Genomic DNA, 115,343 nt, shown 5'->3' with positions numbered 1-115,343 from the left:
ACGACAAGCCGCAGTCCATTGCTTAAAATATGTTTATTCAATAAAAGGAGCCTCCTTGTAAAGATGTTCGGTTAGTAACTTTATGATCTTACCACTATTGGGTAATAGACTCAACTTCGTCAATCCTTTTTGTTGAGATTAACTCACTTACAGTTCCGAGCTTCATTTTTTTGCGTTTGATCGTACGGATGATTTCCTGCAGCGCTTCACTCGAAGAGTAGGTTGGATGCATTAATATCAGAGCTCCCGGTTCCACACGAGCTGCTACTTTTCGAATAATTGACGATGGTTGCGGTTTTTGCCAGTCCACGGTATCCAATGTCCACAAAATCGTTGTAAGCTTGAGCTCGCGCGCTATGTCCACCGTCGCTTGATTAAAATCGCCTGAAGGCGGTGCAAACAAACGATTTGTTACCCCCAGTTGCTCCTTCAACAGTTGTTCCGTTTTGGTGATTTCCGCTGTGGCCTGGGCTCTGGTAAGCTTGCTCATATCTTTATGGGAATACGCATGATTGGATAGCTCATGTCCCTTTTCTTTGATGAGCTGGGCAGTAGGAATATTTTGCTTTAACCAGCTTCCATCGAAGAAAAAGGTTGCGTGGACCTGTTCATCGTCCAGCACCTTAAGCATTTTGGGCAAATATTCATTTCCCCAAGCAACATTAATCATTAGCGAAACCATCGGTTTCATTGGATTGCCTTTATAAACCGGATGCGAACCCAGATGCTCCAATTGAACCGCGGGTTCAACCTCTCGCATAGCCAAACGAAGCTGATTTCTGAATAGTAGCTGTTCATTGAGTGCAAGAGATTTTTCCACATCGACCTCCAGACCATTATAGCCTGGAATGGCCTTCCATACCCGATCCAATCTGGCATCGACAGGAGCGATATTTCTTTTGGTCGCCTCGGCTTGAATTTGCTTCAGCAGTTCGTCCCGGTCTCCGCTTGACTGCACCTCTTTCATCGCATCAACAGACGAGATTGTTTTCCTGCTAGAATCAGCCGCGGAGGCATGTGTATACTGCTGTTTACTGTGTTGAACGAATGAACCAATACTGTCGGATTTGTACAGCATCAGCGTCGCTGTTACGAACAATCCACAGAGAATAACAACCTGTAAACGTTCCATGAACCCGCTCCCATCATTAGATCGTTTGTCCGATACATATGCAGGGTGGGACAAGAATAGACCAAAAAAAAGAGACAGACGAATCTGCCTCTCTTCTCCTTGCTTACCTACGGCCTCTTAGGATTGTGCAGGTGCTTCTGTCGTTAATACTGCTTTACGAGATAGATTGATACGGCCTTGCTGATCGATTTCAGTAACCTTTACCGTTATGGTATCGCCAATGGCCACAACATCCTCTGTTTTGGCAACCCGCTCTGAAGACAGCTGAGAAATATGTACCAAGCCTTCCTTGCCCGGCAAAATCTCTACAAATGCACCGAACTTCTCTACCCGTTTAACCGTACCCAGATAGATTTCACCAATCACAACTTCTTTTACAATACCTTCAATAATAGCACGCGCTTTGTCATTCATCTCTTGATTAGAAGATGCAATGAACACACGACCATCTTGTTCGATATCGATTTTTACGCCTGTTTCTTCAATGATTTTATTGATGATTTTACCGCCAGCACCAATAACATCACGGATTTTGTCCGGATTGATAAACATCGTAAGAATTTTAGGTGCATATTGGGAAAGCTGCTTCTTCGGCTGTTGGATACGCTCCAGCATTTTACCAAGGATATGCATCCGACCTACTTTGGCTTGCTCTAAAGCTTGATTCAATATATCACGGTCAATACCGTCAATTTTGATATCCATTTGCAAAGCTGTAACACCCTTGGCTGTTCCTGCAACTTTAAAGTCCATATCGCCAAGATGATCTTCCATCCCTTGAATATCACTCAAAATCGAGAAATGATCGCCATCCTTGATTAAGCCCATCGCTACGCCGGCAACAGGGGCTTTAATAGGAACGCCTGCATCCATCATGGCTAAAGTACTTGCGCAAATACTTGCTTGCGAGGTTGAACCGTTCGATTCCAGTACCTCAGACACAAGACGGATCGTATAAGGGAAATCTGTTTCTGATGGCAGAATTGGTTCCAAAGCACGTTCGCCCAAGGCACCATGTCCAATTTCACGACGGCCCGGAGGACGAAGTGGTCTTGCTTCACCCACGCTGAACGGAGGAAAGTTGTAGTGATGCATAAAGCGTTTGGTTTCTTCCAGATCCAGCCCGTCCAGGATTTGCACATCACCAAGCGCACCCAGTGTACAAATACTCAATGCCTGCGTTTGTCCACGTGTAAATAGTCCGGAACCATGGGTACGAGGCAGTAAATTAATATCGCATTCGATAGGACGAATTTCATCCAAAGCGCGTCCATCCGGTCTTACCTTGTCGTGAGTGATCAATCGACGAACTTCATCTTTTACGATATCGTATAACGTCTCTTTCACATCACCAAGCTTCTCTGGAGTTTCTGCGTATTCGATTTTGAAATGAGCAACCGTATCCGCATTGACCAAATCAATGGCTTCTTGTCTAGCATGCTTCTCAGCAATTTTGACAGCATCGACCAGTCTGGCTTGTGCAAAAGCACGAACTTCGCTGTTTACAGCATCGTCAACGCGGTGAAGTTTAACTTCCATTTTAGGTTTACCGACTTCTTGAACAAGCTGTTCTTGAATGGCAACGATTTTCTTGATTTCGTCGTGACCGAACATGATAGCTTCAAGCATAACTTCTTCAGGCACTTCGTCTGCGCCCGCTTCAACCATCATAATCGCATCCTTGGTCCCTGCAACAACCAGATGCACATCGCTCTTATCGGCTTGCTCCAAAGTTGGATTAATCACGAATTGACCACCGACACGGCCTACAATAACACCGCCAACAGGTCCGTTAAATGGAACGTCAGATATGCTTAATGATGCAGATACACCGATCATCGCAGCGATTTCTGGTGAACATTCCTGATCCACACTCATCACGATTGCAACGACTTGAACATCATTACGGAAGCCTTCAGGAAATAAAGGACGAATCGGACGATCCGTCAAGCGGCTTGCCAAAATTGCTTTTTGACTAGGACGGCCTTCTCTTTTGATGAAGCCTCCTGGAATCTTACCTACTGCGTACAAACGCTCCTCATAATTAACCGTTAAAGGAAAGAAATCCAAATCCTTAGGTTCTGCTGATGCTGTTACTGTACATAATACCACGGTATCCCCATAACGTACGGTTACTGCAGCATTCGCCTGTTTGGCCAATCGGCCTGTTTCAAGGATGAACGGACGACCGCCCAAATCCATTTGTACTCTATTTTCCATAAAATCCTCCTGTACCTTTTCATGAAATCGGTTAGTATTAGCTTGATTAAATCCTATTGTCAGACCTCTGCTAATTTATCTATCTAATCATTTCTGCATACTGCTTAGTATTTCCTTCTTTTATGAAATAAATCTGTCCTCTTTTCATGAAAAAAAGCTCATCCATGCTTGTCCACTAACCTACATGCACCCCTAAACGACCGTTTACCTGTAGTGTTATGATGATCAAGCTGCACTCAGCTCGTAAAAGCCGACATTATGAAAAAACAACCTTGCTGTCTCTGCCCAAGTCCAATCCGGACCCGAACAGCAGACAACCATGGTTGCTTTGTAATCAATCCTATTAGCGACGAAGACCAAGCTTTTCGATCAATGCGCTGTAACGTTTAACTTCTTTACCCTTCAAATAAGCTAACAGCTTACGGCGTTGGCCTACCATTTTCAAAAGGCCGCGACGGGAATGGTGATCTTTCTTGTGAGTCTTTAAATGACTTGTCAAGTTTAAGATGTTTTCTGTAAGAATCGCGATTTGTACTTCAGGAGAACCGGTATCGGATTCATGAGTCTTGTGCGTTTGAATCAATTCCTGCTTACGTTCTTGTGTCAATGCCATTGTTCATCCACCTCCATAGTTTGTATATCGCCATTGGCCCAGAGAAAAGTCGGAGTTCTCAATTTTCCATGCCAAGGTTCTAAAAATGTTTGTCTTATTGACAACTTTGCTATTATAACACAAAGATAGAAACAATGTAAAGGCGATAAATTTATTGAAATATTGAAACCAGCTGCCGCTTCGCTGTATCGGCATCTCTATGAATCTGCTCTATCAGCTCTCCGACAGAAGCAAATTTGCGTTCAGGACGGATGAAGGAAATCAAATCAACCGAAACCTCTCGCCCATATATCGATTCCGAAAAATCAAACACATGTGCTTCAAAAGTAGGTTTATCCAGGTCCTCGACAAAAGTCGGCTTCTTACCCACATTCATCACCCCATTATAACTGCGGCCATCAACATGGAAACGAATAGCATATACACCAAGTGCAGGCGTAACAAATGCTTCCGACAAGTCGATATTGGCAGTTGGAAATCCGATCGTTCTCCCTCTGCCGTCACCCGTTACAACCGTGCCTGTAATTGAATAAGGCCGTCCTAGCAGTGCATTGGCCTTATCGATTTCTCCTGCATGCAAATGCTGACGGACCATCGTACTGCTGACCTTATAGCCATTTTGATGAAAGGGTCGAATAATCTCTACGGCAAAACGGCCTTGTGCCAGCTCACACAAATCGTCAGGTGTTCCCGCACCTCGATGACCAAAAGTAAAATCAAAGCCAACGATGACCGTTTCCACCTGCATAGGAATAAGCATGTTTTCTACAAACTGCTCAGGAGTCACTTTCATAAATTCAGGGTTGAAGGAGACCAAATACGTATCATCCACGCCCAATTGCTCTAAAATCTGCAATTTGGTATTCACGGGTGTTAGCAGGTTCGTGTACTTACACTGTCCAAGCACTTCCCTGGGATGCGGATGAAAGGTCATAATAGAAGCTGAAATGTGCAAGCTGTCTGCTCTTTCCCTGGCCCGCTTGATCACTTCCTGATGACCTAAATGAACACCGTCAAACTCCCCGATAGCCAGTACCTGAGGTTTTATCGCTAACGCATGATTCGACTTGGTTATAGGGTAGTTCAATTCTGTGGACAACATAAATACAACGTTCACCTACATTCTATCATTACGACAACACACTATGAGAATACTTTCACTGGCTGCAGCTCCAATGTGTCCTGATTCCACTCAAAAATGCCCAGAAATCGGGAGTCAGCAGAATAAGCTGTAACCAATTGTTGTGCATGTGTCGCGTACAATGAATTATTTTCCGACGTAAGAATAAATTTTTGACCAAGAAGCGCTTTGCGGGTTTGCGTTTCATTCAAATGCACAGCTGGAATATGTGCAAGTGCCTTTTCGACGGGAACAAGCTTATCGAAAAGCGTTCCTTCGCTGTGAAGCAGTTCAATCTGTTCAAAGGTTAAACACTGCTCCTGCTCGATACTTCCGGTAGAAGTTCTGACAAGATGCGACATTACCGCAGGGTAGCCCAAGGACTTCCCAATATCTACACACAAGGTACGGATATACGTTCCTTTGGAGCATCGTACACGAAAGCGAATTTCTGGATGATCAAGCTTAAGATTCATATGTAAAATCCGGATGTCGTGAATCGTAACTACACGTGATTTACGCTCAACTTCCAAACCTTGACGGGCCAGTTCATAGAGCCGTTTACCGTCTACCTTGACAGCTGAATACATAGGCGGCACTTGATTGATATCACCTATAAACGACATCATCGCTGCGGTCACTTGTTCTTCATTCAATTGGACATTGTCCACCTGATCGATCACTTGACCCCCAGCATCTTCTGTATCCGTAGCAAGTCCAATTTTAATCGTCGCTTCATATTCTTTAGGGAGCTCCTGAATATATTCCACAAGACGTGTAGCCCGTCCGATACAAAGCGGCAGTACACCTGTGACCTGAGGATCTAAGGTTCCGGTGTGACCAATCCGTTTGATCTTCAATATCCCACGTACTTTGGCAACTACATCATGAGAGGTAAAGCCTTGTGGTTTCCAGACAGGCAAAATGCCTTCAAACAATTTCTCTGTCATTCCAGTGCCAAACCTACTTCCTTAACTACACTTTCGATAGCCTCATGAAGAGAGCCCTTGACCGTACAACCTGCAGCACGTATATGACCTCCACCACCAAAGGATTTGGCAATATGCGCAACATCAACCGTACCGCCTGAACGTAAGCTGACTTTGACATGGCCTCCCGCCCGTTCCTTGAACAATAGCCCAACTTCAACACCTTCCACATTTCTCGGATAATTGACGAGTCCATCCAGATCGTCATTGGAAGCCCCGCTGTCCTGAAGATCCTCCAGTGAAACTGCGAGCCAGCCAATTCTCTTGCTGGAATCAAATGTGAGCGTGTTCAAGCTGCGCTTGATTAAGGATACTTGGGGGTAGGATAGCTTTTCCAATAAATGCTCTGCAAGTTCATGACCTTTCACACCGCGCTGCAGCATATCCGCAGCAATTTGCATCACCTTGGGTGATGTATTGGCATAACGAAACCCTCCGGTATCCGTTAAAAGGCCTGAATAAATACAAATATTCAACTCATTGGAAAAAGAAATACCCAACACCTTGCCAAGATCATAAAGCACCTCAACGGTAGCTGCGGCTTCCGCCAATACCAGATTCACACTGCCAAAAAGATCGTTTGTAGCATGATGATCTATATTGAGGATTGCCGCATCCTCGGCAAATAATTGGTTTACACGGCCTATTCTTGAAAAATCAGCACAATCCACACTTATCACATATTTATATGTTAACGGAATCGCGTCGGCATCATAATTAAGAATCGTCTGTTGGGAGCCTGCCATGTACATATATTTCTTCGGCATTTCCCCTTCATTAACCAGTGTAAACCGCTTGCCAAGTGATGACAGCATCCAAGCAACTGCAAAGGTGGAACCAGCGGCATCCCCATCCGGTTGGATATGGGATACCACCAAGAAATCATCCTTTGTTTGAATAAATTGTGCCGCTTCATTCAATTGGACGGAATAAGAATCCGAATGAGTGAACACGGTCATGGCTGGGAATTCTCCAAATTAAGCTGACCAAGCAGCTTTTCAATATGACTGCCATAATCGATGGAAGAATCCAAACCAAAAATCAAATCAGGTATTTTGCGAAGACGAATTCGTTTGCCAAGCTCAGAGCGAATAAATCCACTGCCGCGGCTCAACGCCTTAAGAGTTTCCACCTTCTGCTCGTCGGTACCGAGAACACTTAAAAATATTTTGGCCTGAGACAAATCATTGGTTACTTCCACACCGGTTACGGTAATGAAACCAATTCGCGGATCTTTAAGCTCGGATTGAATGATTTGACTCAATTCCTTCTTAATTTGTTCGCCGACTCTTCCAACTCTAACTCGCGCCATTCAGATCACCTCTCGACTGATTCCATGATGAAAGCTTCAATAATGTCGAATTCCTTAATATCATTGAATTTTTCAAGGGATATACCGCACTCGTAGCCCTGCGCAACTTCCTTGACATCATCCTTAAAGCGTTTCAACGAATCAATGTTGCCTTCAAAAACAACGATACCACCACGGATCAAACGCATTTTTGCATTACGAGTAATTTTCCCGGATGTGATCATGCAGCCCGCAATAACACCGACTTTGGTAACTTTGATAACTTGACGTACTTCGGCTTGACCAAGCACGACTTCTTTGAAGATGGGATCAAGCTTGCCTTTCATAGCATGCTCAATTTCCTCAATAATTTTGTATATAATGCTGTGCAGACGGATGTCAACCTTTTCCGATTCTGCCGTATTTTTGGCTTGTGGCTCAGGACGAACGTTAAAACCAATCACGATGGCATTGGAAGCAGAGGCCAAAATAACATCTGACTCCGTAATAGCACCTACGCCATGATGAAGAATCTTGACGCGAACTCCCTCGATTTCAATTTTGGCAAGTGAACCTCGAAGAGCTTCAACCGATCCTTGAACGTCACCTTTAATGATAACGTTAAGATCTTTAATCTCACCATCTTTAATATGCTTATACAGATCATCCAAAGTTACGCGGACATTGGCACCCATTTCGGATTGTCTTAATGTAACCGAACGTTTTTCTGCTATAATTCTTGCTTTACGCTCATCCTCGAAGCAGATAAACGGATCTCCCGCTTGCGGCACCTCTGTCAAACCTGTAATTTCTACCGGTGTCGATGGGCCTGCTTCCTTGAGTCTCTTGCCCTTGTCGTTAACCATTGCCCGTACACGTCCAAAGTTAACGCCTGCTACGAAGCTATCACCAACACGCAGAGTTCCGTGCTGTATCAATACGCGAACTACAGGACCTTTACCTTTGTCAAGCTCAGCCTCAATAACCGTTCCTCTGGCACGCTTGTTCGGGTTAGCTTTGAGCTCTTGAACTTCAGCTACAAGCAGAATAGTGTCCAGCAAATTGTCAAGACCAATACGTTGCTTGGCCGAAATGTTGCAGAAAATGGTGTCTCCGCCCCATTCTTCCGGTACAAGCTCATACTCGGTCAATGCTTGTTTGATTTTCTCAGGATCGGCATCTGGCTTATCAATCTTATTGACTGCTACGATAATCGGAACTTTTGCTGCTTTTGCGTGTGCAATAGCCTCAATCGTTTGTGGCATAACGCCATCGTCTGCTGCAACCACAATGATGGTAATATCTGTTACCTGTGCACCACGTGAACGCATCGAAGTAAATGCTTCGTGACCCGGTGTATCCAGGAACGTAATTTTCTTATTATGAGTCTCAACTTGGTATGCTCCGATATGCTGGGTAATACCGCCAGCTTCACCTTCGGTGACACTTGTTTTTCTAATTGCATCCAACAATGTTGTTTTACCGTGGTCAACGTGTCCCATAATCGTAACTACAGGAGGACGTTCGATCAGATCCGCTTCATCATCGATTTCTTCAAAAGTTTCAAACCGATCTTCCGCAACTGGAATCTTCAGCTCGACTTCAACGTTGTAGTCACCTGCAAGCAATTGAATCGCATCCAGATCCAACTCTTGGTTGATGGTAGCCATAACTCCAAGGAATAACAGCTTTTTGATAACTTCGGAAGCATCCTTATGCAACGATTTCGCCATTTCACCAACCGTCATCGTTCCGCGAACGATAATCTTTTTCGGTGTATTGTCGATTTTTTCTTTTTTCACTTCTTGGAATTTACCGCGTTGTTGGTTCCTGTTGTTGCCGCGGCCATTTTGCGGGCCTCTCGATGATCCACCGGATCTGCCATCATCAAAACGTTTATTGGGACCAGCCGTATTTTTCTTGACAGGTTTGTTTCTGTTATCATCATTGTCTAATGACGGTCTTTGAGGCCCAGCACCTGCTGATTTATTGAACGAACTCGGAGCGCTGGAGCTAAATGGTTTTCTATCTGCAGATGAAGTTGCCGGGCGTGGCGAGCGCTGCTCTCCTGGACGGCTGCTTGCACTGCTGGTACCTGTAGCTGGACGGCTGCTGCCGCCAGTGCTGCCTGCGGAACCGCTGCGATTACCTTGATATCCACTACCTGCTGGACGGCTTTGCCCACCTGATTGGCTGCTGCTGCCTTGCGAGCTGCGGTTCTGATAGCCTCCGCCTTGGGAGCTTCCACCAGCCTGCGAGCTGCGGTTTTGGTACCCACCTTGGGAGCTGCTTCCGCCTGGCTGTGAACTGCGGTTTTGATAGCCTCCGCCTTGGCTGCTGCCTTGACTGCTTCCACTGCTTGGACGTTGATTGTAGCTGCTGCTTCCACCTTGTGAGCCTTGACCCTGTGGACGACGATTTTGATCCTGTGACGGGCGATTAGATCCAGCCTGATCAGGTCTGCGCGGTGCTCCACTACCTGTTGTGGAAGTCGTTGGTGCTGTTGGTGCTGACGTTGATGACTGTCCTTGTGGAGTACTGCTGCTTGAGGTACTAACAGTCGCAGCCTGATCTTGCGTGGTTGGGGCTGGCTTAGACTCCATCTTGATGGAAGCTGTCTCTTTGGGTGCCGAATTCGTACTACTTGAACTGCTGCCTGTATCGCTTGTACGCTTAGCTGCCGCGTTCGCCTTTACATCCTTGAAAAACTTCTCTACACTGCTCACTGTATCATTCTCCATTACGCTCATATGGTTGTTAACGGGTATATCCAGTCTTTTTAAAATGGTGATAATTTCTTTACTGCTCATATTTAAAGACTTGGCATATTCGTATACCCGAAGCTTATCTTTATTATTGTCTTGTTTATTCAATACCGTCCACCTCCGTACGATTTTCCAGACTTTTCTTTAGCATTCTTGCAAAACCCGCATCGGCAACAGCAATAGTGACTCTTGATTCTTTTCCAATACTCGCCCCCAAACGTTCCCGACTTCCAAACTGGATGACCGGAACTCCAAAGGTCGTACATTTATCACTTACTTTTTTACATGTATTAACTGCGGCGTCTTCCGCAACAATGACAAGCTTAGCTTCACCCTTACGTACGGAATCAATAACTGACTCCTCACCCGTAACAATTTTGCCTGCTCGCATGGCCATACCCAGGTTGTTATAAAATTTGTTATTCATCGTCCACCAACGTTTCCTTGCCAGCAATAAACTCATCTTCGACTTTGATGAAATCCTGCTCCAAAGCGTCGTAGATGTCCGGACTTACCGGAGACTTGAGCGCACGGTCTAATGCGCGGCTTTTTTTGGCCAGCTTAAAGCACGACTGTTTGCCGCACAGGTAAGCCCCGCGTCCCGCCTTTTTACCGCTCAGATCGATCAGTAATTCATCACTCGGCGTTTTTACAACGCGAATCAGTTCTTTCTTCGCCTTCATTTCCTGGCAGGCTACACATTTGCGAAGAGGAATTTTTCTTGGCTTCATCCGATATCACCCTCTATATATGCCAATTGCACTTATTAATCAATACTGATCGAATCCTGATGCATTTCTTCACTGTAGGTTTTCTGACGGCCATATTCCTGCTCGGCCTGAGTCTCACTCTTGATGTCAATTTTCCAGCCTGTCAATTTGGCAGCCAAGCGAGCATTTTGACCTTTGATTCCGATAGCCAGGGAGAGTTGGTAATCAGGTACAATCACCCGAGCCATTTTTTCATTTTCAAATACATTGACTTCAATAACTTTCGACGGACTTAGCGCATTAGCGACGTATTCGTCTACCTGCTCCATCCAACGAACGATGTCTATTTTTTCACCTTTAAGCTCATTTACAATCGTCTGTACGCGAATTCCCTTAGGACCCACACATGATCCCACCGGATCCACTTCCGCGTTACGGGAATGAACCGCAATTTTGGAACGAAAGCCAGCTTCGCGAGCGACAGAACGAATTTCAACGACACCATCAAAAATTTCAGGAACTTCCAACTCGAATAATCTTTTTAGAAGTCCAGGATGCGTACGGGATAAAATAATTTGCGGTCCCTTGGTCGTATTCTCTACCTTGGTGATATAAGCTTTAACCCGATCACCCTGCTTGAATTTATCTGTAGGCATCAATTCAGTCAGAGGAAGAGCAGCTTCAATCTTGCCTAAATCGATATATACATTGCGTAAATCCTGTCGCTGAACAATTCCTGTAACAATGTCCTCTTCTTTATCGACAAAGGCATTATAGATAAGTCCGCGCTCTGCTTCGCGTATCCGCTGCGTAACAACCTGCTTCGCAGTTTGTGCGGCAATACGCCCGAAATCACGAGGTGTGACTTCGATTTCCACAATGTCCGTCAGCTGATAGTTTGGGCTAATTTCCCTGGCAGCTTCCAGCGAAATTTCCAATCTCACATCGAGCACATCATCCACAACGGTTTTGCGTGCGTAAACTTTGATCAATCCTGTATGACGATTAATGTCAACACGGACATTTTGTGCGGTATTAAAATTGCGTTTGTAGCTGGAAATCAGAGCCGCTTCGATTGCATCGATCAATACTTCCTTGGCGATTCCCTTCTCCCTTTCGATTTCCGATAGTGCATCAATAAAATCCATATTCATCGGATGGAGTTCCCCCTCTCAAATAATCCATATAATTGTGTAGCTTTTTAAAAAACGATAGCCAAACGGGCACTGGCTACTTTGTTAAAGGGAATCGCATGCTTTTTTTTACCCGATTCGATTTCAATCGTTTGCTCGTCAAATGAAAGCAGCTTTCCCTCGAATTCCTTCAATCCATCAAAAGATTCGTAGGTGGTTACAAATACGTGATCTCCTACAGCTTTGTAATAATCCTGCACCTTTTTCAGGGGGCGTTCAGCACCGGGTGAAGAAACTTCCAGAAAGTAGGCTGTAGGAATCGGATCGTTTTCATCTAATTTTTCACTTAAGAATTCACTAATCCGGCCGCAATCGTCAATATCGATGCCGCCTTCTTTGTCAGCATACAACCGCAGAAACCAGTTGCTGCCTTCCTTGACGTATTCTACATCAACCAGTTCGAATCCATTTTCATCCATGAACGCCTGCATTAGTGATTCTACTACGGATTTTATTTGTGCGCTCAATCCGTTTCCTCCTATCGTAAACGAGAGTCAGAACGCTCTCAGGTCTATAACAAAATGTAAAGAGTGGGTTTCCCCACTCTCTAAGATCGGAATCTATAACATTGTTGCCAAAGAAGATTATACCATAAGGCTCATATCTATGCAATGAGGTCTGCAGTCAGCTGCCATTCGCATTGTTTAGAAAAGCGATAGTTGGTTCGTTTCCGGCAGTCCGCGGAAGCAGCCCATGGAGTTCAACAGTTCAATAATCGTTTTGGATGCTTTACTGCGATTCTGAAAATCCTCTATCGACAGAAAAGGTCCATCGTTCTTGGAAGCCGCTATGTTTTTAGCCGCATTTTCCCCGATTCCCCCAAGTGCCGAGAAGGGTACGATTAGTGAGTCGCCATCGACCAGAAATTTAGTGGCATCTGATTTGAACAAATCGATTCCTTTAAAGGAAAAGCCTCGTGCCGTCATTTCCAGAGCCATTTCCAGGATGGAAATCATGGCCTTCTCCTTAGGTAAAGCCTGAAAACCTTTATCCTCGATCTCGATCAATCTGCGTAATATAGCATCATAGCCTTGACACAGCAGTTCAACTTCAAAATCCTCAGCCCGGACCGTAAAGTAAGTCGCATAATAGGCTATCGGGTAATACAGCTTAAAGAAGGCAGTACGTACAGCAGATATGACATAGGCAGCCGCATGGGCTTTTGGGAACATGTACTCAATACGCTCACAAGATTCGATATACCAGCCTGGTACCTTATGTTTCTTCATATCTTCCTTCCACTCCGCGGTTAGACCCTTACCTTTACGCACGCTCTCGGTTATTTTGAACGCCAGTCCGGCATCCATTCCCGCCTTGTAAATCAAATAAAGCATGATATCATCCCGACAGCCAATAACGGTTTTAATCGTGCAGGTATCTTTGCGGATCAACTCCTGCGCATTACCGAGCCATACCCCTGTTCCGTGGGATAGTCCTGAAATTTGCAGTAAATCGGCAAACGTGGACGGTTGTGTTTCCTGAAGCATCTGGCGCACGAATTTGGTACCCATTTCTGGCACGCCATAAGTGGCAACAGGTGTACGTATTTGCTCTGGTGAGACTTCGAGCGATTTGGTTGAATTAAAGATGCTCATAACCTTCGGATCATTCATCGGAATAGTCGTCGGGTCAACACCTGTCAAGTCCTGCAGCATCCGCATCATGGTCGGATCATCATGACCCAATATATCCAGTTTCAGTAAATTATTTTCAAATGCATGGTAGTCAAAATGGGTCGTTTTCCATTCGGCATTCGTGTCATCAGCTGGAAACTGAACAGGTGTCACATCATTCACATCCATATAATCAGGAACAACAACGATACCACCTGGATGCTGCCCCGTGCTGCGCTTTACACCTGTAAAGCCCGAAGCAAGCCTGTTAATTTCAGCACCACGCCATTTCTTACCTTGCTCCTCTTCAAACTTCTTCACATAACCAAATGCTGTTTTTTCGGCTATCGTACCGATTGTGCCTGCACGAAATACACACTTTTCGCCAAACAATTCTTTCGTATAATTATGGGCTACTGACTGATATTCACCAGAGAAATTCAAATCGATATCGGGAACCTTATCCCCCTTAAAGCCAAGAAACGTTTCAAATGGAATATCCTGACCTTCACCCTTCAATCTCTCGCCACAGGTTGGGCAGCTCTTGTCCGGCAAATCAAATCCACTCATCAAGCTTCCATCCAGAATCCATTCACTATGCTTGCAAGAACCACATATATAATGAGGTGGTAACGGATTAACCTCGGATATTCCCAAAAAGGTTGCCACTACTGACGATCCTACTGATCCCCGTGATCCAACCAGATATCCATCCTCATTAGACTTTTTAACGAGACGCTCCGAAATAAGATAGTTGGCAGAAAATCCATATTTAATAATTGGAATGAGTTCTTTTTCAAGCCTTGCCGTAATGACCTCGTGGAGATCGTCTCCATATATGCGTTTGGCCGTATCGTAGCATTTTTGACGAATCTCTTCATCGGCACCTTCGATAATTGGTGTAAATAGTTTGCTTGGGAAAAGCTCTATTTCCTCAAAGCGATCAGCGAGCTCCGCTGTATTTTTGACTACAACCTCATGTGCTGTCTCTGCTCCCAAATATTGAAATTCAGCAAGCATTTCCTTGGTCGTCCGAAAGTGGACCTCCGGCTTTTTCATGTCTTTCAATGGACTGAATCCGGTAATCCCATTAATTGCAATATCACGACATATTTTTAATCTTGGGTGTAAATAGTGCACATTACCGGTTGCGATAACAAGCTTATCCAGCTTACGTCCGATTTGTAACACCCGCTGATTGGCATCCTCAAGATGTTCCTTGCTGCCTACCAAGCCTTTATCCACCAAATGCATATTAACGCCGATAGGCTGGATTTCAAGCACATCATAAAACTCGGCTACACGCTCGGCCTCTTCCATCGACTTATTCAGCACCGCTTCGAAAAACTCGCCTTTCTCGCAGCCAGAAGCAATGATTAATCCTTCACGCAATTCAACAAGTTTACTTCGCGGAATGCTGGCAACTCTCTGAAAATATTCCGTATGTGAGAGAGAGACCAAAGTAAACAAGTTTTTCTTGCCAACCGCGTTTTGCGCATAGATGCAGCAATGAAACGGCCTCTGGTTTTTCAAGCTCTTACCCACATTATCATTAAGCTGCGGCATATTAATTAACCCGCGTTCAACGGCTTCTTTGATCAAATGAAATAAAATATAACCCAGTGCTATCGAGTCATCAATCGCTCGGTGATGGTTGTCCAAACCGACCTTGAACTTATCGGATAATGTGTTCAAGCGATGATTTTTCATCGTCGGGAATAGTAATCTTGCCAGCTCCAACGTATCCAACGAAGGATTCGTTACCGGCGCCAAACCAAGCCTTTTACAATTCGCATGAATAAAGCCCATATCAAACCGCGCGTTATGTGCGACAAGCACGCAATCCCCAATAAAGTCGATAAATTTAGGCAGTACCTCTTCCAGCTCAGGGGCATCAACAACCATATCATCTGTAATATTCGTTAATTGCTGTATATTATAAGGAATTTTTTCATGTGGATTAACGAAGCTGGCAAATCGGTCAAATTCCTTGCCATCCTTCATTTTAACTCCGGCTAATTCTATAATTTTGTTGTTAATAATGGATAAACCAGTTGTTTCTATATCAAAAATAACATATTCGATTTCGCGCAAATCTTCGTTACGTGGATTGACTACAATCGGTACCGCGTCATCCACCACATTGGCTTCCAGTCCAAAGATCACTTTGATCCCATTTTTCTTGGCAGCTTTGTCAGCTTCCGGGAAGCATTGTATCCCGGCATGATCCGTGATGGCAATTGCTTTATGTCCCCATTTTGCGGCAGTTTTTATGTACTGATCGACGGAAGTAATACCGTCCATTGTACTCATTGTTGTATGGAGATGAAACTCGACCCGCTTCTCTGCAGCATCATCCTTACGATCCGGAGGCGCCATAACCTCATTGATATCATTAGGCATCAATACCAGCTCAGGGGTTTGCATAAACCGGTCATATTCCACCTTGCCCCGCAGTTTAAGCCAAGTGCCATTTTGAATCAGACTATAAATTTTAACATCCTCTTTATTTTTGGCGAATGCTTTAACCATCATAGAATCAGTAAAATCCGTTATATTAAACGTGAACAAGGTCATGCCGTTTTTAAGCTCTTTGGAATCCAGCCCGAAAACTGCGCCCTGCAGTGTTACTTTCTTTTCCTCATCCTGTACCATTTGAATAGGAACCGGAGCGTCCTTGATATCATAACCAACCATCAGCTTGATTTCAGCTGCATTCAGCGAATCCGCTTCCTGTTCAGCTTCGATGGACGTCATCATTTCTTCCGTAACCATTTTGTTTTCTTCTTTAATCTGCTGCTCAAATTTCTTGATTTCTTCTTCAGGCTTCTCATTCTTACTGTAGCGAACCTGGAACTCAGCGCCAAAATACGTATGGTAATAGGTTTGAACCCACTGCCCGATATTTTTTTTCTTGGCCATCTCCAGCCCCATTGAATCGAGCATCACTAACGTTAGCACATTGCCCTGCACTTCAATATGCGCCTTATTCATCCATCCGTTAACGGACGTTTCCTCTCGCTGAACCCATTCAACAAACATGGACCAGTACTCATGGGCTATTGATTCCGCTGTTACTTGATCTGTATATCTTAGAATAAAACGAATAGCCGCAATGTGTGCAAATTTATCACGAATTAATTTACAAAAGGAAACATAAACTTCCCTGGGAACGATGCTGCTTTTCCCGATATAAAGTGTCCACTCCTTGTTTTTATGGCTGGTTTCTACTTTATCGATATACCCATCCACAAAAAAAGATCCGACTACATCCTGAGGTACACGTGCTTGCTCCATCAGCATCTCAAAACGCTGTCTTTTTTCTGCCGTTTCGCTCATGAACATCCTCCTAAAACATACAAAGGGCAAAAGGAAGTTGGTAGCTCTCCGCTTTGCCCTATAGTCACTTTACATTAATAAGCTTTGCCAAAAACGACGGTATGCTGTGCTTTATCTCCACAAACGAAACAAGTTTCCTTGTGCTCTGCAGGTTCGAATGGAATGTTACGGCTCGTTGCACCCGTTTCTTCCTTGACTTGTGCTTCGCATGCTGCAGAACCGCACCAGCCTGCTAATGCAAAGCCGCGCTTTTCTTCCAAAAATGCCTTAAACTCATCCAAGGTGTCAACTGAACTGAAATTGTCATCGCGGAACTGCTTGGCTTTATCATACATCTGCTGATGAATTTCTGCCAGCATGTTTTGCACTTCTTCCACCAAATGTTCCTGCGCAACCATTTTCTTTTCGCCGGATACTCTGGATACGAGAACAACTTGTCCATTTTCCATATCACGAGGTCCGAGCTCAAGCCGAATCGGCACGCCGCGCATTTCGTATTCATTGAATTTCCAGCCTGGACTTTGGTCAGCACGATCATCCACTTTAACGCGGACTCCGGCTTTCTTCAGCTGCTGGAACAGCTCATTCACACGGGCTACGACGGGTTCTCTAGTTTTTGGAGGTCCAATAGGAATCATAATCAGTTGCGTGGGTGCAACCTTTGGAGGCATTACCAATCCTCTGTCGTCTCCATGGACCATGATCAAGGCTCCAATCAGACGTGTACTTACACCCCAAGAGGTTGTATGGCAAAATTGATGCTGATTCTCACGGTCCAAATATTTGATGTCAAAAGCAACAGCGAATTTAGTACCCAAATAATGTGAGGTTCCAGCCTGGACCGCTTTGCCATCTTTCATCATCGCTTCTATCGAGAAGGTGTCTACAGCACCAGCAAATCGTTCCGAAGGTGTCTTGGCACCGAGAATAACTGGAATCGCCAAGAAATTTTCGGCAAAATCCTTATAAATATCCAACATTTGCATCGTTTCACGACGTGCATCAGCTTCGTCCTCATGAGCGGTATGGCCTTCCTGCCATAAAAACTCGCTCGTCCGTAAAAACGGCTGAGTTCTCTTCTCCCAACGAACTACGTTAGCCCACTGATTGATCAGGAGCGGCAGGTCGCGGTACGAGTTGATCCATTCGGCATACATATGACCAACCATCGTTTCAGAAGTTGGACGTATAGCCAGCCGTTCCTCCAGCTTCTCGCCCCCCGCCTCAGTTACCCAAGGAAGTTCAGGATTGAAGCCTTCAATATGATCCTTTTCCTTCTGGAAAAAGCTTTCTGGGATGAATAATGGAAAATAGGCGTTTCTATGACCTGTTTCCTTGAATCTGCCATCCAATTCTTTTTGAATATTTTCCCAGATTTCATAGCTATCCGGTTTAAATACGATACAACCACGAACCGGCGAATAGCTCATCAAGTCTGCTTTTTTGATAACATCCAAATACCATCTGGAGAAATCCTCACTTTGAGGAGTGATCTCTTTTACGAATTGCTTTTCTTTTGACATGGGTGATCCTCCTACAAGCTTTGCCTCAGCAAAGCTACTTCGTAAGCATTTACTTAAACCTTGCTTATCCCTTAACCAAACGCAGTATATCATTGTAAGTAACAGCGATCATTAACAGCATCAGCATCGCAAATCCAACGAAATGGACGATGCTTTCGCGGCTTGGATCCACGGGTTTGCCTCGTACCGCCTCAAAGGCAAGGAATACCAAACGACTGCCGTCCAAAGCAGGAAAAGGAAGCAAGTTGAACAATCCGAGATACAAACTCATTAAAGCAGTCCAGAAAATATATTGAGCCCAGCCTGCACTAGCCTGCTCACTTGTAAATTCAACGATACGAACGGGTCCTCCCAGGTCATCCATCTTGAACTGCAGTGTTGCCAGCTTGCCGAAGCTGTCAAGAATCGAGACAGTAGCCATGGAGAAGCTGCTCCAGCCGCTTTTAACGCCATCCAGGACGGTGGCTTTACGATTTTCAGGCATCAGTGTCACTCCGACGATACCACCGTCTTTGTCTTGCGGAGTAACTTCCTTGCGTATCTGCTCACCATTGCGCTCAATGATCCAAAGCATCGGTTTATTGGCAGATTGTTTAATTAAATTTTTCAGCTTGTTGGCATCTGCTCCGATGACCTCATCATTGATTTGAAGAACAATATCATTAGCAACAAGCCCACTTTTTTCTGCGGGAGTACCTGGCTCTGTGCTGCGTATTTTGATCTTGTCAGGCACACCTGCCATCAAAACTACAGTCACAAACAAAATAAATGCAAGAATAAAGTTCATCATGGGACCAGCAAAAATCGAAAGTGCGCGCTGTGTCACTGTTTTACTGGCAAATTGTCTGTCGAGTGGAGCAATCTGGGTTTCTTTACCCTTTACGATGAGTAAAGCTTGAGGATGAATGGCAAATTGACGCTGCTCTCCATCCAAATCGAGTCTGACAAAAAGCTTACGCTCCAAATCAATCTCTTCCACAACCCCAATCAAGCTATCCATACGCTTGTCAAAATCACCCGTGTAAATGTGGCTGACCTGATCGTCCTGTAACGCCACCGAGATGCGCTGACCTGGATTGATTTGAACCATTTCCGGGTCTTCTCCAGCCATACGTACAAAGCCGCCAATCGGCAGTAAGCGAAGCGTAAATCTGGTTTCATCCTTTTTGAAAGAGAGGATCTTCGGTCCGAAGCCTATAGCAAATTCTCTTACCAGAATGCCTGCTCTTTTGGCAAAATAAAAATGTCCCCATTCATGAATCGTAACCAGGACAAAAAATAAAAGCACAATTTGAAACGCATTTTGCAACGTAGCCAATTCGCAACGTCCTCCCTTAAGCATCGGTTAGTCAAGTTTATGTTCCATGGCTATGCTTATCTTTTGATTAAGATTAACATTTTTTGCGACACAAATACAAGCCGCTCCATGTAATGAACATATTATCCTGCTGGTGGAATGATGCTTACAGAATTGGACAGACATCATTAATCATTTATTTTTTCTGCTGCAGCTCTTGCCCAGGTGTCAGCTGCCATAATTTCTTCCAGATTGGGACTCGCCACAACCTCATGCTGATTCAGCACGCTGTCAATTATCCACTCTATTTGCAAGAAATCAATAGCACCCTTTAAAAACCTGGCTACTGCAACTTCGTTGGCTGCATTGTAGACTGTGGTAGCAGTGCCTCCAGCTCTTCCACTATCAAAAGCCATTTGCAAACATGGAAATCTCACATAATCCATTTCACGGAAGTTCAGCTTTCCGATCTGGGCTAAGTTCAAAGGCTTAGAAGGGGTTGATAAACGCTGGGGATACGTAAGCGCATACTGTATAGGAACACGCATGTCGGGATTTCCCAGCTGGGCGATAATGCTATTATCAACAAACTCAACACAGGAATGAATAATGCTTTCCGGATGGATCAGCACTTCAATTTGTGAGTAAGGCAATCCAAATAACCAATGCGCCTCAATAACCTCAAGCCCTTTGTTAACCATAGTAGCCGAATCAATAGTAATTTTGGCTCCCATCGACCAGTTCGGATGCTGAAGAGCTTGTTCGACTGTAACACCTTTCAGTTGTTCGCGAGTCCGGTCTCTGAACGAACCGCCTGATGCTGTTAAAATGATTTTGTTAATGTCCTGTATTGATTCTCCGTTCAAGCATTGAAAGATCGCAGAATGCTCACTGTCTATAGGAAGCAGCTTGACCCCACGCTTCTTCACGAGCTCTGTAACCAAGTGACCAGCACTTACAAGGGTTTCTTTGTTGGCGAGTCCGATGTCCTTGCCTGCTTCTATCGCAGCAAGCGTTGGACGCAATCCTTGACTGCCTACCAATGCGGTAACTACATAATCCGCATCCGTCCCAGCGGCGATCTCCATTAAACCTTCATCTCCGTAGAAAACAGAGGTTTGTGCTGAAACATGGAGCTTTAGCTCATCCGCCAAGCTTTTGGTGGCTACTGATACCTTTTTGGGCTTGAACTGCTTGATTTGCTCAAGTAATAAAGGCAAATTGTGTCCACCCGCAAGTCCTTCCACCTTGTACAGCTCGGGAGAATGTGCCAGTACATCCAGGGTTTGCGTGCCTATGGACCCTGTAGAACCGAGTATAGCAATATGTTTCATGATTCACCTCAATAACAATTTATACGTGCGGCAGCAGAGCTAAGATCTGGACCATCGGAAATACAATCAACCAGCTGTCTACACGATCCAGAACCCCGCCGTGGCCTGGTAAAATCGTTCCTGTATCCTTAATACCTTTGATACGTTTATATGCTGATTGGATCAGATCTCCCATCTGACCCACAACAGCAATGATCACTCCAATAACAATTGCCTGTTTCCACGATAGTAATTCAGGATGCAATAGAGAGAAGCAAATAGCGACCACTACCGAGATGATAATGCCGCCTACTGAGCCTTCTATAGATTTTTTCGGACTGATCGTTGGCCATAACGGAGTTTTACCAAATTTAGACCCGGTAAAATATGCACCTGAATCCGTAGCCCAAATACAGAAAAATATTAGCAAGGTCCAAAACAACCCATTATGCTCAATCATTCTCGTTTCTATCATATAGTGAAAGCCAATACCGATATAAACGACACCCAAAAATAAGGTGGATATATGATCAATGGTCACTTTGTTTTTGGAAAGTACCGTAATACATAATAAAACAAATAGAAACAGCCAGATCAAATTTGTAGAAGAGCTTAAAGCTGAAATGGTTGTTAAGGTCCAAGGCAAACATAATAAACCAACCCCCAAATATCCAACAAATGAAGTTAAGGAAAAGGGGTTGAGTTTGTTCATTTTCACATATTCATAAAAACCGACTAATGAGGTAATGACAATTAGACCGGTAAACCAATAACTGCCCAAGTATAAAAGGGTCAAGAACACAATCGCTGCTATGATTCCTGTTACAATTCGCTGCTTCAAGTCTATACCTCCGTCGCCTGCTACAGGCCGCCATATCTGCGGGCCCGCCGCTGATATTCTTGAACAGCCTCAAAAAAATCCTGCTCGGTAAATTCCGGCCAGCACAACTCAGTGAACCACAGCTCAGAGTAAGCCAATTGCCACAACATAAAATTGCTAATGCGCAGCTCACCACTCGTGCGAATTAATAAGTCAGGATCCGGAAGTGGATGGGTTAACATATACCTTGAAAACACAGATTCATCGATTTCATCCGCATGAAGCTTACCGGATTGCACATCCTCGGCAATTTGCTTCACACCAGATAGCATCTCCTTACGACTACCGTAATTTAATGCAAAATTCAAAATGAGTCCATCGTTGTTCTTGGTTTGTTCTATCGCATCTTGAATTGCCTTTAACGTATAATCCGGCAAGCCCTCATGCCAGCCTGTCATGCGAATTTGAACATTATTAGCAATTAATTCTTCGATCTCCTTTGGAAAAAACTCAATTGGAAGCTTCATCAAATAATCCACTTCTTCTTTCGGCCTTTTCCAATTTTCCGTAGAAAACGCATATAAGGTTAATACACTGACGCCAATGGAGTCCGCAGCCATCGTTATCTTTTTCACATTTTTCATACCTGAGTGATGCCCTGCAACACGCGGCAATCCGCGCTTCTGAGCCCACCGGCCATTGCCGTCCATGATAACTGCCACATGGTTTGGTACATTATCGGCATCTAACCGTTCCATTTGCTCGGCGCTCAGTGGCTTGCTTCCAAACCATTTTTTGAAAGGTATCATCTATTGCTTCCTCCAATAAGGAAAGACTAAAAGCCCCCTTACAAGGGGGTCTCTATGATTATACTTCCATAATCTCTTTTTCTTTAGCCACAAGAACCTTATCGACTTCCGAAATGTATTTATCGGTGAATTTTTGGATATCTTCTTGATATTTACGTGATTCATCTTCAGATATACCATTTTTCTCAAGCTTTTTGATTTCATCATTCGCATCGCGGCGAACATTTCTGATCGCAACCTTGGCTTCTTCACCGAATTTACGAGTCATTTTCACCAATTCTGATCTACGTTCCGAAGTCAACGCCGGAATCATAATACGAATCATCGATCCATCGTTTGATGGGGTCAACCCCAAATCCGATTTCATAATTGCTTTTTCAATGGCCGACATCGAACTCTTATCCCAAGGCTGAATCATCAGTGTACGAGAATCAGGTGTACTGATGTTAGCCAATTGGTTAACAGGTGTCATGGCACCGTAATACTCTACCTGAACACGATCCAGTAGCGCCGGTACAGCTCTTCCAGCACGTAAACTGGAAAGCTCTTTCTTTAGAGAACCAATGGCCTTCTCCATGCGATCCTCTGCATTTTTCTTTATCGATTGAGGCATATCGTTAGACACTCCCTTTTACAATCGTTCCAATTTTTTCTCCCAGTACCACACGTTTAATATTACCACTTTCCGTAATCGAAAATACGATTAATGGAAGATTATTATCCATGCAAAGTGATGAAGCTGTTGAATCCATAACACCTAAATTTTTATTTAAAACTTCCAAATACGTAAGCGTTTCATATTTGATTGCGCTTGGGTCTTTGAAAGGATCTGCCGAATATACACCATCTACTTTATTTTTGGCCATGAGTATCACTTCAGCTTCAATCTCCGCAGCTCTCAGTGCCGCTGTCGTATCCGTTGAGAAGAATGGATTGCCTGTCCCTGCCGCGAAAATGACTACTCTACCTTTTTCCAGATGTCGAATGGCTCTTCGACGTATGTAAGGCTCAGCTACCTGCTGCATGTTAATAGAGGATTGTACACGAGTTGGAACATCAATGGTTTCAAGCGCATCTTGAAGGGCCAATGAATTCATGACTGTTGCCAGCATTCCCATATAGTCGGCTGTAGCTCTGTCGATTCCCTTTTCACTTCCAGCTATGCCTCTCCATATATTGCCGCCGCCCACAACGATTGCGACTTCAACGTTTAATTCAACCACTTGTTTAACCTGCTGAGCTATTGAGGAAATCGTCTCAGAATCAATACCAAATCCTTGCTGTCCTGCCAAAGCTTCTCCGCTCAACTTCAGAATAACCCGTTTGTAAATAGGACGTTCCAAGCTTATCCCCCCCTGTTCGAAAAAGCAGCTATTGATGTTTATGTTTAAAAAAGAGGAACACAAAGTGTTCCCGCTATCTGATCATGGACTATGAATTTATTTCTTGACTTGAGCCATAACTTCTTCTGCGAAGTTTTCTGTTTTCTTCTCTAAGCCTTCACCTAGTTCAAAACGTACAAAGCGGCGGATCGTGATGTTTTCACCAATTTTGGATACTTTTTCGTTGATCAATTGGCTGATTTTTTTGTCAGGGTCTTTGATGAACGTTTGTTCCATCAAGCAATATTCTTCGTAATATTTGCCAATACGACCATCAACCATTTTTTCAACGATGTTAGCCGGTTTGCCTTCGTTCAATGCTTGATTCGTCAGGATTTCGCGTTCTTTGTCAAGAGCTTCCTGCGGCACTTCTTCACGACGAACATACAACGGGTTAGCAGCAGCAATTTGCATAGCTACATCTCTAACAAAATCTTTGAACTGATCTGTTTTGGCAACAAAATCGGTCTCACAGTTAACTTCAACCAATACGCCGATACGACCACCAGCATGGATATAAGATTCAACAACACCCTCTGTAGCAATACGTCCTGCTTTGTTAGCTGCTGCAGACAATCCTTTTTCACGCAGAAGCTCCGCCGCTTTTGTCAAATCACCGTTTGCTTCTTCCAACGCATTTTTACAATCGAGCATACCTGCTCCTGTACTTGCACGTAATTCCTTTACTGATGCTGCATTAACTGCCATGAACTTGGCCTCCTTCATATATGTTGAACCTTGGTCCTTAAAAAAGGGGCGGTGAAAGGATTTTGCACCTTTTAACCACCCCTTTCTATTCACTATTTAAGCTGTAGTTTGTTCGCCTTGATGTGCTTCAACCACTGCATCGGCAATTTTAGCTGTTAACAGCTTAACCGCACGGATTGCATCGTCATTACCAGGAATGACATAATCGATTTCATCTGGATCGCAGTTTGTATCTACGATACCTACGATTGGAATACCCAGCTTGCGAGCTTCTGCAACCGCGATACGCTCTTTACGAGGATCGATGATGAACAATGCACTTGGAAGGCCCTTCATATTCTTGATACCGCCAAGGAATTTCTCCAAGCGATCTTTTTCTTTACGAAGGATGATAACTTCTTTCTTAGGAAGAACTTCAAAAGTACCGTCTTCTTCCCATCTTTCCAATTGTTTCAAACGATCAATACGCTTTTGAATCGTTTGGAAGTTTGTCAATGTTCCACCCAACCAACGTTGGTTTATGTAGAACATACCGCAGCGAGCTGCTTCTTCCGCAACTGAATCTTGCGCTTGTTTTTTTGTTCCTACGAACAAGATTGTACCGTTTTGGTCGGCTACTGATTTAACGAAGTTATAAGCTTCCTCAACCTTTTTCACCGTTTTTTGTAAATCGATAATGTAAATCCCGTTTCTTTCAGTGAAGATGTAACGATCCATTTTCGGATTCCAACGACGAGTCTGGTGACCGAAGTGTACTCCAGCTTCTAATAGCTGTTTCATGGAGATTACTGCCATCTTCACACACCTCCTCTAAATTGGTTTTGGGTCTCCTCCGCTATAGTCGCATCTTCGACATAAAACTTCCCACCGGGAAGCACCCTTATGCGAATTGACCAGCGTGCGTTTTAACACCGTCAATAACTATACCACAACTGAAATGGGTATGCAACAGTCATTGTTATTATTCCTATGAGATAAATATATTTTTCGTGCATACAAAAAACCAAACCTATTAACAGGCTTGGCTTATGGACGAGTTGTTATATTTGAAACCACACGCGCAAGCTCCATTGGACCTTTGAAAACATGAACGCCGGATACAATCTTCTCATTTAATTGTTGCTGGTACATCATATCCTCAAATGATTTACGGTCTGTAATGACACCGCTGGTCACTAATAAATCGCCCACATTGCCTGCATTCAGACCACTGGACACAAAAATGTAGGTTTCCTTGACGACTTCCTTCACAGGCGCAGGCGGCTGTTCTGCGGGCTGCTTGTCCTTCTCCTCTTTCACCTTCTGCAGCACAAGAGCATCCACCTGTGTCTGGCTCAACATCTTCTGATCGTTGTCAAAAACCTGAAAGTATTTGGATGCTGCTTCCTTCAATTGAACACGATCCATCTCACTTATCGTTGCGCCTTTCATTAAATCCGTTTTGACTGCCGATGGTTTAGCAACGTTCATCAGCTGGAGCAAGGAGGCACCTATAATTAAACCAATGCCTAGACCATATAAAAGAGATTTGTTAGTGAGCATTGAGTTTTTCCTCCTGCTTCGCCAACTGAAAGATCAAATTGATCTCTCCTTTATTCATATTAAGCTTTTTGGCAATATACTCTACCGATTTCCCCTGTTCAAATAAGGAAAACAGCTCCTCATAGCGAGATTTCAAGTTCATTGCAACAGGCAGGTCTTCAACATCGACAATCTTCTCTTCAACCCTTGTTTTCTGCAGCTCGACCACTGGAACCTTCTCTGGTTGATGCGCAGCCTTCTTCTGAAGCTCCTCATATGCAAAACCAAGCTTGGTGAGCTCTTGGTTAGTGAGTGCCGATTGTTTCTCAACAATTTCGAGACGTGAGGTTAGCTTGGCTGTTTGTACTTCGTAATCTCTTTTCGTTTCGGCTAGCAGCTGTATCAAGGCTTTGTTTTGCTCATCTAGCTCTGCCGTAAAATGCTCCATTGCCTCTTCAATTTCATGAAGGGTCGGATTGGCCTGACCTTTTGTTGCGCTTGTTCTCGGAATGATTTTTGCATAAATAATGAACACGAGTCCAAATAATACAATATAAACCCAGGGTTGATCCACTTGATTCACCTTTTTCCGAAATCTATCATTTCCCCTGATTACAAGTGCGAGTTCCAAAAGTCGACATTTCAGCACTGAGAAGGTTGCAAGAAGGTAAAGGAGGAGGGACGGAGTTTAGGCAAAACCTAAATAAGTACCGCACTTCGAGCCTGAATGCAAGATTCGATGCCGAATAAGCTTTCTGTGAAACTTCGTGATCAAATGGGGACTTTTTGAACAACCTTTACAAGGATAAATCAATATGCTTCCCTTTAAAAGGATGAACTCGCCTCTCCGTCGACGGATTCTCCCCATCGTTTTCAGTGGAACTGCTTTTTGCTCTTGGCTTGTTCTTGTTCTGCTTTGAGTTTTCCTTTTCTTGGTCGCGTATGGAGGACTGATTGACGTCATCTGCTTTTCCAGTTACATGACGTTCCTTTTCCGTTTGCTTGGCGGCAGCACCCGCAAGTAAGGTTTGATCCTGTTGCGGCTTGTTATTCAGTTGATTCTGCTTGAGACCAACTTCCTCGTTTTTGTGCAATGCGAATTGCAGCTCTACCGGCCTTAAACTCATACTATCCAGCCCTCCTCAGCGACATCTACTACTAAACTAATGGAATAGCCGCGATATCCCCATCTGCCAGCTGAAATCTGACATGAGATACCGCATCCTTGACAAATTTCGTATAACGGCCTATCACGATCTTGGAACCGCTGTAAATCGTAGATGCCACATCGACCTTCGCTTTTTCAGAATCCTCTAATGATTTTTCAATTTCGAAAATACGTTCTCTGGACGTAATACGTTCTTCAGTAAACTGTTTTTTGGTATGATTAAGTTTGATGCGCATCGATACTTTATCGGGCCCTAATTGACCTATTGCTGCCAATTGATCCAGCATAGCCAGAGCCTTATCCGTCTTCTCCAGGTTATCGTTAATAGAGCGCAGCTGAGTTCTTAGCTGTACCAATTCATTGCGCATCTCCGGCAGTACACCCACCTCAATCACGGTTACTGTGGACATCGAATTCCCAACGGTACGCACCATCACTGACTCACCGGCCTGAATAACTCCACCAACAATGAGTCCTTTCGAACCTTTACAAGCCACGCTATGGATGGCATGTACATTGGAATGCATAATGCTCAAACTGACAATAACCTCTTCCGCATAAACGGTTGCGTCCTGTATAAATGCACTCTTGACATGTTTGCCAGCACGAATTACACCTTTGTTGTGACCCAAAATGCCCGCACTGATTTCAATCGAGCCATCCGCTTCTAAATCTGCACCTTCCACACTGCCGGTAATTCGAATATCACCTGAAGCTTTTATTCTAAATCCTGAGAGAACGCTTCCTCTGATGACGACAGTACCGACAAAATCGATATTGCCAACATTATAATCTACATCTCCGTTAACTTCGTAAACCGGAAATACATTGATTTTATCACGATCCGTTTTGGCAACCATGCCATCTATCGCTGCATATAAGGAGTTCTGGGCAGGATCCAAAACCACATTTTTTCCTACTTTGATTCTTGCTTCCTTACCATCCTTCGTATTGATAAGCTCACCCGTTACAGCTTGGCCCGGTGTGCCAGGCGTAGAAGGAATACGCTCAGCGATTAATTGACCTTTTCTAACATTATTAATAGATGTTACTTCCTTAAAATCAACTTTTCCATCCTGCATTTCCACGGGCCGTTTGGCATCATTGCTCAAATCATATAGAAAGTTGATGCTGCCGTCCATGCCTTTGACAGGTGCAGTACCAGTTGCAATAAGTGTTTTACTTAGAAAAAATGATTGGGGAGCCCTTACGATCTCACTTAATTTACTGCGATTGACTCCGTGGGTAATTTTATATGATTCCAAAACTTCCTCTAACTGTGCCATACTAAAGCTTAGTTTTTCATCACTATTTTTAAACTGTAAATAGGCGTTAAGCTTATCTTCGGATAAAGTAATCTCCATATAAAAACTAAGCGGAACAGCCTGCTCGCTCATTATTCCCCCCACTTTCCAGTTTCAAGAGTCTTCAAACAACTGTGATTTATGCCTTCCAAGCGAACCACGAAGTCGCAATATCGCTTTGGAGTGTAGTTGTGAAATACGTGAAGGTGATAAACTCATGACTTCTGCAATTTCACTTAATGACAGTTCTTCAAAATAAAATAAGGATACAACCGTTCTTTCTTTATCGGTTAATCTTTCAATCGCTTTGGCTAACGTTTCTTTTAAATAAAATTCGTTAACTTTATATTCAGGATTCTTGGCTTTTTCATCTATCAACAAAGACAACCGAGTCTCAGAATCTTCTTCACGAATAGGATCATCAATGGAACAAACTGTTGTAATCGCGATCTCTTGTACCATTTGGCGGAAATCATGTTCACTTACTTGCAAATAATCGCTTATTTCATCATCTGTAACAGATCTTAAATATTGCTGCTCAAGCTTCTGATACGCTTCTTCAATCTTTTTTGATTTTTCTCTTACTGATCTTGGAACCCAATCCCCCTGACGCAAGCCATCGATGATAGCCCCTCGTATACGCCAGGAAGCGTAAGTTTCAAATTGCAGACCACGAAGATAATCAAATTTTTCGATAGCATCGATAAGTCCCATAACGCCAAAACTCGATAGATCGTCTCTCGATACATTTTTGGGTAAACCGATAGCTAAACGGTTCGAAACATATTCAACCAGAGGTAAATAAGTTTCGATGAGCGACTGTTTTGCTTCAAGTAAGCCGAATTCTTTCCATTGCTTCCAAACATCCATGTTGGTCAAATGCGACTTTTGTTGAATCATGAACCGTTGCCACCACCTTTATTCTTCGGACATCTGACGCAGCGCTTGAACCATATCTCCGGTTTCCAAATTGACTTTACTCGTAAGCTTCGGAGGATTCAAAGGCGCGAATCCGTTCTCACCCTCAGATGCATGAGGATCCCTTGAACCCTTTAACATCTGATTCAAAGACTCTTCTTCGTCTGGTGTAGTCAAATCAAGTGTAGTACCTTTACTGTCATCTTCTGCTCCGTCGGTATCGATTATTTTATCAATTCCTGCGAATGTACCCAGAATCCAACGTACAAGAAAAACGAGAAGAAATAAAAGAACAAAACTATAACAGCTTCGAATGAGTGCAGTACTCCAAATATTATTAATTAAGGAGGTTGACAGTGTAACGACAAAAGATACGGCACCTAATAGTAAATTCCAACGAATAGTTCCTATCATAGTCTACAGTTCCTTCACTCCTTGTTGAACGCTGCGGATTAACAGGATACCTGTTTCACAGTTAAATTCAACTGTTCTCCCGTAATTGGAACCCGTATCCTCCGACTTTAGCGGAATCGAATACTTGGTCAACATGATTTTGCATGATTCGACATTTCTCGGACCGATTCTCATCGTGTCAGAGTTGCCTGCAAAGGCGAACATTTGTGCTCCACCCGCCATTTTAGCTTCCATTCTTCTGAGAACTGCCCCTAATTTCAGCATTTTCTCAATCATTTCTGGAATTGCGGTGTCCGCATACTTGGCAACATTTAAATTGCCTTCTCTTGCAATATCTGAGGTTGGCAGCATGACATGCGCCATTCCAGCAACCAACGCCTTGGGGTCATACAGTGTAATACCTACACATGAACCTAATCCTGTTGTCTTTAGCACCCCGGTCAAATGCGTAACATTGAGATCAGCCATGCCTACCTTAATAAAATTGTCTGGAATCATGGACCTTGTACTCCCAAGGCAATAAAAATTTTGTTAAAAGATTCGGGATCCGGGATCAGGAAGAAGTGTCCTTCAATCTCGTCATTCCCATCCAAAAACTTGGTATCAATTAACAAAGCATGATCTCCCATTTGACCGAATTGAATAAGACCGTAGCTTAGAATGGCCCCGGCCATGTCAATTGCGAGTGCCGGGACGGTTGGTGACATGTACAACTGCGTAAAATCAGCCAATGAAGACAAATATGAGCCTGCAAGTATATTACCAATCTCACTTAAGGCAGAAAGCTCCATATCTGTATAATGTTCGTCATCAACTACCTCAATCCCTACCAAATTTCGCAATAATTTTTTTGCAGATTCGAGAGATAATATAAAAAATAGATTTCCAGGTGTTTCCCCTTCAACTCGAAGGAAGATGGCGATCACAACCCGTTCAGCCCCACCAACGCTGTCAGCAATTTCTTCAAATTCTACCATACGAACCTTGGGCACAAGCATATCAACCGGTTTATCCAAAAGTCTGGATAGTGCGGTGGCCGCATGACCAGCTCCAATATTACCTACTTCCTTGAGAACATCCAATTGAAAATCGGCAAACCCATTAAATGATTCCACACGGTTACTCCTCTTGGTTTTCTAATTGAATAATTTCGCTTTTGTTCAGAACTTCTTCTAAATTCAAAAGCACCAAAAGACGCGAATCCCCAATCTTTGCAATCCCTTGTAAATATTTAGCTTTGATTCCGCCTACCACTTCTGGAGGATCATCAATGTTATCCGTGTTGATATCCGTAACATCATTCGCTGAATCTACAATTAAACCAACTTCCATTTCTTTCACAGAAACGATAATAATGCGAGTATTGTCTGTATAGTCGCTTTCTGCAAAACCGAATCTTCCACGCAGATCAATAATAGGAGTAACGACACCGCGCAAATTAATGACGCCTTTAACGAACTCTGGCGTTCTTGGAACACGTGTCATCGGCTGCATCCGCTCGATTGTTCGAACTTTTTCCACTTCTACTCCATATTCCTCGTGTGCCAAAGCAAAAACGATAACCTTCATTTCTTCGCCCATATTCCCGTGCCTCCCTTTGAAATCCCTTATGTAATCTTGATAAAACTTATTTAATTAAAGCATTGGTATCAATAATAAGCGCGACCTGTCCATCACCAAGAATAGTTGCACCGGATATAGCGAATAAATTCGTGAAATATTTGCCCAAAGATTTCAAAACAATTTCCTGCTGACCAATAAATTCATCTACAATAAGTGCGGCAAGCTTTTCACCTTTGCGGATCACTACGATTTGTGTTTCTTTTTCAGCTTCATTGCCATTTTTGTTAGGAACACTAAAAACTTTTGCCAATGAAACAAGGGGGATCACGTTCGAACGAAAATTCACCATCCGACTTCCGTGTACAGTAAGAATCTGGTCGGATGCAATGGCTGATGTCTCCACGATGGAGGACAACGGTATCGCATACTTTTCCGCACCTACACGAATGAGCATTGCAGAAATAATCGACAGCGTAAGCGGCAGCTGGACTGAAAACTTGGTTCCCTTGCCAAATTTCGATTCTACTTGAACACGTCCGCCGAGGCTTTCTATCTTCGTCTTGACGACATCCAAGCCTACACCACGTCCTGATATATCGGAAATCTTATCAGCTGTGCTGAAGCCTGAAGCAAACAGGAGAAGGTATACCTCATTATCGGATAATTTGGAAGCCTGCTCGGGTGTGACGACCCCTTTTTTAATGGCTGCATTGAGAACACCATCACGGTTGATGCCGCGGCCATCCTCTTCAATTTCGATAAAAACATGATTCCCACTATGAAAAGCACGTAAATAGATTGATCCTGTTTCCGGCTTGCCTGCTGCTATTCTGTCAACTGTAGGTTCAACCCCATGATCCACTGCATTACGAAGTAAATGGACCAAAGGATCGCCGATCTCATCTACGACAGTACGGTCCAGCTCTGTATCTGCGCCAGTAATGATCAAATCGACTTTTTTGTCGAGGTTTTTGGCAACATCACGAATCATCCGTGGGAATCGATTAAATACGGTATCAATGGGAACCATCCGCAGCTTGAGTACGATATTTTGTAGATCACTGCTAACCCTTGACATGTGTTCAACCGTTTCTGTCAGATCATTTTTTCTAATTTCGCTGGCCAATTGCTCTAATCTGGAGCGATCAATCAACAGCTCACTGAACAGATTCATCAATGCATCCAGTCGTTCTATATCCACACGAATCGTTCGGTTTGCCACAGGAGCATTAGCAGCAGCCACAGGCTTTCTTACTTCTGCCGCTGCTGCCTGAACAGGAGCAGCCTCTTGAACAGCTGCAGCTGCTGCGATTTCAGGAACCGCCGCCATTGCCGGCTTCAATAATTCTTCGAGTTTTTCGTGTGTTAGCAAGGTAACGACAGCTTTATCAATCTCTGATACATTAGCAACTTGTTTTTGCAAAGATTCCTGATCTGTACCGGAAATGAAAAAGACCGAAAAATTATTGTCAAACCGTTCCTGTTCAATGTCCTCTACGGGAGGATCCGATTTAATGACCTCACCGTTTTGCTCCAACACGTTAAACACCATATACGCTCTGGCTGCCTTCAATACACAATCTTGACGAACGCCTACTTCGACATAAAAAACCTGCATGCCAGCATCTATCGATTGCTGAATAATCGACAGCTGAAATTCATCCAGGATGGATGAGGCGGCTGTATTGGCATCCGCAGTGCCTGACTTTGCTCCTGCAGCAGTACCTGCCTTTAAGTAATCCCCTGTCACTATCGATTTCAGAGAAAGGACAATGTCACTCACATCCGCCTTACCCGTACCGCCTTGAATAATGTCCTCTACCATCGACTCCAGAGCATCCAAACTCTTGAAAATACAGTCGAATATAAATGCGTCCATCTTCAACTTATCATTACGAACGAGATCCAGTACGTTTTCCATTTCATGGGTCAATGATGCCAAATCTTCAAAGCCCATCGTCGCTGACATACCCTTAAGGGTATGGGCCGAACGAAAAATATTATGTACAATGCTGATGTCCTCAGGACTGCCTTCTAAAGCCAGTAAATTATCGTTTAAGGCTTGCAGATGCTCTCTGGATTCATCAATAAACATTGAAAGGTATTGATTTAAGTCCATAACCTCACACCTCCGTCAATGGATGATTTGTATTACTGATGTCTCTATGCTACTTACAAACGACCTGAGCTAGCTTTGGAGCTATTTCTTGCTGTGCCAGAACATGCATCACACATTTTAGTTCTACTGCTGCCCGAGGCATCCCATACACAATACAGGTTTCTTCGGATTCAGCAATAGTCGTAACAGCACCCGCATTCTTAAGTGCCAGCATCCCCTTTGCCCCATCGGCTCCCATTCCAGTCATGAGAACGATGTGTCGCTTTAGCTCTTTCAAAGGCAGAAGTGACTCAAAAAGTATGTCTACAGAAGGTCTATGCCCTCCTCTGGCTTCTTCTTTGCTTATATGAATTTTGTAAACACCAGGTCCATTGCGTGCTACCGTCATATGAAAACCACCTGGAGCCACATAGGCATGTCCATTTTGCAAAATCATACCCTCTTCCGCCTCCACAACATGCAGCTCGGAGACCGAGTTCAATCGCTGTGCCAACGATTTAGTAAAATTGGGTGGCATATGCTGAACGATAACAACTGGAGCAGGAAGATGTCCCGGAATATGAGAAACGACCTGATGAAGTGCTCTCGGACCGCCAGTAGAAGTGCCTATGGCCACGATTTGCTGAACCTGACTCGATCCCTGTTGATGGGACAAATGTGGCACTGTTTGCTCCTTAGTTACCTTAGGCAACTCCTCAATCCTGGGTACCGCTTTGGCTCTGGGTATTGGTGGTGTCACTACAGGATTGGAACGAAACTTCAACACATTCGTTTTGACTGCGATATGCAGCTTTTCGAGCAGCAATTCCCTTACCCTGTGTAAATCCAATGATATCGAGCCCGAAGGCTTACCGACAAAATCAACGGCTCCTCGTTCGAGCGCTACGATCGTTTCCCTTGCCCCATCCTGAGTTAAACTGCTTAACATGATCACTGGAGTGGGCTGTATATCCATAATGATCTTCAGGGCGTCCAGACCATTCATTTCCGGCATTTCAATATCCATAGTGATAGCGTCCGGCTTCAGCATTTTAACCATATTCACTGCTTCTTTGCCGTTTTTTGCAGTGCCTATCACTTGAAATTGAGTATCCTCCGTAATCATGTCTGTTATCATTTTCCTCATAAAGATCGAATCGTCAACAACCAATATTTTATAAGGGTTCATCTATATTCACTCCTCCAAGTTGTCTGTTTCACTAAGTAAGAGGACGCTAGTGTCTTAAAAGTCTCATCATTTTCGACATGAAGCCTTTTACTGCACTCTGCTGTTCCCCCGTAGGAGTTTGTCTGGCAATAAAATCATCGACTAATCGATAGATCGACTGAGAGGCTGCGCTGGTAGGATAAGCCACCGTAAAAGGAATTTGTCTTTTCACAGCCTTGGACACGTTGTTATCGTCGTCTACAAAGCCTAAGGTCGGGATATCTATGTGTAAAAATTGTTTGGCAACCATAATGATCTTGTCGGCAGTTTGTTTGCCTTCCTTGCTGTCCGTAGTACGATTAACGACCAATTTGAAATTCACAGGTTCATTCATCGAGTTAACCATTTTAATAATAGCGTAAGCATCAGTTATTGAAGTTGGCTCTGGGGTAGTTACCACAATGGTTTCTTCTGCTGCCAAAATGAATTTTAACGTTTCCTTCGACAAACCCGCACCTGTATCAAAAATAATGAAATCCACAGTGCCATTTAATTGATTAACCTGATCAGCAAAATATTCTAATTGATCGTCAGTAAGTCTGATCAAATCATTAAATCCAGAACCACCTGCAATGAATTGCAGATCATGTGGACCTCTCTGGATAATTTCCCAGATCGTTTTTTCTTTTTTCAGCAAGTGATACAAATTGTATTTAGCGCTAACTCCCATCAGCACGTCGATATTCGCTAGCCCAATATCAGCATCAAATACCAATACATCAAAACCCTTTTTTTGTAAAGTAAGTGCAAAATTCAGTGTAAAGTTGGACTTCCCCACACCGCCCTTGCCACTGGTTACTGTAAGTATGCGAGTTGGCTTGACAGACTTCTGGACATGTTGATTGGAAACCAGATTGCGAAGTCCTTGTGCCTGGTCAGTCATGATGATCAACCCCCAGTATCAGGTCAACAATATGCTGCTCCGCCAACAGATTGATATCATCTGGAACACTTTGTCCATTGGCAACATAAGAAAGTTGCAGCTTGAAGTCATGCACCAGATTGACGACGGCTCCATACGAATCGGTTTCGTCCATTTTCGTAAACAGCACTTTATCCAGCTTGAATTTCGAGAAATTTTCTGTAATTGCTTTCATATCTTTGTATTTGGTAGTCAAGCTCAGCACCAGATACGTTTCGCTTTTACCACCGTACTGCAGCAGCGTATTCAATTCCGATACATACATTTCATTGCGAAAATTCCGCCCTGCCGTATCCATAAATATGATATCACGATCTTTAAGCTGCTCGAATGCTTTGGATAAATCCTGAGGCGAGAACACGACCTCTAAAGGTACATTCAGGATAGTGGCATACGTCTTGAGTTGTTCCACGGCCGCGATTCGATAAGTGTCCGAGGTAATGAAGCCTACCTTACGATGATATTTGAGCACTTGCTCTGCGGCCAGCTTAGCGATGGTTGTTGTCTTGCCAACACCAGTAGGTCCTACAAAATGTGCAATGCGCGTATCGGCAGCCATCGCATTGGATTGACCCTGGTTGAACAACTCAAGCAGCTTTTTTCTTGCTGATTCCATCGCTGAATCATCCGTTATCGTAAGCCCGGCATCCTGAGCTTCCTGAGTAATAGAGGTAATGATATCATCCACTAGCAGAGGCTCTACTTCCTGCTCGATCATTCGTTGCTTCAGTACGATTAAAGAGGGATCACTCACTTGTTGGCTTCCTTGAACAGATAGCTTATGCATGAACTCTTTCATCTGCTTCAATTCTTCCATCAGCATGTCTTCTCTTGCCTTCACAACAACAGCTGCAGCAGGGATTTTTGCGGGTACAGCCGGACTTGGAATAAGAACATCCGGGACTTCAGGAAAAGCAAGAGCTTCCCGTTTCAAGTCGGTAATTTGCTGCTGCGCCGCTAAACCGTTTGGGCGTCCATATGCATTTTTAGCGGTCTGTGGTGTGTTAAAGCCTGTACTTACAGGCTGTGGTCTGTCTATCGGTGCGGTTGTCTTTACAAGTGAAGGCGCCGCTGCCGCGGTTGTGTCTATAGCAGCAATGACCTCGATTTTCTTTTTGGAAAACATACCGAGAAATCCACCAGAGCGGATTTCTTTCGTATTTAAAATAACAGCATCCTTACCAAGATCGGTTTTAATTTTTTGCAGTGCATCTGGCATTGAATCGACAATATATCGTTTCACTCTCATAAATTAACTACCCCCATGCTTTGAATTTCAACGTTGGGTTCGAGCTCACTGTAAGAAAGAACCGGTATATCCTGCATCGTTCGTTCCAAAAGCTGCCTAAGATACATGCGGATTGTCGGAGAGGTCAAAACAATCGGCTGTTGTCCCGATTGGATCAGCTTCGTTACCTGATCCGTAATACGTTGATAAATAATCTGGGTTGAGCTTGGGTCCAGAGCCAGATAGCTGCCTTGATCGGATTGCTGAACAGACTCGGCTATCTTCTTTTCAAGGCTCGGACCTACCGTAATGACCTTGAGTGAATCGCCTGTTACAGCAAACTGCTGCGTAATCTGACGTGAAAGCGACTGCCTCACATATTCGGTCAATATTTCCGGATCTTTGGTATAAGTACCGTAGTCCGCTAACGTCTCCAATATAGTGACCAGGTCGCGAACCGATATTTTTTCTTTTAACAATTTAACCAGAACCTTCTGCACATCACCTATGGACAATACGCCAGGAATCAAGTCATCCACCAGAACCGGGTAACTTTCCTTAACATTTTCGATCAATCCTCTTGTTTCCTGACGTCCAAGAAGCTCATGCGCATGTTTCTTGATGACTTCTGTTAGGTGAGTCGCAACAACCGAAGGCGGATCAACCACTGTATAACCGGATAATTCAGCTCTTTCTTTCATCGCCTCATCAATCCATAACGCTGGTAGCCCAAATGCAGGCTCCAAGGTGTCGATCCCGCTGATAGAATCGTCCTCGATTCCGGGACTCATGGCCAGATAATGATTCAACAGCAGATCTCCGCGAGCGACCATGTTCCCTTTAATCTTGATCACATATTCATTAGGCTTCAATTGAATATTATCTCGAATTCGAATAACCGGTACGACAACTCCCATCTCCAGAGCACATTGTCGGCGGATTAAAATAATTCTATCCAACAAGTCGCCGCCCTGCTGTGTATCAGCCAAAGGGATCAGTCCATAACCAAATTCAAATTCGATAGGATCCACCTGCAATAAGCTAATAACACTTTCGGGACTGCGAACCTCTTCGATTTGCTGCTCTTCCTCCAACTGCTCATCCTTGGCCAGCTTCTTCACCAAACTCTGCTGCATTTTCATAGCGGCATAAGCGAGTAAAGCAGCGATAGGTAGTGTAGTAATAAGATGAATAGGAGTGAAAATACCGAGCAATGTGATTGTTCCTGCAACAATGTAGAGCAATTTCGGATAAAGTAAGATCTGCTTTGATAAATCGTGCGCCAAATTACCTTCTGAGGTTGCTCTGGTAACGATTAAGCCTGCTGCTGTAGAAATTAACAGAGCCGGTATCTGGCTGACCAATCCGTCACCAATCGTAAGAATCGAATACAGCGCTCCCGCTTCTGCAAGGCCCATACCTTTCATTGTCATTCCAATAATTAATCCGCCCAAGATATTGATAAACAAGATGATAATTCCGGCGATGGCATCACCTTTAACAAATTTACTGGCACCATCCATCGCTCCATAAAAATCAGCTTCCTTAGAAATTTTCTCTCTTCGCTCCCGAGCTTGAATCTCATTAATTAAGCCTGCATTCAAATCCGCATCGATAGCCATTTGCTTACCTGGCATTGCATCCAATGTAAATCGTGCAGCTACCTCGGCAACGCGCTCAGAACCTTTGGTAATAACGATAAATTGAACGAGCACAAGAATTATAAAGACGACGAAGCCTACAACGATATTCCCTTGTGCAACAAACGAACCAAAGGTTTTGACCACATTACCGGCATCCCCATTCGCTAAAATATTTCTTGTAGTCGAGACGTTTAACGCCAGCCGGAAAAGGGTAGTAATCAATAGAAGTGAAGGAAAGATAGAAAATTCTAAAGGATCCTGTGTATTCATAGCTACCAGAATAATTAAGAGCGCAATAGAAATATTAATAATTAACAGAACATCTATCAACCAGACTGGAACCGGAACAACCATCATCAATACGATTCCAATAATACCAATGAGTACAACCAGATCTTTAATTTTCATAGCACATGTCCTCCTCTCTTATTTAGTTGGCTTTACCTTTCATCTTATATACATATGCTAGCACCTCTGCGACAGCCTGGAACATGTCTGCTGGAATGGCTTCGCCAATTTCTACTTGTGCATACAAGGTCCGTGCCAAAGGTTTATTTTCTATAGTCACAATACGGTTTTCCTTGGCTATTTGTTTGATTTTCAATGCAATATATTCAGTTCCCTTGGCTATAACGGTTGGAGCCTGCATATTGTTGGAATCATATTTTAACGCTACGGCAAAATGGGTAGGGTTTGTAATTACAACATCGGCCTTAGGAACCTCTTGCATCATCCGCTGCATAGCCATTCTCCGCTGCTTTTCACGAATTTTCCCTTTAATTAAAGGATCGCCTTCCGATTTTTTATACTCGTCTTTAATATCCTGCTTGGACATCTTAATACTTTTTTCAAACTCGTATTTCTGATACATGTAATCAAAAAGAGCCAAAACAATTAATATCAAGCCAATTTTCAATCCTAATTTCAATGTAACTGAAGCCATAAATACGAAAATATTTTCCAAGGGCAGTCGAGCTAGTTCCATTAAGGAACTTTTTTCAGCCCAAAGCGTATCATATACGACGTAGCCAATAATCGACATTTTCAGCACAGATTTCACAAAATCCACCAAGGTGCGTGCCGAAAATATTTTCTTCGCTCCCTCGATCGGGTTGAGCTTGCTAAATTTCATCTTAAGCGGATCTCCAGTAAACATGACCCCAATTTGTAGGTAATTGCTAAATATAGCTGTAACCATAGCTACCATGAGTACAGGAACAATGATCATGATACTTTGCATAAACAACTGTTGAAAAAGTAGATTCACATTGGCCGTAGTAATGTCCATCAACAAGTAATCGTAAAAGATAGAACGGAACACTAGCGTTAACTGGTTTTTCATGTAACCGCCAAATATGTAAAAGGAAAGAAAACAAAAAAATAAAATGAATGCAGCGGGTAGTTCCATACTTTTGGCTACTTGACCCTTTTCCCTTGATTCCTGCCGTTTCTTAGGGCTAGCCGGTTCTGTTTTTTCTTGGGAAAACATCTGCAAATCTAGCTGCATTCTTAAAGAAACCACTTCAATTCCTCCCGGTTAACCAGTAAACATGCCGATAAATTTTTGCATATAGTCAAACATGGATACAAAGGATCCCTTAAAAATGGATTCATAAGCGGGAAACAACAATATTAAAAGCAAGAACCCGATTAACATCTTGAGCGGCGCACCGATAACGAGAATATTGAATTGTGGAGCTACTCTAGCCAGCAATCCAAGACCGACATCGGTCAAAAACAATGCAGCAATAAGTGGTGCCGCCATTTGAAAACTGAGAGCAAATACAGTCGAAAATGACTTAATGACAAACTCGGTAATTTGTCCATTATATATTTTGGTGAACAGCTCATTGGATAATGGAATCCATTCATAGCTCTCCATAATGGCTTTTAACAATAGGTGATGCCCATTTAATGATAAAAAAAGCAGCATTGCTATCATATACTTTAAATTGCCGAGAATGGGACTAGAAGCACCTGTCAAAGGGTCAAATACATTCGCGATACCAAAACCAATTTGAATATCGACAAACGAACCTGCAATCTGCACGACTGTAAAAAACAAATAGGCAATGAAGCCAAGAAAAATGCCTACCAGTATTTCTCTGATGATGGAAAGGAAATATAGTGAATCAAATGTAGCCAAGGTTGAAGATCCTACAACGCTGAAAGCCATTAACGTAACAAAAAAAGCAAGCCCAATTTTAAAGTGTGTCGGTACATTTTTGGCTGAAAATACAGGAACGACAACAAAAAACGATGAAATCCGACAAAAAAAGAGCAAAAAGCTAGGAAAATATTGTTGTATCCATTCCATACCTTCACTACCTAGCCCACAAATTTATAAAGGTTATTCAAAATGTTATAAGTGAAATCTATTAGTGTAGTCAAAATCCATGGTCCAAATATTAAAAAAGCTAATAATACGGCAACTATTTTAGGAACAAAAGCCAACGTCTGCTCTTGGATTTGTGTTGTTGCCTGAAAGATACTAATGGCCAACCCCACTACCAATGCAAGAACCAGCATGGGGGCACTGGCCTTCAAGACCGTGTATACAGCCTCACCGGCCAAGCGAATAACAAACTCCGAGCCCAAGGTTTATTCTCCTCCTGCATGGTCATCAATTCTCATTATGTGTTAAAGCTAAGTAGCAGTGATCTTACTACCAAATACCAACCATCTACTAAAATAAACAGCAATATTTTAAATGGAAGTGATATCATGACGGGCGGTAACATCATCATCCCCATTGCCATCAAGGTGCTGGCTACGACCATATCGATAACCAAAAAAGGAATGAAAATCATAAAACCCATCTGAAAAGCCGTTTTTAATTCACTAATCGCATATGCGGGTACCAAAGCAGTCAACGGTGTATCTTCGACTCCACTTGGTGGTTGAGCCTTGGAATAATCAAGAAACAGCTTCAGATCCTTTTGTCTTGTGTGTTGAAACATGAACTTTTTCATGGTGACCGATGCCTTGTCCAAAGCATCTGTTTGATTCATGCTTCCTTTCAGATAAGGCTGCAGCGCTTGTTCATTCAAATCGCCAAGCGTAGGTGCCATAATAAAAAAGGTCATGAATAGTGCTAATCCAATCAGAACCTGATTAGGAGGCATTTGTTGTGTCCCGAGCGCTGTCCTTACAAAGCCGAGAACAATAATAATTCTCGTGAAACTAGTCATCAATACCAGAATAGCTGGAGCGATACTCAGGATCGTGATTAATATAATAATATTGACCGTATTGGATGCTCCAGCTGCAGAGCTTGAAGATCCAAAATCAATATTAATGCCCGGGATAGGATTAGCCGCATAGACATGGGATGTTGACAACATGATCATTGCGAGCAAAGATACTACAGTGTAGATCATAGCCTTCCATTTCATTGTTTATCATTCAACCGATCTTTATTTTTGTCATCCATCAGTAGATCCTCCACCATTTTCTTTCGGTCTGATAAATGGTGCATTTTATTATGAAAAATTTGCTGAAAAGAAGCTGTTACCTCTTCGTCTGACTCCTCAATGATACTTTGCTTTTTTCTCAGCTTGGAAAGCCAGCCTGTGAAAGTTTCAAAGCTTGCTGCGGTTTTTGCGTTCGAAGAATTTAACATATCCGATATATAGGAAACTTCATCCTCATCTTCAATTTTTTCCAGCAGCTGCACATTTTCCCCAACTCCTACTATGTAGAGGGAACGACCAATTTCCACGACTTGAATCGATTTGTTGGGACCCAGTGGTACGCCTCCTAAGGAGCGCATGGAGCGACCAAATAAAAATTTATTTTTCTGGGAAAGAAACTTAATAATAATAAAAAATAATCCGATAATAAGAATAAGAAAGAAGATAACTTTTATAATCATCCATATGGTTTCTGAAGTACTAACTCCCGAGTAATTTAAATCCGATATCCCCTTCGTTGGTTGATCAGGGGAGGTACCGGTTTCCCCAAAACAAATCTTAGAGAAACCGGCGATTTGAATACTTCCAATAGCAATAAGAGAAGACAATTTGATAAAGAGTCTTTTCAAGTTTCACATTCCTTTCGGTCTATGCCAGACTCCCCTTGAATCTATTATCCCAAAGTTTTCTTAATAGCCTCAATAACTCGGTCAGCTTGAAACGGCTTAACGATAAAGTCTTTCGCACCCGCTTGAATTGCATCAATAACCATCGCTTGTTGACCCATCGCAGAGCACATAATAACTTTGGCTGAAGCATCGATTTTTTTGATTTCCTTCAGCGCAGCAATACCGTCCATTTCTGGCATTGTAATATCCATTGTGATCAGATCGGGACGCACTTCTTTGAATTTCTCAATCGCTTGAGCTCCATCATTAGCTTCTCCACAGACTTCATAACCATTTTTAGTCAAGATATCCCGAATCATCATTCTCATAAAAGCTGCATCATCTACAATTAATATTCTATTTGCCATGTGTAAACAATCCTCCCAAGTTTAATTAATACTGTAGTTTTTGAATGCGATCCCACTGATTAACAATGTCTGTAACGCGTACACCAAAGTTCTCGTCAATAACGACAACCTCACCCTTCGCAATCAACTTATTGTTAACCAGAATATCAACAGGCTCACCTGCAAGCTTGTCTAATTCAATAATTGAACCTTGAGATAATTCAAGGATGTCTTTAATTACTTTCTGAGTTCTACCTAACTCTACCGTTACCTTCAAAGGTATATCCAATAACAAATTTAGATTCGTATCCTCTGGAGGTGTTAATTGGTGTGGTGCAAAGTTTGAAAATTGTGCAGGTTGAACATTAACATCTCGACCTAGTCCATTCCCATATGCAGCAGGTGGTTGCTGATACATCGGTTGCTGCGGTGGATACATGGGCTGCTGATACATCGGCTGTTGTGGCGGATACATCGGCTGCTCATACATGGGCTGCTGCTGCATAGGCGGTTGCTGATACATCGGCTGAGCGTAAGGATCTGGTTGTCCCATTGGTGGAGCTATAGGCTGTTGTGGCTGCTGAGCAGCTGGAGCAGGGGTTGGTGCTGGTGCTGACGCCTCTTGCGAGTCCTCCCCACCTCCCATAAGAATAGATACCATATCCTTCGCAAATGACACAGGTAAAAGCTGCATAAGTGTAGAATCAATTAAATCTCCAATGATGATGCGAAAAGAGATTTTAATGAATACTTCTTCTGGAGGAAGCGACGCCCCACCTTCACCATCCGACAAGTTTAATATATCAATTCCTGGCGGAGATATATTTACGAATCGATTAAAAATCGTCGACATGGATGTTGCAGAGGAACCCATCATCTGGTTCATAGCCTCTTGAACTGCACTAATATGAATCTCAGACAATTCTTCAGCGTAGGCCGTTCCATCCCCACCCATCATTAAATCAGCAATAACTTGTGCATCGCGAGTTTTGATGACTAACAGATTAATGCCATGAAATCCATCAACATAATTAACATGGACCGCAACGTGAGGCAGAGGGAATTCTTTTACTAATTCATCCTTTGCAACTGCTGAAACTTTCGGTGTAGTGATGTCTACTTTCTTTCCTAATAAAGTGGATAAAGCTGTTGCCGCGCTTCCAAAGGTAATGTTTCCAATTTCGCCAAGTGCATCTTGTTCCAAAGAAGTTAAATAATTATCAACATGGACATCAACACTTGAGCTCTCCGAGCTGTCACCTGAAGATTGTCTCAACAAAGCATCAATTTCTTCTTGAGACAAATAATCCCTATTATTCGTCATTGTCTTCTGCTCCTTCACTAACAATCTCGCTTATTTGCATAGCCAGTTTTCCCTTGATGCTGCCGGGACTGCCCAAAAACTTCAGTTTTTCTCCGATTCTGATGTTTAGCAGCTCATCAACCGGTTTGTTCAGCGTTATTACATCGCCAGCACTTAAGTTCAAAAATTCCCTGATCGATATTTGAGTTTCACCTAACTCAGCAATAATGGGAAGCTTAGCTTTATGTAAGCGAGACTGTAAAGCCATAACTTCTTCAGGTGCTATCGTTTTTTTCTGAGAAACAAACCAATGATGCACGGATAAACGCGGCATAATGGGTTCGATGACGACATGAGGAATACAAAGGTTAATCATTCCTGTGGTGTCACCGATTTTGGTGCTTAGAGAGATTAATGCAATCGTTTCATTCGGAGACACGATTTGCATAAATTGTGGATTTGTTTCCAACGCCTCAAGACGAGGAGACAAATCGATAACACTTTTCCAAGCTTCTTGAAGGCTTTCAAAACATCTGCTAAAAATACGTTCCATCACAATAGTTTCAATTTCGGTTAAAGCATTTATTTTTGATGGCGATGTCCCAGCACCCCCAAGCAGTCGATCCAGCATTGCAAACGCTACGTTAGGATGTACTTCAAGAACCATACGGCCCTCCAAAGGCTCCGCTTCAAAAATATTGAGAATTGTCATTTTAGGAATAGAACGAATAAACTCATCATACGGCAATTGTTCGACTTGTACCACATTTATTTGCACAAAAGTTCTTAATTGTGCTGAAAAGTATGTCGTTAGGTAACGGGCGAAGTTTTCATGGATTCTGGTTAAGCTTCGTATATGATCCTTGGAAAACCGAACAGCTCTTTTAAAGTCGTATGCTCGTACTTTTTTCTGCGTTTCTTCCTTCTTGAGCTCTTCAGCATCCATCTCACCAGATGAAAGAGCTGCCAGCAGAGCATCGATCTCATTCTGCGAAAGTACATCTACCATTTAACGTCACCTCCTTCGTACGGCTTTATATAAGAAAATCATTATTGAAGCACATTATCCGTGATCCAAATTTGTTTGATCTTCCCGAGGGTTAGTAATGGGTTCATTTTATTCATAAGGGTCGAAGTCAGATTATCCAAGCCTTTGCTGCCTTGTACCTGCTCCGGAGTCATATCGGAGAGAGTTTGTACAATAATAGCTTTCATTTTAAAATCAAGCTTTTCAAATTCGTCCTTCGCCTTCGCATTTTCCAATTCAATGGCAAAACTTGCTTTAATAAATCGATTATTGGTTGCAAGATTTGTCAAAATATCTTTTAGGATAACTGTATTGGCTTTCGTTTCTTCCGGTGTCGCTTTTTTAGCCTGTTTAACTTCTTTGGCTGAGCTTTGCGCTAACTCCTGTGGATCCTGATTACCTTTGTCCATATAATTCCATAAAACAAATGCTGCTGTTAATATCAAGGTTATAGCAATGAGTATAGCAACTACCATTAAAAACATTTTGCTTTTAAACAACTAAGACCCCTCCGAATCGATACTCTTTATTGTTCCAGCAATTGACCCTATCGTTTGCATATATTGGGTCACAAGCTGGACCACATCCGTCATTGGCTCCAAAACAGTAATTTTTTTACCAGTTATTAAAGTAATGATAGTGTCGGGTGTTTCTTCAATACTTTCGATCAATAATGCGTTCACTAAAAGCTGTCTCCCATTTAAGCGGGTAAGTCTGATCATTGTCAGCCTCCGATTTAAAAATTTAGGGGGAGATCAACTCCCCCTTACCTTAAGTTGTGTTAATGTTTCAAGTTAACAACTTCCTGCAAGATTTCATCGGATGTCGTAATGATACGGGCATTAGATTGAAAACCACGTTGAGCAACGATCATTTCAGTAAACTCTGCCGTCAAATCGACATTGGACATTTCTAATTGACCCGAAACAATCGCCCCAGTACCTCTCGCAGCATCATTAGCAAGTCCAAGGAAATCGGATATTGGCGTTCCTGAATCATTGGAGTTTGGTGATTGACGATACAAATTCCCGCCAATTTTTTCAAGTCCAGCCGGATTTGGAACTTTAACTACACCGATAAAAACACCTGTATTGGCTGTAGCCCCAGTATCATCTACGGTTATAAGCTCACCCGCGTTGGATATCGAAAAAGCCGTTACGTTACCGATTGTATCCAAATCTATGATCGCACCGCCGCTATCCGTTACGTACATACCATCTACAGTAACCAATTGATTGTTAGCATCAAACGTGAAATTCCCAGCTCGGGTTAGATAGGGCTGCTCTTGATCCGGTGTGGCTTTAATGGCAAAGAATCCATCTCCATCTATACGAAGATCGGTTGGAACGTTAGTTGTCATCGCACTGCCAGGTGTGTGAATCGTATCAACCGCACTGATAGAAACACCTAGTCCGATTTGTTTAGCATTGACACCACCCTTTGTTCCATCTATTGAAGGTGTCACACCCGCAACTGTCTGACTCAGAATATCCTTGAACATTACACGTCCGCCTTTAAAGCCAACCGTATTAACGTTCGCGATATTATTTCCGATAACATCCAGTTTCGTTTGAAATCCTCTCATACCGGAAACACCTGAATATAGTGATCTTAGCATTAATAATTGCCTCCCTATGAGTAATTGCCTTATTGTGCTGGTTGCTTCGGTCATTCCACAACCATGGGCTTCCTTTATGGTCCAGCCCCGTTATTACGATATGATGACCGCACTATCAATCTTGGTAAACAAGTTGTCTTTCATAGATGCTTCATCCATAGCAGTCACTACGGTACGATTTTTTATGTTTACAATTAATGCAGTATCATTGATTAACATCAATGAATCCTTTGCTCCTTTTAATGCTGCCTTGTCGATAGCCGCATCAATTTTCGCTAAATGCTCCGGCTGAAATTCAATACCTCTTTGACGTAATCTCTCTTCGGCATGATGACTAAATTTGACGAGCTTCGTCTGCAAAACATCCTGGAATGAGCTTTCCTTGCTCTGAACAGCCAGGTCGTTACGCTTGAGCTGAGATGCTCGAATACTGCCAGGATATAACTGACCGACAGATATGGGTTGGTTCATTCCTTGACCGCCTCCGGCACCGGATTCGAAATTCTCAAGATAGAATCCAGATTGACTTGCTCATCTTTTATCAGAGCATATTGAGAACCCTCTTTCATAATGATGGATTCTACAACACCAGTTCCTGTTTTCGGCTCTTCATTGGTCTTGGTGCTTGGAATCGACCATTGAACTTCTTTGCCGATCAGAGAAGAAGCTATACCCAATGATTGCCTCATAAGTTTTAATTCCGAGGTCATGTTGCTCAACTGCTCAACAGAGGTAAATTGGGCCATTTGCGCAATAAATTCTTTGTCTTTTAAAGGATCCGTAGGATCTTGATTTTTCAATTGAGTCATCAGAATCTTTAAAAATTCATCTTTCCCCAATTGACCCTTTTTTTCCGTATCTTTTCCCGCTTTATCCACATTACTTTTAGCATAATAAGGATAAATATTTTTCGTGCTTACTGGTGAATCTGCCATATTATCACCTCCCGATTATGGTTGTTTCTACTAGGCGGTAATATCGATAGAAGTACTGCCTGATCCATTGGCTGTAGGACTTGCATTCAATTGGCTTTGTACAGCTTCATCATCTACAACGGTAATAGTATCGACGTTATTTCCTTTTTGCTGTTTAGCGGATTGTTGAGATTGCTGCTGTCGTTGTTGTTCCTGAAACATTCCGGATTGAAAAGCCTGATTCTGGGATACTTCCAGTTTTTCGACTTGAATGCCTTGACTTTGCAGCGTTGTTCTCAGCTGAGATAGCTGACTTTCGAGCATTTCTTTACCTAAGGAGCTATCTGCCATAAACTGTGCAATAAGCTGACCATTGTGCATAGTCAATCTTACGTCAACCTGACCCAAATTCTGAGGGTACAAAGAAAGCTTGGCTTCTGTAAAACCATCCTGCTTCGTTTCCAGTGTAAAGGATTTAACGACTAACTGTGTCATTTCTTCTACAAAATTAGGCGCCTGCATTAAAATCACAGGTGGCTTGGTAACGGCTTGTGTATTTTGTACATGCTTCAAAAACTCATGCATCGGTATAGCCGGAGATTCATCGGAAGAATCATTTGGCAGATCAACCAAAGGTTCAAATAGCGGACTTTCTGATCCATTGCTGTCCACAATTAATTTCGGCTGCACAGATTTAGCTGCTAAAAACTCAAGCTTGGAATTAGCTGTTGGCACTATAACCGGAATGGCGTCTTCCACTTTGTTGCCTTTATGCGAGCTAGTACGAACACTAGCTGCAAGATTTCCAATGACACGTGCAGCAGGTTTTTCGTTAACTACAGCAGCTGCGGTGTCAGTGCTCACTGCTTGCTCTGTCATGATAGTAGAATTGACTTGGGCTGCAACCGGTTGTTGAACCAGCGAAGCCATGAGCTTTTGCAGGTCATTCAAAGCTGTTTGTATAGCCTTCTCAACCTGTGGAGATGCTGATTTTTCACCATTTGCTTGTAGTAATTGGTTAAAGCTCTCCAACAGCTTAAAAGCTTCTTCCTTGACAATTACTTTGTTGGAATCCCCGGGTCTCGAACCTGAGGCTTCAGTTGTAGCATTGCTCGCGTGGATTGGAACAAACAATAGCGGATTAAGCTCATTATCAGCTAATGAATTATTTGCTGCATTATCAATTACCTCGGACGTTCCAGAATTGTCATCTCCCGAAACTACTGGCTGCGATTGAGTCTGATCTGCAGCTGCTAGTGGCTGTAACAGCAGTATCGCTTGAAGACCTGCTAACCATGATTGAACATCCGGGTTATCTAAAAGAGTTGTTACATCCTCCGAATCAGATCCCAATAGTTTAATTAAAGCGTCTAGTTGCTGTGAGGAGCCTTTAACATCTTCATTACTTAGTGCGGATTCGTTGTTTGCAGCTCCTAATAGTTGGACCAATACATTCAGACCTGTTAATGCAGCCTGATTGGATAATGCATTCCCAGCTGGTGCTGAACTTGTGAGTAGTCCATTTAATGTTGACGAAAAGCCTCCCGTGGCTTGTCCATTTAATGAATTGGAAGCACCGGTACCTAAACTGCCACTGGTTGTAGAAGCAGCTGCAGATGAACTACCTGATGAAGTAACCGGTATTTGGGTTTGTGCCTGAATTTCCATTTTTTTCACCTCCCTTCATATGATTTATTGAATCAGACGAGCAGATATGAGTGCAGCCACTTCTTTAGATTGTTCGGATATTGCTGTAATAATTTTCGACCTCCCTGCGCTTTCCATTGAACTTAGAATAGAAATCACCTTGTCCGGATTTGCATTTTGCATTTCCATCAAAACAATAGCTGCACTTTTTGGAGTCATATTGGAAAACGTTGCTCCCAAATCATCTTTAGTCAGCTTTTGGGTAGCTTTAGGGTCAGGAATAGTGACCTGCTTAAGACGTTCCTGCAATGCGGCAATTTGTTTGTCCTTGGCCGTTGATTGGTCCTTTAACAATATAGAAGCTTCAGCAGCTTTCTTTGGATCCATTTTCTCAAGGATCTTGACCTTGTCATCTGTTTTCATCGAACTCAGGACAAGTACCATCTCAGGGATCGTCAAGTTTTCCATGATAGGTGCGGATTTTGAAGGAGACATCTTGGCATACATCGTTGCAAGCTGTTGAATTTGTGCTGAATATTCTTCATCGGAAAGAGCTTTGGCTTTGGTTTGCTCCTCCAAAGAGCTGTTTTTCGATTGCAGTTCTTTAATAGTTTGATCACGTTGAACAACAGCAGCATCACTTTTTTTCAATTCCTGATCTTTTTGATCTAATTGCGCACTTAAAGCCTGAACATTTTCTTCGGCCGTTGGTGGTGAAGCCGCCTGTCCAGTTGATGCCTTCTTATCTGCTGGCTTGCCATCAGTAGCTTTGGATTTAGGTTCAGGTACAATACTGCTAATTACCGGTATATTCTTTGCCGTTCGAAGTACGTTGTTCATGACATCATAATCGAAAATGGTAAGTAAAACGCCAAGCAGAACAGCAGTGAATACAAACGGTATCAGAAACCAAATTAAAAACCGTTCCATTCCCCCATACGAGGAGCTTCCTTCCACATCAACATTTGCCATCATCATCGCCTCCCGTCTTCTGCTGTTCTATGACAATCTCCTGAATCGGTTCGTTGCCATCTCGTCTAGCTGCTCTTGTTCTTTTTTCAGCACAGTGGCTGCAAAGCTTTGATGTGCCTTATCCTTGGCTTTACTCCAAATTTTCTCTTCAAGCACTTTACCTGCCAATACATCCTGCTTGGTCACCACGACTCGTTTGGCACGCTCCAGATCGTTGTTTTTCATCACAATCTGATTACTGACTGTGTCAACAAAATGCTGCAGCAGCATAATTTCCGAAATTGTCGTTTTGCCTACAGAAGTCGAATGCAACTGCTCTTGCAGTCCATCTTTTTCCGAACAGAGCACAGACATCGAGGATTCCTCCTCACGCACCTTGCCAATTGCTTCAGACAACATCCATTCCGCTTGTGTCTTTTCATTTGCTTTTAAATCAACAATTTTTTGAAAAGCGTATTTAAAGCGTCTCATTTAATCTCATCCTTTATGAAATTGTTGGATTAAGCTTTCCTGAGCTTCACTGAAGGTTAGCTTCTCACTGACTTTTTGCTTGGTGAAATCCCAAATCAATTGAATATATTGCAGAGAAAGATCAATATCCGGATTCGAACCTTTTTGGTACGCCCCTATATTAATGAGATCTTCCGAATCCTTATATATGGACATCAATCGTTTCAAATTTTCTGCTGCAGACATATGCTCAGAAGTTACAATTTCCTTCATTACCCGACTGACGCTGGACAATACATCAATAGCTGGATAGTGACCACGGTTGGCAATTGAACGATCCAAAACAATATGTCCATCTAAAATACCACGTACAGCATCTGCAATCGGCTCATTCATATCGTCCCCATCAACGAGAACGGTATAAAATGCTGTAATCGAACCTTTGGGTCCGGTACCAGAGCGTTCTAATAACTTGGGCAGCATGGCGAATACAGAAGGTGTATATCCTCTTGTAGCAGGCGGCTCACCAACAGCAAGACCTACTTCACGCTGAGCCATCGCAAACCTTGTCACTGAATCCATCATCATCATGACATTCAGGCCGCGATCTCTGAAATATTCGGCAATACTGGTTGCAATTAATGCTCCTTTAATACGAATCAGAGCGGGCTGATCGGAAGTTGCCACAATGACTACGGACCGAGCAAGTCCCTCTGCTCCTAAATCCCGTTCGATAAAATCCAATACTTCACGCCCACGCTCACCTATAAGCGCAATCACATTGACATCAGCAGAAGTATTTCTGGCAATCATACCCATCAATGTACTTTTTCCAACACCAGAACCAGCGAAAATCCCTACACGCTGACCTTTACCTATCGTTAGCAAGCCATCAATACAGCGGACACCTACACTGATAGGATCCAATACCCTTGGTCTTTTCAACGGATTACCAGGTATATTGTTAGTTGAATACTGTGTCATTCTGGAAGGAAGAAAGGTCCCATCCAAAGGCTGACCAAGACCATCCAAAACTTTTCCCAGCAATTCATGTCCCACCTGTACGGTAAGCGGCTTTCCTGTTCCAACAACATCGCAGCCAGGACCTATGGATGTTAGCTCACCCAACGGCATAAGCAGAACCCTGTTGTTCTTAAAGCCAACAACCTCAGCTTTTAACGGTTTATTTGATTTAAAAGGATAAATATAACAAACATCACCAATGCTTGCATCCGGACCTTCTGATTCAACGGTTAATCCAATAACCTGAGTTACTTTTCCATTAACCCGAATCGGGTCCAGTTGTCTTAAGTGTTCAATATATTTGGATGCATTCGGTACTTGGATCATCTACGACCCCTCGCTTCGTACTGCAAGATGTTGTAGAGCATTTTTAATTTCCTTTAACTGCGTATCAATTCTCGCATCAATACTTCCAAACGTTGATCTGACGACGCAACCATGATCATGTACAGAAGGATCGGGGATAATTTGCAATTCCGCTTGTGAATCAATATGCAGCAGAAGCTCTTCACGCGCATCCTGAATATAAGGAAATTGTGAAGGCGATATGCAAAGGGTTATAATTCCTTTTTCTCTCCTTCGGGCAAGAACGGTTTTAATTAGGTCAGTCACCCATTCGGATTCTACTGTAAGCTGTCTGGAAACAATCTTCTCTGCTATGGAACAACTCATCTCGATCAGAAAGGGCTCTGCTTCTTGTATAATTTGCTGTTTGAGCAAATACGATTGCTCCAATATGGTGGATGACTCCTGCAGCATCTCATTGTACTGATTACGAAGCTCTAATTCTGCCTGTGCGGCTCCTTCTTCAAAGCCTTTTTGATAGCCTTCTTCCTTCAACTGTGTTTGCAACTCAGCGTCATGCTGTCTCTGTTCATTCCACCACAGTTCGATTTCGGCTTGTGCCTGCTGCCTTATAGCTGCTGCTTCATCCATCGCAGCTCTTACCTGCTCTTCGGCAAAAGCTTCTGCATCCTGAAGAATTTGCTCCTTAATTTGAGAAGCTGTTGCTAGCTCTTCTAATTCTTCTTGGGAAAGCTCTTCCTCTTCATTTGATGTTTCATCAAACAGCTTCGGCTGAGCAGCAATTTCCACAATTTTCTTCTCTTCCAACGATACATATTGGGAAATCTTGATGACATTAGACAATAATATCATCTCCTCCACCACGTGCAATGATAATTTCTCCGGATTCTTCTAAACGACGTATGGTAGCCACAATACGTGTCTGCGCTTCCTCTACATCGCGCAATCGAACGGGTCCCATAAACTCCATCTCTTCCCGGAATGTTTCGGACATCCGTTTGGACATGTTTTTGAAAATTGCCTCTCGTACTTCCTCACTTGCTACTTTAAGTGCCAGCTGTAGATCCGCATTTTCAATATCGCGTATGATGCGTTGGATAGAACGATTATCCACATTAACAATATCTTCAAACACAAACATTCTTTTCTTAATCTCTTCAGCCAACTCTGGATCCTGAATTTCGAGAGAGTCTAAGATCGTCCTCTCTGTTCCTCGGTCAACACCGTTCAGAATCTGAACGATGGCAGATATCCCGCCAGCATTTGTATAATCTTGAGTTACGGTAGCAGATAGCTTTTGCTCCAACACCCGTTCAACCTGACTAATAACCTCAGGCGAAGTGCTGTCCATCAGAGCAATACGTTTAGCCACATCTGCTTGCTTGTCCTGAGGAAGCGATGAAAGAATAATGGAAGATTGCTCAGGCTGCAAGTAAGCCAATACCAGGGCAATCGTTTGAGAATTCTCATTCTGAATGAAATTCAAAATTTGAGCAGGGTCGGCTTTTCTGGCAAAGTCAAAAGGCCTTACTTGCAGGGTCGCCGTCAAACGATTGATAATATCAAGCGCCTTCTGCGATCCCAGTGCCTTCTCAAGTATTTCTTTGGCGTACGAGATACCGCCTTGAGAAATAAATTCCTGAGCTAGACAAATCTGATGAAACTCGGACAATATCGATTCTTTTTCTATATTGTCTACTTTTCTAACATTGGCAATTTCCAATGTTAGCTGCTCGATCTCTTCATCTCGAAGATGCTTGAAAATTTGAGCAGAAACCTCCGGTCCCAGGCTTATCAACAGAATAGCTGCTTTTTGACGACCTGATAACCCTTGTTGCTGAACTTTAGCCAAAAAAGCACACCCCTATTCGTCTACTAACCATGTACGAAGCAAATTAACAAATTCTTCCGGCTTTCTTTTGGCCAGGGTCTCGAGTTGCTTACGCACTTGATTATCATTAGTCACATTATCAATATCTATGGTCGGGAATTCCACCTTAGCTGGCTCTAGTGCCAATTCCTCTTCAGCTTCACGCTTCAATCTCCGACGTCTTACAAGCAAGTACCCGCCTAATACTAACAAAGCAAGTGCAAGTCCGCCTAGACCACCATACAACAGCATAGCATTGGAACTAACAGCAGTTGCATTAGGTCTTGCAAAATTATGTGCAAATACAGTTACCTTTTTAGTCAAATCGTCATCAGTCAGTGTTTGCTTGTTATCAGCAAGTGCCGCTCTTACCACGTTTACCAATATGCGTTGTACAGCATCTTTGGTTTCCTGAGTTAATGAATTAGGATCTTCAGGATTAGGTGGTTCAATTCCTACATTTATGGTTAAATCTTTAACAATGTAGGGAGTTGCAACGATATCATTCGTGATCCGGTTAACTTCATAATTGACTGTCTTTTGAAGCTCCTCGGATTTGGCTGTACCACCATTGTTACTACCGGGATAACCTGGTACATCAGATTGCCCCGTACCTGGAACGCCAGCAGCAGCCGAACTTCCATCACTGTTATAATTTTTTTGAATTTCTTGAACAGAAATTTCCAAACCTTTTTGATCCACCACATTGGGTGCAGTCACAAGCTGCTGCTTCGTATTGGTTTGATCAAAATTCATGGTAGAAAACACCTGAACAATCACTTTATCTTTTCCAAGCAGGGTAGCTAGCATTTGTTGAACATTTTTTTGAATATCATTTTTGAATTGATTATTGATTTCAAAATTTTGCGTCGCCATGCTGGTGTTAGTGATTTTCCCCTTGCCTTTGGAATACTCCAGCAGTTCCCCGTTTTGATCGGAAATCGTAATGTTCTCAACTGGCAATCCCTTGATACTATGAGATACGAGATTGTACATCGTGTCAACTTTCGCCTGGTCCAGACTATACCCAGGCTTCAAATTTAGAACAACCGAAGCCGTCGCTTTTTCCTTTTCGGCTCCTTTAGGTAGAAACACTGTCTCTTCTGGTAAGCTGATCAACACTTTGGAACTGCTCACTGCGCTGTTCGAATTGATAAGCTGCTGAAGCTCTCCTTGTATTGCATTCACATACTTAACATTAAATTCCTTGTCCGTTGTCCCAAATGTGCTGTTTTGATTAAAAACCCCGTATCCGATATTTCCGCTTTTATTGATGCCCTGCGATTCAACAGCCAATTTCACATTGGCAACCTCGCTTCGCGGAACCCCAATACTTTTCCCATCTTCGCTGAGTTGGTAGGGAATTTTCGCCCCATCCAAATAAGTCTTTATTGCAGCAGCATCAGTAGCTTGTAAATCCGTGTAAGCCAGGGCGTACTCTGTTTTTGAAAAGTTATAGCTAATAATTCCAATCGTTAGTAAAACCAGAACAACCGTTGCTACAAAAGTAATTTTCTGTGTTTTACTAAATTGATTCCAGTATTGGGTTATCTTGTTCCAAAACTGGGTTAGATTCTCATTCACTCTTCCACCCCATCTAAAGACTCAAGCTAAGATTCAAAGTGCTTTTATACTTGCATCCTCATGACTTCCTGATATGCATCAATCACTTTGTTACGTAATTGTACCGTCAGCTCTAATCCAAGGGATGCCTTCTCCGAAGCGATTATCAACTGATGTACATCAGAGATCTCTCCTTTGGCAAATTTATCATTTAACTGATCGACCTGCTGCTGCTGAGTATTGAGCTTGGTAATTGCATCCGATAAAAAGCTTCCAAACTGATCGGTCACTTCCGACGCACTCAAGCCTTTAGCAGCAGATTGAGGAATGATGGCTTGTAAAGGCTGGAGCCCCATTTTTTCTACCATGGTGAAGTCCCCTTTCTATTAAAATAATTGTTATCTGCCTATCTCCAACGCTTTTGCGATCAATGATTTGGATGCATTGAGTGCAGTTACGTTGGCCTCATAAGAACGGGAAGCAGAAATCATATCTACCATTTCCTTAAGCACGTCAACATTGGGCATCATTAAAAATCCGTTCTCGTCTGCGTCGGGATGCGTTGGGTTGTAAACTTGCTTAAAGGGAGAAGTATCCTCAATAATTTGTGTCACTTTAACCCCTTCTCCAGCGGCATTGGTTTGTGCATTTTGGAGAGCTTGCTCAAACGAAGGTTTCTTTGGCTCAATAGTAACCAGCTTCCTTTGATAAGGTACCCATTTTCCGTTGACTAGTTTAGCTCTCGTTGAGTCAGCATTGGCAATGTTAGAAGATATAACATCCATTCGGAAACGTTGCGCCGTTAATGCAGAGGAGCTAATATCAAACCCGTTCGTAAGCTTCATTGGTTACCCTCTCCCTTGAATTGCCGTTCTTGCCTTTTTAATATCATTGCTGATCTGTTGAACCATCACATTATACCGAAGTTGGTTCTTAGCCATTAAAGACATCTCCGAATCAATATCCACATTGTTTAAATTGTTATTGATCGTCGATTGCTTGTCTTTGACAATCTGTGCTTCTACTCTGGCAGGTCGCCCGATGTAAAAATGTTTAGGATCCGTTCTGTACCCTTCAAAAGAAGACACATTCAATTCCTGCTGCAGTAGCTCTTCAAAACGAACCTCTGATTTTTTGAAGTAGGGAGTATCTGCATTAGCTACATTATCAGCGATGACACGCTGGCGTAAAGTTGCAGCATCCAAAGATCGTTCCATTTGATTAAAGCCGGCTTTATTAAGAATATCCATGTTTGTTCCTACCTTTTTTCGGTAATGTTAAATTGTACTATTCAACAAGTCTAATACATATTCCTCCTTTTCTCGACATATTAATCGAAATAAAATATAACAAATTTCGTTGATAATCATAGTAAAAGAGACCTATAACTATATTGATGATATTTGGGAATTATTACAATGAGAAAAAAGCCCTATATTTTATATATAGGGCTTATAACCTGTAATTTAACTATAACTTTATACTTTGCAATCCGGTCATAAGTTGATCATTAAGAACACGAATATAGGTGCCTTTCATACCTAAGGATCTTGTCTCAATTACCCCGGCACTTTCGAGCTTTCTCATCGCATTAACAATCACAGATCTTGTAATTCCGACACGATCCGCTATTTTACTTGCGACAAGCAGCCCCTCACTTCCTTCCAGCTGTTCGAAAATATGTTCGACTGCTTCCAGTTCACTGAACGATAAGGAACCAACAGCGACCTGTACAACCGCTTTACTTCGAGTTTCTACCTCTATCTGCTCAGCTTTTTCGTGCAGAATTTCCATTGCCACTACAGTTGATCCATATTCAGCCAATATAAGGTCGTCATCGATAAAGGCATGATTCCAGCGAGTCAAAATCAAGGTGCCTAATCTTTCGCCGCCCCCAATGACAGGTACAATGGTAATGAAGATGTTAGCCGCGGAAGCCTCTTCCCCGAAAACATGATATTCACTATCCGCACCCATATTTGACGATGTTTCGTTGATTTTGAGCAGCAATTGATTATATTCGTCCGGAAATCGGTTCTCACTTCCAAGGGTTGCGGACAATATTTCATCCTGAACATCCGTATCAAATGCTCTGCCGAGCACTTTACCCTTACGACTAACTACATATATATTGGCATGCAGAATGTCACTCAGCACACTAGCCATATTCAGAAAACTGACCGGGTTCCCCGCTTCTTTTTGCAGTAGTCTGTTCAAGGTTCGTGTTTTTTCTAATAATGTCATGAAACTGCCTCCCAGTGCGTCCAACGGTTATAATAAGGGTTATAAAATGTATTGGCTTAAATCTCGGTTTTGGACAATATCCGAAAGCTTCTCTCTTACATATTCCGGAGTAATGAGAATTTGTTCAAGAGTGATCTCCGGAGCTTCGAAGGACAGATCCTCCAGTAATTTTTCGAGTATCGTGTGTAAACGTCTGGCTCCGATATTGTCTGTGTTTTGATTAACCTCTGCAGCAATACGAGCAATTTCTTCAATTGCAGCATCAGAAAAATTGACATGGATGCCTTCAGTTTCCAAAAGAGCCGTATACTGCTTTGTTAATGAATACTGCGGTTCTTTTAAAATGAGTATAAAGTCCTGCTCGGTTAAACTGCTTAATTCCACCCGAATTGGAAATCTTCCTTGAAGTTCAGGAATTAAATCGGACGGTTTGGCAATATGAAAAGCACCTGCAGCAATAAAGAGAATATAATCGGTTTGAACCGGTCCATATTTAGTCATCACTGTCGAGCCTTCAACGATAGGCAATATATCTCTCTGCACACCTTCCCGTGAAACATCAGGACCGCTGCCGCGGCCGGAGCTGCAGATCTTATCGATTTCATCTATGAATATAATCCCAAGCTGTTCGACACGCAGAATCGCTTCCTGTATGACCTCATCCATTTCCAGCAGCTTTTGGGCTTCTTCCTGAGTCAATACTTTTCGGGCTTCCTTGATAGTCAGCTTACGCTTTTTCATTTTCTTGGGCATCAAGCTTCCAAACATTTCCTGCATATTCATTCCAGACTGCTCGTTACCCTGACCCGATAACATATCCAGCATATTTGGTGCACTATCTTCCACTTCTATCTCTATCGTCTTATCCTCAAGAAGACCTTTCAGCAGCTGCTCCTTTAGCTCCTGCTTACGGGAAATCAGATTATAGTCTTCCTCTTGTTCCTGTGGCTCTGAGTTTCCGGCATTGCCAAATAACATTTCCAAAGGATTCCTTTGTGTTTTCTGCTTATTGGCTCCTGGTATTAAAATAGAAACAATCCGATCATTTGCCAGCTGTTCCGCTTTATCTTTTAATTTTTCCGTGCGCTCTGCTTTGACAATGCGAATCGAAGTCTCAACCAAATCTCTGACCATCGCTTCGACATCACGTCCAACATAGCCAACCTCTGTAAATTTAGTCGCTTCGACTTTAACAAAGGGAGCATTGACCAATTTGGCTAAACGTCTGGCGATCTCTGTTTTACCGACTCCTGTAGGTCCAATCATTAAAATGTTTTTAGGCACGATTTCGTTCTTTATGGATTCATCGAGCAAGCTTCGACGATACCGATTACGAAGAGCGACGGCAACCGATTTTTTGGCATTTTTTTGACCTATAATGTACTGGTCTAACTTGGCGACCACCTCTCTGGGGGTCAAAGCTGTATGCTTCAAGAGAATACCTCCCTCATCCTATTCGATTTCTTCCACTATAATGTTGTGATTGGTAAACACACATATCTCAGCAGCCATGGTTAGAGCAGCCTGTGCAATTTCCTTGGCACTCATATGAGATGCATAACGATGAAGCGCACGTCCAGCCGCTAGCGCAAAAGAGCCACCTGAACCAATTGCCAAGATCCCGTCATCAGGCTCAATAATTTCACCATTACCCGAGATCAAAAGAACATAATTGGCATCCATTACGATCATCATCGCTTCCAGCCTGCGCAGAACACGGTCAGATCGCCATTCCTTGGCAAGCTCAACAGCAGCCCGTTGCAGATTGCCTTGATGCTCCTCAAGCTTGGCTTCGAACTTTTCAAACAAAGTAATCGCATCCGCAACACTTCCTGCAAAACCTGCTACCACTTTGCCACGGTACAGTCTTCTCACTTTTTTTGCTGAATTCTTCATGACCATGCTGTTGCCAAAAGTTACTTGCCCATCGCCGGCAATCGCACCTTTACCTTGATGCTTAATAGCAAAAATCGTTGTTGCATGAAAGGTTTGCTCCATCCAAAACCTACCTCCAAAAAGTAAACTTTATACCGGGATCATACAATAGAAAAACCTCGATCGAGTCGCACAAATCAGGCAGCCGCGATAAGAGGTTAATGTATTCACAATATTATCTTATTTATTTAAGCCCAAAACTTATATTATCATAGTAACGCTTTTCGTTTCAAGTTAAATTGTATTCGTTTTGTGAAAAATTCTGAATTTTCTCAATAGCACGTTGAGCTATTTTTTCATTTTTGAGCTTTTTACTTTTAAATCGTTCACCCAAAGGTGGTAAAAGTCCGAAGTTGGCATTCATCGGTTGAAAATGATTGAAATCAGCAGTCGTAATATAATTAGCCATGCTGCCCAGTGTCGTATCCAGCGGTAATACCACACATTCTTTACCCTTTGCAAAACGCCCTGCATTTATTCCTGCTATTAATCCGGAAGCAGCAGATTCTACGTAACCTTCAACACCGGTCATCTGACCCGCAAAAAACAAATTGTCCCTGTTGACGAACTGATAGGTTGGCTTCAGAAGCTTGGGAGAATTAATAAATGTATTGCGATGCATGACACCGTAACGGACAAACTCGGCATTTTCCAATCCGGGGATTAATGAGAATACCCGTTTTTGCTCTCCCCACTTTAAGTGAGTTTGAAAACCTACCATATTATATAGGGTTCCTGCAGCATTATCTTGACGCAATTGAACGACAGCATAAGGAAGCTCATTCGTATGTGGATTGATCAAACCTACCGGCTTCATAGGGCCAAATAATGCCGTTTGCTTGCCTCTTTGTGACATGACCTCTATAGGCATACAACCTTCAAAATAAATCTCTTTTTCAAAATCTTTGATCGGCGCTACCTCAGCTGAAACAAGAGCATCATGAAACACATTAAATTCTTCTTCAGTCATCGGACAGTTCAGATAAGCAGCTTCCCCTTTATCGTAACGCGAAGCCAGATATACCTTGCTCATGTCGATGGAATCCTTCTCGATAATAGGAGCAGCAGCATCATAAAAATATAAATACTCTTCCCCCATTAGCTGCTGCAAATGTGCAGAAAGTGCAGGTGATGTTAGCGGACCCGTTGCCACCACCGTTATCCCCTCAGGCAGCGATTCCAGCTCCGCATTCCGCACCTCAATCAACGGATGATTGCGCAGCATGGAGGTTACTTCTCCTGAGAAACCGTCACGATCCACTGCCAGCGCCCCGCCAGCAGGAACCGCATGTTTGTCGGCGCAACGAAGAATCAACGAATTAAGATGACGCATTTCTTCCTTTAATACACCAACAGCGTTAGCAAGTCCATTCGCACGAAGCGAATTGCTGCATACTAATTCAGCAAACTGATCTGAAATATGTGCAGGTGTTTTCTTCACAGGACGCATTTCGTATAGGATAACAGGGACACCTTGATTAGCAATTTGCCATGCAGCTTCACTGCCAGCCAAGCCAGCCCCGATTACGGTAACACTAGGTAATTCTGACACAATCATATCCTCCTAAGATTATCTTCGAAAATTGAATTCGCCAGCTTAACTTTTAGTTAAGTCATTCCCGGGAATGGCGATTAATTAATCATTTTCCTGAATCTCTTCTTTAAAATCACATTGAACACATTGATGGAATACACCGTTCTTGTTTCTTTTTTCGATCAGCATAGAGCCGCATTTGGGGCAAGGCTGCTCTACCGGCTTATCCCAGGATACGAATTCACAGGCAGGATATTGATCACAGCCATAAAAAATTCTACCCTTTTTACTGCGGCGTTCAATGATATGACCCACCTTACAGGTTGGACAGATAACACCGATGTCCTTCACGATTGGTTTCGTATTCCGACAGTCAGGGAATCCCGAGCAAGCAAGAAACTTACCAAATCGCCCCATTTTATATACGAGATGAAGTCCACATTTTTCACAAATTTCATCTGAAACTTCATCCTTGATTTCAATTTTTTCCATTTCTTCTTCGGCAAACACAAGCCGCTTTTCGAAGGATTCATAGAAATCTCCAAGTACCTTGACCCAGTTCTCTGTCCCGCCTTCAACATTATCAAGCTCACCTTCCATGTGAGCCGTAAATTCGATATCCAGGATCTCTGGGAAATACTCAATCATTTGCTGGATAACCAGTTCACCAAGCTCCGTAGGAACGAACTTCTTCTCATCAATCGCCACATAGCCGCGCTTCTGAATCGTTTCCAGTGTCGGTGCATATGTACTTGGCCGACCGATTCCCATCTCCTCCAGCGCCTTTACCAAACGTGCTTCCGTATATCGCGGTGGGGGCTGTGTAAAGTGCTGTTTGGGCTCAAGCTGGTTCTTCTTCAGCTTATCTCCCTTTTGCAATGGAGGGAGCAGCTTGTCTTCTTCTGTCGTACCATCATCGTTTCCTTCAACATATACTTTCATAAAACCAGCAAATTTCATTTTGGACCCTGCTGCACGAAACACAGCATCTCCTGCCGAGATATCCACTGTCATTGTATCAAGAATGGCTGAAGCCATTTGGCTAGCTACAAATCGTTCCCAGACAAGCTTATATAAACGATGCTGATCACGGCTCAGGTGCTCTTTCATTTGATCAGGTTCCCGTAAAATAGAGCTGGGACGAATCGCTTCATGCGCATCCTGAGCATTAGCTGCTTTCTTGATATATACACGGGGGGTTTCCGGATAAAAAGCATCCCCATATTTATTCACAATAAAATCCTTGGCTTCTTCTTGAGCAATAGGTGAAACTCTTGTTGAGTCGGTACGCATATAAGTAATTAAACCGACTGTGCCTTCGCTCCCAAGCTCAATGCCTTCATATAATTGTTGAGCTACTGACATCGTTTTGGATGCACGGAAGTTCAGCTTGCGGGCAGCTTCCTGCTGTAAGGAGCTCGTGATAAAAGGAGGCGATGGATTACGCAAGCGCTCTTTTTCTTTAACCTCTTGAATCACATATTTGGCTTTCTCTAAGCCTTTTAGGATTTCATTCACTTCTTGCTCATTATTCAGTTCTTTCTTTTCACCATGTATACTATGGAACTTGGCTTCAAACTCGCTGGTTCCGGCTAGAAGTTTTGCGGTAATGGACCAATATTCTTCTGGAACAAAAGCTTTTACTTCATTTTCACGATCATAAATAAGCTTTACGGCTACAGATTGAACCCGTCCGGCTGACAAACCCTTTTTGACTTTTTTCCAAAGCAGCGGACTGATTTTGTAACCGACAAGACGATCCAGAATACGTCTGGCCTGTTGGGCATTAACAAGATCAAGATCGATCTTACGTGGTGTTTTAAAAGCATCCTTTACTGCCTGTTTGGTTATTTCATTAAATACAACTCGGCATTCTTCTGCTTCATCCAATTCCAAATAATGCGCCAGATGCCAAGCGATCGCTTCACCTTCACGATCCGGGTCAGCTGCGAGATAAACTCTTTTCACTTTTTTTCGGGCATCTTTAAGTTCTTTAAGAATTGAGCCTTTTCCGCGGATCGTAATGTATTTAGGTTCAAAATTATTATTTATTTCAACACCAATTTGGCTTTTCGGAAGATCACGTATATGGCCCATTGATGCTTTTACAATAAACTTGCTGCCTAAGTACTTGCCGATTGTTTTTGCTTTTGCGGGTGACTCCACAATGACTAAAGAATCTGCCATAAGCGTCCTTCCCCCCTCAATTTTGATATATATATTTAACAAATAGCGTATAGAGAACCTGGTAATTGTTCCACGCGCTTAGTCAATAGTAAATTTAACAGAACTGCGTGCAAATGTCCAAAGGTAAATTGACTTCCCATTAGCAGTTCATCAATACTTAAGGGCCTCTGCTGCAGAAGCTCGGTAATGATTTGTTCATCTACTGTCAGCTTTGGCTGTTCTTCTTGTTCATGCTTACTATGTCTTGTCGGGTCTGATGTTATCCGATGACGGTATTCCTCCAATATATCATCCACACAGCTGACAAGCTTGGCACCTTGCTTAATAAGAGCGAGAGTACCTTGGCTTTTGGGTGAAGACACAGGGCCTGGAATCGCAAACACGTCACGTGATTCTTCCAAAGCCTGGTCTGCTGTAATGAGTGAACCGCTTTTGAGAGCTGCTTCTACTACAACTATGCCAAAACTCAAGCCAGCAATAATCCGATTTCGCTTGGGAAACATCCCGGGATGTGATTTAGTGTTAAGCGGGTATTCACTTACCAGCAAGCCTTGCTCGGCTATCGTCATATAAAGCGACTTGTTCTCAGGGGGATAAATGTGATCTATGCCACATCCCAACACTGCGATCGTACCGCCTTTTTGGCGAAGAGCACCCACATGTGCTGAACTGTCAATCCCTCTAGCTAATCCGCTGATCACGCATACATTTGCCGCAGACAGCTCTTCAGAAAATTGCTCTGCGATTTTACGGCCATATACAGTCGGATTTCGTGTTCCTACTATTCCTATACTTGGCGAATTTAATAATTCTAAACGTCCTCGAACATAAAGAACCCAAGGCGGCTCAGCCGTTTGCTTCAATAAATAGGGGTAATTATCATCAAATATCGTAATAATCTCAATTTGTCTGCTTCGATACTTTTCCATTACGGTCTCTACTCGCTCTGTTGTTGCTTCCATAAAAGCTTTTGCAACCGCATTTGCTCTAGCTTCCGTAAGTCCCAACTGCAGCCAATCAGCAGAAGTTACATGCACAGCCTCAATCAATTCAGAAAAAAGACTGACGATTCGTAAAATGGTTTTCCAGCCTATCGCATCGGTTTGATGCAGCATGATAAGTAGGGTTCGATTGTCCATAGTATATATCACTCCTCCATTGAGAACAACTTTTGGTCTGTTTGGTATATAAAAAAAGCCTCCTAATCCCGTTAGGGAGTAGAAGGCTTCTTGCCTATTAATCGATATTTATTTAGTGATGCATTTTTCCAAAAGCCCTTTTTCTTCCAAAACACTGACTAAAGTAGAACCCATTTCAGAAGGGGTTGGGGCTACTTTAAGTCCGCAGCGCTCCATTGTTGCTACTTTTTCAGCTGCTGTGCCTTTACCACCGGAAATGATTGCACCAGCATGGCCCATTCTTTTTCCTGGAGGAGCAGTTTGACCACCGATGAAGCCTACTACCGGTTTCGTCATATTAGCCGCGATCCATTCAGCTGCTTCTTCTTCAGCTGTTCCACCGATTTCACCAATCATGATAACGGCATACGTATCTGGATCGTCATTGAACAATCGTAAAATATCAATGAACTCGGAACCTTTTACAGGGTCTCCACCGATACCAACAGCTGACGATTGACCAATGCCACGTGTTGTCAATTGATGAACAGCCTCGTAAGTCAATGTTCCACTACGGGAAACAACGCCTACGTGACCTGGTGTATGGATGTATCCTGGCATGATTCCAATTTTGCATTCACCTGGTGTAATTACGCCTGGGCAGTTAGGACCGATTAAGCGAGTTTTCTTGCCTTCCAGGTAACGTGCTACTTTTACCATGTCCAGTACCGGAATACCTTCAGTGATACAAATAACCAATTCAAGCTCAGCATCGATAGCTTCCAATATAGCATCTGCTGCAAAAGCAGGAGGTACATAAATAACGGAAACTGTCGCGCCTGTTGCTTTTTGAGCTTCAACTACAGTATTAAATACAGGAAGGGAAGCGGTAGTGCCATTTTCCAATTCGATATCAATCTTCGTTCCGCCCTTACCCGGTGTTACACCGCCTACCATTTGTGTTCCGTAATCAAGACCACCTTTAGTGTGGAACATACCTACGGAGCCAGTGATCCCTTGAGTGATAACTTTTGTATCCTTATTTACTAAAATACTCATTTGGTATAGGTCACATCCCTTGATTAATTAATTATGATTAGGAAACCAGAGCCACGATTTTTTGCGCACCATCCGCCATCGAGTCAGCTGTTACGATATTCAAACCGGATTCATTCAAGATTTTTTTGCCGAGCTCAACATTAGTACCTTCCAAACGAACCACAAGCGGACGCGTCAAGCCTAATTGCTTGGCAGCTTCAACAACACCATTGGCGATAATATCACATTTCATAATACCACCGAAAATATTTACAAAAATACCCTTAACTGCTTCGTCGGAAAGGATGATTTTGAAAGCTTCTGTAACCTTCTCCGTTGTTGCACCGCCCCCTACGTCCAGGAAGTTGGCCGGATTTCCGCCGTAATATTTAATAATATCCATTGTTGCCATGGCAAGACCTGCACCATTGACCATACAACCGATGTTTCCTTCTAGAGCAATATAGCTCAGATCATATTTGGAAGCCTGAATTTCCTTCTCGTCTTCTTCTTCGAGGTCACGAAGCTCCAAAATATCTTTGTGACGGTACAAAGCATTGGAATCAAAATTAAGCTTAGCATCAAGTGCCATCACATCTCCGCTACCTGTTACTACTAACGGATTGATTTCTGCAATGGAGCAATCTTTATCAACAAACGCAGTGTATAAGGCAACCATGAATTTCACGGCTTTATTAACTAATTCATTAGGAATCTTGATTGCATAAGCAAGCTTACGTGCCTGGAATGCTTGCAATCCGATAGCTGGATCAATAACTTCTTTAAAGATTTTTTCAGGGGAATGCTCAGCTACTTCTTCGATCTCTGTGCCGCCTTCTTCAGACGCCATCATTACAACGCGTCCAGTTTCACGGTCAACAACGACCCCGATATAGTACTCTTTTTTAATGTCACAGCCTTCTTCAATTAAGAGACGCTTGACTTCTTTACCCTCGGGACCTGTCTGATGAGTAACCAGAACTTTGCCCAGGATCTGTTCTGCATATGTACGAACCTCGTCCAAGCCTTTGGCTACTTTAACGCCGCCTGCTTTACCGCGTCCGCCTGCATGAATCTGTGCCTTAACGACAACGACTGGAGTTCCGAGTTGTTGCGCAGCCTCAACCGCTTCTTCCACTGTAAAAGCAACCTTCCCATTAGGGACGGCAACTCCGTATTGCTTCAGCAACTGTTTGCCTTGATACTCATGGATATTCATTTAGCAAAATCCTCCTATCAGTAATAGCTTGCCAATTTCTATATAAGCAAGAACTGCAGCGAATGTGCAAGCTCCTCATCAAACGAAGGAAATATTCGCTGTGATGCATACAAAATCCTGCCGAGTGCAGACAACTCAACAAAACCTTAACCATTGTACCATTATTTTTCGATAGTTTCCTTCTTTTTTCACGGAAAGCTGTCATTTTTCAATTAAACTTTTTTATGGTACTGAAAAAAATCCCGTATTATATCATTCCCGAGGAAATAATAAAGCATGTAGCCAACCACAATTCAATTGCCATCAAGTTGATTTATGGTACAATAAGGAAAATCATATGGACGATGAGGAAGCACCTTTTGCCCGAATGGAATGACGATGAGGGAAGGTGTTTTTTTGTGTATGGAAAAGTAATGAGTGCCTGCCTGCACGGTGTTGAAGGTAAGCTTGTTGAGGTAGAGGTGGATTTAAGTAATGGTTTGCCGCAAATGAATATCGTCGGGCTTCCCGACAGTGCTGTCAAAGAGTCCATAGAACGTGTAAGAGCTGCCATTAAAAATTGTGGATATACGTTTCCATTGCAGCGTATAACGATAAATCTTGCTCCCGCTGATGTACGCAAGGAAGGTTCGGCATTCGATTTGGCAATTGCTATGGGCATTTTATATACAAGCGGCCAGCTACAGTTGGAATTACCCGAACAAATCCTTATTTTAGGTGAGCTGGCCTTGGACGGAACAGTGCGTGCAATCCCGGGTGTGTTATCTATGATCGCTTCGGCCAGTGAGCAAGGCATACGCCGCATTCTGATACCGAGACCTAATTATCAAGAGGCAGCGTTAATCCCGGATGTTGAGATTGGTTGTCTTTCTCATTTGAATGACCTTCACAATGGAATCGCCCATCTCTTTAATATGGCTAATTATTCGCCATCTAAATCAAAATCGCCCGACGCCAGGATTTCAGCATCCATTGAAGATTACGCGGATGTTCATGGTCAAATGCAAGCCAAACGAGCACTGATGATTTGTGCAGCCGGGATGCATAATATACTGCTACTTGGTCCCCCGGGCACAGGCAAAACCATGCTTGTCAAAAGACTGCCCTCGATACTTCCCGTCATGTCCGATCAGGAAGCTCTCGAGGTAACGAAAATCTACAGTGCGTCCGGTAAATTTGCCGACCGCAGCAGTTTGATACGCGAGCGTCCATTTCGAATGCCGCATCATTCTGTTTCTTCGGCCGGCCTTGTCGGTGGAGGCGGTATTCCCAAACCCGGGGAGATTAGCCTGGCACATCGCGGCGTATTATTTTTGGATGAATTGCCTGAGTTTTCCCGAAACGTTCTTGAGGTTCTGCGACAACCGTTGGAAGAACGCTACGTCACAATAGGAAGGGCACGCGCCACCTATCGCTTCCCATCTAACTTTATATTCGCAGCGTCGATGAATCCTTGTCCTTGTGGTTACTGGGGCGCCGAAACACCCGCACATGTATGCACTTGCAGTGAACTTAAAATTGAGCACTATCGATCTAAAATATCGGGTCCTCTGCTGGATCGGATCGATTTGCAGATCGAAGTACCGCGTATTGAATATGGTCAAATCGTTGAAAAAACAGCTCAACTCTCTTCTCAGGAAATGAAAGCTCATGTCGACCAAGCTCGTCACATTCAGCTTCACAGGTATAAGCATGCTTCCATTACATTTAATAGTGAGCTTTCCGGTAAATTGTTAAAGCAGCACTGCCAGCTGAGTATGGAAGCCGAGCAGTTACTCCAAAAATCGTTTGAAATCCTTGGCTTGAGTGTGCGGGCCTATGATCGCATTCTCAAAATTGCACGCACTATTGCCGACCTGGATGGCAGTCCACAGCTGGGGATTCCTCATTTGGCTGAAGCCCTGCAGTATCGCAGTCTGGATAAAAAAACTCATTCACCGACCAACAACCGCTAGTCAGCTATATAGGTCTCTCATCCTGCCTTATAAAAGACAAATCTATATCGATTTGTCTTTTTTTGTTACAAAAAATCAAATATTAATACTAATTACCTAAATTTTCATTCAAATTGCGACATTTTTCAACAACAATGTAGTATAATAGCATTACCCGAAAGTATAGGAGTGAACATGTATGATGCTGGGATTATGGAATGCATTGGGTTTTATTTTTCTTGCCTCCACCGTGTACTTGTCTCTTAAAACTGTTTTTGGAAAGGATACTCACCGTGAGTAAATATGCATACACAGAACTACGCAAGGTCAGTACAGAGGACGAACGATTGAGATTGGTTATGGAGGAGATAAATCGGATTATGGAAACCAAAAAACACCGAACGATTGTTCAACGAATATTTAACCAAAAGCCGAAAACCCAACCAAAAGGATGGCGCTGATCGGCTCTTTTTTTTGATTGAAATTGAGTTCTTTTAAAAAGCATTGACCAGATGATCCAAAGAAACTTGCTCACCTGTTTTAGTTGTTAAGATACTAATGACATCAAATCGAAGTTGAAGCTGCTGTTTCTGATAACGATGAACGTAGAACTGAGCAGTCTCCATCACCTGCTGCTGCTTTTTGGCATTAACCGATTCTTGGGGCGTTCCAAATTGCGGGCTGCCGCTGCGTGTCCGCACTTCCACAAACACAAGAAAGCTGCCATCCTTCACAATCAGATCGATTTCCCCGGTTCGACAGCGCCAGTTTTTCTCAATGATCTCATAATGCAGTCCCTCGAGATACTTCCAAGCCAATCCTTCTCCTACAGTACCCAGTTGTTTGCGTGTTAACGGATTATTCATAGGATTTAACCTGTATTTGTTTGGCTCGTCCATCAGACCGATAAACAAAGCTCAAAATTTCAGCAACCAGCTTGTAGAGCTCTGGAGGAATTTCCTGATCTAATTCCAGTTTGGAAAGAACCTCAACGAGTGAGGAATCCTCCTGTATGGGCACTCCGTTTTCTTTGGCCTTTCTCATGATCGCTTCAGCCATATGCCCTTTGCCTTTGGCTACAAGCACCGGAGCCCCTTTCTCTCCCGGCGCATACTTCAGAGCGATAGCTTTTTTTAATGGATTGGGGTTTTTAGGCTTCATACGCGTACATCCATTCCTTTGTAAGGTTTTTTACCATACAACGATTTTATCTGGCTTGATAGATTGGATTCGGTTCTGTTCCCAGCAGCTTTCTCTTCCGTAGGTTGACCCTTTTCCGGATAAGGGCTGCATTTCAGAGAAATAAATTGATAACCAATATTCGATAAACTCGCTGCTATTTCCTCACGATGGGATTCCAGTAACGGCTGTATAAAGGGCTGGTCATTTAATACACGCAGGCTGACAATGCGATCCACCACCTGAACATCAATCATCGTATCCCCTAAAGCTTTCATCCGCAAATCAAACACAAGTCTGCAGTTATTCGCATCAATTTCACCACGCGCACCTTTTCGGGATTGAATATGAATAGCTGCTGTCTGTTCCCCATTGGCATTGATGATCGGAATAAACATCGTAATATTGGAAAAAGCCGAGGTTCTGTCCGTATTCAGCAGCAATTGCTGTCCCGTTATTTGTTGGATCGCCTGCTGTGCGGTCTCTTTCAAAGCAGCCGGTGTATCGTCGGATTGCACGAGCATGAGAAGTGCACTCTTCAGTGTATCCACTGATTTCAACGAATCCTGCTGAGTACCAGCGGGTGCTTGTAAATCTGAACTTCGATCGCTTAAGCTTGCAGCAGACAACAGCTGACTATCAAGGCCGTTTTTTTCCGGCAGCTTAAATATCGCTTGCTCATGCTCTACACCTACCGCCTTAATCAGCTTGGAAATCCAATGTTCGCTTGTTTCCGACTGAATGTCGGAAGGTAGAGTAGGAGCTGTCCCATTATTCGCCGTCGATTGCGTCTGATTAGGACGAACGGCGGTTTCCCTCAGCTGCTCCGAAGTCATCTGCTCAGGATTTATCTTCAAAGTGTTGTTCAGTGCTGCAGCTGTTGTTGCACTGTTAGTGACAGTAGGCTGTACAGGGGTAACCTCAACAGTACGACCGGAATTATCCAATAAAATGCCAGTACCTGATCCGAGTAGGGATGATGGCAGAGTCTGGGTCTGTGTGAGATTAGCAGCTGATTTTGTTAACGTCGAAACCTGCTCTAAGCTCTGTGACCCCGTTTTTGATATTATTGCTGAATTCGACGGACCGTCTTCTGCCGCAGCATTTAGAGCCGGGTCAGGCTTGGTTAATAAAGTCTCAGCTTGTAACAAAGTCGATTTGGGACTTGTCGAGCTTGCTTCACCTGCAAGTAATGTAGATCCAGCCTGATTGAACCCCGCAGCCGCACCTGAAGGGCTCGTACCGGACATTTTAGCAGCCTGTTGAATATCTGCATCCATATCATTTGGAGCGGCTACAGACGCTTGTGATGCATTCTGCTGACGCCCAGCCTCCTTGGTCGCGGTTAACATATTCTCAACTTCCGTATCCGAAAGCAGGGAAGCCACATTAGGCATCAACTCGCTGGAAGCCTCCTTTACAACTGCAACAACACCTTTAAAGGCATCTATGGCTGATCTTGTCGAAGTCGACAAGTTCTGGTTATCGGATAAAAGCTTGGTCATCTGGTCATCCAATTGCTGGAGAGTCTCATGAAAAGCCGGACCTGTTATCACCTGTTTTAGCGCTGTAACGGTCTCTCCTGTAAGTGGAATTCCTTTTTGAAAAGCAACCACGGCTGCTGGAATCCAGTCTTTCTGGGAAACTGCAGGTGGAAGCTGGGACTGGAGCTGGGAAAAAGCCTGAACATTATCCTTGGAAAGCGGTACTCCTGATTGATGGAGGGTTTGGATGATTTGACGGTTGATGGCATTGTCCGGCAGACCGACATTTTTTAATACCTCGGCTAAAGAACCATCGGCAATTTGTACGACCGATGCACCCAATGGTTTTAAAACCATTTGTCCAGAGCTGTTCTCAGGCTGCACCTGAAGCAGAGTGACCTCTCCTTGCTTTAAGGGAGTTTCCAGCTTGGCTCGTACTTGTACACCACCTATGTTGATGATAGCATCCGTTTCGGACAGAAGCTGCAATACCATTCCTTTAACGACCTCTCCCACCTTGAGCTCTAATACTTTAGGTTCGGAAGCTTGCATGTCGTTCAGAACGCTTCTGATTAATCCGCTGATATTCAAGTGTGGGCACCTCCTCATGGGAATTAATCAAGCTATGTATATATATCGGCATTTGGCCCGTCACATTTCATAATAAAGTCTTATTAAAACCATTCAAGCTGCTGAGATTCCAACAGTATATTTTTGAGAAACGTTTTTCGGTGCATCGTTGTTGAACCCAACTCCAAAAGCTTCTCCCGATGCAGCTTCGTCGCATAACCTTTATGTAGCGCGATTCCATAGTCTGGATATGTTTTATCCCATTCCAAACACATTCGATCTCGCGTGACCTTGGCAATAATTGAAGCGGCTGCAATCGATTGACTAACCGCATCTCCATGAATGATGGGCTGCTGCGCGAATTCTACCTCTACCTGTTCGGCATCTACCAACAAATAATCGGGAGCAGGGTCAAGCCCTTCGACTGCTAGCTTCATAGCCAGGCGCGATGCCTGTTTGATATTAATTTGCTCAATCATCCTTACATCAACAATTCCAATACTGATCGCTACTGCTTCTTGCTGAATAAGTTCATACTGCTGCTCACGTTTTTTGGCAGATAGTTTCTTAGAATCATTCACATCCTCCAAAATGAGACCCGGCGGCAAAATAACAGCTGCTGCCACAACATCCCCGAACAAGCAGCCTCTCCCTACTTCATCGACACCAGCAATACACTGATAGCCTTGATCCCATAATGACCGTTCATATTCCAACATAGCTGATATCGCTTCCTCTCCTGCGGTCGTGCATGTATGGCTTATTATACTCGAAATTGGCTAATGCGGAAACGAAAAAAAGCCACCCAGATCAGAGTGACTTCTTGTTATCGTGCACCAGACTGCCTGACATCACTTGGCGATTCAAGACTGATTCGGCCCATTTTGCCTGCCCGCAGCTCGCGCAATATCGTAAGTGAAGCTTTCTCGAGATCTACACGCCCACCACTTATTAAAGCACCACGCTTGCGACCAATTGCTTCCATAACCTCGATCATAGCATCTGTATCCTGTGGGTCGTCCGGCAATTTCTCAATGCTGAACCGCTCCTGTAGGGAAGGTCCATAATGTACGGTTAAATATCTGACCACATACAAGGCAATATCGGCGATATTGAGCAGCTCTTCTTTTATAGCTCCTGTGGCTGCAAGCCGCATACCCACCATTTGATCCTCAAATTTAGGCCATAAAATTCCGGGTGTATCCAGCAGCTCCATCTCAGAGCCAACCTTGATCCACTGTTGCCCCTTGGTCACCCCAGGGCGATCGCCGGTTGCCGCAATTTTTCTACCAGCCAAACGATTGGTCAAGGTTGATTTTCCTACGTTGGGAATACCGACAATCAATGCGCGAACCGGCCGCGGATTAATTCCTTTTCGAACCTGAGTCGCAATTTTATCGCCAAAAAGCTCTTTACAGCGAACCATAATATCCTTCATTTGATTACCGTTTGCGGAATCCACAGGTAATGCCTGGAGTCCCTTGTCAGCAAAATAAGCTACCCACTCAGCTGTTACTGCAGGGTCGGCCAAATCATGCTTGTTCAACAGCACCAAACGCGGTTTGTTTTGTAATATTTCATCAATCATCGGGTTTCTGCTGGACATCGGAATACGTGCGTCCAACAGTTCAATCACGACATCAATCAGCTTCAGCTTCTCCTGAATCTGACGGCGAGCTCTTGTCATGTGACCTGGAAACCATTGAATCGTCATACGGTCACCTCTGCTTCTATACCAAGCCTGTATTCTTTATTAAAAATGAACCAGACTGATTTTATTAAATGGCCAGAAAATCAAATCGGCCCTTCCTACCACTTTCTCATATTCAATAAATCCGATATCACGACTATCGGCACTGTTGGAACGGTTGTCCCCCATGACGAAGATCGTACCGTCAGCAACCTTCTTTTCGGGAAAGTTCCTTGTATTATAAGGGACTCCTTTTTTGGCCGCGTCCTCCAAAGCTTTTTTCAAATAGGGCTCGTCTAGCACCTGATTGTTGACATACACTTTGTCGCCTTCTACTTTAACGGTTTCCCCAGGAAGCGCGATAACTCGTTTTATGTAATCTTTGTCTTTGGTTGCATGGAATACAATGACCTCTCCACGCTCCGGCTTCCGCATTGAATAAATAATTTTATTGACGATCAATCGTTCGCTTGTATAAAAATTCGGCTCCATGGACGGCCCTTCCACAATAAAAGGAGCAAAAATCAACCAGCGAATAATAAAGACGAGAGCCGCTGCGATCAAAAGCGCTTTAGCCCATTCCCAAGCTTCTTTTTTGAGTGGACTTGATTTTTCAATGGTATTTTCCTGCTCCATCCCAGACCTGCCCTTCCCGATACTGCGTTTCTGTAAAAAACGAAAAGGAGCTTGGTAAACAAGCCCCCGTTTGTTCTCTTCTTATCGAATCTCTTGAATTCTAGCCGCTTTACCACGAAGACCACGCAAGTAGTACAGCTTCGCACGACGAACTTTACCGCGACGAGCCACTTCAAGCTTATCAATCTTCGGGGAGTTAAGAGGGAACGTTCTTTCAACGCCTACACCGTAAGAAATCTTTCTTACAGTGAAAGTTTCGCTGATTCCACCACCGTGGCGTTTAATAACAACACCTTCAAATAGCTGAATACGCTCGCGAGTACCCTCGATAACTTTAACGTGAATCTTCACTGTATCGCCTGGACGAAACTTAGGCAGATCCTGGCGAATTTGATCCTTGGTAATCTCTTGAATTAAATTACTCATAATTTACTTCCTCCTTCCACACAGGTGTTCATTCCGCCTCTGATGTCGATACTTGGGTAGTTGTGCGTAGAGGACCACCTTAATCGGGCAATATTGCCACAACGTTATACATAATATCATACTTAATAGTGGATTACAACAGCCTTTTTAGTAGGACCTATGCATAGCATTCATCCAACTGCTATAGGCTCGAATCAGGCTGATTGTTCTTCAGTTCCAGCTCTGCTAACCAACGCTTCTCCTTCGGGGTCAAAGGGAAGCTGTCAAGCAGCTCCGGTCGTTTCATCCACGTTCGCAGGATCGCCTGCTCTCTGCGCCACTGCTCAATATTAGCATGATGTCCTGAAATTAGAATATCAGGCACCAGCCAATCGCGAAACTGCACAGGTCTTGTATAATGCGGGTACTCCAGCAGTCCGGTACTAAAGGAATCCGTTACAGCTGAATTCTCGTTTCCAAGCACACCGGGCAGCAAACGCACGACACTATCAATTACAGCCATTGCAGGCAGCTCTCCACCGGTTAACACATAATCTCCAATAGACATCTCATCAGTCACCAAATGCTCCCGTATCCGCTCATCATAGCCCTCATAATGTCCGCAAATGAAGATCAGATGCTGCTCCTGCGCCAATTCCTCAGCCTTTCGCTGCGAGAACGGCTCACCTTGTGGACACATAAGGATAATACGGGGTTTGGGTGCTGCAGTCTGAGCGGGATCCCATAACGACTCTACAGCAGAGAAGATCGGCTCTGCCTTTAAGACCATACCGCCACCGCCGCCATATGGATAGTCGTCAACCGTATTATGTTTATTATTGGCAAAATCACGAAAATTAACCGTATTCAATTCAACGATTCCTTTATCACGAGCCTTGCCTAATATACTGGCTGAAAACACACCTTCAAACATCGGTGGAAATAAGGTTAGCACATCTATTTTCATCAATCCAGCAAACCTTCCAGTACATGAACTTTGATCAGCTTGTTTTCAATATCGACATCCAGTACCACATCATCGATATAAGGCAGCAATACAGGCTTTCCAGATGGCCGATCCACCACCCATACATCGTTAGCTCCTGGTGATAGTATCTCGCTGATGGTTCCAAGCTCTTCGCCTTCATCTGTTACCACGCGGCAGCCAATAATCTCGTGATAATAAAATTCGTCATCCGGCAGTTCGAGCATATACTTTTCTTCCACTTTCAGCAGCCAGCCTTTGTATTTCTCAACCTCATTGATGTGTTGAAACCCTTTAAATTTAACGATAAACATTTTTTTGTGCTCACGTGCTGAATTAACCGTCACCGGAATCTGTACATTCGTCTTGGGATCAACAAATACCAATTGACTTCCATTGGCAAAACGCTCATCAGCAAAATCCGTTTCCGGAAAAATCCGTAATTCTCCCAGAAGACCATGCGTATTGACTATTTTACCGATTGTATATAATTTATCGCTCATACATAGGCCCCTCCGAAAATAAAACATCAAATTGTTTAGGCTGTATCTTTCTGTATCTTTATATGAAAAAGAGTTAGGATTTCTCCTAACCCTCATGGTATCCATTAAGAAACAATTTCAACCGAAACTCGTTTACTTGTCTTGACTGCAGCCGAAGTCACTACGGTTCGAAGCGCCTTGGCAATACGTCCCTGCTTACCAATTACTTTCCCAACATCGTCAGGATGCACGGATAGCTCATACGTAATGCTGCGTTCGTCCTCTACCGCATTGACCAGAACATCATTGGGATGATCAACCAACGCCTTAGCGATAACGGTTATTAGATCCTGCATAACACCCTCCGAATCGGCAGATTACTTCTGCAGTTTGGACTCGTGAAACTTCTTCATAATGCCCGCTTGACTGAAAAGACTGCGAACAGTATCAGAAGCTTGTGCACCGGTTTGAAGCCATTTCAACGCTTTTTCTTCATCAATGCTTACAGTTGCCGGTTTAGTAATCGGGTTGTAAGTACCAATTTCTTCGATAAAGCGACCATCACGCGGAGAACGGGAATCCGAAACTACGAGACGGTAAAAAGGAGCTTTATGAGCACCAATACGTTTTAGACGAATACGTGTTGCCATTTAAAAATCACCTCCTACATAGAATAAACAAGCAGTAACGCCGTTAATGTTAACCAAACGGGAACTTCATACCTTTGCCCATTTTGCCCTTTAAACCTTTAAGCCCTTTGGGACCCTTAGGACCCATCATGCTGGAAAATTGCTTCATCATCTTACGCATGTCATCAAATTGTTTGATAAAACGATTAACATCCTGTACGGAATTTCCGCTACCTGCTGCCAATCGCTTACGTCGGCTTGGAGTCAGCATATCCGGGTTTTGGCGTTCCTGCTTGGTCATCGATTTCACGATGGCAGCAACACGAGCCATTTGCTTATCGTCAACCTTGATGTCCTTGATACCCTTCATCTTGTTGGCACCAGGAAGCATATCCAGAATCTGATCAAGCGGTCCCATCTTCTTGACTTGCTCCATTTGATCCAAAAAGTCATCGAAGGTAAATTCAGCGGTGCGCATTTTGCGCTCCATTTCCTTGGCCTTCTCTGCATCAATACCTTCTTGCGCCTTCTCAATCAGCGTAAGCATATCGCCCATACCCAGAATCCGTGAAGCCATTCTTTCTGGATGAAACGGCTCCAGCGCATCCATCTTTTCACCAACACCGACAAACTTGATCGGACATCCAGTAACTGCTTTAACCGAGATAGCAGCTCCACCGCGCGTATCGCTATCAAGCTTGGTAAGAACTACACCTGTCAGAGTCAATTGGCTATGAAAGCTCTCAGCTACATTGACAGATTCCTGACCGGTCATGGCATCGACGACCAAGAGCGTCTCATCAGGCTTGACTGCATCAACAATCTGCTTCAGCTCGTCCATCAAAGCTTCGTCTATGTGCAAACGACCTGCAGTATCAATGATCAGATAATCATTTCCGTGATCCTTCGCATGCTGCAGCGCATTTTTGGCGATTTCCACCGGACTGACCTGATCACCCATAGTAAATACAGGCACCTTGATCTGCTCACCGAGCACCTGCAGTTGCTTGATCGCGGCTGGTCGATATATATCTCCGGCAGCAACCAACGGACGATGATTTTGCTGCAAAAGCATTTTGGCCAACTTACCGGTAGCAGTCGTTTTACCAGCACCCTGCAAGCCTACCATCAAAATTACGGTTGGAGGTCGATTGGACCTGGCCAGCTTGCTCTGTGTACCACCCATAAGCTCGGTCAGTTCTTTATTAACGATATCCACAACGACCATTGCAGGAGTGAAGCTTTCGAGCACTTCCTGACCTATCGCACGTTCCTTGACCTTTGCAATAAATTCCTTGACAACTTTAAAATTGACATCCGCTTCAAGAAGCGCCAGACGAACCTCACGCAACGCCTCATTAACATCGTCTTCTGTTAGCTTTCCTTTACCTCTCAGCTTACTGAACACCTTCTGAAGCCGAGTCGCTAAACTTTCGAACGCCATACAAACATCACCTCTTGAGCGTTACTGTGAATCTTTGAATGTAGCCAATTTAAACTGTTATTCTATGCCTGACAACTGCTCGAGTACTGATTGCGCTTGTTCCTTTGTTTCAGAATGCCACATAAACATCAGAGCCTCTAGTTGCTGTATATATACTTTTCTTTGTTCGTGCTTGCTCAGTAACTGCAGCTTGGATTCGTATTCCTCAAGCATTAATTCAGCACGTTTAATGTGTTCATAAACAGCCTGACGACTGATTTGATACTCTGCTGAAATCTCACCTAGTGAGTAATCATCGTGAAAATAAAGCTTTACAAACATCTGTTGCTTCTCCGTCAAGAGCAGCTCGTAAAAATCAATCAATAGATTCATACGATTTGTTTTGGCGAGCATATTTTCTTCCGTCATCATGCTAAGCCTCCGTTAAGGTAAAACCCTTTACAGTAACAACAGTACTTATCATACTGAAAACCGGATACGATGTCAAGTCTTTTTCCTTGTCACTGTATTCCTTCTTAGTAATCGCCAAAACAGGCGTATCCCTCTAGCTGACCGTATCCGCATCCTTGATCCAGTTGCTGAACAAGGCGTGTACAAATTGATCCGAGTCAAACGGTTGCAAATCATCTATCTTCTCACCCAAACCGACGAATTTCACGGGCAACTTCAGCTCTTGACGAATTGCAACCACGATCCCGCCCTTGGCTGTACTGTCCAGCTTAGTAAGCACGAGACCAGTTAAACCGGACTTCTCATCGAACATTTTGGCTTGACTTAAAGCATTTTGTCCTGTCGTTGCATCCAGTACTAGTAAAACCTCATGGGGGGCGTCTGGAACCTCACGGCTGATGACACGATAAATTTTGTTGAGCTCTTCCATTAAATTCACTTTGTTTTGCAAACGGCCTGCGGTATCACACAATAGTACATCGACACCACGACTTTTCGCTGCATGCAGCGCGTCGAACATGACCGCCGCCGGATCTGAACCGGATTGCTGCTTGATCACATCTACACCCGCGCGCTGCCCCCATACCTCCAACTGCTCGATCGCTCCAGCACGGAATGTATCTCCGGCCGCGAGCATCACCTTTTTACCTTGAGATTTTAAAAGATGAGCCATTTTGCCGATTGTCGTTGTTTTCCCTACTCCATTCACGCCAACAAACAAAATAACAGTCAGACCGGAACTGGCCATTTTCAACGAGGATTTCTCGTCACCCTTCAACAAGGCAATGATCATTTCCGACAAAATCGGCTGCAACTCGCTTGGCTGTTCAATTTTTCGTTTACGTACCTCTGCACGAAGGCTCTCAACAAGCTTCATAACTGTATTGACACCGACATCGGCACCAATCAATATTTCTTCCAATTCCTCATAAAAATCCTCGTCAATTTTTTTACGTCGGCTGAACAAATCCTCTACACGCTCGACAAACACATCACGTGTTTTGGTCAGTCCTTCCTTGAACTTATTTGTCACTGCCTCCGCTTTAGAGGAAATACTTTCTTTTAGCTTCTTAAAAAAACTCATTCCAGTCGTGACCTCCTCTTGGGCTTTGGGTTCTAACTTGCAATAATTGCTTCATCCTCTTCCAGACGAACGGACACCAGCTTGGAGACGCCGCCTTCCTCCATAGTTACCCCATAGAGAACATCGGCTTCTTCCATCGTGCCTTTGCGGTGTGTGACTACAATAAACTGTGTTTGCTGCGAGAACTCCCGCAAATATTCAGCAAAACGCGTCACATTGGCTTCATCCAAAGCTGCTTCTACCTCATCCAGCACACAAAACGGTACCGGTTTAACACGAATAATTGAAAATAATAATGCAATTGCCGTCAGTGCGCGCTCTCCACCGGATAATAGCTGCAGGTTCTGCAATTTTTTCCCTGGTGGCTGTGCTACGATTTCAATTCCTGTACTCAGCAGATTGTCGGGCTCGGATAAAATCAAATCTGCACGCCCACCTCCAAAAAGCTTGGCAAACACAATCACAAAATGGGTACGAATTGCATCAAAGGTGATTCGGAAACGTTTGGACATTTCCTCGTCCATCTCATGAATAACCTGATAGAGTGTCGTTTTGGCATCCACCAAATCATTTTTCTGTTCACTTAGAAACTCAAAGCGCTCGTTCACTCGCACAAACTCTTCTATCGCTCCCAGGTTAACTTCACCCAATATAGCAATTTCACGCTTGAGCTCCCTTACCTTGTTTTGCGTGCCTAGCACGTCTTCTGGTATTGGATAACGCTCCTTAGCCAACTCTATGCTCAGCTCATAATCATCTGCAAGCTTTTTCAGCAGGTTCTCAAGCTCTACATCAAGACGTGTCACGCGAACCTCGGTTTGATGAAGCTGTTCCTGCGCTTGCCGCAGCTGATTGCGCTCCTCACGTGTCTTATATTCTTCCTTCTCCAGCTTGCCCTGCCATTCTGCGCGCTCAGCACGTTTGAGATCCAATTGCTCCGAGCAGTGCTGCTTTTTCAGAGATAGGCTATTGAGCTGTTCAATTTGAAGTATGGATTCCTTTTCAAGCCCTGTCATATCCTGATCCATTTGCTGCAAAATACTGCGGTTCAAGTCAAGCTCCGTGTGAAGCTCTGTAAGCTCTGTCCTGAAACGCTTTTCCTGATCCAGCAAGGATTGCTTCTCCTGGGAGAGTGAGGCCACCTTGATTTTCAGATCCGTAAGCTGTGTCTGCAGCTCTTCCTTCTCCAGCTCACCCGCTTTACGTGCCGTAGCTGCCTCACGTATAGCTTGCTGAATCACAATTTCTTCTTCCAAAAGCTGCTCCAGCGATTGCTGTGCCGCTTCCCGCCGAGCCTGCAGCTCCCGCCGTTCCGTATCCATTGCGGTTCCGTCCTGGTTGTACAACGCGAGCTGATCAGCGACTTGTCTGGATTCCTGATCAAGTGGCAGAAGGCTAGCCCGAATTTGCTGCTCTTCAACCCGCAAATTTTCGCCAGTTTGACGCAATTGCTCCAAGGCTTGTGTCTCTGATACAATTTCCTTACGCACCAGTTCTCCCCTGCTGCGCACCTGCTGAAGCTGCTTGCCCGACTCCTGTATTTCCTCGTCCATCTCTTCAATCTGCCGCTGACGGCCGAGGAGGCTTGAGGTTCGCTTCTGCTGACTTCCGCCTGTCATCGATCCACCCGGATTGACGATATCCCCTTCCAGAGTGACCACGCGATAACGGTACTGGATCTTCGCGGCAATCCGATTGGCCATATCCAATTGGCTGGAAATGATCACATTGCCCAGTAAGCTGCCGACAATTTGACGATATTGTTCATCATATTGAACTAAATCTATACCGATCCCAACAAAGCCTTCCATCGATTCGATCGATCTTTTTTCGGATTCCTGAATAGATCGTCCCCGAATAACATCCAAAGGTAAAAATGTAGCTCGCCCAAGCTGCCGCCGCTTCAGGAAAGCAATCGCTTCACGCGCGTTACCTTCACTATCGACCACGATATGCTGCAAAGCGCCGCCAAGCGCTGTTTCCATCGCTGTCTCTACATGTGCAGGTACCTTCATCAGCTCGGCAACCGCTCCGCGAATACCACGAAGCTCATTGCGGTCCTTCGCCTTCAATACTTCCTTGACCCCATGTATAAATCCATCATAATCGTTAGCCATCTCACGCATCGTATCGCGTCTGGAAACTAAAGCATCCAGCTTCTGCTCCCATTTGCGAACAGCGTTGTTGGCTTCCTCTGAGAGCTGCTGCTTCGTTTTTAAGCTCTGGCTCAGATCGAGATATTGATTACGCATCTCGTCGACTTTCTTCAAAGTAGCCGCGAGGCGCTTTTCCAGCTCCTGCTTACGTGCCGTAATCGTATCCGCTTGTTCCTTCCACTTACGATGCTCGTCACCAAGCCTGTCCAGTCTTCGCGTCAAACCTTCGGTTTGCTGCTCGGTATAACGGATTTCATTGCGTGCATTGGCCATACGATTCAATGTTTCTAACAGATCGCTTTTCAATCGATCCTCGTCACCACTGCTTACCCCTCCAGCGACACCAAGAAGTCGGGTCTCCTCAGCCAACACCTTCGCCTGATATTGAATCAGCTCGTTTGAAATGAGTGTGAGCTTGTCTCTGAATTGGAGCAGCTCCGCTTCCTTCTCACCCATTCGCTGGCTTTGTTGGGCAGCCGTCTGTTTCAGCTGGGTCTGATTGCCCACATAATTTTTCTTACGTTCTCTCAATACTTCGCCTTGACCCTCACACTTTTCAAAATCCTCACTCAGCTGCAGTAACTGCTCCTGTAGACGCTCAATATCCGTTTCTAACCGTCGCGTTTCCCAGCGGTGCTTCTCAAGATGGGCATCATGCTGACTCACAATCGTTGATAACCCTTCCTGTTCCTTCTTCAAGCGCTCCAGATTCGTGTTGGTATCGGTCCAAGCTATGTAAATTTGCTCAATCTGGTACACATACATCGCAATTTCGCTGCTTTTTAGCTGCTCCCTTAGCTCCTTGTAACGGATGGCCTTCTCCGATTGCTTGCGAAGTGGTTCGATCTGGTCCTCGAGCTCCGATACCAAATCGTGAATACGCAGCAAATTTTGCTCTGTTTCCTGCAGTTTTTTTTCCGTTTCGCGTTTGCGTGATTTGTATTTGACAATACCCGATGCTTCTTCAAAAATCCCGCGGCGGTCTTCTGACTTGGTGCTTAAAATTTCTTCAATACGTCCTTGCCCAATGATCGAATATGCTTCTTTTCCAATCCCTGTATCCATGAACAGCTCAGTGATATCTTTTAGCCGACAAGGCTGTTTATTTATTAAGTATTCACTATCGCCATTGCGGTGCACCCGGCGGGTCACTGTGACCTCATTAAAATCAAGCGAAAGCGATTGACTTGTATTATCAAGTGTTAAGGAAACCTCACCAAAGTTAACTGCTTTGCGGTTATCGCTCCCAGCGAAAATAATATCTTCCATTTTGCCGCCGCGTAAGCTTTTTGCGCTTTGTTCCCCCAGTACCCAACGAATCCCGTCGGATATATTGCTTTTGCCGCTGCCGTTCGGCCCTACTACCGCTGTAATTCCCTGGACGAATTCAAGCTCTGTCCGGTCGGCAAACGATTTAAATCCGGTCAGTTCAATACGTTTTAAAAACATCGTCTCACCTCTACGTTATTGTACCATACAATTCCTATTCATAGAATCGTAGAAGAACCCTTGGCACCCCATAGAAAAATGCATCGGCAGCAGCCTCTCAGCTGCCCGATGCATTCGTCAAAACCCTCTGGTTGTGTTACCAAAATCAACTTTCAACGCTTCCAAAGCTTGAGCTGCGGCCTGCTGTTCAGCTTCCTTCTTGGACCGGCCGGCGCCTTGCCCCAAAAGCCTGTCGTTGATTTGAACCTGGGCCACAAATTCCCGTTCGTGTGCAGGTCCGCGCTCATCGATAATTTTGTATTCCAATATGCCCAAACTGTGCTGCTGTGTGTACTCTTGCAAATTGGTTTTGAAATCTACGGTCAGCAGCTTGCCCTGATTCGGAATATTCGGAAAAAGATGCTTGCGCAAAAACGAGTTAACGACTTCAAGACCTTGATCCAGATAGAGGGCCCCAACAAACGATTCAAACACGTCCGCAAGTAAAGCCGGCCTTGTTCTGCCACCTGTTAATTCCTCACCTTTGCCCAACAGTACATAGGATCCAAAATCCAACTGTTCGGCAAAACTTACTAATGAAGGCTCACAAACAATCGATGCTCTTAGCTTCGTCAGTTCTCCCTCAGGCCGCTGTGGATACATTTCGAATAAATACTCTGAGACGGTTAGTTCGAGGACAGCATCTCCCAAAAACTCCAACCGCTCATTATCCTTATGATTACCTATACGGTGCTCGTTCACATAGGAAGAGTGTGTAAACGCCTGCCTTAACAGCTCTGGTTTGCGAAACGATATGTCCAATGCGGTTTGCAGCTGTTTCAGGTTTCGATGCATATCCTCACCACCTACTTCGAACATCCGTTTATGGTTCATTTCCCTGATCATCCAACATCATGAATATATTTATTGTTCAAACTTCTTCAAAATAATTGTGGCATTATGGCCACCAAAGCCGAATGAATTGGACATTACAATGTTGAGGTCCGCTTTTCTCGGCGTATTCGGTACGTAATCCAAATCACATAATGGATCCTGGTTGTCCAAATTAGCCGTAGGCGGAATCACCCCGTTCTTCAAGGCAAGTCCACAAATTAACGCCTCAACACCGCCTGCTGCACCCAGCAAGTGGCCCGTCATTGATTTGGTTGAGCTCACAGCCAGTTTGTAAGCGTGATCGCCAAAAGCCTTTTTAATAGCTGTTGTTTCGGAACGATCGCCTACAGGTGTAGAAGTTCCATGTGCATTGATGTAATCGATCTGTTCCGGTGTAATCCCGGCATCCTTAATCGCTTTCACCATACATCGAGCAGCACCATCAGGATCGGGATCAGTCATATGGTGAGCGTCGCCACTCATTCCATAACCTACCACTTCGGCATAGATTTGAGCACCACGATTGGTCGCATGTTCCAGAGATTCCAGTATGAGAACACCAGATCCCTCACCCATAACGAATCCATCACGATCTATATCAAACGGACGGCTAGCATGGGTTGGATCATCGTTGCGGGTTGACATAGCACGCAGCGCACTAAAGCCTGCGACTCCTGTTGGAGTTATCGTTGCCTCGGCACCGCCGCAAATCATTACATCCGCATCCCCACGTTGAATCATTTTAAAGGAATCACCTATTGAATGTGTTCCCGTTGCACAAGCGGTTACCGCTGTGCTGTTAGGTCCTTTGGCTCCGGTCATCATTGAAATTTGGCCAGAAGCCATATTCGCAATCATCATCGGAATAAAGAACGGACTTACACGCTTGGGGCCTTTTTCCAGCAAAATCTTGAACTGTTCCTCCCAGGTAGACAAGCCGCCAATCCCGGACCCGACATAAACACCGACCCGCTCCGGATCTGTATCTTCCTTGACGTTAAGCTTGGCATCCCGCAAAGCCAATAAACTCGCAACCACTGCGAACTGCACAAATCGGTCCATACGGCGCGCTTCTTTTTTGTCAAAAAACGGCTCATAGTTGAAATTTTTGATTTCAGCAGCGATATGTGTTGGATAATCGGTTACATCAAACAATTCAATTTGACCAACACCGGATTTCCCCTCGAGTAAATTCCCCCAAAAAGTTTCCAGATCTTGCCCAAGGGATGTCATGACACCCATACCCGTTATAACAACTCTTTGATTCATTGTAACCCACCTCTATCTAAAATAACAATATCGTTATGTATGATAAGTCATATTCTTGTCAAGTATACATCCGCCGTTTCAATGAGCGGCTTGAAAGGAGATAAGTCCCGCCAAATAATTAAACGGGACTTACAGTCAATTAAGTATGAGATTTTATGTACTCAACTACTTGACCTACCGTAGTAATTGTTTCTGCATCTTCGTCAGAAATCTCCAAATCGAATTCATCTTCAAGCTCCATAACTAATTCTACGACATCTAAAGAATCAGCGCCTAAATCATCTTTAAAAGATGCTTCGAGGGTAACTTCGGCCTCTTCAACACCAAGACGATCGATGACGATACGTTTTACGCGTTCCAAAACATCGGACATCCGGTTCACCTCCTCCATGGTATTATACTGGACTTATGGACAAATTGCCATAGCTAGCGCAAGCTCCACCTAAAAAAACCAAATCCTCGCTTTTTAACTGTCTCTGCACTTTATAAGCCAAGCCTACATATACATGCCGCCATCAATATGAATGGTCTGGCCTGTCATGTAGGAAGCATCGTCAGAGGCCAGAAAACGAACTGCTTTGGCTATATCGTCCGGTTTCCCAAGACGGGCCAAAGGGATCTGCTGCAGCAGCCCTGCAACCGTATCCTCCGAGAGCTTATCGGTCATGTCCGTCTCAATAAAACCGGGTGCTACCGCGTTGACGGTAATACCACGGGATGACAGCTCCTTCGCACTGGCTTTGGTCATGCCGATTACGCCCGCCTTGGCGGCAACATAATTGATCTGACCGGGATTGCCAAGCACACCAACCACGGATGAAATGTTGATGATACGACCTGAACGCTGCTTCATCATCGGGCGTGTGGCTGCTTTGATACAGTTGAACACGCCTTTCAAGTTGATTGCAATCACCTGATCGAACTCATCTTCCTTCATACGCATAATCAAGTTATCTCTAGTGATTCCTGCATTATTAACCAAAATGTCAAGCTGACCAAACGTTCCCAGTACCTGCTTGAACATGTCGTCCACCTCTTGAGCTGAGCTCACGTCGGCTTTGACCTTAAACGCTTTGCGTCCCATGGCTTCAATCAAGCTGACAACCTCAGCTGCAGACGCTTCACTTCCAGCATAATTAACTGCAACGTCAGCCCCTGCCTCTGCCAGAGACAAGGCAATCGCTCGGCCAATACCACGTGATGCCCCGGTTACGAGTGCCGTTTTACCTGTTAGCATGATTGTAATTCCTCTCCTAAAAGTTCTCTGTAGGAAAACTTACTTGATAAGCATGAAACTAAGCTTCTAGTAATAGCTGCTGCGTTGGCATAAGTTATTGAAGCTGCTCAATCGCATTTTTGCTATTGATACCGATGACTTTTACCGACCGGTCGATTTTCTTGATCAAGCCAGCCAACACAGTACCTGAGCCTATTTCAACAAAGGTATCGACTCCTTGTTCAATGAGCCATATTACCGAGTCTTCCCAAAGTACAGAAGAGTGAACCTGATCAACCAACAAGGCGCGGATCTCACTCGGCTCCGTAACAGGAAGCGCAGTCACATTGGCAACGACGGGTACACTTGCGTTTTGCATGGAAACAGCTGTCAATACGGCTGACAGCCGCTCTGATGCCGGCTTCATCAGTGAGGAATGGAAAGGCCCACTGACTTCCAGAGGAATGACACGTTTGGCGCCGATTTCTTTACCTCGTTCCACAAGTGCCTGTACCCCGGCAACACTACCTGACACCACGATTTGTCCAGGACAATTCAAGTTAGCCAGTTCCACAACGTCAATCTCATTAGTGATGGTTTGACACAATTGAAGCAATGCATCACGCTCTGCTCCAAGAACCGCCGCCATAGCACCTTGTCCACTGGGTACAGCTTCTTCCATGAATTCACCACGCGCACGAACCGTACGCACGGCATCCTCAAAACTAAGTACTCCTGCAGCAACAAGCGCTGAATATTCGCCCAGGCTGTGCCCGGCTACAAAGTCCGGCTGGAGGCCCTTGGCCTTGAAAACCTCCAGATAGGCGATACTCGTAGTCAGCAATGCTGGTTGTGTGTTATAGGTTAATTTCAATTCGGCTTCGGGTCCTTCGAAAATGATCGAAGACAGGGAATACCCTAAAGCTGCATCCGCACTTTTAAATATACGCGCAGCAGCCTCTTCTGTTTCAAAAATATCCCGGCCCATTCCAACAGCCTGAGCACCCTGTCCCGGGAAAACAAATGCGATCTTACCCATAATTCAATTCTCCTTAAAGTTTTCGTAGAAAACTGACCTCTTAAGTATTCACTGAGTTTTCATAGAAAACAGAATTCGCAAGTATAAACCGAGTACATGTATACTGGTTTTTGTGAAACGGAGCTTACCAAATGACTACAGAAGCTCCCCAAGTCAAACCGCCACCAAAGCCGACCATAACCAGGCAATCGCCTTCGTTTAATCTTCCTTGTTCAACGGCTTCAGCTAATGCGATTGGGATGGACGCTGCAGATACGTTACCATACTTGTGAAGATTGATCATACATTTATCCTCACTAAGCTCAAGTCGGTTCAACGCTGACTGAACAATCCGTATATTCGCTTGGTGGGGTACGAGCAGATCAATATCACTTTTCTGCATGCCTGCTTTACGCAGTGCTTCCTCGGCAGCGTTACCCATAATGCGCACAGCAAATTTAAACACTTCACTTCCAGCCATATATATAAAATGCTGTTTAGCCTCAATACTTTGTGTGGAGGAAGGGCAGCGTGAACCACCACCAGCTACTTTCAACAGTTCTCCTCCGGATCCATCAGCACCCAGCTCAAAGGACTTGAAGCCGCGTCCTTCCGGTACCACACCGATGACTACGGCTCCTGCGCCATCCCCAAACAATATGCATGTATTGCGATCGGTGTAATCCGTAATTTTGGATAAACATTCTGCACCCACAACCAAGGCGTATTGATACATGCCTGTGGCAATAAAATTAGAAGCGTTCGCCAATCCATATATAAAGCCTGAGCATGCAGCTGACAGATCATACGCAGCAGCTTTCTTCGCACTGAGCTTGTTTTGTAAAATACAGGCTGTGGATGGAAATGCCATATCTGGCGTTATCGTTGCTACTACAATTAAGTCCAGTTGTTCCGCACTGATTCCCGCCATTTCCAGCGCCCTGAGGGACGCTTCGTAGGCCAAATCGGAAGAAGCCTGTTCGGGACTCACGATTCTTCGTTCACGAATACCCGTTCTGGATACGATCCATTCATCATTGGTCTCGACCATATGCTCCAATTCTTGATTCGTCAAAACACGATCAGGCACATATTTACCAGACCCAATGATGCCAACCGGTCGTAAGCTCATAATAGTAACAACTCTCTTCCGTTTACTTATTTCCGTTACTTATTTCCGCTTTTATACTTGCAAGCACATCGTTCTGGATCGAAATACGAGCCTGACGAATCGCATTTTTGATCGCCGTAGCGTTCGATGAGCCATGACTTTTCAATACCATTCCATTAATCCCAAGAAGCGGGGCAGCCCCATACTCGGAATAGTCGAGCTGACGCCTGAATTTCGTTAAACCCGGCTTTAATACAGCTGCGGCTAACTTGGTCAACAAATTTCGTGTGAACTCCGTCTTCAAGGCTGTAAAGATCGTTGCAGCTGCACCCTCAAGTGACTTCAGCATAATGTTGCCGGCAAAGCCGTCACATACGAGCACATCGCAAGGACCTGATAGCAAATCACGAGATTCCACATTTCCGACAAAATGAATCGGTGCTTCCTTGAGCAGTGGAAATGCAGCCTTTGTCAGCTCATTACCTTTGAGTGCTTCAGTACCTACATTCAATAAACCTACCCTTGGACTTACAACACCATGAACTTTTTTTCTATATATACTACCCATAATTGCATATTGAACCAATTGTTCTGGAGATGCATCCATATTGGCTCCCATATCAAGAGCTACCATGCCTTTACCATCCATCGAAGGAATCGTCAAGGTCAGGGCAGGACGATCAATTCCCTCAATTCGACCCACAATCAATAAACCTGTAGTCATCAAAGCTCCTGTGTTACCTGCCGAGATCATAGCATCCGCTGTGCGCTCCTGCACCATTCTACCTGCTATAACCATGGAGGCATCTTTCTTCCGTCGAACAGCCTTGACTGGCTCGTCATCAGCTTCGATCACTTCAGAGGCATGAACTATTTCCAAATTGCTTGGTTGATCGCCAGCCTGACGAACAAGCGGTTCAATCCGGGCCTTGTCTCCGATCAATATGACCGTCGTATCCTTCCATTCCCGTACCGCTTCCAGCGCCCCGGCCACCACTACATCGGGGGCATGGTCTCCACCCATTGCATCAATCGCTATCCGCACCAGGCTCCCCTCCCTCTGAACGATCCTTTGTTGAATGATAAATAATAAAATTACCTTGAAACACAATCTCATCACCAACGTAAGTAAACACTTCAACTTTAGCCTTACCTTTGGTGATTGAACGTACATAAGCCTTGGCTATGCACTTCTCCTCCAGCTTAACAGGCCGCACAAAACGAATATCCGCTGCGGCAGTCAAGGCAATCTGATCATTAATCAAGGCAACAGCCAATGAATTGGCTTGAGAAAAAATATGATGCCCGCGGGCAATCTTCGTTCTCGAAAAAACATGCTCGTCCTTAATTTCAAACATCGATATGCCGCTTTTGTCGAGCTGCAGATCGATCACATCACCAATGACCTCATGCAGCGGCAGTGACCGAACCTGGTCATAGGAAAGCTCTGCCATGAGCTTGATACGCTCTCGCAGCTCCGGAATGCCAAGCTCCAACCGATCCAAGCGAATGGTCTGGATACTGACCTGAAAAACTCGCATTAGCTCTTCGTCCGTAATAAAAGGATTGTCCTCAATTGCTCCGGTCAACTGCTGCTGACGCTGACGTTTAGGAAGGCGTTCGATACCAAACACCGCCTTATCTATGATCTGAATTTCCACGATTTCCTAGCTTGATATGTACACCATTCATTCTCATTAGATCTTATGACCAAGTAATAAGAGATAGTATAATGGATTGTTTACGAAAAGGGAAGAGCAAAAAAATAGCACTTCACCGAAGGATGAAGTACTATCTTTTCATTGTGATTAGAGAACTATTGCTTGATAACTTCTCTGCTCTTGTACGAACCGCAAACTTTGCAAACGCGGTGAGACAATTTCAATTCACCACAACTGTCACATTTAACCATGCCTGGTACTACTAATTTAAAGTGAGTACGGCGCTTATCGCGACGAGTTTTGGACGTTCTTCTTTGTGGTACTGCCATATTCCCCACCTCCTTCAACGAAATCAACCTAAGTTGTTACAATTCACCTTATTCTTTGAAAAAATCAGCCAGCCCGGCAAGTCTGGGGTCGATACTAGTCCGGTTGCAGTTGCAAGCCTGTACATTACGATCCACTCCACAAACAGGACACAAGCCAAGGCATTCTTCATCGCATAAAGGGACATACGGTAAAGCCATCATTACATTTTCGATCAAATAGGGCAGCAATTCTATCTTGTCGTCCTTAACGTAATGAGTTTCCTCATCCTCGTCATCAGACTCCGATTCATCTGCAGCTCGGGCGAACGTTTCATGAAAAGGAATTACCAGCTTTTGCTTTACCGGATTCAAGCAGCGGGAGCAAGGCTGTTCCACGTCAATACTCAATTGTCCCGTCACTTCAGCAACCTCATCTTGATACAGCGCCTTGAGGCTAACATGGAGCGGACTCGCATCGAGTATATCATTGCTTTCCTTCAAAGCATCGGACAGATCAACAGTTTCATCAAAATGTACCGCGTCGGCTTTCTGCGCCAACTCTTTTAAACGAATGAACACAATAATCACCCCAAACAAACAAAGATTATTATATCGATAATACCTGCATTTTGTCAACATTTTCAGGACGTGTTATAGTAAAATAATTCTAAAGGAGTCGTTCACATGAAAACAACAGGTCTTATTGTCGAGTACAATCCCTTACATAACGGACACGAATATCACTTTCTTGAATCCAAAAGAGTCTCCGGTGCCGATGGTACGATCGCTGTCATGAGCGGTCAATTTCTGCAGCGCGGCGAACCTGCTATGGTTGGCAAATGGGCAAGGGCCGAAATGGCACTTCGAATGGGCGTTGATCTCGTCCTGGAGCTTCCGATAGCTTATTCTACGCAACCTGCCGAATGGTTCGCTTACGGAGCCGTGTCTGCTCTACATGCAACTGGAATCGTCGATAGCCTATGCTTCGGCAGTGAGAGCGGCGAACTTCAATGGCTGCAGGCTGTCGCCGATGCAATGTGTGATGAGCCAGAAGCATTTCAGAGGGCACTTCAGGATGAATTAAAAACAGGCCTTCCCTACCCAGCCGCTTACAGCAGAGCCATTGCCCGTCATCTCCCTGGAGTGGACCCGTCCGAGCTGGCGAAGCCCAACAACACACTCGGATTGCATTATTTGATCGCACTTCAGCGCTTGAACAGCAGCATTAAGCCTTTGACTATTACAAGGCAAAAATCCGGTTACAATCAAACTGAAATTACAGATCAATCCATAGCAAGTGCAACAGCCCTTCGTCGCATACTGTTTGAACGAGGTACGCTTGAAGAGCTTGTTCCCTTCGTCCCATCAGGTACCATGAAGGTGCTGCAGCGTGAAACGGCAGTTGGTCGGGCGCCTATCGAATGGGAACACTATGCAAAGCCGCTTCTTCTCCAACTGCTGCATCATAGCACCCACCAGCTTGCAGAGCTTCATGAAGTAACTGAGGGGCTAGAGCATCGCATCAAACATGTTCTTCCCCAACTATCCTTATCTGGAGGATCAGGTCGTATCGTCGAGCAGCTTATCGGACTGCTCAAAACCAAAAGATATACGCGAACCAAGCTGCAGCGAATGCTGCTGCGTATATTGCTGAATCAGACAAAAGCACAGCTTTCACCCGCCGTGCTTCGCCAAGGTGTACCTTACTTACGCGTGCTGGGCTTCAGCCCTGCAGGCAGGCACCTGCTTAAACGAATGAAGCATGTCTCTAAGGTACCCATAATTACGAATGTGAATGCGGCTTCTTCAGAAGCCTATCCGTTTTTACAAATGGATGTACAAGCTACCTCCGTATATGCACTTGGTTTTGATGCTGCAACCGAACATGATCTGTTTCGCGACTATTATGAGCCGCCTGTACAATTAAGTCAATCGGAATGAGTGAATCTATCGTCCTAGCTGGCTTTGGCCGGCTGGGATGCAGCTGTTTTGGGAGGCAAGGTGCTCAAATAATTCATCGCATCGTCTAGCGTAGCCACAGGAATTACCTTCATATGTGAATGAATTTCCTCAGCCCGCTTAACCGCATCCGAATAATTCGGAATATTTCCCGTTGCTGCCGATACTTCATCTTTGGGAGCAAAAAAGATATCAGCACCAGCTTTATCGGCTGCAATAATTTTATGCTGAATGCCCCCGATCACACCTACTGCCCCCTTTTCGTTGATGGTTCCTGTACCCGCAATGGTATACCCCTTCGTGATATCCTCAGGCAGCAGACGATTAATAATTTCCATTGAGAACATAAATCCCGCGGAAGGCCCGCCGATTTCCCCAGCTTTTATTGTGACCTGCTTGGCCTCATCATCTGTTTTGATGGTTTGCACAGTTGCTGGTACAATACCAAGCCCTGCACGTCTTTCCTCTGGCTTGGCGGCAGAAGCTCCCTCATCGGCTGGAAGTGCCTCGAGCTTGATCTGGGCTACTCTCGTTACTTGCTTCCTTTTGTAAGAAACCGCAACAGTTTCACCAGCCTTTTTGCTTTGCAGCAGCTTTTGCAGCTCCTGACTTTGTTCAATAGGCGTGTCATCCACCTTCACAATGTAATCTCCAGCCTGAAGCACCTCGTTAGCCGGATAATTTTTGAAAACCTGCACGACGACTACGCCATCATTCATAATTTTATAAGGAATACCTAGCTTATGGTAAGCAGCTTGCAGAGCACTAGACTGCGAGGACAGCATGTTGACCTCCTGCCGCTGCGAATACTCCTGTTCGGTCTCATCCTTGCGCAGCAGCTCCGTCTTCATCCGCAGCTCATCATAAGGCCGAACGAACGTCATCAAATAACTGAATATAGTCGCATCCGATACTCGTACTGTTGTAAGCATAAAAACTCCCTTATCCGGATCGCCTGTCTCTTTGGCTTGAACCATAGGGTGAATGACCTCGGCAGTACCGGCTGAGAAAATAAACATCGGCAGCGGCATTAAGTACACAACATATACAATGACAATGGCAATAAATACAGAAACAACAATTCTAGAAATACGTTTACTTTGTCTGATGTCTTGCATAATTGATTCCCCCTGGGCCGAGTGTGCTTACTCGAATCGTCAGCTCGCATACATCTCATCAGGTTTGACCTGCTTGGTCTAAACCATACGGAAAATGCGTAAACATGTACCATCCTGTGTTCCGGAGTGAGGCCGATGTTTACCGCGAAACGCTTGACAACTCTCTTGCTGGGATGTCTGGCAATGCTATTGGTTTTTTGTATGATCGTGTTTCCTGACCGTATATTTCAAGCTTCCCTACAGGGCTTATCCATTTGGTGGAAGCTAGTATTCCCAGCATTGCTACCTTTTCTAATTATAACGGAGATCCTCCGTGGTTTGGGCTTTTTGCATGCACTTGGCACTTTGCTTGAGCCGCTTCTTCGTTACCTGTTTCGCCTGCCAGGTGCAGGTGGATGGCCTCTCTCTATAGGACTCACTGCTGGCGCTCCCTCTGCTGCGATCGCTATAGGAGAATTAAGACGCAATAAGCTGGTAACAAGAGGTGAAGCTGAGCGACTGCTCTCCTTAAGCCACGTAGCAAGCCCGATGGTACTTGTAACCGTCATTGGTGTCGGTTTTATGAACAATGCCAAATTAGGCATGGCGCTGGCCCTGCTCCATTATGGTGCTGTGTTGATTATGGGACTTCTAGAGCGATTGAAACAGACAAGCGTGGCTGAGGAGGAGCCAGCCATTGCCACGAGTCGTCTCTCTTACCAAGCTGCGCATTCTACACACAGCACGGTACGTAAAAGTATAACCGCATTAAGAGCCGCCCATGCCAACGATGGACGAACTTTTGGCAAGCTGCTCGGTGATTCAGTAGCTCACAGTATCCAGCAATTAATGGTCATCGGCGGAGTTATGATCATATTCTCCGTACTTGCACAGGTAATTGCCATCAGCTCGATCACCGAATATGCAGCAATGGTACTTGCAAAAAGAGATTGGATTCCTTTACATGAGGCAACCTTGCTATTAAATGCCTTGCTGTCCGGAATACTTGAAATCCATTTAGGTGCATTTGCGATGGGCCAGAACAACTTGTTGGCTGACAATTGGCAGTACGCCATCCTGAGTGCCTTACTCGGCTGGGGAGGATTATCTGCACATGCACAGGTAAAAAGCTTTACCCTATCGACAGATATTCGTTACCCGGTGTTTTTGCGCTCTCGATTACTTCATGCCGCTATTTCTTTTATTTTGACAGCTGTGTTCTGGAATCCGCTTAATCAATGGTTAGCCGGAATTGCATCCCCTGTATTTCTCTCCCATCCAATACTGACGCAAGCGGTCCATTCCGTTCAGACTGATGCACGTTTGACTAATGGCAGTCAAGCCTTTGATGTATGGATGCTTATGAGTCCGATCATGCTGTGGCTCGGTATCGTATTGCTGCTGCTGTTACTGCTATCTGTCATTATCGCATTCGTTGTGCAATCCTTGGGGCGGAGCGCTCCGAACAGCAAGCGGTAGTGGCCTTAGCTCATCGCGTTTACGAACTTGGCACGCATAGCTTTATCGACCACATCCGGCACCAAATCGACCACAGGACCATGAAAACGCGCGATTTCCTTAACAATACTGGAGCTCAGATAGGAATATTTGGGCGTAGATGTCATAAAAAAAGTTTCAATATTTTCGTCCAGCTTCTGGTTCGTTGATGCCATTTGAAGCTCATATTCAAAATCAGACACCGCACGCAAACCGCGTACGATGAGATGTGCATTTTTTTTCTTCATATAATTAACAAGAAGGTCACGAAAGCTGTCAATCTCCACATTCGGTACATCACTGGTGACCTTTCTCAGCAGCTCTACACGCTCTTCTACCGTAAATAATGGATTTTTACTCGAATTGTTCAGTACGGCAACCACCAGCTTATCAAAAACCTTGGCAGAACGACGAATAATATCCAAATGACCGTTCGTCACCGGATCAAAGCTGCCTGGATAAACCGCAATCTTGACTCCAAAATGTTCAATACTCATTATGTGATGACCTCCTTCTGAAATAGAACATTACTTAACCGCATCCGCGTCATTTTTATAAATGGTTACCGCCGTGTCGCCATACTCAGCGCGCCGAACCCATTGTAAACGTCCGATTGCATGCTGATATGTATCCTCAATATCATGCTCCACAACGATCGTAGCTAATGGATTCAACAAATTGTGCTGATCCAGTTGTTCAAGCAGCTCTTGTGCGAGCTTAATACGATAAGGCGGATCCACAAATACAAGATCAAATTTGGCCTCACGCTTAACTAGAGCCTTCAACGCGCGCCGCGCGTCGGTACAGTAAATACCAGCCTGCTCTATAAACCCAGTTGCTTGCAAATTTTGTTTTATAATGTCGATACTCTTTTTATCTATATCCGTGAGGACTGCATGATCCATTCCTCGGCTGAGCGCCTCAATGCTTAAACCGCCCGTCCCTGCGAATAAATCGAGCACCTGTCCCCCTTCAAAATAAGGACCGATCATGCTAAAAATCGCCTCCTTGACCTTATCGGTCGTTGGACGCGTTCCTGTACCGGGCACAGATTTCAACTGTCTACCCTTTGCACTGCCTGAAATTACTCTCATGTAAATCCACCTTCTGCTCAATAGTGATCCTATCGTACCATAAACGGAAACTTTTGCACAAAATTTTGTTACTTTATGTATATTTGTTTCTTTAGCTGTGAATACTTGGATTATCGGCATCCGAAATGTCGTAGACAACCGCGGAGAAGACTTACGTTCCCCATAAGCTCTTCATCCGGTTTCTCCTCTCCCATTGTTTAGGACCCTGCGAAGGGTCCTAAATTTTTGTTGTCGAAATTTATTGCTGTTCACACTACGCCTAAAATTATCGATTAATACAAAAAGGTAGTGCTAATAATAACTAAAAGTATAAACAGTACAAGAATAGCACCTGTGGAAGTAAAACCGCGATGTCCAGCTATTTCACTCAATGTTAGCTCCCCTTTCAATGGAAATCATTAGGATATGGAACATAATCATAATATGAAATAAATGGCTCTAAAGATTGGGCTTCAACTAAAGGGATGTAACCCATCTACGTTGTTTATTCATATATTTTTCGAAAATATTAATTGAGCGGTATTATCAAAGATGTAAGCACTTGCATATAAATATAATGTGCCCCAATATGGTCGCATTAAATTTATTGGAGGTGTACTATGAGAACAAGAAATTCATTAACTGCCTTATTCGGCTTTTGGTTTGTTATCTCCCCATGGGTTCTTGGCCTATCTAACCTTTCTGTAGTTGTGTGGACTAGTGTTTGTTTAGGAACGCTTCAGCTTTGCGCTTCCCTGTTGGCTCTTAAGAAATCAAAATTTAATGTTTTGGAAAACTGGTTCACGTTACTTACCGGATTATGGTTCGCCATTTTTTCAATAAATTTCTCATTAAGCTTCAGCCAAACCTGGACTGTAGGAATACTCGGTTTGCTAACCGTGGCGCTAGTTTTGTGGAATATGGATACCACTCTATAAATTTGTAAACGGTTTCATTGACTGGTTCATATTATGCTCAAATCGATTGCTGAATGTGATTATTATACCCTCTACAAACTTTTAACAAAAAGCCAGTTAATATTTTACAATTGGATGCTACTCTAAAGTTACATTCAAATAAAAGTGAGGTCATACTATGAACATTGTATTAGAGGAAATAGAGATACATCCTTCTAACAGCTGTTTGGCTGATTACAACAGGTTCACTAAACTCTCATCATCGGAACTAGCTGCTGTCCAAGGACGCTATTATCGTGAGCTTCATCAACTACAGCATGAACTAGACGAATTATTAAATGATCTGCGTCAGTGTATACTTAACAATAAAAGAAAATAAGCCCTTACTTCTTTTTGAAGATTAGAAAAAACCTAAAGTGAATTGTTCACTTTGGGTTTTTCAATTTGTGTCCCTACACGTTCTGAATGAGACATTTCTTAGATTAGCTGCTTGATGGCGATTGATCTATCTTCGAAAGCTATTTTCAAGTACAAATTAAACTGACTCTATGTTACTCTGATGAAAGTATACAAAAGGAGCCTCCCCAATATGACTTTTGATAAGATGACCTCCCTTTCATTGTGTATCGTTGTACTGATTGTCATCACCGGCATCATCCTGGTTGTCATGAAGCGGCAGCGTAAAAATCAGAATCCATTCGCTGTACACGCCAAAAATCCCTCCCGAAAGCAGAGACAAACGGATTCATCCGGAAAACCTTCAAGCCAGCAGCAAAGCTGCTCCTACTGCAAACGCAAGGTAAATCCGAAGGAGCTCGCGTTTTATTCCGGACATGAGAAGGTGGTTGGCGTATGTAAAACCTGCAGACCGATTGCAGAGCGTCAATCTTTACTTAGACTATAGATAGAATGATGACCAACACAGAGGAGCGAAACCAAATGAGCTTTATGCTGGATAAAATGGAAAACAAGATCGAGTTTTTTGAAGCTTACGATCTCAAAACGCTAGAAAGAAAAATTGCTGAGCAGATTGATAATAATAAAGCCTTGTTATTAGGCGTCCATTCCATCAGCCATAACATCGTCTTCAACCCGCTTCATAATAAGATGCTATACAGCGCGGTCGTTCATTTTAAAGCCTTGTAATTGGGTGAATTTCTCAAGTGAAGCTGATTATTTCTCAAATAATACATATCATTACAGTACGAATATTCTGACTATTTGATCTGTAGTTATGCTATAATAAGCTTGTAAGCCAATCTCGCAGATGGGGTGATTAAAGTGCTATTTACTAAAATCCTTGTTGCGTTTGATGGTTCTAATCTCTCTAAAAAAGCACTCGAAAAAGCAGTCAGCTTGGTTCAAGAGCAAACCCGTATTTCTCAAGCACCGCATTTAGATATTATCCACGTTTACCATTACCCTTCTGTCGCTAGCACTCCCTACTTTGTGGATGCGACTGCAAGCACTTACATTATTGAGCAGGGGAAAGCGATTATAGAAGAAGCCAAGTCCTTCGTACCCGCTGAACTTTCTGTCAAGTATGTTCTTCTACAAGGTCCACCTGCTGCAACCATACTTCAATATGCCGAAGAGAAGCATCACGACCTCATTATTACCGGCAGCCGCGGCTTGGGACCTATAAGAGAATTCTTTCTGGGCAGCGTAAGTCATCACATTGTTCACAATGCTAAGGTACCTGTATTAATTGTAAAATAAAGCGAAAAGCACGTACTCTCTTTTTTTGGGAGTACGTGCTTTTTTATTGAGTTATTATAAATGAATGATTGCCTATTGTCTTACCGTGGTGTGTCCAGCAGTTGGGAATGGGCCTTCAAAAAGTTGTAAAAGAACGTAGCAGCTTGCGCACGGGTTACTTTCTCATAAGGAGAGAAGGTTTCACCATTCAACGTGACGATATCCAAGGCGCTCACGATCGCAATGGCTCCTTGATTGGGCAGCTCATTCACATCTGTTGCCTTGGTCGTGAACAACCCTTTAACCTTGGACAGATTACTATATCCAAGTGCCTTGACAATCAGATCGGCTACTTCAGATCGAGTCAATGCAGCATCTGGGTCAAATGTGCCGGATGCCCGGTCAATCAGATTATAATCAATTGCATTTTCTACGTAAGGAAAATATTTGGAATCCTTGGTTACATCAGAGAAGCTGGCCGAACGATCGGCATAATCAGAAGTAACCGGAAAATAACCGCCATTCAAAGTCGTAATAAACATTTGCACCAATTCACCACGCGTAATCAATGCATCCGGCTGTACTTTGCCATCCACCAGATCCAGTGCCTCATAATCGAGCATAAGTTTTAAAGCTTCTTCTGCCCAATTTCCCTTTAGATCAACGGGATCGGTAATACGCGGATGTACGATCTGGTTGGTTTCGTTATTTCTCCATTCCCCGGTACCTGCATCCAGATAAGTCAGCTCACGGAATTGAAAAATTGGCTTCAGATTATACACAAGCCTAGTCTCAATCTGTGCCATCGGAAGCGTAAGGTCTTGCTGCTGAGCATACTCATTGTCCTTATCCACAACGATATATTGCTGTTCCACCTTATACTGGGACATCCAAATATCTCTGGCCTTCTGGACAGATATAACCTTCGGCGGCTCGGCCGGATAATACGAAGTAAGCAAATTGCTGTTGAATTCCTGGATTTCTGCCGTTTGTCGATCATAGCTGATCGTAACGGAATCATTGGGGATATCAACTCCATTGATATTGCGTCGGAAATAATACTCAAAGGTTTGCATTTGTTGGAGTTCTTCTTGTGTATACCCGCCATATTGAGGATCCAGATACAATTCATGAGCATAATCTGGCAGCAGCTGTTTGACCGACTCCAGTGCCTTTATTTTTAGCTCGTCATAACTGGGTGTGCCTGATTGGGAAGTTACCTTTGAGTCCGCATAATTAAATGCATACCTGGAATAACGCAGCACAGCGCCTGTACTGCTGTCCACAGTTGCATATATCGAAGAATCGTCGTATTTCTTATCTGAAGCAACTGACCAGCTTAAATCCCATTCAAAAGAAGTCACGCCTGTAATCGGATCGGTGTTTTCTTGATAATCGGTTGCTTGCAACTTCGCACTGGCCGGAAGGGGGATGACTGATGATACTTGTGCTGCAGCCTGTTCCTTGGTCAGTTTCTGCGCCTTAGGTAATCCATTCGTAATACGCTTGTCGCTAGCCGGAATCGCTTTGGGCTGCTTCTCTTTCTTTAATCCTGAGGGCAGGAGTGCTTCCCCTGTCTCGGCATCCAACAAAAAAGCATCCGTCTCATACGCCACAGCAGGCGCAGCAAATCCGTTTGGAGTATTAGGAACGATATATTGGAGACGAGGCTCTGCCAATTTATTGAATTGCTCAGCAGCTTGTCCAAGTGAGATCGGGTTACGCGGTGCCTGGAAAGTAAGCTGCTCGTCCCATTGCAGCATGTAAGAAAGAATTTTGCCTTCGCCATTTACAGTCATCACAACATAATTTTGCGGGAATACGACTCCGTTCACGACTCTCAAATAACAAAGTGGATATTCTACGTTGCCATCAAGCGGTTTACGGAAGCTTTTCTCATAATCCTCATCATATTGAAGCTGGCTTATTTCTTGCGGATTGGTCTTGGTTATGTAATCTAGAGCCGTTTGCTTGGCATGCTCCAAATCGATCTTGGGCGGGAACGTAAGTTTCTTGTCAGTGTCCATTTCATTAATATAAAAGGAGAGCAGCTTTCCGGTATCTGACTCTATCGTCACGCTGATATCTCCATAGCTTTTCTGATCCTTTTTCGAAAAAGAAATGATCCAGGAGCCGCGACTGTTGCTTATTGTGTACACATTGCTTTGATAACCTACCCCCTCAAGAATGTAGCCACTTGGGATAGCCACATACTGTTTGGCCAGCTCGATGGCCCGGTCACGCTTTATTATTGTATCTGCAGGTGCCTCGTCGCTGCCCTCATACTCTAATTCAAGCAGTTCGGCTTCCTTATCAGCCACAGTCTGTGCTTGTGGGCCTGGGTACACATGATTGGCATATAAAGATTGTGCCGAGGCAGGAGCAACGGAACCTAGGAGCAGAACGCTCGCGATACTGGCAATTCCGATTGTTTTCATAAGATTCCTGTCTCCTCTCGTTCATGGCTTTAATTAACACTTTCTAATTATAACGTTTATTCAGGAAAAAGGTTGCATATTTCTTCCAAAACAAAAGAGCCTCTACCCAATTACTCGGTAAAGACTCCTTAAATACCCGTCCAACTGTTAGAAACAACCTGCAATCCAACGCTTGCAGCAGTACTTAAGTCGTTGGAAACATACCCGTCGATATTGCTATACGGTTCCAGCTGTTGATCGTATTGATCGCCATAATCAAATTAACAAACTCGGTTTCATCAAAATGCTCCCGAACCTTTTCATACAATTCCTGTGAAACCCCTTCTTTGGATATAAGCGTTACAGCTTCTGTCAATGCCAGAACGGCTTGTTCGGCCTCTGTATAAAATGGAGCTTCACGCCAGGCACTTAGCAAGTAAAGACGCTGCTCCGTCTCACCCATTGAACGTGCATCCGCGGTATGCATATTGAGGCAAAAAGCACATCCGTTAATTTGTGAGGCTCGGATTTTGATCAGCTCATACAGCTTTTTATCCAAACCGCAGCTTTGGATGAAGCCTTCCATTTTCAACATCGCTTGTAGGGCTTGGGGTTGGACCTCACGATAATTTAATCGGGTTTGCATACAAATCTCTCCTTTGGTAATCTCATTTATTGGAACTACACTAATAAGACCGCTAAAGGCATGATTCTGTGACCAAAAGTGAAAAGATTGTATCCCGATATCCCGAGTACTATCGGTAGTGCTTAAGCTTATCAGGATTGGATACCTTGTAAATCGTTTGTATAGCAGAGAGGTCCTCCGTCATCTCGAAACAAACCGAACATTTAAGCTGCCCTTGTTGAATGAGCACAATCCCAAGTTCGCCATTGATCTGTACCAGGCGGTATTCACCTGCAAGAGCTCCCTTCTGGAATATGCCCTCCCAAAAGGCTTGAATCCGAGCTCTTCCATAAATGGGATTAAGCGCCGCCCGTACTTTGCCACCTCCATCGGTAAGCAACGTGCTATCTTCAATCAGCAAATGAATAAAAGCTTCGAAGCTGCCAGTTCTTGAAGCCTGGATAAATGCTTGAACAAATGCTTGCATCTGTTCGCCGTTTAGAGGAGTAGTGGCAGCCTCTTTATCCCGATCAAGTTTCGGCTTCAGACGACTCATCATCTTGCGACAGCTTACTTCGTTTTTACCCAACATCTCGGCGACATCCTTGTATTCAAATTCAAGAACCTCCCTCAGCACGTACACAGCCCGCTCCATCGGAGACAGCTGCTGGAGCAGCACAAGTAATGCATAAGTAACGGTTTCTTCCAGCACGATTCGGTCCTCTGGACTTCGCTCATTCATCTCGATGTCCGGTTCCGGAAGCCATGGACCGATATAAATTTCTCTTTGCTTACGAGAAGAATTCAACAAGTTTAAGCAGCGATTGGTCGTGATCTTGGCCAAATACGCTTTGATATGATGCACATCCTCCAGGCTTGTCTGCTGTAAGGATACAAATACATCCTGAACGATATCCTCTGCATCCGTTATCGATCCCAGCATTCGGTAGGCAATGGATAAAAGAAGGGGCTTATATGTTGTATACACCTGTTCAAATTTCATGAGTCTGTTTCTCCATTATTGGGTAGATTTGCGTACAGCAGCTATATCTTGACTTGTATCCGTATACCGATTTCCATTTACAACAATTGCATAATAAGCTATAGTATGATCTATAATATGATAATGCATGACCCGGAGGAGCCTGCCACTGCAGGCTTCTTTTTGTCTTTTTTGGAGTTCTGAGTGGGCTGTGGCAGGTGCACGGAGTCAGGATCGCACTATCTCAAGGAGGACATCATGGACAATCAGGCAATATTAGCAATTGGCATTTTTTTAATTAGTTACGCGCTCATTACCTCGGAAAAGATTCATCGTACTCTTGCCGCCATGCTGGGCGGTATCGTGATGATCATCTTGGGGGTCGTTAGTCAGGAAACGGCTTTACATCATATTGACTTCAACACATTGGGTTTGCTCATTGGTATGATGATTATGGTATCGATAACTTCTGAAACCGGTCTTTTTAAATATCTGGCTATATGGGCTGCCAAGAAAGGCAAAGGTGAACCCGTAACCATCCTGATTTATTTGGCTCTGATCACAGCTTTTGGATCAGCCTTGTTGGATAATGTGACCACTGTACTGTTGATGGTTCCTATTGCCTTCAGTATAACTCGCCAATTACAGGTAAATCCTTTGCCCTATTTAATTGTCATCATTATTACTTCTAATATCGGTGGCACCATGACCATGATCGGCGACCCACCCAATATTATGATCGGGAGTGCCGTCAAGGAACTCACTTTTATGGCATTTATTAATAATTTGTCTCTCATCTCAATATTCATATTGATCGTTACCTTAGTCATCTTTGTACTTATTTATCGCAAGCAGATACAAACGACTCCGGATTTGAAAGCCGGGATCATGCTTATGGATGAAAAAAGCGAAATCACGGATCCACTTTTACTCAAAAAATGCTTAAGTATGCTTACACTAACGATTGGCGGTTTTTTTATTCATCAAATTATTCATGTGGAATCCGCAACAGTAGCGTTAACGGGTGCGTTCCTGCTGCTGCTTTTAACAGGCGAGCATTACCTGGAGAAATCTTTGAGCCGAGTTGAATGGACCACCGTCTTCTTTTTTATCGGACTGTTCGTCATTGTCTCTGGACTCGTTGAAACCGGAGTTATTGCAAGCCTCGCCAAGCAGGCCGTTCAGCTTACAGGCGGAAATGAAGTAGCGACCGCGATGCTGATCTTATGGCTTAGTGCTATTGCTTCAGCTTTTGTCGATAACATCCCTTTTGTGGCAACCATGATTCCCTTGATTCAGGATATGGGTACGATGGGAGTCACCAACCTGAACAGCTTGTGGTGGAGTCTTGCCTTAGGCGCATGCTTGGGAGGAAACGGTTCCTTGGTTGGCGCCAGTGCCAATCTGATTGTCGCTGGAATGGCAGCCAAGGAAGGACGCCCGATTACTTTTCTAGCCTTCCTGAAGATCGGATTTCCTTTGATGATTCTTTCGATTGTTATATCCAGTGTGTATATTTATTTGCGCTATCTGATTTAAAAATGGAACAACAAATGAGCGGATTGCCCTATTTGAAGGACAACCCGCTCTTTTTTTAAAAGCCTGCTGTTACTGTTTCCGTTCCATTGTCCGTCAGACCAGCTGTATTATCAAATCCTGAATTACTATGAACCATATTGGACTGGCAACGGTTCGAGCCAATCTTCACAGCTGATATCGAACATTGAAATAAACTATTACCGGTAACCACATTTTGTTTGGCAGTAGAAGCATTACCTTCGCCGATCGTATCGATCAGAATACCTAGCTCGACCCGACGCACCTCGTTTGCCTTCAGCGAATTGTCAGAACCATTGAGCACAACAATACCACGCACACTGGTGTCGATTTTATTACCCGTCATTACATTTCCATAAGGCCGATCATCCCCGGCGTTGTCTGCCGCCTCCAGTTGAACACCTGCGAATGTCGCACGTGTGATCGAATTGTTCACGATGTGATTATAGCTGCAAGCATCCTTGAGTCTAATTCCATAGGTACAGCTTGTCTGCTTGTCGATCAAACCAAATGCCGTGATTGCATTACCGTCTATCACATTGTACATGCATACGGAAAGCTTGGAAGACACCGTAATCGCTGCTTCGAGACAAGCTTCCATCACATTGCCCGCAACCAATGTGTAGGAGCAGCCTGCCGTTAGTTGAATGCAGGACCTAGGCAGACTTTTAAAATGATTCCCTTGAATGATATGATTTGCTCCACCTTCTGCCGTCACCCCATATCCCTCATAAGCACTATCTCCAGCTACGAGCGAGATGAACGAACAATCCTCAATGGTGACATGCTCAGAACGAGCCAAGTGCACACCATTAGCTATTCCTTTAAATAAGCATTTGCTAACACGAATAAACGATGCCTCTAGAATATGAATACCACGCTCAACCATAGAAGTTACTGAACTGGTAATATTGCCGATTCCTTCAAAAGTCAATCCTTCAATAGAAGCTTGTTTACCCTGAGCGGGACACATTACCATCTGTATGTTCACCAGACCCGCTTTAAGAACCGAAGCTTCCGCACCTGCTCCAAGCAGATGAACCTTGGAACGCAAAAACAACCCCGTTTTGATTATATATCGACCAGCAGGAAAATAGACCGTTCCTCCAGAAACAGCCGCTGCGTTAATGGCTGCCTGAATGAACGGGCTATCGTCCTGATCACTGCGATCATTTCCCTGAGCGCCAAAATCTTTAACGTTATACCACCATGTATTCGTATTCCCAACAGGGACCGTAACGGCCGCCTGGGCTCCACCCGGAAATCCGGCACCTGCAGCAAGTAACACACCTGCGGCACTTAAGCCTGCCAGCAGTTGCCTGCGGGTTATCGGTTTATTCGTATGTTTGTCCGTATCTGTAGGTTCCAATGGCAACAATGAAGGTTCCTCCCCCTGAGCAATCTACCCAAATTATAACTTGGGAGCGATCACTCTGGCAACCCGTCCAAGCATTTCTCTGCCATCTTCCATACCGCAAGCAGAACACCTTATTAACGGAACATACTCCACAGCTTAATTAAATGAAAAGTACTGTTCGGGTCAATCTTTTGGGCAATCACAAAGCTGATCATATTCTCTGTCTGCTTGTCTGTCAATTTCTCGCCTAGTACCTTGGATAGCATACCAACAAATCGCCTCACCTTGGAGCGATCCTGCAGATCATATTTGGTTACTCCTTGCAGCATCATTTTGATTCGTTCCTTGGTGTCAGGATTTTTCATTTTCAGCTTTACACGTTCTACAAAAGCCGGCTCAAATCCATATTTTTGATAGCTCATTCCTGCGAACACCTCCGACCGAGAAAATAGAACCCATAGTAAGTCTATGTCGGAGGAAACGAATATGTGCTTTTAAAATAAGTTAAGTATCAATCCAATAGCTCGCTGTCAAATATGTGTTCGCGACGTAAAAATTCACGCAATATACTGTAGGATGCACCCGTCCAAAAATCGGGCCGTTTTACAAGCTCGGCTGCATCATCGCGAGCCTGCTCCATCGTTTCAAAATCAGCCACCATATCCGCAAGTCGAAAGTCGGGCAAGCCGCTCTGCTTCGTGCCAAAAAAATCTCCGGGACCACGAAGCTCGAGATCGCGGCGGGCGATTTCAAATCCATCATTCGTATCTGTCATCGCCTTCATTCGCTGCTTCCCGATCTCATTCTTGGGATCAGCGATGAGTACGCAGTAAGACTGGTGCTCTCCACGTCCGACACGACCACGCAGCTGATGCAGTTGGGAAAGTCCAAAACGGTGCGCATCGTATACGATCATCAGCGTCGCATTAGGGACGTCTACACCGACCTCGATAACTGTAGTTGACACGAGCACCTGAAGTCGATTGGCGCTAAACTCTCGCATAACCCCCTCCTTATCCGCTGCTGGCATACGACCATGCAATAAACCAACTTGATAATCGGGAAAAGCAAACTGCAGCTGCGCATGAACATCAATGGCATTCTGCACATCCAGCTTTTCGGATTCCTCAATTAATGGACAGATTATATAAGCTTGCCGCCCTTCCGATACCTCACGGCGAATGAAACCGAGCACTCTTTCCAGCATATCATGGGTAACCGAATACGTCTTGATGGGCTTACGCCCCTTCGGAAGCTCGCGTAATGTCGACACATCCATATCGCCAAATGCCGTGATCGCCAACGTCCGTGGAATTGGAGTTGCTGTCATCGTCAGTACATCGGGATTCATGCCCTTGCGTCGCAATATACTCCGTTGATTGACACCAAACCGATGCTGCTCGTCCGTAACGACAAGACCGAGACTGCGGAAATACACATCCTCCTGAATCAATGCATGTGTCCCCACGACTATATCGATCAGACCCATTTGCAGGGATGCCAAGAGATCACGCCTTTTCTTGTCCGAAACACTTCCGGTCAATAGACCGACCTGAATCCCATAAGGTTCAAATAAGCGGTCCAAAGAACGTTTGTGCTGCTCGGCCAGTATTTCTGTCGGGACCATGAGCGCTCCCTGATAACCAGCCTTGACGACAGCAAACAGCGCTGTAGCGGCTACAACGGTTTTCCCAGCACCTACATCTCCCTGAAGCAGTCGGCTCATACAGAACGACTGCTGTAAGTCGTGCAGGATTTCTGCCAGTACGTTCTTTTGTGAATCGGTGAGTACAAACGGCAATGCCCTGACAAAAGCGCGTACCTCCGGCAAATCCAGAGGATGGGCTACGCCATCTGCTCTTTCATGATTCAGCGCTCGGTATGCCTGCATCTTCAGCTGAAATAAAAACAGCTCCTCGTAAACCATCCGTTTACGTGCTCGCACTCCCTCTTGAACTGAGCCTGGCATATGCAGCAGCGAAACCGCCTGCTTACGGGACATCAGCTCATAGCGGTCCAGCAGCTCCTGCGGCAGCACTTCAATCAGAAGATCACCATACTGCTCCAGTGCCTGTCTGGTGGTCTTGCGCATCCACTTTTGCGTAATAGGTCCTGCAATCGAATAGACAGGCTGCAGCGTACCCGTCTGTGAGGATCCTTTACCGGGAAATTCAGACTCGGATACGGTAAGATGCAATCTTTTCTGATCCCACTTCCCGGTCAGTACAACCTCGGTTCCCGCTACCAGCTGGTCTTTCATAAAATGGCGGTTAAACCAGACAGCTGTAATAAATAAAGGGTCAACAACAATTTTACAAGTAAGACGGGACTTGATCCGACCATACATCTGCACCTGCGGTATTCCGACGATTGTACCCTGGACGGTAATCCGGTCGCCATCCTTCACCTCCGTGAGGTCACGAAGCGTATAATCTTCATATCGAAATGGGTAATAGTCGAGAAGCTCCCCCACCGTTGTTATGCCAAGCGCCAATAACTCTTCAGGCTTTTTCCCCCTGACTCCCTGTACCTGTTTAACTGGAATTTCATACACATTCAGCTTCATATTAAACCGGGCAGACGAACACAGCTACGGTTCCCGGACCGGTATGTGTGCCGACAACAGGACCAATTTGCGTAAGCTGCTGATGCTTCACATTAAAGTGCTGTTCCATCATCAAGCTGAATTCTTCCGCTCCTGCTTTACTATTTGCATCTGCAATTCCGATTTGCAGAGGTCGATCACCAAAATCTCGCTTCAGCAGCTCGGCGATTCTTGCCAAAGCTTTTTTATGACCACGGACCTTGTCCACAGAATACACCTCACCATCTGCATTCATTGACAAAATCGGCTTAATATTCAATAGAGAACCAAGCAATGCAGCAGCTTTTCCGATACGACCACCCTTTTGCAAGTACTCCAGTGTATCTACCAGAAAGTAAAGCTTCATTTCTTTCCGCATTCTATCTACGAGCTGTATAATCTCATCCTTGCTCTTGCCTTCCCTTGCTGCCTCTGCCGCTGCCACAACGTGCATGCCGAATCCGTAAGAACACAATTTGGAGTCAATCACAGTTACATCCACCGGTACCTCCAGCATGTTTTGGGCCAGGATAGCCGATTGATACGTACCACTTAATGCCGATGACAAATGAAAGGAAAGGATCGGTGCGTCCGACTCCTTCGCCAGCCTTTTGAAGGTTTCGAGAAATTCTACCGGAGACGGTTGAGAGGTGGTGGGCAGTACATGGGAAGCAACCAGCTTCTCAAAAAAAGCCTCAGATCCCATATCCACACCATCCTGATAGGTGTCAGTTCCAAAATGAACTTTCAAAGGAACCACGTGTATGTCAAGTGTATGCTGCAGCTCTGCCGGAATATCCGCAGTGCTGTCCGTAACGATGCGAACCTGTCTCAATCGATATCCCCCATTCTGTATAATTTCATATTAAAAACGATGCTTATTCTGCAGATATGATATAGAAATAAACAGGCTGGCCACCTCGATGAATTTCCACTTCCACGTCACTGTAGGTTTGTTCGATGTACTGTACCAACTGCTGGCTCTGTTCTTCGTTCGCTTCTTCCCCGGTATAGATCGTAACCACTTCACCGCCATTGACAAGCAAGCTGTCGATTAACGCCCTGCAGGCTGTGAGTAAATTTTCATCTGCCGTAATAATTTTGCTATTATGGAGCCCGATATAATCCCCCTGCTTAATGTCCAGCCCATCCAATGTCGTATCACGAACTGCATAAGTGACAGCTCCCGATTCAACCTGCTCTGCTGCCTGCTGCATAAGATTAATATTAACCTCAGGCTCCTCATTTTCCTGAAAAGCAATCATAGCCGCTATGCCTTGTGGAATGGTACGGGTTGGAATAACGACAAGATTTTTCCCTTCTACCAGCTGGACGGCTTGCACTGCAGCCAGTAAAATATTAGAGTTGTTCGGCAATACAAAGACGGTCTGTGCATCAATCTGGTTCACAGCCTTAACGATATCCTCAGTACTTGGATTCATCGACTGGCCACCATGAATCACCTGATCCGCACCTAAACTTTTAAAAATTCCACTTATTCCTGCTCCCGCTGATATTGCCATGAAACCATAAGGCTGCAGCTTCACCGCTTCCTTTAGAACTTGCAGAGAAAGGACTGATGCCGAGGCTGCATGATGGTTAAGCTGTGCCTGCTCCAATTCCTCCATCAAAATATGTGAATGCTGATCACGCATATTCTCGATCTTGATGCGACTCAGTTCGCCATACTCCATTGCCGCATTCATCACTGTACCTGGATATTCCGCATGAATATGGACTCTGACCAAGTCATCATCGGATACGACCAGAAGTGAATCACCGAATGCAGAAAGACGTTCACGGAAATCATGTTCCTCAAACGGGCGAGCCTTCGCCTTTTGCTTATTCAGTGTCACCATGAATTCGGTGCAGTAACCGAATACGATGTCCTCAGTTGCAAGCTTGGCTTGTGCGCTTACTGGCTCATGATGTCCCTGCTGCTTGTCGGTAACGCTTGCACTGCTAATAGCTCTTGGAGCCACTGCTAAATACCGCGCGCTGCTGGGTGCATGCCCAACGACGGTGTGAGTAGTGTCTATAGCCGAATCTGTCAATGCATGAACAAAACCATTATAAATAAACAGCAGTCCCTGCCCTCCGGCATCAACAACCCCAACCTGCTTCAATACAGGTAATTGCTCTGGCGTGTGAGCCAGGGCCTCACTTGCTCTATTGTATATTTCATTCATCAGTGATTGGATATCCGACGGCCGTTTGACATGCTGTATACCTTGTTTGGCAGCTTCCTTCGCTACGGTCAGAATCGTTCCCTCAACCGGCTTTACAACGGCCTTATATGCCATATCTACACCTTGCTGAAAAGCGGCTGCCAGTTGCTCGACATGGACCTCTTCCATATTCGCGACAGACTTGGCAAACCCACGAAACAGCTGTGATAAAATAACCCCCGAGTTGCCTCTGGCTCCCATCAACAGCCCCTTCGCCAGAGCTTCTGCCGCTTTACCGATATGAGAAGAAGGACGTCGGCGCAGCTCTTCAACACCGGATGTAAAAGTCAGATTCATATTCGTTCCCGTATCCCCATCAGGTACAGGAAATACATTAAGCGCATTGACCTTATCCGCATTTAAACGGAGCTGTTCAGCACCCATTTCGACCATTCGAATAAAATCCGTTCCGTTTAGTACATTTAAGCGCTTACTCAATTGATTCCCTCCTTCTGCCACAAGTACCCTGCTCAGCACCGACGCATAAGCGCCTTTTCAAGCTACTGAATTACACGTACTCCTTGTACATAGATGTTCACAACGTCTACCTTTAGTCCAACAACATCATTTAATATATATTTAACTTTCCTTTGTACATTTTGGGCGACAACTGATATTTTAGTACCATACCCTACAATAATGTAGAGATCGATGACCGGAGCTTCCTGACCATGACGATGAACGACGACGCCTCTGCTCGAATTGTCACGTCTGAGTAATTCAGCTATTCCATCCTTTAATTGATTACGTGTTGCCATACCTACAAGTCCATAGCATTCCAAAGCTGCCGAACCCGCCAACATGGCGATGACCTCATCTGCTACATATATTTTTCCATATTCTGCATCCAGTTCAATCGTCATCTTCCCAGCCCCTTTGGTTTACAAGTTATCCTTGTCTCATTCTACTATAATAACATGAATAAATAAATAAATACGCCAATTGTCCACACAAAATCATCATTGTGACATTGACGGCATTTATTGTGCTGTGATATGATATCCAAGTATGTTTTTGAATACTCTTTGCTTATAGAGAGATCGCTTCCGAGGACAAGACTTAAGGGTCTTCGAGGCTTTTAAGGAGGTGTAGTACAATGTCCCGCAAATGTTTCATTACTGGCAAAAAACCTGGAACAGGCAACCACGTTTCTCATGCGAATAACAAGGCGAAACGTACTTGGGGTGTTAACGTTCAAAAGGTTCGTATTCTTGTGGACGGTAAACCAAAGCGTGTTTATGTTAGCACAAGGGCTTTGAAATCCGGCAAAATCGCACGTGTGTAGTTTCACTTCCACGTACAAAAAGCACCTGCTCTCAGGTGCTTTTTTTGGTGTTCGTACAGAGGCGTCCACGATTTCTATTCGCATCCATGTATCAATTTTTGCTGAATGTATGAAGTACAGCCTTTACAAGACCGCCCAAAAACCTTGGTAGCTTGATTGTATAAAATTTCACTTCTACCCCTCCTTCAGCTCACTCGATTGTTCGTTTTCCTGACATTGCATTCCTCATTTGACCAGGAACATGGCTCATCATACTCCATTATATTCCGCAGCTTGGAAAAAGTGCCTAACATTTAACCAAGTCCAAAATAAAACAAAAAAAGGCCACAAAAGCCGTAACTTTTGTAACCAGTTTATGAGGCATCATGCCGATTTATGACAAAACCATTGAACTAATCCGTCTTGTCTAACTAGGAGCAGGTACATCACCATATTGTAGGTATCGATAAAAAGCATAAACAACGGCTGCAATAAAATACAGAATAATCGTCAATATGACAAATGTAATCCGCATCCATTTTTCATCATGCTTTTTGAAAAATTGAATACCCAGATACAAGGCACCTAAAGAAAATAAATATTTAAGCAAGTCCTGAATTTGCGAAAAAAGATTAAGCAACACCGCGCACAGCAAACTGTACATCAATACGATCAGGAATTTCAAAGAACGATCACTCCCTGCCTCGTATTAACCTGATCGCTTCTGCACGATCCGCATGTCCAAACACGGCATTGCCCGCTACAAGAACATTGGCTCCAGCGGCCGCAACCTGACGCGCTGTCTCAGCATTCACACCACCATCCACTTGAATATCGACATGGTGAAGCCCCCGCTCATTCAGCATTTCGCGCAGCTTGGAAATTTTCGGCAGCATTCCTTCAATAAATTGTTGACCGCCAAAACCAGGATTAACGGTCATTAACAGCACATAATCCAGGCTCTCGTTCATTACATACTCAATTGAAGATAGCGGTGTTGCCGGATTCAGCACGACACCCGCTTTGATTCCCTGTTCTTTTATAAATTTCAAAGTCCGATGTAAATGCTTGCATGCTTCTACATGAACGGATATGTGGTCTGCTCCCGCTTGGACGAATGCCGGAATATATGCATCCGGATTCTCGATCATCAAATGGACATCGAGAGGAAGCTGTGTGTGTGGACGGATCGCTTGCACGATAAGGGGGCCGATCGTAATGTTAGGGACAAAATGCCCATCCATGACGTCAACGTGGATCCAATCTGCTCCTCCTCTTTCCACATCAGCAATTTCTGCTCCCAATTGGGCAAAGTCTGCGGATAATATGGACGGTGCAATAATCAGCATATCAGTACCTCCTTTTTCTCTCTTTAATTTCCCCTAAAAAATGCAGGTAGTGTTTATAACGCGAGGGTGCGATATGCCCAGCTTGTGTGGCTTCAATTACTTTACATTCTGGCTCATGCAGATGTACACAACCCCGAAACTTGCATTGTGCAGAGTAAGACCGAAATTCCTTAAAGCTGTCGCTCAGATCCTCAGCTTCCTTCACCTGCATAAAATCAAGTGAGCTGAAGCCCGGTGTATCTGCGACAAGTCCTCCATTGTGCAGTCGAATCAGCTCCACATGACGAGTTGTATGCTTTCCTCTGCCAAGCTTCATACTGATCTGATTCGTTTCCAGCTGCAGCCCTGGTACCATAGCGTTCAGCAATGAGGATTTGCCGACACCAGATTGGCCTGCAAACACGCTGATATGGCCTGCCAAGCGATCCAGAACGGTATCGATACCTATTCCCAGCTTGGCGCTTGTTACCACTACCTGATACCCAATCGCTTCATACATACGAACGACCTCTTGCATCGTTTGCGGGATATCCTTTTCATCCAGCAGATTTACCGAGCTTTCTTCTTCCAAAGAAACAACGGGACAAGGAATTTCTTCAATCAAATCCTGTTTCGTTAAACAGATGATCGTATGCAGACCGGAGCTTTCGGTATGCACCAGAAATTTGTCCAGCAGCTGCAAATTCAAAGCTGGCTCCTGTACAGCGAATACAAGAACAGCCAGCTCTACATTGGCAATCGGTGGACGTACAAGCTCCGAGATGCGCGGCAAAATTTCATCTACAGTGCCTTCTCCATTATCAGTCAGCTCATACTTGACACGGTCCCCTACAAGAGGGGACTCGCCTCGTTTTTTGAAAATACCACGGGCACGACACTGAATCGATACCATGTTGTGCTCATCTTCAGGAAGGACATAATAAAAACCACTTAGTGCCTTGATAATTAAGCCGGATGGCATCTATCTTAGCCCCCTGTATTAGTTGGATTACTTGGTTTGACATTCGTTGGTGCTGCCGGATTGGCTGCCGGGGCAGCGGGAGGCGTTCCCCCCGTTGTCGGTGTTGTTCCAGTTCCAGCCCCTGTTCCTGCACCGGTACCTCCGGGAGCTGGAGTTCCAGGATTGGCTGGAGTTGTGTTCCCACCCGGTTTCGCTCCTGCTCCCGTGTCTGGCGTACCGGTACCGGTTCCTGGAGCTTGCGGTGTTGTTGGCTTGGTAGTATTACCAGTTCCGGTTGGATTCTGTGTAGAAGAGCCTGCTGATCCCGACGCTGGCGGACTAAACGGCTTGCCGCTTTTCTGAGCCAGGTAATCCTGGTAAGTAACTGTAATCAGATCAGTGAGCTCATTGTCCTGCCTAACTTTAATAATCGCATTTTTATCAGGAGCAACAACCAGCTTGACCTCAACCTCTGAAGGCTTTGTCACATTAGGAATCGATTTGTAATCAAATTCATCATACTGGG

The 115,343-nt window shown here is 44.1% G+C and carries 120 protein-coding genes (2 of these 120 cut by a window edge); 9 read left to right on the top strand and 111 right to left on the bottom strand.

Going from position 1 to position 115,343, the window contains the following annotated elements:
- From BK127_RS18185 to sucC, 68 genes are all read right to left on the bottom strand, one after another.
- Positions 1 to 41: the beginning of a M16 family metallopeptidase gene (locus BK127_RS18185; RefSeq protein WP_076232879.1), read on the bottom strand. It extends 1,210 nt beyond the left edge of the window; the window shows 41 of its 1,251 coding nt (coding positions 1-41); the start codon lies at positions 39 to 41; the stop codon falls past the left edge of the window.
- A gap of 53 nt (positions 42 to 94) precedes the next feature.
- Positions 95 to 1,132, bottom strand: coding sequence for a polysaccharide deacetylase family protein (locus tag BK127_RS18180; RefSeq protein WP_076232877.1), 1,038 nt, complete (start codon positions 1,130 to 1,132; stop codon positions 95 to 97).
- A 117-nt stretch (positions 1,133 to 1,249) separates the two neighbouring features.
- A complete protein-coding gene (gene pnp, locus BK127_RS18175; RefSeq protein ID WP_076232874.1) occupies positions 1,250 to 3,352 on the bottom strand; it encodes a polyribonucleotide nucleotidyltransferase in 2,103 nt (700 codons plus the stop codon).
- Between the two features lie 343 nt (positions 3,353 to 3,695).
- Positions 3,696 to 3,965, bottom strand: a complete 270-nt coding sequence (gene rpsO, locus BK127_RS18170) for a 30S ribosomal protein S15 (RefSeq protein WP_076232872.1) — start codon at positions 3,963 to 3,965, stop codon at positions 3,696 to 3,698.
- 151 nt (positions 3,966 to 4,116) lie between these two features.
- Positions 4,117 to 5,067 (bottom strand): bifunctional riboflavin kinase/FAD synthetase, encoded by a 951-nt coding sequence (locus BK127_RS18165; RefSeq protein ID WP_076232870.1) that lies wholly within the window; start codon positions 5,065 to 5,067, stop codon positions 4,117 to 4,119.
- 41 nt (positions 5,068 to 5,108) lie between these two features.
- Positions 5,109 to 6,035: a tRNA pseudouridine(55) synthase TruB gene (truB, locus tag BK127_RS18160; RefSeq protein WP_076232868.1), complete on the bottom strand. Its 927-nt coding sequence runs from the start codon at positions 6,033 to 6,035 to the stop codon at positions 5,109 to 5,111.
- Positions 6,032 to 7,033 (bottom strand): DHH family phosphoesterase, encoded by a 1,002-nt coding sequence (locus BK127_RS18155; protein WP_076232865.1) that lies wholly within the window; start codon positions 7,031 to 7,033, stop codon positions 6,032 to 6,034. Before BK127_RS18155 ends, truB begins: the two co-directional genes overlap by 4 nt.
- On the bottom strand, positions 7,030 to 7,386 hold the full coding sequence (gene rbfA, locus BK127_RS18150; protein WP_076232862.1) for a 30S ribosome-binding factor RbfA: 357 nt from the start codon (positions 7,384 to 7,386) through the stop codon (positions 7,030 to 7,032). Before rbfA ends, BK127_RS18155 begins: the two co-directional genes overlap by 4 nt.
- Before the next feature lie 5 nt (positions 7,387 to 7,391).
- Positions 7,392 to 10,238: a translation initiation factor IF-2 gene (gene infB / locus BK127_RS18145; RefSeq protein ID WP_076232860.1), complete on the bottom strand. Its 2,847-nt coding sequence runs from the start codon at positions 10,236 to 10,238 to the stop codon at positions 7,392 to 7,394.
- Positions 10,231 to 10,557 (bottom strand): YlxQ family RNA-binding protein, encoded by a 327-nt coding sequence (locus tag BK127_RS18140; protein WP_083689390.1) that lies wholly within the window; start codon positions 10,555 to 10,557, stop codon positions 10,231 to 10,233. The genes infB and BK127_RS18140 overlap by 8 nt, the downstream gene beginning before the upstream one ends.
- Entirely contained in the window at positions 10,550 to 10,861 is a 312-nt protein-coding gene (rnpM, locus tag BK127_RS18135; RefSeq protein WP_076232854.1) for an RNase P modulator RnpM, read from the bottom strand. Before rnpM ends, BK127_RS18140 begins: the two co-directional genes overlap by 8 nt.
- A gap of 35 nt (positions 10,862 to 10,896) precedes the next feature.
- Complete coding sequence (nusA, locus tag BK127_RS18130; RefSeq protein ID WP_076232852.1) at positions 10,897 to 11,994, bottom strand: transcription termination factor NusA; 1,098 nt, start codon at positions 11,992 to 11,994, stop codon at positions 10,897 to 10,899.
- Positions 11,995 to 12,041: 47 nt separating this feature from the next.
- Entirely contained in the window at positions 12,042 to 12,500 is a 459-nt protein-coding gene (gene rimP / locus BK127_RS18125) for a ribosome maturation factor RimP (RefSeq protein WP_076232849.1), read from the bottom strand.
- A 177-nt stretch (positions 12,501 to 12,677) separates the two neighbouring features.
- Complete coding sequence (locus tag BK127_RS18120; RefSeq protein WP_076232847.1) at positions 12,678 to 16,985, bottom strand: PolC-type DNA polymerase III; 4,308 nt, start codon at positions 16,983 to 16,985, stop codon at positions 12,678 to 12,680.
- 74 nt (positions 16,986 to 17,059) lie between these two features.
- Positions 17,060 to 18,508, bottom strand: coding sequence for a proline--tRNA ligase (gene proS / locus BK127_RS18115; RefSeq protein ID WP_076232844.1), 1,449 nt, complete (start codon positions 18,506 to 18,508; stop codon positions 17,060 to 17,062).
- A gap of 64 nt (positions 18,509 to 18,572) precedes the next feature.
- Positions 18,573 to 19,826 (bottom strand): RIP metalloprotease RseP, encoded by a 1,254-nt coding sequence (gene rseP, locus BK127_RS18110; protein ID WP_076232842.1) that lies wholly within the window; start codon positions 19,824 to 19,826, stop codon positions 18,573 to 18,575.
- Positions 19,827 to 19,993: 167 nt separating this feature from the next.
- Positions 19,994 to 21,139 carry a 1-deoxy-D-xylulose-5-phosphate reductoisomerase gene (locus BK127_RS18105; protein ID WP_076232839.1) on the bottom strand — a complete coding sequence of 382 codons (1,146 nt, stop codon included), beginning with the start codon at positions 21,137 to 21,139 and terminating at the stop codon, positions 19,994 to 19,996.
- Positions 21,140 to 21,158: 19 nt separating this feature from the next.
- Positions 21,159 to 21,959: a phosphatidate cytidylyltransferase gene (locus BK127_RS18100; RefSeq protein WP_076232836.1), complete on the bottom strand. Its 801-nt coding sequence runs from the start codon at positions 21,957 to 21,959 to the stop codon at positions 21,159 to 21,161.
- 20 nt (positions 21,960 to 21,979) lie between these two features.
- On the bottom strand, positions 21,980 to 22,747 hold the full coding sequence (locus BK127_RS18095; protein ID WP_076232834.1) for an undecaprenyl pyrophosphate synthase: 768 nt from the start codon (positions 22,745 to 22,747) through the stop codon (positions 21,980 to 21,982).
- Between the two features lie 58 nt (positions 22,748 to 22,805).
- Entirely contained in the window at positions 22,806 to 23,360 is a 555-nt protein-coding gene (gene frr, locus BK127_RS18090) for a ribosome recycling factor (RefSeq protein ID WP_076232831.1), read from the bottom strand.
- A 4-nt stretch (positions 23,361 to 23,364) separates the two neighbouring features.
- Positions 23,365 to 24,090, bottom strand: a complete 726-nt coding sequence (gene pyrH / locus BK127_RS18085; protein WP_076232828.1) for a UMP kinase — start codon at positions 24,088 to 24,090, stop codon at positions 23,365 to 23,367.
- 96 nt (positions 24,091 to 24,186) lie between these two features.
- Positions 24,187 to 24,837: a translation elongation factor Ts gene (gene tsf / locus BK127_RS18080; RefSeq protein WP_076232825.1), complete on the bottom strand. Its 651-nt coding sequence runs from the start codon at positions 24,835 to 24,837 to the stop codon at positions 24,187 to 24,189.
- Positions 24,838 to 24,933: 96 nt separating this feature from the next.
- On the bottom strand, positions 24,934 to 25,632 hold the full coding sequence (gene rpsB, locus BK127_RS18075) for a 30S ribosomal protein S2 (RefSeq protein ID WP_076232822.1): 699 nt from the start codon (positions 25,630 to 25,632) through the stop codon (positions 24,934 to 24,936).
- A 231-nt stretch (positions 25,633 to 25,863) separates the two neighbouring features.
- Positions 25,864 to 26,379: a hypothetical protein gene (locus BK127_RS18070; RefSeq protein ID WP_076232819.1), complete on the bottom strand. Its 516-nt coding sequence runs from the start codon at positions 26,377 to 26,379 to the stop codon at positions 25,864 to 25,866.
- Complete coding sequence (locus tag BK127_RS18065; protein WP_076232817.1) at positions 26,369 to 26,932, bottom strand: hypothetical protein; 564 nt, start codon at positions 26,930 to 26,932, stop codon at positions 26,369 to 26,371. Before BK127_RS18065 ends, BK127_RS18070 begins: the two co-directional genes overlap by 11 nt.
- Before the next feature lie 223 nt (positions 26,933 to 27,155).
- Complete coding sequence (locus BK127_RS18060; protein WP_076232814.1) at positions 27,156 to 27,485, bottom strand: hypothetical protein; 330 nt, start codon at positions 27,483 to 27,485, stop codon at positions 27,156 to 27,158.
- Positions 27,486 to 27,516: 31 nt separating this feature from the next.
- A complete protein-coding gene (locus tag BK127_RS18055; RefSeq protein WP_076232811.1) occupies positions 27,517 to 28,923 on the bottom strand; it encodes a FapA family protein in 1,407 nt (468 codons plus the stop codon).
- 21 nt (positions 28,924 to 28,944) lie between these two features.
- A complete protein-coding gene (locus BK127_RS18050; protein WP_076232809.1) occupies positions 28,945 to 29,730 on the bottom strand; it encodes a FliA/WhiG family RNA polymerase sigma factor in 786 nt (261 codons plus the stop codon).
- Positions 29,731 to 29,748: 18 nt separating this feature from the next.
- The gene (locus BK127_RS18045) at positions 29,749 to 30,162 is read right to left on the bottom strand and encodes a hypothetical protein (RefSeq protein WP_076232806.1); all 414 of its coding nucleotides are present in this window, start codon (positions 30,160 to 30,162) and stop codon (positions 29,749 to 29,751) included.
- 3 nt (positions 30,163 to 30,165) lie between these two features.
- On the bottom strand, positions 30,166 to 30,660 hold the full coding sequence (locus BK127_RS18040; RefSeq protein WP_076232803.1) for a chemotaxis protein CheD: 495 nt from the start codon (positions 30,658 to 30,660) through the stop codon (positions 30,166 to 30,168).
- Positions 30,657 to 31,277: a chemotaxis protein CheC gene (locus BK127_RS18035; protein WP_076232801.1), complete on the bottom strand. Its 621-nt coding sequence runs from the start codon at positions 31,275 to 31,277 to the stop codon at positions 30,657 to 30,659. Before BK127_RS18035 ends, BK127_RS18040 begins: the two co-directional genes overlap by 4 nt.
- 4 nt (positions 31,278 to 31,281) lie before the next feature.
- Positions 31,282 to 31,743, bottom strand: coding sequence for a chemotaxis protein CheW (locus BK127_RS18030; protein ID WP_076232798.1), 462 nt, complete (start codon positions 31,741 to 31,743; stop codon positions 31,282 to 31,284).
- Positions 31,744 to 31,789: 46 nt separating this feature from the next.
- Positions 31,790 to 33,844: a chemotaxis protein CheA gene (locus tag BK127_RS18025; protein ID WP_076232795.1), complete on the bottom strand. Its 2,055-nt coding sequence runs from the start codon at positions 33,842 to 33,844 to the stop codon at positions 31,790 to 31,792.
- A 49-nt stretch (positions 33,845 to 33,893) separates the two neighbouring features.
- A complete protein-coding gene (locus tag BK127_RS18020) occupies positions 33,894 to 35,012 on the bottom strand; it encodes a protein-glutamate methylesterase/protein-glutamine glutaminase (RefSeq protein ID WP_076232792.1) in 1,119 nt (372 codons plus the stop codon).
- Between the two features lie 46 nt (positions 35,013 to 35,058).
- Complete coding sequence (locus BK127_RS18015) at positions 35,059 to 35,934, bottom strand: MinD/ParA family protein (protein WP_076232789.1); 876 nt, start codon at positions 35,932 to 35,934, stop codon at positions 35,059 to 35,061.
- On the bottom strand, positions 35,927 to 37,222 hold the full coding sequence (gene flhF / locus BK127_RS18010) for a flagellar biosynthesis GTPase FlhF (RefSeq protein WP_076232786.1): 1,296 nt from the start codon (positions 37,220 to 37,222) through the stop codon (positions 35,927 to 35,929). Before flhF ends, BK127_RS18015 begins: the two co-directional genes overlap by 8 nt.
- Complete coding sequence (gene flhA / locus BK127_RS18005; RefSeq protein WP_076232783.1) at positions 37,219 to 39,252, bottom strand: flagellar biosynthesis protein FlhA; 2,034 nt, start codon at positions 39,250 to 39,252, stop codon at positions 37,219 to 37,221. The genes flhF and flhA overlap by 4 nt, the downstream gene beginning before the upstream one ends.
- Positions 39,253 to 39,274: 22 nt before the next feature.
- Positions 39,275 to 40,351, bottom strand: coding sequence for a flagellar biosynthesis protein FlhB (gene flhB / locus BK127_RS18000; RefSeq protein WP_076233010.1), 1,077 nt, complete (start codon positions 40,349 to 40,351; stop codon positions 39,275 to 39,277).
- 30 nt (positions 40,352 to 40,381) lie between these two features.
- Positions 40,382 to 41,161 carry a flagellar biosynthetic protein FliR gene (gene fliR, locus BK127_RS17995; RefSeq protein WP_076232780.1) on the bottom strand — a complete coding sequence of 260 codons (780 nt, stop codon included), beginning with the start codon at positions 41,159 to 41,161 and terminating at the stop codon, positions 40,382 to 40,384.
- Between the two features lie 11 nt (positions 41,162 to 41,172).
- A complete protein-coding gene (fliQ, locus tag BK127_RS17990; protein ID WP_076232777.1) occupies positions 41,173 to 41,442 on the bottom strand; it encodes a flagellar biosynthesis protein FliQ in 270 nt (89 codons plus the stop codon).
- A gap of 35 nt (positions 41,443 to 41,477) precedes the next feature.
- Positions 41,478 to 42,224, bottom strand: coding sequence for a flagellar type III secretion system pore protein FliP (fliP, locus tag BK127_RS17985; protein WP_372237359.1), 747 nt, complete (start codon positions 42,222 to 42,224; stop codon positions 41,478 to 41,480).
- 11 nt (positions 42,225 to 42,235) lie between these two features.
- Positions 42,236 to 42,886 (bottom strand): flagellar biosynthetic protein FliO, encoded by a 651-nt coding sequence (locus BK127_RS17980; RefSeq protein ID WP_076232772.1) that lies wholly within the window; start codon positions 42,884 to 42,886, stop codon positions 42,236 to 42,238.
- A 44-nt stretch (positions 42,887 to 42,930) separates the two neighbouring features.
- A complete protein-coding gene (locus BK127_RS17975) occupies positions 42,931 to 43,293 on the bottom strand; it encodes a response regulator (protein ID WP_076232770.1) in 363 nt (120 codons plus the stop codon).
- 25 nt (positions 43,294 to 43,318) lie between these two features.
- Entirely contained in the window at positions 43,319 to 44,596 is a 1,278-nt protein-coding gene (gene fliY, locus BK127_RS17970; RefSeq protein WP_076232767.1) for a flagellar motor switch phosphatase FliY, read from the bottom strand.
- Positions 44,586 to 45,584, bottom strand: a complete 999-nt coding sequence (fliM, locus tag BK127_RS17965) for a flagellar motor switch protein FliM (RefSeq protein ID WP_076232765.1) — start codon at positions 45,582 to 45,584, stop codon at positions 44,586 to 44,588. Before fliM ends, fliY begins: the two co-directional genes overlap by 11 nt.
- 41 nt (positions 45,585 to 45,625) lie before the next feature.
- Complete coding sequence (locus BK127_RS17960; protein WP_076232763.1) at positions 45,626 to 46,102, bottom strand: flagellar basal body-associated FliL family protein; 477 nt, start codon at positions 46,100 to 46,102, stop codon at positions 45,626 to 45,628.
- Positions 46,103 to 46,324, bottom strand: coding sequence for a flagellar FlbD family protein (locus BK127_RS17955; RefSeq protein ID WP_076232760.1), 222 nt, complete (start codon positions 46,322 to 46,324; stop codon positions 46,103 to 46,105).
- Between the two features lie 59 nt (positions 46,325 to 46,383).
- On the bottom strand, positions 46,384 to 47,220 hold the full coding sequence (locus BK127_RS17950) for a flagellar hook-basal body complex protein (protein WP_076232758.1): 837 nt from the start codon (positions 47,218 to 47,220) through the stop codon (positions 46,384 to 46,386).
- A gap of 93 nt (positions 47,221 to 47,313) precedes the next feature.
- Complete coding sequence (locus BK127_RS17945) at positions 47,314 to 47,691, bottom strand: TIGR02530 family flagellar biosynthesis protein (protein ID WP_076232756.1); 378 nt, start codon at positions 47,689 to 47,691, stop codon at positions 47,314 to 47,316.
- Positions 47,688 to 48,155: a flagellar hook capping FlgD N-terminal domain-containing protein gene (locus BK127_RS17940; RefSeq protein WP_076232754.1), complete on the bottom strand. Its 468-nt coding sequence runs from the start codon at positions 48,153 to 48,155 to the stop codon at positions 47,688 to 47,690. Before BK127_RS17940 ends, BK127_RS17945 begins: the two co-directional genes overlap by 4 nt.
- Before the next feature lie 30 nt (positions 48,156 to 48,185).
- Positions 48,186 to 49,802 carry a flagellar hook-length control protein FliK gene (locus BK127_RS17935; RefSeq protein ID WP_076232752.1) on the bottom strand — a complete coding sequence of 539 codons (1,617 nt, stop codon included), beginning with the start codon at positions 49,800 to 49,802 and terminating at the stop codon, positions 48,186 to 48,188.
- Positions 49,803 to 49,826: 24 nt separating this feature from the next.
- Positions 49,827 to 50,753: a MotE family protein gene (locus BK127_RS17930; RefSeq protein ID WP_076232749.1), complete on the bottom strand. Its 927-nt coding sequence runs from the start codon at positions 50,751 to 50,753 to the stop codon at positions 49,827 to 49,829.
- 27 nt (positions 50,754 to 50,780) lie between these two features.
- Entirely contained in the window at positions 50,781 to 51,224 is a 444-nt protein-coding gene (gene fliJ / locus BK127_RS17925) for a flagellar export protein FliJ (protein WP_076232747.1), read from the bottom strand.
- Positions 51,225 to 51,230: 6 nt separating this feature from the next.
- Entirely contained in the window at positions 51,231 to 52,553 is a 1,323-nt protein-coding gene (gene fliI / locus BK127_RS17920; RefSeq protein ID WP_076232744.1) for a flagellar protein export ATPase FliI, read from the bottom strand.
- Positions 52,554 to 53,375, bottom strand: a complete 822-nt coding sequence (locus BK127_RS17915; RefSeq protein WP_076232742.1) for a FliH/SctL family protein — start codon at positions 53,373 to 53,375, stop codon at positions 52,554 to 52,556. It lies immediately after the preceding gene.
- Positions 53,368 to 54,384 carry a flagellar motor switch protein FliG gene (fliG, locus tag BK127_RS17910; protein ID WP_076232739.1) on the bottom strand — a complete coding sequence of 339 codons (1,017 nt, stop codon included), beginning with the start codon at positions 54,382 to 54,384 and terminating at the stop codon, positions 53,368 to 53,370. Before fliG ends, BK127_RS17915 begins: the two co-directional genes overlap by 8 nt.
- Positions 54,385 to 54,396: 12 nt before the next feature.
- Positions 54,397 to 55,986 carry a flagellar basal-body MS-ring/collar protein FliF gene (gene fliF / locus BK127_RS17905; RefSeq protein ID WP_076232737.1) on the bottom strand — a complete coding sequence of 530 codons (1,590 nt, stop codon included), beginning with the start codon at positions 55,984 to 55,986 and terminating at the stop codon, positions 54,397 to 54,399.
- Positions 55,987 to 56,030: 44 nt separating this feature from the next.
- Complete coding sequence (fliE, locus tag BK127_RS17900; protein WP_076232734.1) at positions 56,031 to 56,333, bottom strand: flagellar hook-basal body complex protein FliE; 303 nt, start codon at positions 56,331 to 56,333, stop codon at positions 56,031 to 56,033.
- Between the two features lie 30 nt (positions 56,334 to 56,363).
- On the bottom strand, positions 56,364 to 56,810 hold the full coding sequence (gene flgC, locus BK127_RS17895) for a flagellar basal body rod protein FlgC (RefSeq protein ID WP_076232732.1): 447 nt from the start codon (positions 56,808 to 56,810) through the stop codon (positions 56,364 to 56,366).
- A 3-nt stretch (positions 56,811 to 56,813) separates the two neighbouring features.
- A complete protein-coding gene (gene flgB / locus BK127_RS17890) occupies positions 56,814 to 57,215 on the bottom strand; it encodes a flagellar basal body rod protein FlgB (protein WP_076232729.1) in 402 nt (133 codons plus the stop codon).
- 220 nt (positions 57,216 to 57,435) lie between these two features.
- Positions 57,436 to 58,209 (bottom strand): GTP-sensing pleiotropic transcriptional regulator CodY, encoded by a 774-nt coding sequence (codY, locus tag BK127_RS17885; RefSeq protein WP_076232727.1) that lies wholly within the window; start codon positions 58,207 to 58,209, stop codon positions 57,436 to 57,438.
- A 39-nt stretch (positions 58,210 to 58,248) separates the two neighbouring features.
- Entirely contained in the window at positions 58,249 to 59,643 is a 1,395-nt protein-coding gene (gene hslU, locus BK127_RS17880) for an ATP-dependent protease ATPase subunit HslU (protein ID WP_076232724.1), read from the bottom strand.
- Between the two features lie 18 nt (positions 59,644 to 59,661).
- The gene (gene hslV, locus BK127_RS17875; RefSeq protein ID WP_076232723.1) at positions 59,662 to 60,207 is read right to left on the bottom strand and encodes an ATP-dependent protease subunit HslV; all 546 of its coding nucleotides are present in this window, start codon (positions 60,205 to 60,207) and stop codon (positions 59,662 to 59,664) included.
- 166 nt (positions 60,208 to 60,373) lie between these two features.
- Complete coding sequence (gene trmFO / locus BK127_RS17870; RefSeq protein WP_076232722.1) at positions 60,374 to 61,696, bottom strand: FADH(2)-oxidizing methylenetetrahydrofolate--tRNA-(uracil(54)-C(5))-methyltransferase TrmFO; 1,323 nt, start codon at positions 61,694 to 61,696, stop codon at positions 60,374 to 60,376.
- 84 nt (positions 61,697 to 61,780) lie between these two features.
- Complete coding sequence (topA, locus tag BK127_RS17865) at positions 61,781 to 63,865, bottom strand: type I DNA topoisomerase (protein ID WP_076232721.1); 2,085 nt, start codon at positions 63,863 to 63,865, stop codon at positions 61,781 to 61,783.
- Positions 63,866 to 63,900: 35 nt separating this feature from the next.
- Entirely contained in the window at positions 63,901 to 65,004 is a 1,104-nt protein-coding gene (dprA, locus tag BK127_RS17860; protein WP_076232718.1) for a DNA-processing protein DprA, read from the bottom strand.
- Between the two features lie 108 nt (positions 65,005 to 65,112).
- On the bottom strand, positions 65,113 to 66,042 hold the full coding sequence (gene sucD, locus BK127_RS17855) for a succinate--CoA ligase subunit alpha (RefSeq protein WP_076232716.1): 930 nt from the start codon (positions 66,040 to 66,042) through the stop codon (positions 65,113 to 65,115).
- Between the two features lie 37 nt (positions 66,043 to 66,079).
- Positions 66,080 to 67,240 carry an ADP-forming succinate--CoA ligase subunit beta gene (sucC, locus tag BK127_RS17850; RefSeq protein WP_076232713.1) on the bottom strand — a complete coding sequence of 387 codons (1,161 nt, stop codon included), beginning with the start codon at positions 67,238 to 67,240 and terminating at the stop codon, positions 66,080 to 66,082.
- A gap of 398 nt (positions 67,241 to 67,638) precedes the next feature.
- On the opposite strand from sucC, the gene BK127_RS17845 reads away from it, so the two are divergent.
- Entirely contained in the window at positions 67,639 to 69,195 is a 1,557-nt protein-coding gene (locus tag BK127_RS17845; protein ID WP_076233009.1) for a YifB family Mg chelatase-like AAA ATPase, read from the top strand.
- 473 nt (positions 69,196 to 69,668) lie between these two features.
- On the opposite strand, the gene BK127_RS17840 is transcribed toward BK127_RS17845, so the two are convergent.
- The 25 genes from BK127_RS17840 to BK127_RS17720 form a co-directional block, all read right to left on the bottom strand.
- Positions 69,669 to 70,040, bottom strand: a complete 372-nt coding sequence (locus BK127_RS17840; RefSeq protein WP_083689389.1) for a YraN family protein — start codon at positions 70,038 to 70,040, stop codon at positions 69,669 to 69,671.
- Positions 70,033 to 70,335, bottom strand: a complete 303-nt coding sequence (locus BK127_RS17835) for an EscU/YscU/HrcU family type III secretion system export apparatus switch protein (protein WP_076232708.1) — start codon at positions 70,333 to 70,335, stop codon at positions 70,033 to 70,035. Before BK127_RS17835 ends, BK127_RS17840 begins: the two co-directional genes overlap by 8 nt.
- Positions 70,332 to 72,428, bottom strand: coding sequence for a hypothetical protein (locus BK127_RS17830; protein ID WP_076232706.1), 2,097 nt, complete (start codon positions 72,426 to 72,428; stop codon positions 70,332 to 70,334). Before BK127_RS17830 ends, BK127_RS17835 begins: the two co-directional genes overlap by 4 nt.
- A gap of 83 nt (positions 72,429 to 72,511) precedes the next feature.
- Positions 72,512 to 73,171, bottom strand: a complete 660-nt coding sequence (locus BK127_RS17825; protein WP_256711361.1) for a ribonuclease HII — start codon at positions 73,169 to 73,171, stop codon at positions 72,512 to 72,514.
- 62 nt (positions 73,172 to 73,233) lie between these two features.
- Entirely contained in the window at positions 73,234 to 74,121 is an 888-nt protein-coding gene (gene ylqF, locus BK127_RS17820) for a ribosome biogenesis GTPase YlqF (RefSeq protein WP_076232701.1), read from the bottom strand.
- Positions 74,122 to 74,160: 39 nt separating this feature from the next.
- The gene (gene lepB / locus BK127_RS17815) at positions 74,161 to 74,733 is read right to left on the bottom strand and encodes a signal peptidase I (RefSeq protein ID WP_076232698.1); all 573 of its coding nucleotides are present in this window, start codon (positions 74,731 to 74,733) and stop codon (positions 74,161 to 74,163) included.
- Positions 74,734 to 74,814: 81 nt separating this feature from the next.
- Entirely contained in the window at positions 74,815 to 75,159 is a 345-nt protein-coding gene (gene rplS, locus BK127_RS17810; RefSeq protein WP_076232696.1) for a 50S ribosomal protein L19, read from the bottom strand.
- A 181-nt stretch (positions 75,160 to 75,340) separates the two neighbouring features.
- Complete coding sequence (trmD, locus tag BK127_RS17805; protein ID WP_076232693.1) at positions 75,341 to 76,105, bottom strand: tRNA (guanosine(37)-N1)-methyltransferase TrmD; 765 nt, start codon at positions 76,103 to 76,105, stop codon at positions 75,341 to 75,343.
- The gene (gene rimM / locus BK127_RS17800) at positions 76,105 to 76,626 is read right to left on the bottom strand and encodes a ribosome maturation factor RimM (protein ID WP_076232691.1); all 522 of its coding nucleotides are present in this window, start codon (positions 76,624 to 76,626) and stop codon (positions 76,105 to 76,107) included. Before rimM ends, trmD begins: the two co-directional genes overlap by 1 nt.
- Before the next feature lie 104 nt (positions 76,627 to 76,730).
- A complete protein-coding gene (locus tag BK127_RS17795; RefSeq protein ID WP_076232689.1) occupies positions 76,731 to 76,961 on the bottom strand; it encodes a KH domain-containing protein in 231 nt (76 codons plus the stop codon).
- A 21-nt stretch (positions 76,962 to 76,982) separates the two neighbouring features.
- Positions 76,983 to 77,255, bottom strand: coding sequence for a 30S ribosomal protein S16 (gene rpsP / locus BK127_RS17790; protein ID WP_076232687.1), 273 nt, complete (start codon positions 77,253 to 77,255; stop codon positions 76,983 to 76,985).
- Between the two features lie 49 nt (positions 77,256 to 77,304).
- Entirely contained in the window at positions 77,305 to 78,678 is a 1,374-nt protein-coding gene (gene ffh, locus BK127_RS17785; protein WP_076232684.1) for a signal recognition particle protein, read from the bottom strand.
- A 57-nt stretch (positions 78,679 to 78,735) separates the two neighbouring features.
- Complete coding sequence (locus tag BK127_RS17780) at positions 78,736 to 79,086, bottom strand: putative DNA-binding protein (RefSeq protein WP_076233008.1); 351 nt, start codon at positions 79,084 to 79,086, stop codon at positions 78,736 to 78,738.
- Between the two features lie 136 nt (positions 79,087 to 79,222).
- Positions 79,223 to 80,212 carry a signal recognition particle-docking protein FtsY gene (gene ftsY / locus BK127_RS17775; protein WP_076232682.1) on the bottom strand — a complete coding sequence of 330 codons (990 nt, stop codon included), beginning with the start codon at positions 80,210 to 80,212 and terminating at the stop codon, positions 79,223 to 79,225.
- A gap of 32 nt (positions 80,213 to 80,244) precedes the next feature.
- Positions 80,245 to 83,817: a chromosome segregation protein SMC gene (gene smc, locus BK127_RS17770; protein WP_076232679.1), complete on the bottom strand. Its 3,573-nt coding sequence runs from the start codon at positions 83,815 to 83,817 to the stop codon at positions 80,245 to 80,247.
- Between the two features lie 117 nt (positions 83,818 to 83,934).
- Positions 83,935 to 84,651, bottom strand: a complete 717-nt coding sequence (gene rnc, locus BK127_RS17765; RefSeq protein WP_076233007.1) for a ribonuclease III — start codon at positions 84,649 to 84,651, stop codon at positions 83,935 to 83,937.
- Positions 84,652 to 84,720: 69 nt separating this feature from the next.
- Complete coding sequence (gene fabF / locus BK127_RS17760; RefSeq protein WP_076232677.1) at positions 84,721 to 85,959, bottom strand: beta-ketoacyl-ACP synthase II; 1,239 nt, start codon at positions 85,957 to 85,959, stop codon at positions 84,721 to 84,723.
- Positions 85,960 to 86,098: 139 nt separating this feature from the next.
- A complete protein-coding gene (locus BK127_RS17755) occupies positions 86,099 to 86,332 on the bottom strand; it encodes an acyl carrier protein (protein WP_076232675.1) in 234 nt (77 codons plus the stop codon).
- A gap of 123 nt (positions 86,333 to 86,455) precedes the next feature.
- Positions 86,456 to 87,196 (bottom strand): 3-oxoacyl-[acyl-carrier-protein] reductase, encoded by a 741-nt coding sequence (fabG, locus tag BK127_RS17750; protein ID WP_076232673.1) that lies wholly within the window; start codon positions 87,194 to 87,196, stop codon positions 86,456 to 86,458.
- A gap of 94 nt (positions 87,197 to 87,290) precedes the next feature.
- Positions 87,291 to 88,214 (bottom strand): ACP S-malonyltransferase, encoded by a 924-nt coding sequence (fabD, locus tag BK127_RS17745; RefSeq protein WP_076232670.1) that lies wholly within the window; start codon positions 88,212 to 88,214, stop codon positions 87,291 to 87,293.
- Between the two features lie 124 nt (positions 88,215 to 88,338).
- Complete coding sequence (locus BK127_RS17740; protein ID WP_076232668.1) at positions 88,339 to 89,325, bottom strand: beta-ketoacyl-ACP synthase III; 987 nt, start codon at positions 89,323 to 89,325, stop codon at positions 88,339 to 88,341.
- A 22-nt stretch (positions 89,326 to 89,347) separates the two neighbouring features.
- Complete coding sequence (gene plsX, locus BK127_RS17735; protein WP_076232665.1) at positions 89,348 to 90,349, bottom strand: phosphate acyltransferase PlsX; 1,002 nt, start codon at positions 90,347 to 90,349, stop codon at positions 89,348 to 89,350.
- Positions 90,333 to 90,938: a transcription factor FapR gene (fapR, locus tag BK127_RS17730; RefSeq protein WP_144026495.1), complete on the bottom strand. Its 606-nt coding sequence runs from the start codon at positions 90,936 to 90,938 to the stop codon at positions 90,333 to 90,335. Before fapR ends, plsX begins: the two co-directional genes overlap by 17 nt.
- A 182-nt stretch (positions 90,939 to 91,120) precedes the next feature.
- Positions 91,121 to 91,294 (bottom strand): 50S ribosomal protein L32, encoded by a 174-nt coding sequence (rpmF, locus tag BK127_RS17725; protein WP_076232660.1) that lies wholly within the window; start codon positions 91,292 to 91,294, stop codon positions 91,121 to 91,123.
- Between the two features lie 48 nt (positions 91,295 to 91,342).
- On the bottom strand, positions 91,343 to 91,852 hold the full coding sequence (locus BK127_RS17720) for a YceD family protein (protein ID WP_076232657.1): 510 nt from the start codon (positions 91,850 to 91,852) through the stop codon (positions 91,343 to 91,345).
- Positions 91,853 to 91,957: 105 nt separating this feature from the next.
- Here BK127_RS17720 and BK127_RS17715 point away from each other — a divergent pair, with 105 nt between their 5' ends.
- Entirely contained in the window at positions 91,958 to 93,214 is a 1,257-nt protein-coding gene (locus tag BK127_RS17715) for a nucleotidyltransferase (RefSeq protein WP_076232655.1), read from the top strand.
- A gap of 14 nt (positions 93,215 to 93,228) precedes the next feature.
- Here the strand turns inward: BK127_RS17715 and BK127_RS17710 are convergent, their stop codons facing one another.
- Positions 93,229 to 94,350 carry a SepM family pheromone-processing serine protease gene (locus BK127_RS17710; protein ID WP_076232652.1) on the bottom strand — a complete coding sequence of 374 codons (1,122 nt, stop codon included), beginning with the start codon at positions 94,348 to 94,350 and terminating at the stop codon, positions 93,229 to 93,231.
- Between the two features lie 135 nt (positions 94,351 to 94,485).
- On the opposite strand from BK127_RS17710, the gene BK127_RS17705 reads away from it, so the two are divergent.
- Complete coding sequence (locus BK127_RS17705) at positions 94,486 to 95,808, top strand: nucleoside recognition domain-containing protein (RefSeq protein WP_076232650.1); 1,323 nt, start codon at positions 94,486 to 94,488, stop codon at positions 95,806 to 95,808.
- Between the two features lie 5 nt (positions 95,809 to 95,813).
- Here the strand turns inward: BK127_RS17705 and coaD are convergent, their stop codons facing one another.
- The 3 genes from coaD to BK127_RS44825 form a co-directional block, all read right to left on the bottom strand.
- A complete protein-coding gene (gene coaD / locus BK127_RS17700) occupies positions 95,814 to 96,323 on the bottom strand; it encodes a pantetheine-phosphate adenylyltransferase (protein ID WP_076232647.1) in 510 nt (169 codons plus the stop codon).
- A gap of 30 nt (positions 96,324 to 96,353) precedes the next feature.
- Positions 96,354 to 96,920, bottom strand: a complete 567-nt coding sequence (rsmD, locus tag BK127_RS17695; RefSeq protein ID WP_076232645.1) for a 16S rRNA (guanine(966)-N(2))-methyltransferase RsmD — start codon at positions 96,918 to 96,920, stop codon at positions 96,354 to 96,356.
- A gap of 272 nt (positions 96,921 to 97,192) precedes the next feature.
- Positions 97,193 to 97,291, bottom strand: coding sequence for a YjcZ family sporulation protein (locus tag BK127_RS44825; protein WP_256711359.1), 99 nt, complete (start codon positions 97,289 to 97,291; stop codon positions 97,193 to 97,195).
- Positions 97,292 to 97,519: 228 nt separating this feature from the next.
- Here BK127_RS44825 and BK127_RS17690 point away from each other — a divergent pair, with 228 nt between their 5' ends.
- From BK127_RS17690 to BK127_RS17675, 4 genes are all read left to right on the top strand, one after another.
- Positions 97,520 to 97,837 carry an SPW repeat domain-containing protein gene (locus tag BK127_RS17690; RefSeq protein ID WP_076232642.1) on the top strand — a complete coding sequence of 106 codons (318 nt, stop codon included), beginning with the start codon at positions 97,520 to 97,522 and terminating at the stop codon, positions 97,835 to 97,837.
- Between the two features lie 568 nt (positions 97,838 to 98,405).
- On the top strand, positions 98,406 to 98,720 hold the full coding sequence (locus BK127_RS17685) for a hypothetical protein (protein ID WP_076232639.1): 315 nt from the start codon (positions 98,406 to 98,408) through the stop codon (positions 98,718 to 98,720).
- 35 nt (positions 98,721 to 98,755) lie between these two features.
- On the top strand, positions 98,756 to 98,962 hold the full coding sequence (locus tag BK127_RS17680; protein WP_076232636.1) for a DUF2536 family protein: 207 nt from the start codon (positions 98,756 to 98,758) through the stop codon (positions 98,960 to 98,962).
- Positions 98,963 to 99,097: 135 nt separating this feature from the next.
- Positions 99,098 to 99,535 carry a universal stress protein gene (locus BK127_RS17675; protein WP_076232634.1) on the top strand — a complete coding sequence of 146 codons (438 nt, stop codon included), beginning with the start codon at positions 99,098 to 99,100 and terminating at the stop codon, positions 99,533 to 99,535.
- A gap of 80 nt (positions 99,536 to 99,615) precedes the next feature.
- Here BK127_RS17675 and BK127_RS17670 read toward each other — a convergent pair whose 3' ends face one another.
- From BK127_RS17670 to BK127_RS17660, 3 genes are all read right to left on the bottom strand, one after another.
- Entirely contained in the window at positions 99,616 to 101,952 is a 2,337-nt protein-coding gene (locus tag BK127_RS17670) for an S-layer homology domain-containing protein (RefSeq protein WP_076232631.1), read from the bottom strand.
- A 184-nt stretch (positions 101,953 to 102,136) separates the two neighbouring features.
- Positions 102,137 to 102,577, bottom strand: coding sequence for a carboxymuconolactone decarboxylase family protein (locus BK127_RS17665; protein WP_076232629.1), 441 nt, complete (start codon positions 102,575 to 102,577; stop codon positions 102,137 to 102,139).
- 109 nt (positions 102,578 to 102,686) lie between these two features.
- On the bottom strand, positions 102,687 to 103,559 hold the full coding sequence (locus BK127_RS17660; RefSeq protein WP_076232627.1) for an RNA polymerase sigma-70 factor: 873 nt from the start codon (positions 103,557 to 103,559) through the stop codon (positions 102,687 to 102,689).
- A gap of 237 nt (positions 103,560 to 103,796) precedes the next feature.
- On the opposite strand from BK127_RS17660, the gene BK127_RS17655 reads away from it, so the two are divergent.
- The gene (locus BK127_RS17655; RefSeq protein ID WP_076232625.1) at positions 103,797 to 105,077 is read left to right on the top strand and encodes an ArsB/NhaD family transporter; all 1,281 of its coding nucleotides are present in this window, start codon (positions 103,797 to 103,799) and stop codon (positions 105,075 to 105,077) included.
- 55 nt (positions 105,078 to 105,132) lie between these two features.
- Here BK127_RS17655 and BK127_RS17650 read toward each other — a convergent pair whose 3' ends face one another.
- From BK127_RS17650 to BK127_RS17625, 6 genes are all read right to left on the bottom strand, one after another.
- On the bottom strand, positions 105,133 to 106,473 hold the full coding sequence (locus BK127_RS17650; RefSeq protein ID WP_076232623.1) for a glycosyl hydrolase family 28-related protein: 1,341 nt from the start codon (positions 106,471 to 106,473) through the stop codon (positions 105,133 to 105,135).
- A 113-nt stretch (positions 106,474 to 106,586) separates the two neighbouring features.
- Positions 106,587 to 106,874, bottom strand: coding sequence for a stage VI sporulation protein F (locus tag BK127_RS17645; protein WP_076232620.1), 288 nt, complete (start codon positions 106,872 to 106,874; stop codon positions 106,587 to 106,589).
- A gap of 89 nt (positions 106,875 to 106,963) precedes the next feature.
- A complete protein-coding gene (gene recG / locus BK127_RS17640; protein WP_076232618.1) occupies positions 106,964 to 109,018 on the bottom strand; it encodes an ATP-dependent DNA helicase RecG in 2,055 nt (684 codons plus the stop codon).
- Position 109,019: 1 nt separating this feature from the next.
- A complete protein-coding gene (locus BK127_RS17635) occupies positions 109,020 to 109,871 on the bottom strand; it encodes a DegV family protein (RefSeq protein ID WP_076232616.1) in 852 nt (283 codons plus the stop codon).
- Between the two features lie 43 nt (positions 109,872 to 109,914).
- Complete coding sequence (locus tag BK127_RS17630) at positions 109,915 to 111,702, bottom strand: DAK2 domain-containing protein (protein ID WP_076232614.1); 1,788 nt, start codon at positions 111,700 to 111,702, stop codon at positions 109,915 to 109,917.
- A gap of 62 nt (positions 111,703 to 111,764) precedes the next feature.
- A complete protein-coding gene (locus BK127_RS17625; protein ID WP_076232612.1) occupies positions 111,765 to 112,127 on the bottom strand; it encodes an Asp23/Gls24 family envelope stress response protein in 363 nt (120 codons plus the stop codon).
- Between the two features lie 233 nt (positions 112,128 to 112,360).
- Here BK127_RS17625 and rpmB point away from each other — a divergent pair, with 233 nt between their 5' ends.
- Positions 112,361 to 112,549, top strand: a complete 189-nt coding sequence (gene rpmB, locus BK127_RS17620; RefSeq protein ID WP_076232610.1) for a 50S ribosomal protein L28 — start codon at positions 112,361 to 112,363, stop codon at positions 112,547 to 112,549.
- A gap of 91 nt (positions 112,550 to 112,640) precedes the next feature.
- Here rpmB and spoVM read toward each other — a convergent pair whose 3' ends face one another.
- The 5 genes from spoVM to pknB all read right to left on the bottom strand — a co-directional run.
- Positions 112,641 to 112,721: a stage V sporulation protein SpoVM gene (spoVM, locus tag BK127_RS17615; RefSeq protein ID WP_076232607.1), complete on the bottom strand. Its 81-nt coding sequence runs from the start codon at positions 112,719 to 112,721 to the stop codon at positions 112,641 to 112,643.
- Between the two features lie 234 nt (positions 112,722 to 112,955).
- Entirely contained in the window at positions 112,956 to 113,192 is a 237-nt protein-coding gene (locus tag BK127_RS17610) for a hypothetical protein (protein WP_256711358.1), read from the bottom strand.
- 28 nt (positions 113,193 to 113,220) lie between these two features.
- Positions 113,221 to 113,877 carry a ribulose-phosphate 3-epimerase gene (gene rpe / locus BK127_RS17605; protein ID WP_076232601.1) on the bottom strand — a complete coding sequence of 219 codons (657 nt, stop codon included), beginning with the start codon at positions 113,875 to 113,877 and terminating at the stop codon, positions 113,221 to 113,223.
- Between the two features lies 1 nt (position 113,878).
- A complete protein-coding gene (gene rsgA / locus BK127_RS17600) occupies positions 113,879 to 114,838 on the bottom strand; it encodes a ribosome small subunit-dependent GTPase A (protein WP_076232598.1) in 960 nt (319 codons plus the stop codon).
- Between the two features lie 5 nt (positions 114,839 to 114,843).
- Positions 114,844 to 115,343: the 3' portion of a Stk1 family PASTA domain-containing Ser/Thr kinase gene (gene pknB / locus BK127_RS17595; protein ID WP_076232596.1), read on the bottom strand. 1,798 nt of this gene lie beyond the right edge of the window; the window shows 500 of its 2,298 coding nt (coding positions 1,799-2,298); its start codon lies off the right edge, out of view — the gene reads right to left on this strand; the stop codon is at positions 114,844 to 114,846.

It is taken from the genome of Paenibacillus sp. FSL H7-0331 (assembly GCF_001956045.1).
Note: the sequence above shows the minus strand (reverse complement) of the source record. Positions and strands in the feature narration are given on the sequence as shown.

Bases quoted from the DNA above. Each gene is read 5' to 3' on its own strand.
- BK127_RS18180 (WP_076232877.1), bottom strand. From the start codon at position 1,132: ATGGAACGTTTACAGGTTGTTATTCTCTGTGGATTGTTCGTAACAGCG.
- pnp (WP_076232874.1), bottom strand. From the start codon at position 3,352: ATGGAAAATAGAGTACAAATGGATTTGGGCGGTCGTCCGTTCATCCTT.
- rpsO (WP_076232872.1), bottom strand. From the start codon at position 3,965: ATGGCATTGACACAAGAACGTAAGCAGGAATTGATTCAAACGCACAAG.
- BK127_RS18165 (WP_076232870.1), bottom strand. From the start codon at position 5,067: ATGTTGTCCACAGAATTGAACTACCCTATAACCAAGTCGAATCATGCG.
- truB (WP_076232868.1), bottom strand. From the start codon at position 6,035: ATGACAGAGAAATTGTTTGAAGGCATTTTGCCTGTCTGGAAACCACAA.
- BK127_RS18155 (WP_076232865.1), bottom strand. From the start codon at position 7,033: ATGACCGTGTTCACTCATTCGGATTCTTATTCCGTCCAATTGAATGAA.
- rbfA (WP_076232862.1), bottom strand. From the start codon at position 7,386: ATGGCGCGAGTTAGAGTTGGAAGAGTCGGCGAACAAATTAAGAAGGAA.
- BK127_RS18140 (WP_083689390.1), bottom strand. From the start codon at position 10,557: ATGAATAACAAATTTTATAACAACCTGGGTATGGCCATGCGAGCAGGC.
- rnpM (WP_076232854.1), bottom strand. From the start codon at position 10,861: ATGAAGCCAAGAAAAATTCCTCTTCGCAAATGTGTAGCCTGCCAGGAA.
- nusA (WP_076232852.1), bottom strand. From the start codon at position 11,994: ATGAATATGGATTTTATTGATGCACTATCGGAAATCGAAAGGGAGAAG.
- BK127_RS18120 (WP_076232847.1), bottom strand. From the start codon at position 16,985: ATGAGCGAAACGGCAGAAAAAAGACAGCGTTTTGAGATGCTGATGGAG.
- proS (WP_076232844.1), bottom strand. From the start codon at position 18,508: ATGTCAAAAGAAAAGCAATTCGTAAAAGAGATCACTCCTCAAAGTGAG.
- BK127_RS18105 (WP_076232839.1), bottom strand. From the start codon at position 21,139: ATGAAACATATTGCTATACTCGGTTCTACAGGGTCCATAGGCACGCAA.
- BK127_RS18095 (WP_076232834.1), bottom strand. From the start codon at position 22,747: ATGATACCTTTCAAAAAATGGTTTGGAAGCAAGCCACTGAGCGCCGAG.
- frr (WP_076232831.1), bottom strand. From the start codon at position 23,360: ATGCCTCAATCGATAAAGAAAAATGCAGAGGATCGCATGGAGAAGGCC.
- tsf (WP_076232825.1), bottom strand. From the start codon at position 24,837: ATGGCAGTTAATGCAGCATCAGTAAAGGAATTACGTGCAAGTACAGGA.
- rpsB (WP_076232822.1), bottom strand. From the start codon at position 25,632: ATGGCAGTAATCTCCATGAAACAGCTATTAGAAGCTGGAGTACACTTC.
- BK127_RS18070 (WP_076232819.1), bottom strand. From the start codon at position 26,379: ATGCTCACTAACAAATCTCTTTTATATGGTCTAGGCATTGGTTTAATT.
- BK127_RS18060 (WP_076232814.1), bottom strand. From the start codon at position 27,485: ATGAGTTTAAGGCCGGTAGAGCTGCAATTCGCATTGCACAAAAACGAG.
- BK127_RS18055 (WP_076232811.1), bottom strand. From the start codon at position 28,923: ATGAGCGAGCAGGCTGTTCCGCTTAGTTTTTATATGGAGATTACTTTA.
- BK127_RS18050 (WP_076232809.1), bottom strand. From the start codon at position 29,730: ATGATTCAACAAAAGTCGCATTTGACCAACATGGATGTTTGGAAGCAA.
- BK127_RS18045 (WP_076232806.1), bottom strand. From the start codon at position 30,162: ATGATAGGAACTATTCGTTGGAATTTACTATTAGGTGCCGTATCTTTT.
- BK127_RS18040 (WP_076232803.1), bottom strand. From the start codon at position 30,660: ATGATTCCAGACAATTTTATTAAGGTAGGCATGGCTGATCTCAATGTT.
- BK127_RS18030 (WP_076232798.1), bottom strand. From the start codon at position 31,743: ATGGGCGAAGAAATGAAGGTTATCGTTTTTGCTTTGGCACACGAGGAA.
- BK127_RS18025 (WP_076232795.1), bottom strand. From the start codon at position 33,844: ATGGACTTAAATCAATACCTTTCAATGTTTATTGATGAATCCAGAGAG.
- BK127_RS18020 (WP_076232792.1), bottom strand. From the start codon at position 35,012: ATGAACCCTTATAAAATATTGGTTGTTGACGATTCGATCTTTATGAGG.
- BK127_RS18015 (WP_076232789.1), bottom strand. From the start codon at position 35,934: ATGACTGACCAGGCACAAGGACTTCGCAATCTGGTTTCCAATCAACAT.
- flhF (WP_076232786.1), bottom strand. From the start codon at position 37,222: ATGAGAGTGAAACGATATATTGTCGATTCAATGCCAGATGCACTGCAA.
- flhA (WP_076232783.1), bottom strand. From the start codon at position 39,252: ATGAAAATTAAAGATCTGGTTGTACTCATTGGTATTATTGGAATCGTA.
- flhB (WP_076233010.1), bottom strand. From the start codon at position 40,351: ATGCAGCTAGATTTGCAGATGTTTTCCCAAGAAAAAACAGAACCGGCT.
- fliR (WP_076232780.1), bottom strand. From the start codon at position 41,161: ATGGAATGGATACAACAATATTTTCCTAGCTTTTTGCTCTTTTTTTGT.
- fliP (WP_372237359.1), bottom strand. From the start codon at position 42,224: ATGATCTACACTGTAGTATCTTTGCTCGCAATGATCATGTTGTCAACA.
- BK127_RS17975 (WP_076232770.1), bottom strand. From the start codon at position 43,293: ATGGCAAATAGAATATTAATTGTAGATGATGCAGCTTTTATGAGAATG.
- fliY (WP_076232767.1), bottom strand. From the start codon at position 44,596: ATGACGAATAATAGGGATTATTTGTCTCAAGAAGAAATTGATGCTTTG.
- fliM (WP_076232765.1), bottom strand. From the start codon at position 45,584: ATGGTAGATGTACTTTCGCAGAATGAGATCGATGCTCTGCTGGCAGCT.
- BK127_RS17955 (WP_076232760.1), bottom strand. From the start codon at position 46,324: ATGATCAGACTTACCCGCTTAAATGGGAGACAGCTTTTAGTGAACGCA.
- BK127_RS17950 (WP_076232758.1), bottom strand. From the start codon at position 47,220: ATGCTAAGATCACTATATTCAGGTGTTTCCGGTATGAGAGGATTTCAA.
- BK127_RS17945 (WP_076232756.1), bottom strand. From the start codon at position 47,691: ATGAACCAACCCATATCTGTCGGTCAGTTATATCCTGGCAGTATTCGA.
- BK127_RS17940 (WP_076232754.1), bottom strand. From the start codon at position 48,155: ATGGCAGATTCACCAGTAAGCACGAAAAATATTTATCCTTATTATGCT.
- BK127_RS17935 (WP_076232752.1), bottom strand. From the start codon at position 49,802: ATGGAAATTCAGGCACAAACCCAAATACCGGTTACTTCATCAGGTAGT.
- BK127_RS17930 (WP_076232749.1), bottom strand. From the start codon at position 50,753: ATGGCAAATGTTGATGTGGAAGGAAGCTCCTCGTATGGGGGAATGGAA.
- fliJ (WP_076232747.1), bottom strand. From the start codon at position 51,224: ATGAGACGCTTTAAATACGCTTTTCAAAAAATTGTTGATTTAAAAGCA.
- fliI (WP_076232744.1), bottom strand. From the start codon at position 52,553: ATGATCCAAGTACCGAATGCATCCAAATATATTGAACACTTAAGACAA.
- fliE (WP_076232734.1), bottom strand. From the start codon at position 56,333: ATGGTAGAAAAAATGGGGCTCCAGCCTTTACAAGCCATCATTCCTCAA.
- flgC (WP_076232732.1), bottom strand. From the start codon at position 56,810: ATGAAGCTTACGAACGGGTTTGATATTAGCTCCTCTGCATTAACGGCG.
- flgB (WP_076232729.1), bottom strand. From the start codon at position 57,215: ATGGATATTCTTAATAAAGCCGGCTTTAATCAAATGGAACGATCTTTG.
- codY (WP_076232727.1), bottom strand. From the start codon at position 58,209: ATGACATTATTAGAAAAAACACGAACCTTGAACAGACTACTGCAAAAA.
- hslV (WP_076232723.1), bottom strand. From the start codon at position 60,207: ATGGAGCAAACCTTTCATGCAACAACGATTTTTGCTATTAAGCATCAA.
- topA (WP_076232721.1), bottom strand. From the start codon at position 63,865: ATGGCAGATTCTTTAGTCATTGTGGAGTCACCCGCAAAAGCAAAAACA.
- dprA (WP_076232718.1), bottom strand. From the start codon at position 65,004: ATGGACAATCGAACCCTACTTATCATGCTGCATCAAACCGATGCGATA.
- sucD (WP_076232716.1), bottom strand. From the start codon at position 66,042: ATGAGTATTTTAGTAAATAAGGATACAAAAGTTATCACTCAAGGGATC.
- sucC (WP_076232713.1), bottom strand. From the start codon at position 67,240: ATGAATATCCATGAGTATCAAGGCAAACAGTTGCTGAAGCAATACGGA.
- BK127_RS17840 (WP_083689389.1), bottom strand. From the start codon at position 70,040: ATGAATAATCCGTTAACACGCAAACAACTGGGTACTGTAGGAGAAGGA.
- BK127_RS17835 (WP_076232708.1), bottom strand. From the start codon at position 70,335: ATGAAGCCTAAAAACCCCAATCCATTAAAAAAAGCTATCGCTCTGAAG.
- ylqF (WP_076232701.1), bottom strand. From the start codon at position 74,121: ATGACGATTCAATGGTTTCCAGGTCACATGACAAGAGCTCGCCGTCAG.
- lepB (WP_076232698.1), bottom strand. From the start codon at position 74,733: ATGGAGCAGGAAAATACCATTGAAAAATCAAGTCCACTCAAAAAAGAA.
- rplS (WP_076232696.1), bottom strand. From the start codon at position 75,159: ATGAGTAATTTAATTCAAGAGATTACCAAGGATCAAATTCGCCAGGAT.
- trmD (WP_076232693.1), bottom strand. From the start codon at position 76,105: ATGAAAATAGATGTGCTAACCTTATTTCCACCGATGTTTGAAGGTGTG.
- rimM (WP_076232691.1), bottom strand. From the start codon at position 76,626: ATGAGCGATAAATTATATACAATCGGTAAAATAGTCAATACGCATGGT.
- BK127_RS17795 (WP_076232689.1), bottom strand. From the start codon at position 76,961: ATGCAGGATCTAATAACCGTTATCGCTAAGGCGTTGGTTGATCATCCC.
- rpsP (WP_076232687.1), bottom strand. From the start codon at position 77,255: ATGGCAACACGTATTCGTCTAAAACGTATTGGTGCTCATAAAGCTCCT.
- ffh (WP_076232684.1), bottom strand. From the start codon at position 78,678: ATGGCGTTCGAAAGTTTAGCGACTCGGCTTCAGAAGGTGTTCAGTAAG.
- BK127_RS17780 (WP_076233008.1), bottom strand. From the start codon at position 79,086: ATGACGGAAGAAAATATGCTCGCCAAAACAAATCGTATGAATCTATTG.
- ftsY (WP_076232682.1), bottom strand. From the start codon at position 80,212: ATGAGTTTTTTTAAGAAGCTAAAAGAAAGTATTTCCTCTAAAGCGGAG.
- smc (WP_076232679.1), bottom strand. From the start codon at position 83,817: ATGTTTTTAAAACGTATTGAACTGACCGGATTTAAATCGTTTGCCGAC.
- rnc (WP_076233007.1), bottom strand. From the start codon at position 84,651: ATGCATCGAAACCTGAAACAGCTGCAAACCGCATTGGACATATCGTTT.
- fabF (WP_076232677.1), bottom strand. From the start codon at position 85,959: ATGAATCAAAGAGTTGTTATAACGGGTATGGGTGTCATGACATCCCTT.
- BK127_RS17755 (WP_076232675.1), bottom strand. From the start codon at position 86,332: ATGTCCGATGTTTTGGAACGCGTAAAACGTATCGTCATCGATCGTCTT.
- fabG (WP_076232673.1), bottom strand. From the start codon at position 87,196: ATGCTAACAGGTAAAACGGCACTCGTAACCGGGGCATCACGTGGTATT.
- fabD (WP_076232670.1), bottom strand. From the start codon at position 88,214: ATGGGTAAGATCGCATTTGTTTTCCCGGGACAGGGTGCTCAGGCTGTT.
- BK127_RS17740 (WP_076232668.1), bottom strand. From the start codon at position 89,325: ATGAGCTTACGACCGGTTGGCATCATTGGGTCTGGTAAATATGTGCCT.
- rpmF (WP_076232660.1), bottom strand. From the start codon at position 91,294: ATGGCAGTACCACAAAGAAGAACGTCCAAAACTCGTCGCGATAAGCGC.
- BK127_RS17715 (WP_076232655.1), top strand. From the start codon at position 91,958: ATGAAAACAACAGGTCTTATTGTCGAGTACAATCCCTTACATAACGGA.
- BK127_RS17710 (WP_076232652.1), bottom strand. From the start codon at position 94,350: ATGCAAGACATCAGACAAAGTAAACGTATTTCTAGAATTGTTGTTTCT.
- BK127_RS17705 (WP_076232650.1), top strand. From the start codon at position 94,486: ATGTTTACCGCGAAACGCTTGACAACTCTCTTGCTGGGATGTCTGGCA.
- coaD (WP_076232647.1), bottom strand. From the start codon at position 96,323: ATGAGTATTGAACATTTTGGAGTCAAGATTGCGGTTTATCCAGGCAGC.
- rsmD (WP_076232645.1), bottom strand. From the start codon at position 96,920: ATGAGAGTAATTTCAGGCAGTGCAAAGGGTAGACAGTTGAAATCTGTG.
- BK127_RS17690 (WP_076232642.1), top strand. From the start codon at position 97,520: ATGAGAACAAGAAATTCATTAACTGCCTTATTCGGCTTTTGGTTTGTT.
- BK127_RS17685 (WP_076232639.1), top strand. From the start codon at position 98,406: ATGACTTTTGATAAGATGACCTCCCTTTCATTGTGTATCGTTGTACTG.
- BK127_RS17680 (WP_076232636.1), top strand. From the start codon at position 98,756: ATGAGCTTTATGCTGGATAAAATGGAAAACAAGATCGAGTTTTTTGAA.
- BK127_RS17670 (WP_076232631.1), bottom strand. From the start codon at position 101,952: ATGAAAACAATCGGAATTGCCAGTATCGCGAGCGTTCTGCTCCTAGGT.
- BK127_RS17665 (WP_076232629.1), bottom strand. From the start codon at position 102,577: ATGCAAACCCGATTAAATTATCGTGAGGTCCAACCCCAAGCCCTACAA.
- BK127_RS17660 (WP_076232627.1), bottom strand. From the start codon at position 103,559: ATGAAATTTGAACAGGTGTATACAACATATAAGCCCCTTCTTTTATCC.
- BK127_RS17655 (WP_076232625.1), top strand. From the start codon at position 103,797: ATGGACAATCAGGCAATATTAGCAATTGGCATTTTTTTAATTAGTTAC.
- BK127_RS17645 (WP_076232620.1), bottom strand. From the start codon at position 106,874: ATGAGCTATCAAAAATATGGATTTGAGCCGGCTTTTGTAGAACGTGTA.
- recG (WP_076232618.1), bottom strand. From the start codon at position 109,018: ATGAAGCTGAATGTGTATGAAATTCCAGTTAAACAGGTACAGGGAGTC.
- BK127_RS17625 (WP_076232612.1), bottom strand. From the start codon at position 112,127: ATGACGATTGAACTGGATGCAGAATATGGAAAAATATATGTAGCAGAT.
- rpmB (WP_076232610.1), top strand. From the start codon at position 112,361: ATGTCCCGCAAATGTTTCATTACTGGCAAAAAACCTGGAACAGGCAAC.
- BK127_RS17610 (WP_256711358.1), bottom strand. From the start codon at position 113,192: ATGTACAGTTTGCTGTGCGCGGTGTTGCTTAATCTTTTTTCGCAAATT.
- rpe (WP_076232601.1), bottom strand. From the start codon at position 113,877: ATGCTGATTATTGCACCGTCCATATTATCCGCAGACTTTGCCCAATTG.
- rsgA (WP_076232598.1), bottom strand. From the start codon at position 114,838: ATGCCATCCGGCTTAATTATCAAGGCACTAAGTGGTTTTTATTATGTC.